The sequence below is a fragment of the Gemmatimonadota bacterium genome, assembly GCA_040882465.1.
Classification (GTDB): Bacteria; Gemmatimonadota; Gemmatimonadetes; order Longimicrobiales; family Gaopeijiaceae; genus JBBEBG01.
Genome location: JBBEBG010000027.1, coordinates 1 through 97490, shown reverse-complemented (window position 1 = coordinate 97490; position 97490 = coordinate 1). Strand labels below are relative to the sequence as shown.

Here is a 97490-nt window from a genome sequence, read left to right as displayed (position 1 = left end):
TCTTTTACCTGGACCGGATTCGGGGAAGTGGGAAGCACCTCCTCGAGGTGATCAACGGCATCCTCGATCTCGCGCGCATAGAGGCCGGACGAATGGAGGTGGACCTCTCGGAGGTGAATCTCGAGAATGTCGTGCGCGACACGCTAACCGGATTCGAGGGTCAGTTGGGGGATCGTCCGATTCGGCTGTCTTTCAAGGGCCCACAGGTACCCGTCCACCTCGTCACGGACCTGCTGAAGCTCAAGCAGATCCTGATCAACCTCGTTGGGAACGCGCTCAAGTTCACGGAGAAAGGACAGGTCACCGTGACCCTGCGAACCGATCCGGAGTCGGGAAAGCCGACGCGACTCGAGATCGAGGACAGTGGCATCGGAGTTCCTCCCGACCGCCTGGCAGCGGTCTTCGAAGCCTTCGAACAGGTGGACTCGGGAACGAACCGACGCCATGGCGGAACCGGGCTCGGACTCACGATCACGAAGGCGCTGTGCGCCGAGATGGGCTATCGCATCGAAGTCGAAAGCGAAGTCGGGAAAGGCTCCACCTTCGCCGTCGTGTTCGAATCGGGGCTATTGGGGGCAAGCGTCACGGCCCCGAAAACAACCCCCGACCCGGCGCGGTTGACCAGGCCCGCAGCGCCGGCACCACTGGATTCTTATGGAGACGCGCCCCTGGTCCTCGTCGTGGACGACGAGGAAGATGCCCGCTTTCTCGTCGTGAACATGCTGACGGAGCTCGGATACCGGACGCTGCCGACGTCTTCGGGCGCACGCGCCCTCGAGCTCGCGAGAAGCGCGCGGCCTTCCATCATCACGCTCGACCTTCTGCTCGGTGACGTGAGCGGGATGGCGACGCTCCTTGCTCTAAAGCGAGATCCTGAGCTCCGCGACGTTCCCGTGTTCGTGATCAGCATCGTCGCAAATGACCTTTCTTCGGAGCTCGGCGGGGCCGCCGAAATTCTCCAGAAGCCGTTGGATCGGGAAGTCTTGGCGGAGGCGTTGAACCGTCACGTCGGATTCCCGGTCCCGGCTTAGGGCGCGGCGCGCCGAGTCTCCTGATGGATAGAGGATGTGAACTATGGCACAGGTCATCGAACGGCTCATGATGGATCACGATCTGGGGCTCGTGCTGTTGGCCGGCGCGATCTGTGTCGTGGGTGCGATCGCCACCATGAATCTGTCGGTGCGGGTCAGGGGCGGGCGTCGAAAGGCGCTCCGGCTCGTATTCGTGGCCTTCTGCGCGGGTGCGACGGTGTGGTCCACCCACTTCGTGGCCATGCTGGCGTATCTGACGAACGTGCCGATGACCTACGAGTTGGGGCTTACAACCCTCTCGTTCGTGGCGGGCACCGTACTGATCGGAATCGGTTTCGGCGTAGCGATTCACGGGCAGGGGGGGCGGAGCGCGGGTCTATTGGGCGGCGCGATACTCGGTGCCGGCGTGGTCGTTCTGCACTACGTCGGGATGGCCGCGGTGCGACTTCCGGGGATCCTTTCGTATCAGCCGGCTTTGGCCGTGGTTTCCGTCGCGGTCAGCCTCGGTCTGGGCTCCCTGGCGCTCGGGGGCATGTTTGGACGGCACCCGGGAGGCGCGAAGTCCGTCGGCATCCTCCTCATGGTTGGGATGATCCTTTCACTTCATTTCACCGCCATGGGCGCGGCTAATGTCGTTCACGGAGTCGCCCTCGGTGGCGCGACGAACGGGATTTCCCGAGCCGGACTGGCCATCGCCGTCGCCGTCGTATCGCTGCTGATCCTTGCTTTCGGGCTTGCCGGGGCGATCCTCGACAAGAAGTTCTCGCATCGGCGCGCAACCGAAGCCGATCGCTTCCGGACCCTCGCGGACGGCGCCTTCGAGGGGTTGGTGGTCCACCGAGCGGGAACCATCCTGGACGCGAACGCAGCCGCACGACACCTGTTCGGTCCGAGCGACACGCTCGCGGGAGCATCCGTTCGCGGGTGGTTCGAGGAGACCGACCAGGCCGGGGCGGACCGATTCCTCGCGGGCGCGGGGGACGAGACCCTGGAGGTTGAGCTTCGCGGGTCCGAAGGGACCTCGTTTCCGGCGGAAGTCTCGCGGCGGCGCATTCTCGCGAGCGACGGTGCGGAAGCCGAATTGCTCGCGATTCGTGACCTCACCTCCCGTAAGGAATCCGAGGCCCGCATCGTTCACCTTGCCCTCCACGATCCCCTGACGGACCTGCCCAATCGCCGCTTTTTCCTCGAGATGGCGGAAAAGGCGATCTCCGAGGTTTACCGCACCGGAGACCGCGTTGCCTTCCTGACGGTTGGAATGGATAACTTCAAAGCCATAAATGACATCCATGGTCACAGTGCCGGCGATGCCCTTCTTCGCGCGACGGGGGAGCGCATCCGAGCCACCCTGCGTGACGGGGACTTCTGCGCGCGAATGGGTGGGGACGAGTTCGCGATCCTGCAGACGCGTGTGACCAGCGTGACCGAGACGCTCGCGCTGGCGGGCCGGCTCCTGGACGCGTTGCGAGATCCTGTACGCCTCCCGGGTGGGGATGTCGCGGCGAGCGGGTCCATCGGCGCCGCGTTTTTCCCCGAGGATGGCCACCGGATGGACGGGCTATTGCGAAATGCCCTCACGGCGATGCACCGGGCCAAAGCGGACGGGAAGGCGACGCTCCGCTTCTTCGAGGCCGACATGGATGCGGCGCTGGTGGGGCGTCGGATTCTGGAGAGCGGGCTGGGTCGGGCCCTTTCGGAGGGCAGGTTTTTCCTCGAATACCAGCCTATCGTCGAGAGCCGGGGGCGGAAGGCCGTGGCTTTCGAGGCACTGGTGCGTTGGAGGGATCCGGAGTTGGGACTCGTCACCCCGGCCGAGTTCGTGCCGATCGCGGAAGAGACGGGGCTCATCGTTCCGATCGGGGAATTCGTGGTGAGGGAAGCCATCAGGGCCGCGGCGTCCTGGCCCGAATCGCTACGCGTGGCGATCAACCTCTCGGCGGTTCAATTCAGGCAGCGGGGGCTCGTGGCGGTCGTTCGCCAGGCGCTGGAAGAGTACGGTGTTCCGGGCCACCGGGTCGAGCTCGAGGTCACTGAGACGCTTCTCGTGGAGAATCGTCAAGCGGCCGTGCGCACGCTCCGGGAGCTGAAAGGACTTGGGATGCGAATCTCCATGGACGATTTTGGAACGGGGTATTCCTCGCTCAGCTACCTCCAGTCATTTCCCTTCGACAAGATCAAGATCGATCAGTCTTTTGTGGCCGACCTCGCGCAGAATGACCAGAACGCCGCGATCGTGCGGGCCATCCTGGCACTCGGCAAGAGCCTCCGGATGAAGGTCGTGGCCGAAGGTGTGGAGACGATGCAACAGGCGGACCTCCTCGAGGACTTCGGATGCGACGAGCTGCAGGGCTTCTTGCTCGCCAGGCCGATGGCCGCTTCGGAGATCGCGTCATACCTCGCGCGGCAGGAACCTGCACGACCGACGCTTGTCGCCGTCTCGGCCGCGTGAGGGACTCTACGATGCCAAATGTGAGATCTGGACAAGCCCCCGCGATGCCCGGCAAAGAAGGCGGAAAGGCTGCCGTTCCGCAGGCCGCGTCGGCCGTCGAATCCCGGCGGCGCGCCGAAGCGAATCTCTCGATGGATGGGGACCGGTTTCGCCAACTCGCCGAAAACATTCGCGAAGTCTTCTTCATCCACAGCGCGGAAACCGGGGCGATGGAGTACATCAGTCCCGCGTACGACGAGGTTTGGGGGAGGCCGGGAAGCGGGCTGTATGAACGGCCTTCGGCCTGGCTGGACTCGGTGCATGACGAGGACCGCGAGCGCGTGGCTGGAATTCTTGCGAATAGCATAGACGGACTCCCGACGGAGATGGAATACCGCATCGTGAGGCCCGACGGGAGCATTCGATGGATTCACGCCCGCAGCTTCCCGGTTCGAGACGACGCGGGCCGGTGCGTCCGCGTCGTGGGGATCGCGGATGATGTCACGGCCTGGGTCGAGAAGGAGCGTGCGCTTCGGGAGGCCACCGCCCAGTTGGATCGCGCCCTGCGCGCATCGAGGGAACATGCCAGGGAACAGGAGGCGCTTGCGGAGTTCCTGGATCTTCTCCAGGCCTGCCAGACCATGGATGAGGTCTATGGAGTCGTGGCGGGCTCGATGCCGACCCTGCTCGGCGCGGAAAAAGGGGCCCTCGGCCTCACTCAGCCCTCGCGTAATCTGGTGGAGATCGTTTCCGAGTGGGGTGGAGAGCTCGCCACGAGAAGGACTTTCGAGCCCCATGACTGCTGGGGACTACGGCGCGGCAAGGCCAACTGTATCAAGGATCTCCGTTCGCCGACGCGTTGCCCCCACGTCGCGAGCGATCCGCCCTATGGGTACCTCTGCATTCCTCTGGCGGCGCAGGGCGAAACGATCGGGATCCTATACGTGGAGAGTCCGCCCGTCCCGCAGGGAGTCGAGCCGGACGAGCATGGCAAAGCCCTGTGCAGGAAAGCCACCGCCCTCGGTGAGCGCATGTCGCTCGCGCTGGCCAATGTTCGGCTTCGGGAGGCGCTTCGAGCGCAGTCCATTCGCGACCCGTTGACGGGCCTCTTCAATCGGCGGTATCTGGAGGAATCCCTGGACAGAGAGATTCGGCGCGCCATCCGTCACAACGATCAGTTGGCGGTCCTGATGATCGACATCGATCGCTTCAAAGGGTTCAACGACACCTTTGGGCACGAAGGCGGCGACGCCGCGCTCCGCGCGTTTGGGACCTTTCTCGCGGAGCACACTCGCGGCCAGGACGTGGCTTGCCGGTACGGGGGCGAGGAGTTCGCGATCGTTCTCTGCGGTGCGGACTCGGCTGCGGTAGCCACGCGAGCGGAACTAATGATCCGCGACCTCAAGCAATTGGATCTGCGGCACGCGGGACGGACCCTGGGACCCATCACGGTATCCATCGGGGGAGCGGTGTACCCCGGCTATGAGTCCGGGGCGGATCTGTTGCGCGCCGCCGATGAGGCGCTTTACCGCGCGAAGGTGCAAGGGCGTGACCGGTTCGTCATGGCCTGATCGCCTCGCGACTTCGACCTACATCGGCCCACTAGAACCTCCGCCCCAACCGCACCGTGAGGGTGCTCCCCTCCGCGCCTTCTCCGAAGGGTTTCGCCCAGTAGACGCCGAGGTCTCCGAGCAGGAGGCCGACTCCGGCGTCATAGAGCGTAGGCGAATCCGTCCGCGCGAAGCCGCCCCAGTCGCCCTCGGCCCACGCCTTTCCTGCGTCGAAGAAGACGACCCAATAGGGATCCGGATCGAAGCTTCCCCGACCCGACTCGCGACGGGAGCGGCCGCCCCATCCCAGAAATTCCCCAATGCTCCCGCGGTACTCGGCCTGGAAAAGCGCCACTCGGTCGCACCCATAGAAGGGGACCATCGCCTGCGCCACTTCCTCCCTTTCGAGGGTCAGGAAGCCGTTTCGCGCACCGCAATCGGCGGCGAAGAGCGCGTGTCCGGGTAACGTACCCGCACCGCCGAGGGTCACCTGGTGCTGCGGAGGGAGGATCTCTCCCGACGGTGAACCGCCGAGGACGCCGCGCAGGTTCAGCCGGCTTCCGCGACCCACCGAGTTGTAACGGCGAATGTCCAGGAAGGCGCTGGAAAAGCTTCGGCCGATCTCCGGCGCCACGACGGTCAGGGGCTCGCCCTGGGGATCGAGCGGGGGAAGGGTGCCGGATGGGACCGAGAAGTCCCCGCCCACGCCTTCTTCCCAGGTCGCGCGGATGAGCCAACCGCTTCTCGGCTCCTCGAAGTTGTCGCGCGTATCCACCTCGAGCTCGCCGAACACGCTCTGGATCGTCCCCTCGGCGACGACTGGCTGGTCGCGCCAGGGATGTCCCCGGCTGACCATGCTCCAGGGATCCTGCGGAGCGACGGAACCGGTCCTCTCCTCGCGATACCCGACGCGGAAATCCACGGGAATCTTCCGAGGCGTGACGCGCAGGTACCCATGCACGCCGCGTGCCTCGAGGTAGTCGCGCTGGTCGCTGGTGAAGAGGAAGGCGGAGAGGGAGTTTTCGCTGTCGGTGAGTCCCCAGGCCTCGATCGGCGAGATGTGCGAATAGAGGCCGCCCCCGATCCTGAGTTCTCTCCGGCCGCCGAAAAACTGTTCGGCTTCCACTTTGTATCCGAGGCGGTCGTGCTGAAAGGGCGCCCGCCCTTCGGTGCGCCAGATCAGGTCGGCGCCGACGCGGAAGGGATCGCGTCCGCCCGCGGTGAAAGACGGTCCGAGTGCCACCGGCAGGCCTTCGAGCCGATTGTAGTTGCCGAACTCAACCTCGAACCCGGTGTGTCCGTCCCGGTCGAACCTCGCACCGACGCCATTCGGGATTCCCGACGGGTCGGTCGTCGTCCGTTCGCTCAGGAAACGCGGTCCGGCCGCCTGAAATGCCATGATCGCGCCACCGATGCGCGCCAATTCGTCCCCACGCACCTCGCCTCCCACGACGGTCAGGTTCCCCGCGACCTCGGCATTCGGCCCGAGATCCACATCCCCATCCACCACGATCACCTCGCCTTCGACCCTCCCGTCGAGGCGCAGGGAACCCATGACCACGACATCCCCCACGATCGCGCTGTCCACCGGCACCGCGGCGCCTTCGGAGAAGCGCACGGTCGCTGCGTCGTTTACGATCCTGATGAGCCGGTCCGCCAGGTCTCGCGGGACCCCGGAGCGTTCGATCTCCCATTCCTGCGCGTCGAGGGGGAGGGAGACGAAAAAAAAGGCCAGAATACCGAGGAGGGTCCTCCGCATCGGTCCTCCGCAGGGCGGATTGGGGAATGGCCGGGGGGAAGGCGCGTTGGATGCGTTTCCCCGTAACTCTCGTCACTACGAAGGTGCGGAGGGCCAGGTTTCAGGGGAGGACGGAAGGCCTCAGTCCTCGACCATATAGGCCACGGCCCAGGCCCCCAGCCCCACATGGTTGGCAATCACGGGGCTCGCCGCAGCGGTGAGGATCTCCACGTCGCCCCAGCGGCCTCGGAGCTCGGCAGAGACCTCCTCGATGATCTCGGGGCGCCCCACATGCGCCACCCCGAAACGCACCTTCTGGACGCGTGGCGGGATCTCGCGCTCGAGGATCTTCATCAGGCCGGGGAGGACGCGATCCCGGCCAAACGCCTGCCCCGCGCGTTCTACCTTCGCCTTCCGGTTCAATCGGAGGATGGGCTTGAGGTCGAGGCGGTTCCCCACCCAGGCGACACCGGGGTTCACTCTTCCGGAAGCGAGGAGCCGGTCGAAGCCATCCACGGTGAGATAGACTCCGGACCGGTCGCGCACCCGCTCCAGCTCTGCGACGATGGCGTCGGGCCGGATGCCCCTCTCGGCGAGCTCGGCCGCCTTGAGGACGAGGAGGCCTTCGAGGAGGGTCACCCCCTGGGAATCCATGAGATGGACCCGTGCCTCCGGGAAGAGCTTCGTGGCGGCTTCGGCCGAGCCGTAGGTCCCCGAAAGCCCCGATCCCAGGGTTACGACCACGAGCTCTTCCGCGTCTTCCGCCGCCTCTCGAAATCCTTCGACGAAGGCGCCGGGGGAGGGCTGGGAAGTCGTGAAGCGCACGTCCGCCTGGGCGAGGCGTTGGTGGAAGGCGGCGGCGGAGAGCTCGACTCGGTCCAGGTACGTCCGATCCGCCGCTACGATCCCAAGCGGGACAAGGCGGATCCCGTGTGCATTCAAGATCTCGTCCGAAAGATCGCAGGCGCTGTCCGTCACGACTCCCACGGGGCGCCTCGCGAGGCCGTGGCGACGCGCGCCCGCGCGCTCGACAGCGTGATGCTGCGCCCGCATGTCCTCGGCCTTGTGCGTCACGAGCTCCCCGAGCTTGCGGAGCTCGGCGAAGACACCCTCGGGCTCGTTGGTGTGAATGTGGACTTTGAGTGCCTCGCCGGTCCGCACCACCAAGAGCGAATCCCCCATTTCGCGCAGAACCCCGCGCACCACGACTTCCGGCGGAAGCCATGGGCCCTGGACGAGCGCCTCCGTGCAGAAACGGAACCGCTCCTCCGCTCGTGGGAAGTCCATCTCAGCGACCGCCAGGAGGCCCAGCTCGTCCTCGGCCGGGGCCGGTTCCACGAAGCGGCTTCCGTCGAGGAAGCCGAGCGTCCCCTCGAGGAGGAGGACGAAGCCTTTCGCTCCGGCATCCACCACCCCCGCCCGACGAAGCACGGGGAGGAGGTCGGGGGTGCGGGCGAGTGAGGCTCGCGCCTCGCTCAAGATCTCGTCGAGGAAGACGGCGATGTCCCGCTCCTCGGAACGGGCCCCCGCGCGGGCCGTATCCCGGATCACCGTCACGATGGTCCCTTCGGTCGGTGCCTCCATCGCGCCTTCGACTCGCTCCGCGCCGGCCAGAATCGCCTCGGCGAGATCGCGCGCTCCGGCCCGTCCGCTCCCTTGGAGGCGATCCGCGAAGCCGAGGAAGAATTGCGAGAGCATCATTCCCGAGTTTCCCCGGGCACCCAGCACGGCGGCCGTGGCGACTTCCCGGGAGACCTCCGAGATGGGCCCGTCCCGATTCCGGCGGAGGCGCTCGGTGATCGCATGCACCGTGAGGGCGAGGTTGCTTCCGGTGTCCCCGTCGGGAACGGGAAAGACGTTGATGCGGTTGAGCTCGGAGCGTCTGCTCCGAAGGTGATCCCCCGCCGCGAGGAGGGTGCGGCGTAGCCGCGGCCCGTCCAGATAGGCGATCTTCATGGGAGACAGGATATCCGGGAGGATCCGCGGGTCGCAACGATCGAGGGGGCCCCCATGCTCAGACTCGTCACCGAGGGAGCCATTCTGGTCTTACTGCACGCCACGCTCTGGTTCGGCGTCTCGGTGCGGCTCGGGCGGAACGACGTCGCCGACGTGGCATGGGGGCTGGGCTTCGTTCTCCTCTCGTATTACCTGGTCTTCAGCGGGGCGACGGACCTTCGGAACCTTCTCCTTTCGGCCCTCGTCACGATCTGGGGACTGCGCCTCTCGATACACATCGCGCTCCGGAACCGAGAGAAGGGCGAGGACTTCCGGTATCGGAAGTGGCGGGAGGAGTGGGGCGAGAGGGTACTCGTCATCTCCTATCTGCGCGTCTTCCTCCTCCAGGGAGTCTTTCTCCTGATCGTTGCGACGCCCCTTTTCGTGTCGGCCGCCGAAGTGGGCCCGCAGATGGGTGGATGGGCCGCTTTCGGGACCCTCGTCTGGGCAGTGGGATTCTTATTCGAGGCGGTCGGCGACGAGCAGCTCCGGCGGTTCAAGGCGAAACCGGAGAACCGCGGCCGCATCATGACCGGGGGACTCTGGCGCTTCACCCGCCATCCCAACTATTTCGGAGAAGCCCTTCTCTGGTGGGGAATCTTCCTCATTGTGTTGCCGGTGCCGAACGGGTGGTGGGGAGCCGTCGGGCCTCTGGTGTTGACCCTCCTCCTCCTCCGGGTTTCGGGTGTCCCCATGCTCGAGAAGAAGTACGAGGGGAATCCGGAGTTCGAGGCCTACGGGAAGCGGACGAGCGCCTTCATTCCGATGCCCCCGCGCGCATGAGCTCACCTGAACTCCAAGGGATAGATTGTGTTCATGGACCGTCGTGACGTCTTGAAGCTCCTGGGGTTATCCGCCGTTGCGCCGATGGCGGGCCGCTTCGGCCTCGTTGGGTGCAGCGAGGTCGGCCCGGGCGTACAATCGCTACAGGACGGCGTGCCGCGCACCGTGCAGCAGCTCGCCCCCGGCCTCGAGCTCGCCCTTTCGGCCGTGCCGGAGGAAGTCTCCCTTCTACCAGGTGAGGCGACATCCGTCTGGCGCTTCCGCGGAGAGGTCGTGCGTGGCCGTCTGGATGCTCTCCGGGCCGCCGGGGAGTCGTACCTTGGGCCGACTCTCCGCCTTCGACGCGGCGAGCGTGTGCGCATCCGTTTCGCGAATGGCCTCCCCGAACCGTCGGTCATTCACTGGCACGGCCTCGATGTGCCGGAGTCGGCGGACGGGCACCCTCGGTTCGCGTTTCCGACGGGCGTGGAGTACGTCTACGACTTCACGGTCGCGAATCGCTCCGGGACGTACTGGTACCATCCGCATCCGGACATGCGGACGGGGCCTCAAGTGCATCGCGGGCTCGCGGGCCTTCTCCTGGTCGACGACGAGGAAGAGGCCGCACTCGGCCTGCCGGCGGCGGAGTCGGAACTCGTTTGTGTCATCCAGGACCGGAGCTTCGACGAGGCCAACCAGTTCGCCTATCCCGAGTCTGCCGGGATGGGGGGAGGTCCGGCCGGGCGCGGCGGAATGGGGAGGGGGCGGGGCATGGGCGGGATGGGGCCGATGGGGATGGCCGGGATGACCGAGCTCATGAACGGCGTGCTCGGCGACCGCGTCCTCGTGAATGGAGTCCCGAACTTCACCGCCCCCGTCGAAGCGGGGTGGGTGCGCCTGCGCCTCCTCAACGGATCGAACGCGCGGACCTACAAGCTGGGCTGGAGCGACGGCCGCCCGATGACGGTGATCGGCGGCGACGGCGGGCTCCTGGAACGCGCCGTGTCCCGGGACTTCCTGACCCTCGCGCCCGGGCAGCGTGCCGACCTTGTCCAGGACCTCTCGGATCTCTCCGAGGGGGCGCGGATCCGGCTTCGGAGTCTCGCCTATCCGCCCGAAGACGCTGGAAATGTCGGGATGATGATGGGGGCGACGATGGGAATGTCCGCGGGTCCGGCGCACGGGGCGGCATTGGACGTGTTGACGATCGACGTCCGCGGACGAAACACGAGGCCGCTTCGGCTCCCCGAGCGTCTGTCGGAACCGGGGCCTGGGTGGGACGCGGCTCCGAGCGCGCCCGTTCGGCGGGTGGCCCTGGCCATGGGACAGATGCAATGGACCCTCGGAGGCCGCACCTTCGAACTGGAGGGTGTTTCGCCGGAAGAGACGGTCGAGGCCGGCTCGACGCATGTCTGGGAGCTCGTGAATGTGCCGAACCCCATGGGGATGGCGATGGCACACCCGATCCATATCCATGGACGGCAGTTCCGGGTTCTCGGCCGGAGCGGCGGCATGCCGGATAGCGGGCTCCGTGCGGGGATCGTGGACGAGGGTTGGACCGACACCGTGCTCGTGCTCCCGGGGGAGACGGTGCGGATTCAGATCCGCTTCAGCGAACATCCGGGACTTTACCTCTATCACTGCCACATCCTCGAACACGAAGATCTCGGGATGATGCGGAATTTCCGGATTGTCTGAGCGAGTGGCGGTGACCCCCCGTTCCACCACTCCCTTTGCAGCCGCCCTCGACGCTCTCGCGGAGCGGCTGCGGGAGCGCCCCGCTGTGGTGCTTTCCGGAGCGGGGTGCAGCACGGAGTCCGGGATCCCGGACTATCGGAGTCCCGGGCGGCCTTCCCGAACCCCGATGCGTGTCCAGGAATTCATGGGAAGCGCGGAGGCTCGCGCCCGCTACTGGGCACGCGGGGCGGTCGGTTGGCAGCGCTTTTCACGGGCGCGTCCGAACGGGGCCCACAAGGCGATCGCGGGCCTCGAGCAAGTCGGTGCGGTCCGTGGAATCATCACGCAGAACGTGGACGGCCTCCACCAGGCCGCGGGGAGCCGGCGCGTCGTCGAGCTGCACGGTTCCGTCGCGAGGGTGCGATGCACGGAGTGCTGGGCCCCGGAAGGGCGGGGGGGCATGCAGGCCCGCATCCGGGACCTGAACCCCACCTTCGCCTGGGAAGAGTCGTCCGTCGCCCCCGACGGCGACGCGGAGATCCCGGAGGGCGCTTATGCCGGCTTTCGGGTTCCCGAGTGTCTGGCGTGCGGAGGAATCCTGAAACCCGACGTCGTCTTCTTCGGAGAAAACGTCCCCCGACCCGTGGTGAACGATGCGTGGAGGCTCTTCGACGAGGGGGAGGTCCTCCTCGTCGCGGGCTCTTCTCTCACGGTGTTCTCAGGGCGCCGCTTCGTCCTGCGCGCGGCCGAGCGGGGAATTCCCGTCGCGATTCTGAACGTCGGGCCGACGCGGGGAGATGACCTTGCGGAGCTCCGGGTGGAAGGCCGGCTCGGGGAGGCGCTCCCGCGCCTTCTCCGTGCGCTCGGTCCGGCGGAACGTTTGTCCGCTCAGGGCTGAGCCGCGGCGAGGTCGAGAATCGCGCCAGCGAGCGCCCGGATCCGCGCCTCGTCGCCTTCGACCGCGCCTTCGTCCACCCGCCGCGCGTCCTCCCAGAGTCCGATCGCGAGATTCGCGAGTTGCGAGCGCTTCGCCTCTCCGTCCCCCATCGCTTCGATGCGGGCCAGCTCCGCCGCGATCTCTTCGGCGCGCACTGTCGGCACTCCTTCCGCGCGAATCAGCTGGTCCAGATACGCCCGGGCGACCGGGAAGGCGGCGGGCCAGGCCAGGTGCGGCTGGTTCTGCGGATTGAACTCGTCCTGGCGCACGAGATTGGCCGCGTCCAGCTCGTTCTGCGTGAGGAACTCGCCCGGGGCCAGCCGGAGCACGTCGAGGCCGCGCGCGATTTCGCTCCCGTAGATGAATCCGTTGTACCAGTAGGTGGACCAGTATCCGCCGAGCATCAGCTCGGTCTCGCTCACGGGGCCTCTGTCGAGGTAGGCGATCTCGAAGGGACGCTCGGGGTCGGTGAAGTCGAAGACGGACACCCCCCCCTGGTACCAGGCCTGAACCTTGATGTCCCGCCCGGGCACGGGCACGAGCGAGCCGTTGTGGGCGACGCAGTTTTCGGTCTCGGTCTGCGGCGCCGGGAGCTTGTAATAGCCGGCGAAGAGGAGCTTTCGGTTCACAACGTTGAAGACTGCGTTGGCGCCCCAGGTGGGAGGATCCGTCGCCTGGCAGCGCGGGGCGCTCCCCCCGCCCCATTCGTCCGTGAAGATGACCTTCGTCCCGTCGTTGTTGAACGTCGCCGAGTGCCAGTAGGAGAAATTCGTATCGCTCACTTCGTCGACCCGGACCGGATTCAGCGGATCCGAAATGTCGAATAGGAGCCCGTTCCCGGAGCAGGCGCCGGCGGCGAGGCCGATCTCCGGATAAGCGGTGATGTCGTGGCACTGGATCGTTTCGCGGGTTACCTGCGTTCCCGGGCCGTGATCGCCGCCGGGCCAGAGACCCGCGATCGAGCCGGTCGCGGAGTCGGCGAAGACGCGCGGCTCCGCGACCAGCCGCGAGTCCTCCGGCGCGTCGAGCGGGACTTCAATGACTCCGATGCTCCAGTAAGAGGTGTTCGGTTCGTCCGGAGAAGTGATGGGGACGCATCCCGCGAGCTCTTCGCCCGAACGGGCAGTCGAGGTCCCCGAGACGTAGACGTAGAGAATGCGGTCGTTCGTCGGGTGCGGGACAAGAGTGTGTGTGTGGGACCCGCGGCAGGTCTGCACGGCCGCGACCTGGACGGGCCTTTCGACATCCCTCACGTCGAAGATCCGTACGCCACGGAATCGCGCGGGATCGATTTCGATCGGGGTCCCTTCGAGGCCGCAGTCCACCCGCCCCCGGGTCTGCTCGACGGACATGAAGAGCAGGTCGCCATAGATCGAAAGGTCTCCCTGGCCACCGGGGCAAGCGACGGAGATCCGGAGCTCCGGTGAAGCGGGGTTGGCGATGTCGTAGACGTTGAATCCGGCGTAGCTCCCCGCGAAAACGTGGGTCCCGCGGAAGGCCAGATCGGAATTCGCGAAGTCGAAGGATCCGGGGTCGAGCGAGTCGAAGAACCCCTCCGGTCGGTCTCGGTGGGAAACGAGCTCCATGTTCCAGGCCGCCGCTTCCGCGTCCATCCAGCCGGCGCGGAGCCCAATCCGTGGGTCGCCGGTCCCCGCTCGGGCCTGGTTCTGCCCTTCTCCCTCGAAGGGAAGGGCAAGGCAGGGAGCGAGGAGGAGGAGAACGGTTCCGAGCCGACCTCCCGCGCGCATCCCGGGCGATCTATCGCGCAACTCATTCATTCGTGGGTCCCCGCGGCTGTGTGACGGCGCAACTCCAGCAAGGTGCCGGTCGTGCGCATTCGACTATCCCCGCGTAGCTTTGGGAGGTTCCAACGTTACGTCACCCTCGCGGAGGTTCCGATGCGCCCCGTTCCCGAGTCGTCATCCTTCCCGCAAGTCCAGACGCGCCGCGAGGCGATTCGCACGATGGGGCTGGCCGCCGTGGGGCTCGCGGTCACTCCCGTTCCGGGCTTTCCCCTCTCCTGGTTCCGCGCGCAAGAGATGGTCGTCCCCTTCACGGATGTTCCGGACACTTTCACGGGGCGGCGCGGTGGCACGGAGACGTATCCGGGCCAGAACCTCAGCGCCCAGGACCTTCGGAACCTCGTGGAGTGGGTGACCCCGATCGAGGATTATTTCGTCGTCTCGCATTACCCCATTCCCGAAATTGCCCAGGCGTCCTATTCGCTCCAGGTCACGGGGCTGGTCGACCGCCCCCTTACCCTCACTTTCGCGCAGCTCCGCGCCCGCCCTCGGGTCGAGCGGACGACCGTCTTCGAGTGTGGCGGCAACGCGCGAGGGCTCTTCCATGGGATGGTGGGGAACGCGACCTGGACCGGAACCGAGCTCCGGCCGCTCCTTGATGAAGCCGGGCCGACGTCGCTGGCCCGTGAGGCCCACTTCTGGGGAACGGACGTCGGTACCGAGGAGATCCGTGGCAATGAGTACGAGCAGAACTTCGCCCGCTCGATGTCGCTCGAACAGATCCTCGAGACGAATCCGATCCTCGCCTACGAGATGAATGGCGAGCCGCTCCCGGTCGTGCATGGCTTCCCCGTCCGCCTCATCGTTCCCGGTTGGTACGGGGTCGCCCAGGTGAAGTGGCTGCAGCGGATCGATCTGAGCACCGACCGCCTGATGACCCGCTTCATGGCCAGGGACTACGTGACGCTGATGGGGCGCGAAGTGGACGGACAAACGGAGTGGGTCGAGACGTCGGTGACCCGCCAGCGAGTCAAGTCCGCGATCGCGCGCGTCACCCGCGCCGGCGACCAGTTCACGATCTTCGGAGTCGCTTACGGTGATGGGACGCCGCTCCGGAGCGTCGAGGTTCGCGTGGACGACGGAAGCTGGATCTCCGCCGAGCTGGACCGCCCCGGCGATCCTTTCACCTGGACCTTCTTCACCGCGCGGACGACCGGCATCGCGAACGGGGAGCACACCGTCGTCTCGCGGGCCACGGACACCCTCGGCCGCACGCAGCCCGAAAATCTCGAGCTCAAGCGGACCCGCTGGGAAAACAACGAGCTCTTCGTAAGGACGATCGCGGTATCGTAGGAGAGTGGTCGGGCCCGCCCCTCGCCGACTCGCTGAGGATCGAAGCCGGGGAGGCCATGACCTCCTGAGGAGACCGGGGGACTCCGGTCCGGAGGGCCATCTTGATCGACGGAACGGCAGAGTCTTCGCCGCTGAGCCAGAACATCCATCTCGTCGGCGACCTGCTTGGCACGGCGATCCGGGAACGTTTCGGGGACCGGATCTTGGGGCTCGTCGAAGAGCTCCGGCTCCTTTGCAGGGATGGCGAGGCCGCGGACAGCGTCGGGAGGGAGATTCAGGATTCTCCTGCGCGGGGAAGCCCGGCGCATCCGCCGGAACGTGCGGCGATGCGCCTCGCTTCTCTCGAGTTGGCGGATCTCGTGCGACTTCTTCGGGCTTTCACGTCGTTCTTTCACCTCGTCAATCAAGTCGAAAAGCAGGAGATCATTCGGATCAATCGGTCGCGTTCCCGCGCCGCCGGGGGCGAGGCGGCGCGTCCTGAATCCATCGCCGAGGTGGTTCGAGACCTGGCCGTTGGGGGGGTGCCGTTCGAAGAGTTGGTCCACCTCCTCGAACGATTGGACATTCAACCCACGCTCACCGCGCACCCCACGGAGGTCCGGCGCCGAACGATCCTCGACAAACAGCGGCGCATCGCGGAGCTCCTCGGACGCCTCCGTCACGCGGACGTCACCCCCGATGAGGTAGGGGCCCTCAAAGACGACATCTACAACGAAATCCTGATCCTGCTGGCCACGGACGAGATCCGGGCCGAGAAGCCCGAAGTCCGAGATGAAGTCTTACAAGGGCTGCATTTCCTCACCGGCGTGATCTGGGACACCGTCCCGCGAATCCACGCCGATCTCCGGCGCGCCGTCGGGCGCCACTACGGGCAGGCTTTCCTCCCCGACTTGCCGGCACTGCTGCGTTATCGGTCGTGGATGGGTGGAGACCGGGACGGCAACCCGTTGGTGACCGCTGAGGTGACCCGATGGACCCTGGCCGCGCACCGGCGGGCTGCGCTGGAAAGGCACGTCCTAGAGATCGAGGCCCTGGCCGAGGAGCTCAGCCTTTCCGCGGACCAGGTCAGAGTCCCGGGCCAGTTCGCCGAATCCTTGGCCCGGGATGAAGAGACTGTGCCTCTCCCGGCTCACCTGGGTCGGCGATACCGGAGCGAGCCGTTCCGTCGAAAGGCGCTTCACGTCCTGGCGCGGCTCCGGATCCTTATCGAGGAGATGGATGGTTCGCCGCCGGCCACCGAGGTCTCGCGGTACGCCGCACGCGACTTCGTGGCGGATCTGGAGCTCACGCGCGCGGCACTCGTGTCGGTGGGGTTCGAGGCCGTGGCCCACAACGGGCGAATCGCGCGGGTCCTGATCCTCGCCCGTGCGTTCGGATTCCACCTCGCCGCCCTGGACGTGCGGCAGCACAGCGATGCCCACGAGCGTGCGGTAACGGCACTTCTCGCGCAGTGCGGGATTGAATCGGACTACTCCCGGCTGGAGGAAGATGCCCGAGTCGCGGTCCTGGAGCGACTGCTGGGGACGCCCGGGCGCCTCCTGGGCCCGCAGGCAAGACCGTGCGAGGAGGCGTCGGATTTGATAGCAACACTGGAGGTCGTCCGAGACGCGGCCCTCGGCGAGCCGGAATCCGTCGGTGGGTGGATCGTCAGCATGACTCACGCCGTGAGTGATCTTCTCGAACCGATGCTTCTCGCGAGGGAAGCTGGGCTCTGGTCTTTCGAGGACGGCCGGGTGCGCTCGAAGCTCGATTTCGTTCCTCTGTTCGAGACGATCCAGGACCTGGAGTCCGCACCAGAACGCATGGAGGAACTCTTCACGAGCCCCCTCTTCCGAGAACAGCTCCGGGCCCGCAACGGACTCCAGGAAGTGATGCTCGGGTATTCGGACAGCAACAAGGACGGCGGATACTGGATGGCGAACGATGCCCTTCACCGCGCACAGGACGCCCTCGGACGCGTAAGCGGGAAACACGGCGTAAACCTCCGGCTCTTCCACGGACGCGGCGGAACCGTGGGTCGGGGAGGTGGGAGGGCGAACCGCGCGATTTTCGCCATGCCTCCATCCGTGCATAACGGGCGGATACGATTCACCGAGCAGGGCGAGGTCATCTCCTTTCGGTACTCACTTCCCGACATCGCTCACCGCCACACCGAGCAGATCGTCAGCGCGATGGTCCGAACGATTGCGCCTGGACGAGTCACGGCGGAACCCTCCGAGAGCGGTCCGCGCCTTCTTGGGGAAATCGCGCGGCGCTCAATGAAGGCATACCGGGAGCTGATCGAGGATCCGGATTTCTGGGACTGGTACACCAGCGTGACGCCCATTGAGCACATCAGCCTCCTCCCGATCGCCTCCCGGCCCGTTTCGCGAGGGACGTCCTCGCGCGTCGCGTTCGAGGGTCTGCGCGCCATTCCCTGGGTCTTCGCCTGGACGCAGGTCCGCTACGGCGTTCCAGGGTGGTATGGCACGGGTGCGGCCCTCAGTGGGTTGCTCGAGGAGGATCCCACGGCGGTCGACGAGTTGCGGCGGCTGTACGAGGAGTGGCCTTACCTCCGAGCCGTTCTGGACAATACGGAGCTCGAGATGGTGCGATCCCGGCTGTCCGTGGCGGAGAAGTACGACCGACTCGCGCGCGCGCCCGCGCGCCCGCAGGCCGAGCTTCCGGGCACACGCGGGCGGATTGGAACGGCGAAGAGGGAGGTGCGACAGACGGCGGCCTCGAGCTTTCACCTTCGCATCATGGCGGATTTCGACCGAAGTCGAGCCGCCATTCTCCGAATCACCGGTCGCAGCGCACTGCTCGATTCGGATCCGGTAATCCGGCGGTCGATCCAGCTTCGAAACCCCTATACGGACGTGCTGAACCTCATTCAGGTCGAGCTTCTCGAGAGATGGCGCTCGCGGAACGACGATCCTGACCTCGAGGAGTCGCTTGGCCGGGCGCTCTTCCTCAGCATCAATGGAATCGCAGCGGCCATGCAGAGCACGGGTTAGGGTCGAAGTTCGGACTGTGGCGGCGCGGATTAAGGACAACGATGTCAGAATCGAGTGGGGGCGGAAGAGAGCTGCGAGGTATGGGTTTCCCGTCCTTCGTGGACTCCCAGGGGATTCCGGTTCCGAGCGGAGGGATTCTGCGAGACAGCGGGGGGGCGGGGCTGATCGGGTTCATCAGCAGTTCGCTCGTGTACATGCTCATTAACCTGACTCTGGATCGCTCCGTCTTCTTTACGGCGACCGTTCTGGGCGACGACCTCGTCGGTTCCCGCATCTCGCAAGCCTTTCCACTGGGCGCCCCGCTCGCATATTACGCCTTTCATCTCGTCGTTATGCTGGGCATCGGGTCGCTCATGGCGTGGGCGGTCCATGCCCGCGCCCGACTGCGCCTCTGGGCCCTCGCCTTCGTGGGAGCGATTCCCGCTTTGGTCGTGAGCGAGGGCCTACTTCTCATCCTCGCGCATCCCGTGTCGTCGATTCATCCCTGGTGGTCCGTGGTCACGGCGAATCTCGTCGCCGGGCTCGCCATGGCGAGCCACCTGCTCTACCGTCTCCTTCTCCAAGATCTTGCCGAGTTCGCCCAGCGAATGTCATAGCGGCATGCCCGGGTCGGACTGGCCGGCGTGCGAAGGTGCATCCTGCACCGCCTGCGCGAGAACTCTCGCAAGCACGAACAGGAGGAGGACGACGCCCGCGCCGACGCCCGCGCGGGCCGCCCTGGGTCCGTGACTCAGCAGCGCGAAGTGCCACCACGTTTCCCCCGAAAAGCCAAGTCGCTCCTGGAGTTGTAGCCCCACGAAGAAATTCAAGAAAATGACCGCTCCCAGAGCGAAGGCCCAACCCGCATCCATGGGCTCCCGGAGGAGAGAAGCTTCACGGGGAAACGCTTTTCCTGCGGCCAATAGCACCAGCAAGGCCAAGCACAAAAGGGTTGCGGTGAAGAGGTCGAACGACCGCAAGAGCGCGAGGACGATTCCCGCTCCGAAGAGGGAGCGAACCATTATATACGCGCGGTGGATTCTGCGCTGGAGCCCCCAGGCCAGGATGAGCAAACCCGCACCTGCGACGCTACCCAGGAAATGCGATAACTCGAGCACGGAAAGAGGCAGAAGGCCCGATATCCACGCGAGGCGCACCTCGTCGACGGGGATCGCGCCTCCGGTTAGGAGGACCATCCCGGCCACCAAGGTGACCCCCGCCACAATGGTATGGGCCACCGTCGAAGCGCGTGCCAAGAGATCTCCCCGGGGAAGGTCGCTCGTGCGTGATTCCAGGATTCCCCGAGCCGCCAAGAGGGCGCCCGCCATGACCAATGGAATGAGATAGTAGATCACCCGGTAGGCGAAGAGGGCGGCCAGCACGGGTGGGGCGGTCTCGCCCTCGGGAATCGCCAGGAGAACCACCGCCTCGAACACACCGATTCCACCCGGTACCGGAACGCTTAGGGTGACGGTCTGCGCGAGAAAAAAGGCCGAAAGAAGTCCAAGGTAGGAGACCGGGGCCACGCCCCGAATCAACACGTAAAGCGCCGCCGAAGAGAGGAGCCAGTCCGTGAGCGAGACCGCAAACTGCCGTCGCACGACCGCTCCGGACGGCAGCGGAATGGTCCAGCGGAGCATGCGAATCGGCCCCCGAGCCAGATGGGTCATCAAGAAATACGTCGTGGGGGCGAGGAGAATCGCGGCTCCCGCAAGGGTGCTCGGCCAGCGGTTCCGAATCAGCAGGACCAGGCCGGCCAACGTACTGATCCCGGTAAGCCAGGTCACCATGTTGAATACCGCCATTCCCGCCGCCTCTGCCCCGGTCACTCCGAGGGGGCGAAACAGTCGGTATCTCAATCCGCCCGCGGTGACCACCGAGGCGGGGGCGGAGTTGCTGACCGCGATGCTCACGAAAGAGGGAATTGCCGTGCGGCGGAGCGGAATATCATGGCTGGTGCGCAGGAGGGCCACGCGGTCGTACCCGACCAGCGCGAGGTATCCCGCCAAGGTCAGGAGAAGGGACAAGGCCATCGCACCGATGGGAATCTCCCGGAGCGCTCCCAGGATCCGGGCATAGGGATATTCTCCCACCACACGATCCACCATCCAGATCGCGAGCCCGAACAGGGAAAGGTTCAGGATCGGAATCACCTGCAGCCGCCACCGGCTCCACCGCCCCGCCCATTTCTGGACCTTCACGCGGTAGGCTTTCGATAGAACCAGCGCTTCGCGGCTTCGGTCGCCACTGCGTATCCCAACACGAGGAGGAGGAGGGAGGCCAGCAAGGGCGTCGGCAGGGGCACGAAATCGAAATAACGTCCCACCGCGAGCACCGGGAGGACGACGCCCACGATTGCGATCCCGAGCGAAGCGCCGACGAGTCCGAGAGAGGGGCGGCTCGTCCAAAACGGTCCGTGGGTTCGAGCCACGAAGAGGATGACGAGTTCAGTCAGGAGTGAGAGCACAAACCACCCCGTGCGAAACAGCTCCGGACCCGCCCTGAAGACGAAGAGGAGCACCCCGAAAGCAAGAAAATCGAAGAAGGTGCTCACCAGCCCGAACACCACCATGAAGTGCTGGATCGGTCCAATTTCCCAGCGTCTCGGGACCTCGACCCATGTCGCATCGACTTTGTCGGAGGCCAGGGCAATGGCCGGAATATCCGAGAGGAAGTTGTTCAGCAGGATCTGTCGGGCGAGGAGGGGAAGAAAGGGAAGGAACAGAGATGCCGCCGCCATGCTCACCATATTCCCGAAGTTCGCGCTGGTGGTGATGTGCACGTATTTCAGCGTGTTCGCGAAGGTACGCCTTCCTTCCAGGATCCCTTTCCTCAGGACCTCGAGGTCACGCCGAAGAAGGACGAGGTCGGCGGATTCACGGGCGACGTCAGCAGCGCCGTCCACCGAAATCCCGACGTCTGCGGAGTGGAGGGCTGGCGCATCGTTAATTCCGTCGCCGAGGTAGCCGACGACGTGGCCGGTCCTGCGAAGGGCAAGGATGATTCGCTCCTTCTGGTTCGGATCCACCTCCGCGAAGACGGTCGCTTGCGCGGCGTTCCGCCAGAGTGCCTCATCGCGCATCTCAAGCAGCTCGGAGCCGGTGACCAGGGCGTCCGGATCCAGCCCCACCTGCCCGGCTACATGCCGCGCCACGAAGCGGTTGTCGCCCGTGATGATCTTCACTTCGACCCCCATACCACGAAGCTCGCGCAGCACATCTTCCACCCCGGCCTTCGGTCGGTCCTCGAAGAGGAGAAAACCCTCGAACGTCATCTCCACTTCCGATTCCCGCCCGTAGCGCGGTTGCCGAGGGAGGCGCCGAGTGGCCACGCCGAGGGTTCGGAGGCCCTCTGCGGACCAGGCCTCCACACGACTCTCCAGCCTACGCCGCATTTCCGGCGTGATCGGGACTTCGGTGCCCGCGCTTCGGGCTCCCACACAGACCTCGAGAAGCTCCCGGACGGCACCCTTCGCGAGGAGGCGGGCGGACGAGCCCTCCGTCACCACGACGGTCATCCGTCTTCGCACGAAGTCATAAGGGACCTCGTCCACCTTGGATGGAAGCGCCGACGCGCCGCCCGAGGCCATGACGGCTTCATCGAGCGGGTTCTGCATCCCGGTCTGCAGGTGGGCGTTCGCGAGTGCGATTCGATGCACCTCGGGGGAGCTCTCGCCCTCCGGGTCCACCGCGCCCGTGAGCCGTAAGGTGCCCTCGGTGAGGGTTCCCGTCTTGTCAGCACAGAGGACGTTCATGCTCCCGAAGTTTTCGATCGCGTTCAGCCGCCGGACGATGACCCCGTCAGCGGCCATGGCGCGCGCGCCGCGGGCGAGGTTCACGGAGATGATTCCCGGGAGGAGCTCGGGAGAGATGCCGACGGCGAGGGCCACGGAAAAGAGGAGCGCATCCACGGCCGGGCGTTCCAGCAGGAGATTCCCCGCGAACACGATCACCACGAGGACCACGATCACACGCGTCAGCAGGTAACCGAAGCGTCGAATGCCCAATTCGAACTCCGTCCGCTCCGGGCGGAGGGCAAGACGATCCGCGATCGCTCCGTAAGCTGTGTCTCTTGCCGTGGCTGTGACGACCGCTCGCCCAGTACCGCTTCGGACCGACGTGCCCATGAACACCATGTTCGTGCGTTCGCGAGGGGCGGCGGAGGCCTTCATCTCACCGGGCTCCTTCACGACCGGAAACGACTCCCCGGTCAGGACGGCCTGATTGAGGTATAGGTCCCGGGCTTCGACCAACACGCCGTCCGCCGGAACGAGCACACCGGCCGAGAGGAGGACGATGTCGCCCGTGACGATGTCTTCCGCCGGAATCTCCTCCGTACTCCCCTCCCGAAGCACCCGAGCGCGGAGGACGACCCGAGAGCGCAGGGCCTCGACCGCGTTCCCCGCTCTGAACTCTTGGACCGCGGTGAGGAGGGCGCTTCCCAGAAGGACCAGGAGAATGATTGTTGCGTTCGTGGGTTCGCCGGCGCCAGCCGCTATGCCCGCCGCAACCACGAGAATGAGAACGAGGGGATTGGAGAACTGTCGGAGGAAGATTCGTACAACGCCATCCCTCTTGGAGGGCTTCAGGGCGTTGGGGCCGTGGAGTGCCAGCCTCGTGAGAGCCTCCTCCGCCGACAGGCCCTCCGCGGCAGTGCCGAGGTCCGCGTAAAGGTCCTGAAGCGACCGCGCCCACGGGGTTGGCGGCACGTGCTTGAAGCTCAGTGCGTCATCATCCAGACGAGGATGTTGATACCGACCGCATAAGCGTCGGGAGAAAAGAACTGGAAGAAGTTGGGGTCCTCGGCCTCGCGTTCCCACCCGTCCGCAATGTCGGTGTTGTGGGTCATGAGGACGAGGATGCGCCCGGTGTCGTCCATGATCGCACGAATGTGCGGGGTCGCGCTCTCCGCGCCCCGCTCCGAGGTCCCGCCCCCGCTGTTCCTCCAGTGCCGGATGGACGGGATCTGCGGAAGCTTCGGGACGATATAGACGATCTCGAAGAGGGGGTGGTTCAGCGGAAGGTCCACGATCCGATATTCGGGAAGAACCCGCCCGATCTCCCGGGCCCAGTGGTTCCAGGCCGCCTCACCCCAGAAGTCGTCCACCCAGAAGAAGCCGCCCTTCAGAAGGTAGTCGCGGAGGGCGCTCGACTCGGCATCGTCGAGGCCCATCGTCCCCGCGTCGGAGGTGAAGAGAAAGGGGCACTGGTAGAGATCGGGGTCGGTGGCGGTCACGACCGCGAACCCGGGTTCGCCATGAGTCCAGCGGCTCGGCGTGATCGGGGTGAGCTCGGCGAGTCGGGTCGAGAGATTCCGCTCCGCGTCCGGGAAGTCGGTGTCCCGCCCGGTTCCACTCGGCTCGCTGCGCACCGAATAATACGCGAGCCGGCAGAAGGTGAACCCGCCCGGCTGGTCGGGAAGACCGTCCCCCAGACGCACGTTCGTTGCCCCGAAGCGGAAGAATTGGGCCGAGGCGGCCTCGGGGAGAGCGAGAGCCGTCAACGCTGGCGCAGCGGCGAAGAGGATCGGGAAAAGAAGCCACCTGCGTGGGCCCATGCGGAAGAGGGTACGGCGAGGGACCCGATGGAGCAACCGGGCTGGAGGTCTCGGAGGCCCAGAGGTTCCGGCCAGCGAGGTGGCGCCCATCCTGCGGCGCGGAAGTGGCCCTCGGCGCTCTAACCCGCGCTTTTCGCCCGATAGGTCGTGACCACGGTGGCCTCGAAGCGGACAACTCGACCGCCGCGAGGGACGACGTGGTCTGCCGCATGCTCCACCGAAAGAATCCGAGAGAAGGGGACGGCCATCCAACGTTCGATCAGGCGCTCCAACTGCCTTGATCCATGCGGGGGATCGGCCAGGACCAGGTCGTAGCCGCCCGGTCGCACCCCTTCGCAAAAGATCAACGCATCCCGCTTGAAAATCCGGGTCCGCCCGCGGGCTCGTAGGCTCGTGACGTTGGCCTTGAGGGAATGGGGTGCGGAAGGGTTGTTCTCGACGAAGTCGCAGCTCGCGGCTCCCCGAGAGAGCGCCTCCAACCCGAGGGCCCCGGAGCCTGCATAGAGTTCGAGGACCCGAGCCCCTGAGAGATCGGCTAAAAGAAAGTCCATCCATCGGTCCCTCACCTCCTCGGCCGTCGGACGGACGCGCCCCGATGGGGAAACCAGATCCCTTCCGGCCCACTCCCCGCCGAGGATCCTCATGGATCGAGCCCATGGCTCCGAACCACCACGGTCCCCGCGATCCTGTCGTGGATCGCCTTTGGGCCGGGTCCCCATGAATCTGGACGAAGCCGAAGCGCCCGGTCGCGAAGCCGGCCCCGAGGCAGAACCGATCAGCCGACTGAGTGCGCGGGCGGGCGGGAGGACGTACGGAGTTGCTTCGAGCGCGCCCAGGGCGACCGGGAAACGTCGAGGCGTTCGGCTGAGCAACGACGCGGAAGGGACCAGGCCGCGGCCGCACCTTTCTACCTTGGTTCGAGGAGCGAGACGAGACCCTTCAGCAAGTCCGCCGGCGTCGGGGGGCAACCCGGGATGTGGAGATCCACGGGGATCACCTGGCCAACCCCGCCGACCACGGCGTACGACGGCGCGAAGATCCCGCCGTCGAGCGCACAAGCGCCGGCACTTACGACCCACTTTGGTTCCGGAGTCGCCTCGTAGGTTCGCGCGAGCGCCTCGGCCATGTTCTTCGTCACTGGTCCGGTGACCAAGAGAACGTCGGCGTGGCGGGGAGAGGCGACAAAACGGAGTCCGAACCGCTCCAGATCGTAGAAGGCATTGTGGAGCGCGTGGATCTCGAGCTCACAGCCGTTGCACGATCCCGCGTCGACCTGGCGGATGGCCAGGCCTCGCCCGAGCCGGCGCCGCGCTACCGCGTCAAGCCGCGCGGACAGCTCAGCGAGCTCTTCCGCACTGATCGCTGGCGCAACCTCCGTGAAGGGGGGGCGAACGAGACCCTGGAACAACAGCTTCCGCATGGGCATGTCTAGACGTCGTGTCCCGAGTATGAGCAGTTGAACGACTTGTTACACAGCGGAAAGTCGGCGACGATGTTTCCCTCGACGGCCGCTTCCAGGAGCGGCCACTGGAACCAGGAAGGGTCGCGGAGGTGGCAGCGGAGGAGCTTTCCCTCCCCGTCCATCCGCACCCAGGCCAGGACGTCCCCGCGGAATCCCTCGGCGATGGCCATTCCCTCGCCGGCCCGGATCGGGAGCTCGCGGCGAATCGGACCCTCCGGCAGGTCGGCCAGCGCGGAGAGCAGTGCGAGGGACTGCTCGACCTCACGGATCCGGATCCAGACGCGCGCGTTGACATCACCCTCTTCGAGAACCGGCACCTCGAACTCCAAAACATCGAAGGGCGGATACCGAAGCGCCCGCCTTGCGTCGAAGGCGCGGCCCGAGGCACGCCCGACGAACCCGCTGGCCCCGAAAGCGCCTGCCAGCGCCGGTTTCAGGATCCCGGTGCCAACCGTGCGATCCTGGAGCGAGGCGGTACCGTCGTATAGCTCGACGAGCGGCTGAAAATCGCGTCGGAGAAGTCGGAGGAGGGAGCGGAGCTGCGATGCGTCATCGGCGGAAAGGTCAACCGCGACCCCGCCGGGCACGATCGCGTCCATCATCAGCCGGTGCCCGAATGCCCCCTGCGCGAATCGAAGGACCCTTTCCCGGAGCACGCCGCAGTGCGCGTGCATGAGCCCAAAGGAGGCGTCGTTGCAGATCGCGCCGATGTCTCCGATGTGGTTGGCAATACGTTCGACCTCGGCCATCACCGCTCGGAGCCGAGCGGCCCGAGGGGGCGCCTCGATTTCCAGGGCTGCTTCGACGGCCCGAGCGAACGCGAGCGCATAGGCAACCGTCGAATCCCCCGATACACGTCCGGCGAGCCGAGCCGCGGTCGCGAGGTCGGCACCCTCCATCAGGCCCTCGATGCCCTTGTGCGTGTAACCGAGCCTTTCCTCTAGCCGGACAACCGCTTCGCCGTTCGCGGTGAAACGGAAATGCCCCGGCTCGATGATTCCAGCGTGGACCGGTCCCACGGGGATCTGGTGGAGGCTTTCGCCCTCGGCCGGGAGGAAGGCATAAGTCGGCGGAGCGCCTACGTTCGCGCTCTTTTCGCCGAGCGGGTGGCGGAGGCCCCAGCGGCCGTGGTCGAGCCAGGGGCGCTCGTCGGGGAGGCCGACCGGCACGAGGCTGGTGAGGTCGCGGAGCGCCCGCTCCGGGCGGATCGCCGCCGCGTGCTTCCTCCCTACGGAAGGATAACGACCCGTCGGGCAGGGGAGGCTCAGGACCGCGATCTCGGTGGTGCTCTCGACGAGGACGGCCATGTGAACCGTCGGCCCATCGCCCCAAAGTCCCAGAAGGGTGAGGTCGCCCGCGACCATGCTCGCGATCGCGGCCTCCCAGCCGTCCGCGGTCACCACCACGCGCGGCCATGGACGGTGCGCCCCCACCCGTCGGGCTTCCGCGACGATCGTGTGCAGGTCCATGCCGTTCCCTATCCCAGAAGACCCGCGACATGCTGGAACCAGACCACCAGCGTCGGCGGAAGGTAGACGCCGGCCACCAGCACGAGCGCGAGGTGGACGTAGATCGGCACGTACGACGCTTCGTCCGGCGCGGACTCACCGAACGGCTCCCCGAAGGCCAGTCCGGTGAGCCGGAGAAAGAGGGCGCCAAATCCGACGAGGAGTCCCGACACGAGAGGAACCGCCAAAAGCGGCTGGCGGGCGAAGGTGGACGAGACGACGAGGAACTCGCTCATGAAGATTCCGAGGGGGGGCATCCCCGCGATGGCCACGACACCGAGCACCAACGCCCATCCGAGAGCCGGATGGCTCACGGTGAGCCCGCGGATGTCGGCGATCTTCTGCGTTCCCTTCACCTGCGCGATGTGGCCCACGACGAAAAAAATCGCGGACTTCGTGAGCGAGTGCATCACCATGTGGAGGAGGCCGGCGAAGTTGGCCAGCGGTCCTCCCATCCCGAAGGCGAAGGCGATGATCCCCATATGCTCGATCGAGGAATAGGCGAAGAGTCGCTTGATGTCCCGTCTGCGATAGAGCATGAAGCCGGCGAAGACCAGCGACACGAGTCCAAGCGTCACCAACAGAGGACCCGGCGAGAGCGCCTCCGGCGCTCCGGCCAGCAGGATCTTGAATCGCAGAATGGCGTGAAGGGCGACGTTCAGAAGGAGCCCCGACAGGACCGCCGAGATCGGGGTGGGCCCCTCGGCGTGCGCGTCGGGGAGCCATGCGTGCAGGGGTGCCAGCCCGACCTTGGTTCCATATCCGAGAAGCAGAAACACGAAGGCGACATCGAGGAGCCCCGGGTCCAGCTCTCCCGCTCGTTCGACGAGGATGGTCCAGACCATCGCGTTCAGGCCTTCGCCCACGACGGGCTGGGCCGCGAGGTAAACCAGGACGGTCCCGAACAGGGCCAGTCCGATCCCGACGCTCCCGAGAATGAAGTACTTCCATGCCGCCTCCAGGGCCTCGTGGGTGCGGTAGATCCCGACCATCAGCACCGTGGTGAGCGTCGCCAGCTCGATCGCCACCCACATCACGCCGATGTTGTTCGCGAGTAGCGCGAGGTTCATCCCGAACATCAGGAGCTGGTACGTCGCGTGGTAGAACCGCAGGTAGGCCGGCGTCAGACGGCCCGTGGCGAGCTCGTGGGCTATGTAGCTCGCGCTGAAGATGCTCGTCGTGAAGGCGACGAAGGTGGTCAGCACCAGGAAGACGATGTTGAGGTCGTCTACGATGAGATAGGGTCCGGGGAGCGGTCGCTCGGTGAAGAAGAGCGAGAGGGCGGCGACCAGCGTCGCGAAGGTCGCGATCACGTTGAGGCGGGCGGTCACCCGATATCCGGGAAGCGCGGCCAGGACGGCGGCCGCGATCAGGGGGATCAGAAGGGTGGCGACCTCGCCGCCGATGGGGAGGCCGGTCATTCCCGCTCTCCTCTGAACCGGTCCAGGGCATGCACGTCCACCGTGTCGAAGCGCTCACGGATGCGGAAGAGGAAGATCCCGATCACGATGAACGCGATCAGAACGGAAAAGGCGACGCTGATCTCGACCACGAGGGGCATTCCCATCGCGCCCGTCGCGGCCAGGACCAGGCCATTCTCGAGCGACATGAACCCGATGACCTGCGTGACCGCGTTTCGCCGCGTTACCATCAGAAGGAGGCCGAGGAGCACGACGGACAGCGCGAAGGCCAGATCCTCCCGGGCCAGGGCATCTGCCCCCGGAGTGACCTTCAGGATCACGACCATGGACAGGGCAACGAGCCCCATGCCCGCGAGCATGGTGAGTCCGACGCCACCCACGGTCTCGATCTCACGATGAATGCCGAGACGTACGACGATCCGGCGCAGTGCCGTCGGGACGATGAACGCCTTGAAGACGAGCGCGATCCCCGCGGTCACCAGGAGATGCGGGGCCGACTGCATGTAGGCCTGCCAGGTGACCGAGAGCGCGAGTAAGACGGCATGGAGCCTGAAGACGTCGAGCAAGGCGTACATGCGGTCCTGATAGAGCATCAGAAAGCTCAGCAGAACCATGCCCGCGGCGAGGAAGTGTGCGACGTCGAATTGGAGGTCTGTCGTCATCTACAGACTCCGAGCGAGGAAGAGGAGGAGCGTCGCCAGCAGCCCCAGCATGAGTCCGGCTCCCAGGAAGTCGGGCACGCGGAAGACCCTCATCTTCGCGACCGTCGTCTCGAGCATGGCAAGGAGGAAGCCGCCGAGGACCAACTTGGCGAAGTACGCACCCGCCCCCACCGACATCGCGGCGAAGCCGGTGCTGGCCGGAGCCAGCCCCCAAGGAAAGAACACGCTTCCGATGAGGGACACGTAAAGGAGGAGCTTGAGCCAGGCGGCGAGCTCGAGAACCGCCAGATGCCGTCCGGAATACTCGAGGACCATCGCCTCATGGACCATCGTGAGCTCCAGGTGCGTGGCCGGATTGTCCACGGGAATCCGCGAGTTCTCCGCGATCGCCACCATGATCAGCGCAGCGAGGCCCAGGCCGAGCGAGGGCCGGAGTCCGATCCCCTCCGAGGCGAGGACGGAGGTGATCGTCGAGAACTGCGTGGATCCGGCGATCAGGGCCAGGGTGAAGACGACCATCAGCATCGCTGGCTCGGCGAGCGAGCCGATCATCACCTCGCGGCTCGAGCCGATCCCGCCGAACGACGTACCGACGTCCATTCCGGCGAGTGCCAGAAAGAAGCGCGCACTTCCCAGGAGGGCGATGATGACGAGCAGGTCGGCTGCCCCGGAGAAGAGAAGGGCAGTCGCAAAGGTGGGCACAAGCGACGCCGCGACCCATGTCACGGCGAGAATGAGGTAGGGCGTGGTCCGGAAGAGCCAGGAGGCATTCTCCGCGAGCACGACCTCCTTGCGCAGCATCCTCAGGAGGTCGCGATAGGGCTGAAATAGCGGTGGGCCTTGGCGTCGGAAAAGCCGGGCCTTCGCTTTTCGAACGAGTCCTGTGAGGCCGGGCGCAAGGATCAGCACCAGAAGGATCTGAATCGCCTGGACGGCGAGCGAGGCGATCATGGCCAGAGTGCCACCAGCACGAGCAACGTGACGAGCGCGACCAGTACGAGGCCGAGGTAACGGCGGATCGTCAGGAACTGGAATGGGTTCAGGCGATCCGCGACGCGACCGACCGCCTCCGCAAGCGGCACGTAAAGCCGGTCCCAAATCAGATCCGTCAGACGGACCTCGAGGCGTGCCGGGCCGGTGTCTCCGGGCTGAGGCATGTGCACGTGCTCCCGAGCGCGGAAGAACACGGTGCCGTAAACCCTTCGAATCGGTTGGGCGAAGCTGCCGGCCGTGTACTGCGTGGCCGGGCTCGCATCGGGAAAGCCGCAGTCCCAGGCCGGGGCTCGGCGATGTGCCCGCGAGGCGAGCCGATGGATCACAAGGGCGCTGAACATCGTGGCGGCCACGATGAAGAGGAAGACGAAGAGGCCGTTGTACGAGCTCCGGCTCTCCGCGACAGGAATGATGGAGAGCCAGGGAAGCGCACTCTGCGCCGGCATCCGCGTTCCCGTGCCGATCTGGGCCGCCGGACCGATGGCGTCGATCACGAATCCCGGTAGAACGCCAGCCACGAGGCAGAGGAACGTCAGCGCGAACATGGCGGCGAGCGAGAAGCGGTCGGTCTCCCGCGCCGCCGCCGCCGCGAGGCTCCTCGGTCGGCCCAGAAAGCTCACGCCGAACGCCTTGACGAAGCACGCCGCGGCGAGCGCCGCGGACAGAGCCAGCAGCGCCCCGACCGCGGGGACGAGGATCTTCAGGTCCCACTGCGGCGAGTCCGGGCTCAACAGGATGGCCTGGAATGTCAGCCACTCGGAGACGAAGCCGTTTAGGGGTGGGAGGCCCGAGATCGCGACGGCGGCGACGAGGAAGGTGAAGCTCGTCGCGGGCATGCGGTGGATCAGGCCGCCGAGCTTCTCCATGTCGCGATGCCCCGTCGCGGTGAGCACGGCGCCAGAGCCGAAAAAGAGGAGGCTCTTGAAGAGGGAGTGGTTGAGAACATGGAAGAGCGCGGCCGTGAAGGCGAGCGCGGCCGCCCCATCCATGCCGTTGGCGCGAAAGGCGAGCGCCAGCCCGAGCCCGATGAAGATGATCCCGATGTTTTCGACCGTGTGGTAGGCGAGCAGGCGCTTCAAGTCATGCTGCATGAGTGCATAGAGTACCCCCATGACCGCGGTGATCCCGCCCAGCACGAGAACGAGCGTTCCCCACCACCACTCCGTGGGCTCGAGGAGGTCGAAGAGGATCCGTATGACCGCGTAGACAGCCACCTTGGTCATGACCCCGCTCATCAGCGCCGAGACGTGGCTCGGAGCGGCGGGATGTGCCAGGGGGAGCCAGACGTGGAGGGGGACGATCCCCGCCTTCGATCCCGCCCCGAGCAGAGCGAGGGCGAGGACGGCGGAGGCGACCTGTGTCGGAAGCCTTCCTTCTCGGATCGCGTCGAAGCTGTATGCGCCTTCCGGTCCCGCCATCAGGCCGAAGGCGAGGAGCAAAGCCAGCGTCCCCGCACTCGCCATGACGATGTAGATGTATCCGGCCCGGGCATTGTCCGCCTCGCGGTGGTGAGCCATGACCAAGGCCCAGGACGCGAGCGACATGAACTCCCAGCTCAGGAGGAAGGTAAAGGCGTCGTCCGCGACAACCACGAGGTTCATCCCGGCCAGGAAGGCCGGAAAGAAGGGGAGGACTCGTTCGGGCGCGGGTTCGTGGCGGCCGTAACCGAGCGCGTAGAGGCTCGAGACGAACCCTCCGAGGTTTACGACGACGAGGAAGAAGCTCGAGAGGCCATCGAGCCGGAAGTGCGAGCCCACCCAGGGGACCCCGAGGGGGAGCGTCATCATTGAGGGATCGCTGCCGCCGAGCAGGCTTGCCAGCGCAAAGAATAGCCCGACTGCGGAGACCGTCGCGGTCAGGCCGTAAGCCAACCGCGTCGCGGCACTCGTTCGGGCAATGACAGCGGCTAGCACCGCCGTGGCCAGAAACGCGCCCACCCACCAGAGCACCGCAGTGACGGGAATCGCGCTCACTTCATCATGCCACGGGTTTCGGCGATGCCGGGGGAGTGCCCGCGCTCGGCGCCCTGAGCCGCACGCCGCGCCCACCTTCTCCGCTCGCCGCGCCGTCGGCGATCAGCTCGGCTCCCGCGGTCTCGAGGGCCGCGACGACCTTCATGAGCGAATCGACATTGCCGCGAACGATGCCGTCGCTGGCTTCCATCCGCTGAATGGTGGGAACCGAAAGGCTGGAAAGCTCCGCGAGCCGGCGTTGATCGAGGCCCAGAAGAGCCCTTGCGGCCCTCAGTTGCGCTGCGGTGAGCACGGTCGAACCGGAGATCCAGTGTAAAACATCAGTTATCTACTTCATGATATGTAAACGCTGGTATGAATATGGGATATTGTTGTTTCAGTCAAGGGACTCCGCGGCTGGCAATCACCCTGCGATCGCCGGGCCGATTCACCCCGGCGAAAGGAGTGAGAATGGCCGCCGTTCGCCGTCTTTCCGCCCCGGTGGCCACCCAGTAGCTTCGGCCCCGTGACCGAGCCCAGCCGCCACCGCCTCTCCTTCCGCGACACCCCCCTCTGGAAGACGCTTGGGCCCGGCGTCGTCATGGCTGGTGCGGCGGTGGGGGTCTCTCACCTGGTGCAGGCGACCCGGGCCGGCGCCGATTACGGTTACCTCCTCCTCTGGGCGGTCCTCCTCGCCTGCCTTTCGAAGTATCCCTTCCTCGAGTTCGCCCCCCGCTACGCCGCCGCGACCGGGGAGTCGCTCGTCACCGGGTACCGGCGCCTCGGGCCTTGGGCGCTCTGGACTTATGTGGCGATCACCGTCGGCACGATGTTCGCCGTGCTCGCCTCGGTGACGCTCGTCACGGCCGGGATCGCGGGGCAGCTCCTCGGGACGTACCTCACCTCTTTTCAATGGTCGCTCGCCGTCCTCGGCCTCTGCGGCTTTCTGATTCTCTCGGGGCGATATCCGGCGCTCGACTCGACGATGAAGGCGATCATGGCGGTTCTCGGGGTCCTCACCGTCCTCGCGGTCGCGCTCGCCTTCACGCGGCCCGGGACGCCGGACCCTTTGTACATCCCCCCGGCGATCTGGAACGGGGCGGGCCTAGCCTTCGTGATCGCCCTCATGGGGTGGATGCCCATTCCCCTCGACGTGGGGGTCTGGCATTCGCTCTGGACGCTGGAGAGGCGCAACCAGACCGGGCACGTGCCGACCGTCCGCCACGCCGTGACCGACTTCAACCTGGGGTATGGGGCGGCCAGCATCATGGCGGTCCTCTTCCTCGCGCTGGGGGCGACGCTCATGTACGGCTCGGGCGACCCGACGCCCGTGGGAAGCGTCGCCTTCGCGGAACGCCTCATCTCCCTCTACCGCACCTCCCTGGGCGCGTGGAGCGTGCCGATCATCGGGACGGCGGCCCTCGTGACCATGTTCAGCACGACTCTGGCCGTGAGCGACGGAATCCCCCGCGTCTTTCAGGCGCTCTACCGCGAGCTCTTCGCGGTGCCTCCGGGGGCGAGGGTATCGCGCGCGCCGGAAGTGGTCTCGATGGCGGCGCTCTTCGCCGGCGCGATCCTAATCCTGTCGGTCATGTCCGAGCGCCTCACCGGGCTCGTGGATCTCGCCACGACGCTTTCCTTCCTCACGACGCCGATCCTCGCCGTATTCAATCTTCGCTTGCTCACCGGGCCCCACACGCCCGAGGCGGCGCGGCCGAAAGGGGGCCTCCTCCTCCTCGCCCGGGCGTCCGCCGCATTTCTCGTGGGATTCGCGCTCCTCTTCCTGTATTGGCGCTTCTTCCTTTGAGCTGAGACGGGCTCAATTCGCCATGGCATCGCCCGCTGGGCGGGCGAATTTTGTGGACAGGGGCGGAGCCCGGACCTTACCGTGGCTCATCTCGCTCGCCCGAGCCGGGTCCGCCGTCCGTCCATTTCCAGCGGGCGACCCGCTCCGTTCTCGGCGATCCAGCACCCACGAGGGGAGGAGTAGCCATGATGCCACGAAACAAGTCCATGCTCGTCGGCGCCCTGATCACTCTGACTGGCGGGCTCTGGGTCGGCCAGTTCTTGCTTCGGAGCCAGGCGGATGCCCAGGCCATCACCGCACCGCTCTTCCAGGTGGATCCCTTCTGGCCTAAGCCACTCCCGAACGCCTGGGTCCTCGGCTCGACGATCGGAGTCTGGGTGGACGATCAGGATCAGGTCTGGATCGTCCATCGCCCGGAGACGCTCGACGACAACGAGCACTCCCTCGACATCGAGCCCGTCACCTCCCAGCTCTGCTGCCGGGTCGCTCCTCCGGTCATCGCCTTCGACCGGGATGGGAACGTGGTACAGGGTTGGGGCTACGCCGCCGGCTTCGAGGGGGAGGGCTTCACCTGGCCGGAGTCCAACCACGGAATCTTCGTGGACCACCAGGGTTACGTCTGGATCGGAGGCAATGGGGGGGGTGACGCGCACGTCCTCAAGTTTACGCAGTCCGGTCAGTTCATCGCCCAGTATGGGGTTCACGGAGCGCGGATCGGCCCGGACAGCGCGGCGGTTCGGAACTCCCTCGATTCCACGAGCTTCGGACGGGTGGCGAAGATCTTCGTGGACGCGGAATCGAACGAAGCCTTCCTCGCCGACGGCTACTTCAACCGGCGTGTCGCGGTCCTCGACGCCAGCACGGGCGCGATGAAGCGCTTCTGGGGCGCGTACGGAAACGTGCCGGACGACAACCCCGACCTCTTCACCGGTGTGGAACGAGGCGCGACCCAGCAGTTCCGGGGCCCAGTGCACTGCGCGGACGTCTCGACCGACCGACTCGTGTACGTCTGCGACCGCCAGAACAACCGGCTCCAGGTTTTCACGATGGACGGGGAATTCGTTCAAGAGCACTTCTACAATCCCGAAACGCTCGGGGAAGGGTCGACCTGGGACGTGGCATTCTCGCGCGATCCGGAGCAGCGCTATCTCTTCCTCGCCGATGGCCGGAATCAACGTGTGCACGTGATTGTCCGCGAGACGCTGGAAGAGCTGACGACCTTCGGCCGGGGGGGGCGGTATCCGGGCCATTTCTATTCGCTCCACAGCATCGCGACGGACTCGAACGGCAACATTTACACGACCGAGACGTATCAAGGACGTAGGATTCAGAAGTTCACCTACATGGGCGAGGGCACCGTTCCGGCCGCGGATCAGGGCCCGACCTACCCGCAATAGTCCTGCTGGCGCGGAGGCGGCCCCGACGGACCGGTTAACGTTCGTCGGGGCTGCTCCCTCGAATCGGCAGGGAGAAATGCGGACACGCAGGTTCGAGGGAGGAAAAATGACGGGGATTCGATTACTGCCGGTGTTGCTCGTTGCGATCGCGCCACTCGCGCTGGGGGCTCAGACGCCGCCCGCCGCGGCGGATCACGATCATGGGACCCACGATCAGGCGGCACCCCACGACGCCGCCGCGCCACAGGATCACGCGGAGACCCACGATCACGCGGCCGGGCACGATCATGCCGCCATGCACGGGGAGCCGGAGGCGGCGCTTTCCGAGCTAGCGCGAGAACAGATCGCGGCCGTCGAGGCCTCGGTCGCCCCCTTCGCGCAGCCGGCCACCGCGCGGGATTCGGGATTTCGCCCGGCGCTCGGGATGATTCCCACGATGGGAACGCACTGGGTGAATGCGGTGCGGATGCTCTCGGGGACGGGCTCCGACCCCGCTCGGCCCGAGCATCTGATGTTTTCTCCCGTGGCGGGGGAGGAGAAGCTCGTTGGCGTCGCCTTCGCCTACCAGGCGCGCCCCGGCCAGGAAACGCCGGACCTCTTCGACGGAGCGCTGGACGCCTGGCACACCCACCCGGAGCTCTCTCCGCCGGGGATGGAGCTCACGATGCTCCACGTCTGGTTCGTCCCCTCCCCGGATGGGCCCTTCGCCGGCCACAATCCGTGGCTCGCGTATTGGGCGGTAGGGCTCGAGCCGCCCGCCGCCGCGCGCCTCGCCGGCGAAGCGGATTCCTACCGCATCCGGGCCCTGGGCCTCGCGCTCGCCGAAACGGTGGAAGAAGGACGGGACGGCGGCCTGCTCTCCTCGTTGCTCCGGACCGGACGACTCCCGGCCCTCGAGCCGCGCCGCGATCGAATCCGGGAGCTCATTCCGGTCCTCGAGGCGGCGCAGGTGGCGGGCGATCCGGTTGCTTGGAACGCGGCCGCGGACGCCGCGGTCGCCGAGTGGGAGGCGATCCGGGCCGCGACTCTCGAAGCGATTCGTTTTCCCCAGGTCCGGGACCGGCTCGCGGCCTTTTACGGGGAGATGCTGACGGGCGGGCACGGAGAGCACGCGCACTGAGGCGGCGCGCCCGGGCTCGTCCGGAGTCGGGGAGCCTGGCTTCCCCGGCTCAGGCGGGTGTTTCGATCGCCCCTTCCGGGACCCTCTCCTCACTATCGGGATCCACCACTTCGACCTCCCGCACCTCCCCGTCCACCAGGTGGAAGCGGCGCTGGAGCGAAATCGTGGGACAACAGGGGGGATCGTCCAGGGAGTAGTCGAGGAGGTAGACGACGATCTCTCCGGCTTCGTATCGAATTCCCTCCACGCGGAACGGGCCTCCCAGGAGGCGCGAGCCCAGGTGTTGCATTTCCTCTCCCTCTCGTCGTAGCGCGACTACCAGCTCGATCTCCGAGAGGGCTCCTTCCCGGTTCGTGTAGAGAAACCCGGCCGTCACCTCCCCCCGCTCCGAGTCCAACGATCCGGTCAGGTGAAGCCCGTCGAGGACGACCTCGATTCCTTCGTCGGGAAAGCCGACCCTCCCGTCCCGTAGCGCCACCGCGCGCCCGTCGAGGGCCGCGACGGTCAGGTCGAGGTTTCGAAAGGCTTCCGCGGCCGAAGTCTCCCCGCCCCCGCACCCCCCGAAGACGAGGGCGACAGCCCCAATGATCATTGTGCGCAGAGGAGCGCCCGGAGCGGATCGAGAGTGGATCATGCCGTTTGATATCGAAATTCGGCCGGTGCGCGCAAGTGGGGGGGGAAGCGGATTCCGTCGGGGATGTCCTCGGCCCGGAGGACCCACATTGACCGGCCCGCGCTCCTCCGTCCTATTCCCGTCATGACCGAACCAGCTCCCCAGGAGAAGACGATTCCGGTGGTGGCCGCGGTGATTCGGGAGGGGGAGCGTTACCTCGTGGGTCGCCGCCCTCCGGAGAAGCGGCACGGGGGGATGTGGGAGTTTCCGGGAGGAAAGCTCCTCGCCGGTGAGTCCCTCCTCGACGCGGCGCGGAGAGAGCTCGGGGAGGAGCTGGGGCTGGAAGTCACAGGGCTTGGCCGGGAACTCTTCCGCACCCGCGACCCCGGATCTCCCTTCGAGATCCGCTTCGTCGAGGTGAGCGTCCGCGGGGCCCCTCGCGCGACGGAGCACACGGAGCTCGGCTGGTTCACCGCCGGAGAGCTCGCGGCGATCCCTCTCGCCCCCGCCGATGCCCGTTTCGTTCGCGAAGGGACCGCCGGGGATAACTAGGCGACCTCGGGTCAGATGATCAACCGGAGGAGCTCCATGGAGAGGAAGGCCCCGAGAAGGATCGCGACCCAAAGCAGCATGCTTCGGGTCGGCCAGCTTCGGGCGAGGGCACCGTGTGGGCCATGGGTCCGGAAGAGCCCCTCGATGACTTTCGTCACCCGTTTCTCTACCTGGCGCTCAGAGCGGGCCCACGCACCTCCGGTCCGGACTCCGAATTCTCGAGCGACAATCGTCCCGAAGCGCCGATAGAACCAATCGAAGTCCAGGCTGATCGTCCGCGTTCGCTTCATGAGCGGGAGGAGGAGGAAGAAGGCAAGCCCGGAGAAGAGGAGGAGCTGAAACTGCTGTACGAGATGGAGCGCCGTATAGGGCTCGTACTCCGTCGCGTAGGGGAGGAGCCGGTACAGGGGCTGATACACGACGCCCAGGGCGATGCAGGCGAAGGCGAAGAGTCCCATCGCGAGCCGCATGGAAAGGGGCGGCTCGGCCGGCCGGAGCCCGGAGTCCTTCTGGAAGAAGACGAACCAGGGGAACTTGATGCCGGCATGGAGGAAGACCCCCGCCGATGCCGCCGTCAGAATGAGCCACGGGACGAGGAGCGCCGCGTCCGCCGCCGACTGGTTCGTCATGGACTTCGACACGAACCCCGAAGTGAAGGGGAAGGACGAAATCGCCAGGGCGCCGATGATTCCCGCGGTCGCGGTGAAGGGCATCGTGCGGAAGAGGCCGCCGAGATCCGTGCACTTCCTCTTGCCGGTCATCACCAGGACACTCCCCGCCGACATCAGGAGGAGCGCCTTGTAAATGATGTGGGTGAAAGCATGTGCCGCCGCCCCGTTCAGCGCCATCTCGGACCCGATCCCCACCGCCGTCACCATGAATCCGACCTGGTTCACGATGCTGTACGCGAGAATGCGACGCATGTCGTTCTCGAGTAGGGCGTAGAAGATTCCGTACAGGGACATGTAGAGGCCGATCGGGATCAGGATTCCCGCTCCGGGAAATCCGACCATGAGCGCAAAGACCGCCGTCTTGGTCGTGAATGCCGAGAGGAAGACCATTCCGGTCGCGGAGGCTTCGGGATAGGCGTCGGCGATCCACGCTCCGAGCGGAGGGGCGCCGGCGTTGACGAGGAAGCCCGCCAGGATCATCCAGTGCGCCAGGCTGTCCGGCTGCATGGCGGTGAAGGCGACCGATCCGGTGTCGATGATGTGGCCGATCACCCCGAACATCAGGAGGACCCCACCCATCAGGTGAATGGAGAGGTACCTCATGCTCGCCCCGTAAGCTCCCGGTTGATCGGAGGACCAGATCACCACGGTAGACCCGACGGCCATCAGCTCCCAGAAGACGAACATCGTCAGGAGGTCACCGGCGAAGGTGACGCCGATGGCGCTCCCGGCGTAGGCGAAGGCGGCCGCCAGCTCCACCACGGGGGCGCGACGGAGGGCGAAGAGTCCCCCCGCGAAGGCCATGATCGAGAAGACGGTCGCGAAGAGGCGGCCGAGCGTCGTCGAGTGAACCAGGGCGAGCTCGTACCCCAGGAAGGGCACGGCCAGTGAGGTTCCGTCGGGGACCGTCCACACCGCGCCGAGGGTGAGGAGGGGAAAGACCAGGACGGCCGCCTCGCGGAGTCTTCCCTGCAGGAGGGGGAGGAGGAGCCCCCCGCCGAGGAGGATCAGTCCGGGGGGAAAGCTAATCGCCATAATACCGGTCCGTCCGCTTGAGGAAGATCCCCAGGACCTTGGAGAGGATCACCATGAAAACGCAGGCGACGAACCCGAAGGCGGCCGAAAACCCGGGGAGGCCGTCGAACCCGAAGTAGGGGTGGTGCTCGAGAAAGAAGTCCGGGATCACCGTCAGGAACAGGACGATGGCCATCGCGATCCATAACTTCCGGATCGTGCTCGGCCGGACCAGCCAATGGGTCGAATCCGGTTCGACGCGCGGGACCTCGACTTCGCGGTCCGGATGGGCTTCATCGTGTTTCGAGGCTCGTGTCATGGGGTGAGTCCCACAATCTGTCGGGCCAGCGTCGTCGCGACGTCCGGGAAGAAGAAGAGGAGCACGGTCAGGCTCGCCGTCGCGGTGAGCGCGACGACGATGGGCCAGGGCGCTTCACCGTGCCCATGACCGTGCCCGTCGTGGTCCGACGCCTCCTTCCGGAAGAAGGCGGCATGAACGATCGGTCCGAAATAGGCGGCGTTGAGCAGCGTCGAGACCACGAGGATCGAGAGCGCGAGGAGATCTCCGCTCTCGAAGGCGCCGCCCAACATGTACCACTTCGAGATGAATCCTCCCGTCGGCGGGAGCCCGACCATCGAAAGGGCTCCGATCGCGAAGGCTCCCATCGTGAAGGGCATGCGCCGGCCGATCCCGTCGAGCTGCGAGATCTCCGTTTTGTGGGCCGCCGTGTAGATCGAGCCCGCCGCGAAGAAGAGGGTGATCTTCCCGAAGGCGTGCGCCACAATGTGTAGCGCCGCGCCCGCCGTCGAGATCTGTGTCATGATGGCGGCAGCGAGAATCACGTAGGAGAGCTGCGCGATCGTCGAGTACGCGAGCATCCGCTTCAGGTTGCCCCTGGCCCGCAGGATCCGGAAGGCCACGATCGAGGCTACGATCACCGTGAATCCGGAGGCGTATATGAGCCAGTGGGTAGAGGACTCGGCACGCAGGAAATCGAGCCCGAAGATGTAGACCAGCACCTTCACGACACTGAAGACTCCGGCCTTCACCACTGCGACGGCGTGGAGGAGCGCGCTGACCGGTGTGGGCGCCACCATCGCGGCGGGAAGCCACCGGTGCATCGGCATCAGGGCGGCCTTCCCGATCCCGAACATGAAGAGCGCAAGGAGGACGCCTACGAGTGGTCCGCTGACGCTACCGGCAAGAATCCCCCCCGCGGCGAAGTCCACCGTCCCGGAGATCGCCCAGGTCCAGATGATCGCCGGAAGGAGAAACCCGATCGAGGTCGTGAGCAGGATTCCGAGGTAAACCCGGCCCGCCCGCACGGCGTCTTCCGATCCCTTGTGGGTCACCAGCGGATAGGTCGAGACGGTCAGGACCTCGTAGAAGACGAAGAGGGTCAGAAGGTTTCCGGAGAAGGCGATCCCCATCACGGCAGCGAGCGCCACCCCGAAGCAGACGTAAAAGCGCGTCTGGTTCTTCTCCTGGTTTCCCCTCATGTAACCGATCGAATAGAGGGAGTTGATCGGCCAGAGGATCGCCCCGACGCAGGCGAAGATCATCCCGAGCGGCTCGACCGCGAGGCGGACGGCGATGTCCGGAAACATCTCGACGAGGGTGACCTCGGGCCGGGCGCCCCCGAGGACCGCCGGGAGGAGGCTCAGCACCGTGACGAGAAGTGCGCCGCTCGTCAGGAGGGTGATTCCCTCCCGCAGGTTCGGGGAGCGGCCCGTCAGCGCGATCAGGAGCGCCCCGACCGTGGGAAGCGCGAGCGTGAGGAGGACGAGGCGCTCCGCGGTCACGGCCCGCCTCCGAGGACGGCGGAGGCCGCCGCGGACGCCGCCGATGTCGTGAGACTGGCGTCGATCCCGAAGTAGAGATTCGCGAGCGCGAGAATCCAGGTGGGGACGAGGAGGAGGAGAGGCGCCTCGACTCGTTCCGTGGCCGTCCCGTCAGCGGGGGCCCGGAAATAAGCCACCTCGACGATCCGCCAGATGTAGATGACCGCCAGGAGGGATCCGAAGAGGACCACGGCCGCGACGGGCCACCACCCCCGCTCGATTGCCCCGAGGACGAGGTACCACTTCGAGATGAAGCCGGCGGTGAGGGGGACTCCGATGATGCTGAGCCCGCCAATCAGGAAGGCCCCCATCGTCAGCGGCATCCGGCGCCCGACGCCGGCCAGATCCTCGATCCGCGACGATTCCAAACGGTAGACCATGCACCCGACCGCCATGAAGAGGGCGCCCTTCATGATGGCGTGGTTGAACATGTGAAGCGTGGCCGCAGTGAGCCCGGTGACGGAGCCGAAGCTGATCCCGAGAATCATGTATCCGATCTGCGCGACCGACGAATAGGCCAGCATTCGCTTCAGGTCGGGCTGGAAGATCGCGACGAGCGACATCGAGACGATCCCGATCAGCGCCAGCGGGAGGATGACCGCATCCAGCCGCATCAGGTCGAAGGAGAACGATTCGCCGAAGACTGTAAAGAAGACGCGGAGCAGCATGTAGACCGCGACCTTCGTGTACGTCGCGGCAATGAAGGGGGTCGCGGCCGAGGGCGCGTAGGTGTAAGCGTTCGGAAGCCAGAGGTGGAGCGGGAAAAGAGCGAGCTTCAGGCAGATCCCGACCGCGAGAAATGCGAATCCCACGATGACCGGGCGCTGATCGGCCACATCCGGGAGGCGGCCCGCGAGGTCGGCCATGTTGAGCGTGCCCGTCATCACGTACAGATAGCCGATCCCGATGACGATGAAGGTCGCGCCTACGCTCCCCACGATGAGGTATCGAAAGGCGGCGGAGAGCGCCCTCCGGTCCGACCCCATCGAGATCAGCGCATAGGCCGCCAGCGAGGAGATCTCGAGGAAGACGAAGACATTGAAGAGGTCTCCGGTGATCGCGATTCCAAGCAGGCCGGCCAGGGCCAGGAGCCAGGCCGCGTAAAAGAAGGGAATGCGCGGCGCCGCGATTTCCTGCTCGACGCTCCGGAGCGCGAACGGCGTCACCACGACCGCAATCAGGGAGACGAGGAAGAGGACGAACGCGTTCAGCGCATCAATCCTGTACTCGATCCCCCACGGGGGCTCCCATCCCCCGAGGTTGTAGCTGATCGGCCCGTCCGCGAGGACTTGCCGAAGGAGCTGGGCCGAGATCAGGAAGGAAGCGATGCTCGCCGCCATCGCGACGGTCCAGGAGAGCCGGGGGCGCCAGGCGAGAAGTGCGAACCCCGCGGCCATCAGGGGAATGACGACCTGAAGTGCGGGCAAATGCATGCCCATCACGACTCGAGGTCCATGAGGGTGATCTCATCGTCCTCGATCGTACCGTAGGCCTCCCGGATGCGAACGATGATCGCGAGGGCCATGGACATCGTGGCGACCCCGACGACGATGGCCGTGAGCATGAGAACGTGCGGCAGAGGGTTCGAATAGACGACCTCCCCGACGCTCTCCGCGGCTTGCGAGGCGACTTCGGCGACCGCTTCTCCTGCCCCTGCGAGTTCCTCCGCGGCGCCGTGCTCCTCCATCCCGATCAGAATCGGGGCGGTTCCTCCGATGATCTTCCCGGCCGAGACGTAGAAGATGATCACCGAGGTTTGGAAGATGTTCAGCCCGACCACCTTCTTCACCAGGTTGTTCTGGGAAATCAGGACATAAAAGCCGACCATCATCAGGACGATGACGATGACGTAGTTGAAATGCCCCAGAGTGATCATGCGCGGCGCCGCCCCCTCCCTGCGAAGGCGTAAAAGAGCCCCACCATCACCCCGAAGACGGTGATCAGCACCCCCAACTCGACCCACAAGATGCCTCGGTGCTGTCCGTGGATCGGATCGTGCGCGAGGACGTTGTAGTTCAGGAATTCACCGCCCAGGAGGAGTCCGGCGACGCCGGTGCCGGCGTAAATGAGGACCCCCATGGCCGAGCACCCCACCACCGCCCAGATCGGGAGGACCCGCTGGGCCTCCTTCAGTCCGAAGATGAGGGCGTAGAGGATGATGGCTCCGGCGAGAATCACGCCCGCCTGAAATCCGCCTCCGGGACCGAAATCGCCATGGAAGTGGACGTAGAGTCCGAAGATCATGATCTGGGGGATCAGGATCTTGGTCGCGATGCGGGGGATCGGCTGCTTCTGCACCTACGGCTTTCTCCCCCGAGAGGAGGCCGCGGCGCCGGAGCCGGCCACGAGGAGGGCGAAGACTCCGACCATGGCGGCAAAGACGACCGTCGTCTCGCCCATCGTGTCGTAGCCGCGGTAGCTGGCCAGCACCGCGGAGACCGTGTTGGCGACGGCGACCTCCTCGGCGGAATCGATGAGATACCGCGGCGCCACATGGTGATGGATTGGATTCTCCGCGCTCCCCCATTCGGGAAGGCCGAAGCTTCCGTACACGAGTGCCGCGCCGGTTCCCACGACGATCAGGAGCGGGATCACCTGGATCGTTGGCGTGTCCCTGCGCGTCCTTCCCACCAGCGAGAGGGTGCCAAGGGCGAGGATCGTCGAAACCCCGGCCCCGACCGCCGCCTCGGTAAAGGCCACATCCTGGGCGTCGAGGACCACGAAGAGTCCCGCCGACAGGAGGCTGTAGATCCCCATCAGCATGACCACGGCGAAGAGGTTCCGAAGCGTCAGGATCCCGAGCGCCGTGACCGCGAGAAGCGCCAGGAGGCCGTAGTCGATCAAGGATTCCATGTCAGCGCTTCTCCCCGTCCTGGATGGGTTGCACCCCGCTCGAGAGGGCGGCCTTGGCGAGGGCGTGGCCCCCTACGGGGCTCGTGTACCAGAGGAAGAGCAGAATCATGACGAGGCGGACCGTCGGTGCCGACAGCCCCGATTCGAACATGAGCCCGATCAGGATCAGCCCGGCGCCCATCGTATCCGTCAGTCCCGCCCCGTGCATGCGCGAGAAAAAATCGGGGAGACGAAGGACTCCGACTCCGCCGACGATCATCAGGATCGAGCCCAGCCCGAGGAACACCCAGGTCAATGCCGTGAGGGCGACTTCCATCAGTCCACCTCTTCCAGGCGGTCTTCGGCCGGCTCCGTCGCCGCCAGATCGCCGTACTCGTAGTACTTCAGGATCGTCAGCGTCCCGATGAAGTTCATCAGGGCGTAAACGATCGCCACGTCCATGAACTCGGGGCGACCGACCGCGAAACCTACCAGGCACATCAGGAGGACCGTCTTCGTTCCGAACATGTTCACGGCCAGCACGCGATCGAAGACCGTGGGCCCCCTGAGAGCCCGAGTCATGGCCATGAACATGGTGCCCAGCACGGCGACGGAGGCGGCCGAGAAGATCATTCGGAACCCTCCACCCAGCAGACCCTTCGCACCATCTCTCCCTCCTGCAACGACTCGGCCGAGTCACGCGTCAGCGCGTACACGACAAGGTCTTCCCCGTCGATCTCGCAGGTGGTGGTGCCCGGTGTGAAAGTGATGGAGTTCCCGAAGAGGAATCGCCCGAGCTCCGTCTTCGTCCGAGCACGAAACCGAAGGAGGACCGGACTGATCGGGAGGGAGGGGGAGAGGATCACCTTCGCGACGGCCATGTTGGAACGGATCGTCTCCAGCAGGAGCCAGGGAATGTAGGCGACGAACCGCGGTGCCATGCCGAGGGGGAGCCCCTCGTCGTCGACGATCCTCATCCGAAGGGCGAGTAGGACGATCCCCGCGCTGCACAGGAGTCCAAGGGTGATCAGAAGCGGCGTGTAATGCCCGGAGAGGGCGAGCCACACGCCAAAGAGGAGAAGAAAGAGGATAGCGGCCCGGAGCATTTTCACGGTCCTTCGCTGCAAGGCCTACGTCGACCCGGCCGGGAAGATCGCGCCGTCCGGATTGCCCAGGATCGGCGCAGCGGGGCCGCCTGCGCGGGTGTCTGTCGTGGCTCCCTGGGGCTGCGGCGTGCGGATATTATCGGAGGGGTACCCGGACGTCAATCCAACTCGCGGACGAGCGCCTTCGCCCGCTCCACGACCGCTGTGGCGGTGAAGCCGAACTCGTCGAAAAGTCGCTCGCCAGGGGCCGAGGCGCCGAAGTGGTCGAGCCCGATCGCCTCGCCGTCCGGACCGATCCAGCGTGGCCATCCGAGCGTCGCCCCCGCCTCGACGGCGACCCGCGCCCGAACAGCCGCCGGGAGTATACGTTCGCGATATTCGTCGTCTTGCTGGGAGAAAACGAACCAGCTGGGAAGGCTCACGACGCGCGTCGGAATCCCTTCCGCCTCGAGGGTTTTCCAGGCCGCGACCGCGAGTTGAAGCTCGGAGCCCGACGCGATCAGAATGACTTTCGGCGCGCCCGCATCCGACGCGCCTGTGTCAGCCGCTCCGCCGGTCCCCGCTTCCCGGAAGACGTACCCACCCCGGAGGACCGCCCCCGGATCCGGAGTCTCCCTTCGTGAAAGGGGCGGCACTCCCTGCCGGGTCAGCGCCAGGAAAGCCGGGCCTCCCCTCCGTTCCAGCGCGAGACGCCAGGCCGCTGCCGTCTCGACCGCGTCCGCGGGGCGGAGGTCCATCAGGTTCGGGATCGCGCGGAGCGCCATGAGGTGCTCGACCGGCTGGTGCGTGGGACCGTCTTCGCCGAGTCCGACCGAGTCGTGCGTGAACACGTAGGTCACGGGGAGCCCCATGATCGCGGCCAGGCGGATCGAGGGGCGCATGTAGTCCGAGAAGATGAGAAAGGTCCCGCCGTATACGCGCACCCCGCCGTGGAGCGCCATCCCGTTCAGGATTCCCCCCATCGCGTGCTCGCGCACCCCGAAGTGGAGGTTTCGACCGCCAGGCGTCCCGCTCTGGAGCGATTCCGCCCCCTTGAGGAGGGTGTTGTTCGAGGGGGCGAGGTCCGCCGATCCCCCGAGGAGGTTCGGGATCGCCGCCGCGAGCCCCTGGAGGATCTTTCCCGAAGTCGAGCGCGTCGCCTCCCCCTTTTCCGCTCCGGAGAAATCCGGGATCGAGGCCTCCCAGCCGTCCCGGAGCTCTCCGCCCAGGCACTCATCGAGCTCCGCCGCGAGCTGGGGAAACTCAGCCCGATACGCCGACATCCGCTCCCGCCACGCGCCCTCGAGCTCGGCTCCCCTCGGTCCCGCTTTCTCCCACTCCTCCCGGGCCTCCTTCGCGACCCAGAAGGGCTCCTGCGATGGATAGCCGAGCGCCTCCTTCGTGAGCCGCACCTCCTCCACACCGAGCGCGGCGCCGTGCGCCTCCGCGGTCCCCGCCTTATTCGGGCTTCCGTAAGCGATCGTGGTGCGGAGAGCGATGAGCGACGGACGGTCCGTCTCGTCGCGGGCGGCCCGGAGCGCCGCGTCGAGCGCATCCAGGTCGTTGCCGTCCTCCACCTGCTGGACGTGCCACCCGTATCCTTCGAAGCGGCGGAGCTGGTCGGTCGAGGTAGCGAGCTCCGTGCTCCCTTCGATCGTGATCTCGTTGTCGTCGAAGACCCAGACGAGCTTTCCCAGCCGCTGGTGCCCGGCGAGCTCGGCCGCCTCGTGCGAGATCCCCTCCATGAGATCCCCGTCGGAGCAGATCGCGTAGGTGAAATGATCCACCACAGTGTGCCCCGGGCGATTGAATCGTGCCGCCAGCCACCGCTCGGCGAGCGCCATCCCCACCGAGTTCGCGACCCCCTGTCCGAGCGGCCCGGTGGTCGTCTCGACCCCCGGCGTGTGATGGAACTCCGGATGCCCCGGGGTGCGGCTCCCCCATTGGCGGAAGTCCTTCAACTCCTCGAGCGGGAGGTCGTATCCCGTGAGGTGGAGGAGGGAGTATATGAGCATCGAACCGTGCCCCGCCGAGAGGACGAAGCGGTCGCGGTCCGGCCACTCGGGGTTCGCCGGGTTGTGCCGGAGGTGATGCCGGAAGAGGAGGTAGCCGGCCGGTGCGAGCGCCATCGGTGCCCCCGGGTGTCCCGACTTCGCGGCCTGCACCGCGTCCATCGAGAGGACGCGGACCGCATCGATGGAGAGGCGCAGGGTGCGCGCGTCGGGAAGGACGAGGGGACCGGCGAGGGTCCGTGTGGAAGGCATCGGCTCGGCTGTCGGACGGTTGTGGCGCAGTGAATGGGCGACCCCGGTCGGCGCGGCGGGGGCGAGGCGCGCGCGGGCGGCCCCGCCCGGGCGTCAGCGGCCTTGCGCGACGACCAGGTTCAACAGGCGGTCGGGAACATAGATGACGCGGCGAAGCTCCGCATCCTCCAGGTGGCGGGCGACGTTCGGCTCCGCGCGCGCGGCGGCGAGCGCGGCCTCTTCGGAGGCCCCCACGGGGAGGGGCACCGTCCCGCGTACCTTCCCATTCACCTGCACGGCGAGGGTGATCGTGTTCTCCTTCGCCTTCTCCGGATCGAAGCCCGGCCAGCTCGCCCCCTCGAAGAGGCCGGCCTGGTGGCCGAGGCGTTCCCAGAGCTCCTCCGCGATGTGCGGCGCAAAGGGGGCGATCATCGGGACCAGAGGCTCCACCTCGGCACGGACCGCCTTTCTTCCTCCCGCGCGCACGACGTTCAGGTATTCCATCATCGCGGCGATCGAGGTGTTGTAGCCCAGCTCGGGAAGCTGCTCCGTCACCTGCGCGATGGTCTGATGGAGCTTCCGTTCCACCGTGGGATCCGGCGTCCCGCTTCCCAGCTCTTCCACCGGCACCACCGTTTCCCAGAGGCGCTTCAGGAAGCCGAAAGGCCCCTGAATCCCCTGGTCGCGGTAGTCGCCTCCCTCCTCGAAGGGCCCCAGGAACATGAGATAGAGGCGGAAGGTGTCGGCCCCGTATTCCTCGATGATCGGATCGGGGACGACGACGTTCCCCTTGCTCTTCGACATCTTCGCGCCGTCGCGAATGATGAGCCCGTGCGCGCGGAAGCGGGTGAAGGGCTCCTCGAACTCGAGGTGGCCCAGATCCTTCAGGGCCATCGTGATGAAGCGCGAATAAAGGAGGTGGAGAACGGCGTGCTCGTTTCCTCCGATGTACGAGTTCACCGGGAGCCAGCGCTTCGTGATCTCCGGGTCGAAGGCGACATCGTCCGAGTCCGCCGAGGGGTAACGGAGAAAGTACCAGGCCGAATCTAGGAAGGTGTCGGAGACGTCGGTCTCGCGGCGTCCCGGCTCCCCGCACTTCGGGCACTCGGTCCGGTACCACGACTCCACCCGCGCGAGCGGGCTCACTCCCGAGTCGTCCGGCTTGAAGTCCTCGACGCGCGGAAGGACGACGGGGAGCTGATCCTCCGGCACCCCGACGGGCCCGCACCGTTCGCAGTACACGATCGGGATCGGCGGCCCCCAATAACGCTGGCGCGAGATGCACCAGTCGTGGAGGCGGTAGTTCACCCGGAGCGCTCCGAGCCCACGCTTCCCCAGCCACTCGGTGATCGCGCGTCGGGCTTCGGAGGATGGCGTCCCTTCGAAGTTCCCCGAGTGCATGAGCGTCCCTTCGCCCGCATACGCGGCCTCGGGCGGCGCGCCAGGATCTCCGCCGGCCTCCAGAATGACGCGGCGGATCGGGAGCCCGAAGGCCTTCGCGAACTCGAAGTCGCGCTCGTCGTGCCCGGGGACCGCCATGATCGCCCCCGTCCCATACTCCATCAGCACGTAGTCCGCGATCCAGACAGGGATGTTTTTCCCCGTGGCCGGATTCCAGCAATAACCCCCGGTGAAGACCCCGGTCTTGGACTTGTCGGTTTTTTTCCGCGTCACCAGGTCCATCCGCGCGACGCGCTCCTGGTAGGCCGCGACGTCAACTTGCCGCTCGGCGGTCGTGACCTCCGCGACGAGGGGGTGCTCCGGGGCGAGGACCATGTAAGTCGCGCCGAAGACGGTGTCCGGGCGGGTCGTGAAGACCTCGATCACCCGCCCCTCCTGTCCAGCGACGGGGAAGCGGAGAAGCGCGCCCTCGCTCCGCCCGAGCCAGTTCTCCTGCGCCTTTTTGGTCGTCTCTGACCAGTCCAGCGACTTCAGGTTCTCGAGAAGGCGCGGCGCGTAATCCGAGGTCTTGAAGAACCACTGCGCGATCCGCCGCTGCTCGACTGGGGTGTCGCACCGCTCGCAGAGACCGCCGATCACCTGCTCGTTTGCGAGCACGGTCTTGCAGGAGGGGCACCAGTTGACCGGGGCCTCCTTCCGCTCCGCAAGCCCGCCGTCGAAAAGCTTGAGGAATAGCCACTGCGTCCACCGGTAGTATTCCGGCGAGGTCGTGTCCACCGAATGGTCCCAATCGAACATCCCCCCGATCCGCCGCAGCTGGCGGGTGAAGTTCGCGACATTTTTCGGAATCAGGTCCATCGGGTGGACGCCGACCTTCATGGCGAAGTTTTCCGAGTGGATTCCGAAGGCGTCGAAGCCCATCGGCTCGAAAACGTTTTTCCCCGTCAGGCGCTGGAAGCGCCCATGTACGTCCGCGCCGGTGAAAGCGTAGATGTTTCCGACGTGGAGCCCCTCCGCGGAGGGGTAGGGGAACATCATGAGATTGTAATAGGGGGCGGCAGCGGAGCGGAGCGCGGCCTCGGTGAAGCGGTTCGTTCCCCGCTCCTCCCAGCGGCTCTGCCACTTCGATTCGACCTCTCCCGGGCGGTAGCGGTCGGGCTCCTGGTTGGCCATGCGGGGAATGTTAATCCCCGGGGTTCATGGGACCAAGGCGCCGCGGGCCGCGACCTCACCTCGCCCGAATGACGATGCTCCCCGAGAGGGTTGAGGCCTCGACGGACCCGTTCCCGTTTCCAGTCACGAAGGTGGCCGTCTCGGAGGGACCGAAACGGCCGCTCCGGGCGATGTCGTCCGGCACTCCGGGAAGCGCGACGCTGATGGATCCCGAAAGGGTCTCCAGCTCGAAGCGGGCGGCCGTGGCGGGGTCGAGCGCCATCTCGACGCGCCCCGAGAAGCTCTCGATGGCGATTTCGCCTCCCGGAGCGAGGGATCCGGTGAAGGTCACTGACCCCGAAACGGTCTCGAGGTCCAACTCACGCACGGGCGTCCCCGAAATGACGGTCACGGCCCCGCTCACGGATTCGGCGTCCAACGCTCCCACATTCCCCTCCAGGCGCACGCTCCCGCTCACGCTCTCCAGCTGGGCTTCCGCCGCCGTCCCCGCGTAACTCACGGAGCCCGAGACCGAGCTCAGGCGCACCTCGGGGGAATCCCCCGCGTAAGTAACGGAACCACTCACGCTCTCGAGGGAGACCGAGTTGGCGTTTCCCGTCGCCCGTACCTCTCCGGAAACGGATTCCGCGTCGAGCTCCACGCCCGCTGGAATTCGGACCGTGAGTGTGCCGCCGCCTCCATTCCCGCGGATATTCCGCCGGTCGATCTCCAAAGAGAAGGATTCGGCGTCGGCGTCAATGTCGAGCTGCTCGAAGGCGGGGTTGTATTGCCCCCTCACTTCGACCTCGTTCCGATTCCAGACCTCGATGGTGATCGAGTGCTGAATGACGTCGATCTGAACTGTCCCGCCCGGACCAAGCGGGCGCAATTCGTTGATCGGAATGTCCTGCCCGAGGAGGGGGACAGCGGTCCAGGCGGCCAGCAACGCCACACCGGCCATCCTCGCGAGCGCCGCACCTTTCGAATGCCGCACCATGGAAGGTTCTCCTTGGGGTTCAGATTTCACGAGGCAGTGCTGCCGCGACCCGGAGGACCCGGAGCTGCGCGTTGAAAAGTGAGTCGAGGGACCGGAGCGCCGGCGCGCTCGCGGGATCCGACTCCAGTGCGGCGCGCACCCGCGCGATCGCCTCTTCGATGACGGCGAGGTTTTCGTCCACGACCTGAACCGTCTCCGGGTCGAGCTGGTCGCGCGTGTCGGCGAGGATCCGCTGGAGCTCGGAGATGGAGGGGGCGTACGCGCCTTCGAGGAGGGCCGCGGTACGCGCGCCCACGAGCTCGCGAGCGTTGGATTCCGGCGCCGGCGACGCGCTCGAGGCGACGTCACCGGACCGGCCCCCCAGCCAGGAGGGGAGGCTCACGAGCCCCCACGAGAGTCCGATGGCGAGAACCAATACGGCGGCCCAGCGGAGACCGCCCGCCCAGCCGGGCATTCCCGCGGCGCCTCGCTCCGAGGGATCGTCGCCCCCGCCGAAGTGGGGCGTGAAGGTCGCGTGTCCGCTACTGATCCCGTCGGCCGCACCCACACGGCTTTGGGCCCGCGCTGCCCTCCACGCCCCCGGTCCAGCGATACGATCTTCGATCGCGTCCCATTCTCCTTCCGGTGGCGCCACATCCACCGCGAGTTGTCGTGCCCCCTCCCTGAGCCGCTCGATCGAGTCGAGCGCGCTCCGGCAGTCGGCGCAGAGGGTGAGGTGCTCGGCCAGCGCTCGCCGCTCGCTCGCCGAGACGAGGCCGTCGGCGAGATCTTGAAGCTGTTCGTCGGATGGATGTGTCATCGTTCCAATGCCTCTCGAAGCAAGCGTCTCGCCCGGTGGAGCTGGGCCTTTACCGTTCCCTCCGCCACCCCCAGGCGATCCGCGATCTCACGGTGTTTGTAACCCTCCACGTCGTGGAGGAGGAAAATCGTCCGCGCCCCGTCCGGGAGCGCCTCGACCGCGCGCTCCAAATCCACCCGCTCTTCCCGGCCGATTCCGCGGGCGGAGGCCGCGGACTCCACCGCCCCCTCGTCTTCGCGCATCCACTCGCGATGCCGCGCGTCACTTCGGAGCCGGTCGAGGATCAGGTTGACCGCGAGGCGGTGGAGCCAGCTCCCGAAGTCGCTCTCGCCCCGAAAGGATCCGATCCGCTCCCAGACGCGAACCCAGACGTCCTGCGACCACCCTTCCGCCTCGTCTCCTCCCCTCGCCATCCGCAGGCAGACGCCGAAGACGCGGCCCCGGTGCGCGCGGTAGAGCGCCTCGAAGGACTGGACGTCGCCGTCCCGTGCCCGGACCGTGAGGGCGCGAGGGTCTCCTGGGTTTCGCGAAAGCGTCGTGGACTCCACCCGGTTCCGTGGCTCGCCGTCCAGAGGGTGCTTGCAACCTTTCGATCCTCTCCACTCGTCATTACATACGACGAGAGGATTTCGCAAAAGGTTTGAATCTCGAGAGGAGGAGGGGAGCGATGCCTGCCCGGAATCTCCTGGGCGACCTTGTGGACGACGTTAGATACGCAATTCGCCAACTTCGGAGGTCCCCCGGATTCGCCGCCGTCGCGATCGTCACCGTCGCTCTCGGGATCGGCGCGAACTCGGCCGTCTTCAGCGTCCTCGACGGCGTCATCCTCAAGCCGCTCCCCTACGCGGCCCCCGAACGGCTCGTGAACATCACGACCGCCTTCCCAGGGCAAGATTTCGACCGCTTCTGGGTCTCCCCACCAGAGTTTTACGAGCTGCGGGAGTGGAACGAGGTCTTCGACGAGGTCGGCGGATATCGGATCGGGACGGGATCCATCGAAACGGACGACCGGCCCCTTCGCGTTCCCTCAGCCGTCGCAACCTGGACCCTCTTCCCCACCCTCGGCGTCGCGCCCGTCCTGGGGCGCGCCTTCACCGAGGAGGAGGATCGGATGGGGGTCGCGCCGGTCGCGATGATTTCCCTCGGCCTCTGGGAGCGCGCCTTCGCCGCCGATCCTGCGATCCTGGGCCGGACGGTTCGGGTCGGCGGTGAGGCAACGACGATCGTGGGCGTCCTCCCCGAAGGGTTCGACCTGGAGGACGCGGGGGTGGATCTCTGGACCCCGCTCAACCGCGCGCAGAACGTGGACCCGAACGACCACGCGAACCGCCGCGGGAATCACTTCATCAACGTGATCGGCCGGCTCTCCGACGGAGTGACGCTCGAACGAGCCGCGGCCGATCTGGACCGCCTCGAGATGCGCTGGCCGGAGGAGTACGGGACGACCCACGCGATCAGCGCCGAGGGGCACCCGATCACCGCCACCAACTTCGTGGACGACGCGTACGGTGAGGTTCGCGCGACGATCCTCCTCCTCATGGGGGCCGTGAGCTTCGTCCTCCTCATCGCCTGCGCGAACGTCGCGAGCCTTCTCCTCGCCAAGTCCGAGCGTCGCACTGGGGAGGTCGCGGTCCGCGTCGCCATGGGCGCGGGGCGAGGCCGCCTGACCCGACAACTTCTGACCGAGGGGGTGATTCTCGGCATTCTCGGCGGAGGAGTCGGACTCCTTCTCGGACGCCTCGCGATCGGCGCGATCCTTCGCGTGAATCCGGACGGAGTGCCCCGCACCGCGGAGATCGGGCTGAACGGCACGGTCGTGGCCTTCACCCTTTTGATCGCTGTGGCGACCGGAGTTCTCTTCGGCCTCGCACCGCTTCTCAGCACGACGCTTGCGCGGGTGGGGAGCACCCTGAAAGCCGGGGGCACGCGCACGACGCGGGGCACCTCCGCGGTCCGGGTCCGGCGGGGGCTCGTGGTTGCGGAAATCGGTCTCGCGGTGATCCTCCTCACCGGGTCCGGGCTGTTGCTCCGTTCCATCCTCGCCCTCCAGAACGTTGATGCCGGATTCGAGCCGGAGGGGGTCCTGACCGCGCAGCTCTCCCTGCCCACCTCCGGATATCCCGAAAACACGGACGTCGGGGCGTTTTACGGGAGGCTACTCGATCGGCTCCGCGCGCTTCCGGGAGTGGTGGCCGCGACCGCGACCTCTGCCTTGCCGCCGGTCCAGACGCTCAATGCGAACGACACGGAGTTCGAGGGCTTCGTTCCGCGACCGGATGGCCCGTCCCAAAACGTGGACTATTGGACGGGGATCGAGGCCGATTTCCTCGAAGCGATGGGAGTGGAGATCGTCGAGGGGCGCGGGTTCGAGCCGGCGGACGCCGGGCCGGATGCGCCCGTCATGCTCGTGAACGAGCGCTTGGCGGAACTCTTTTATCCTGGCGAAAGCGCCGTCGGCCGCCGGATTCGTCCGTTCGGCTATGAGAACTGGCTTGTCGTCGTCGGGGTGGTGGAGAACCTGAAACAGTCCGGTCTCGACGGGGAGGTCGGAACGGAACTCTATTTCTACCACCCGCAGGTCACACAGCTCGGCCTCTCGTATCGGACGATGTACCTCGTCCTTCGCACCACGGGGGACCCGACGTCGCTCGCACCATCCGTCGAGCGAGTCGTGCGTGAGCTCGACGCTTCTCTCCCGGTTTCGGACGTCCGGACCATGGAAGAGAACGTCGCGCGCTCCATGGCTGCACCGCGTTTCCTCACTCTCCTCCTCGGCCTCTTCGCCGGGGTCGCCCTTCTTCTCGCCGGAGTCGGAACGTACAGCGTCATGGCGTACACGGTGGCGGAGCGCACGCGGGAGATCGGGATCCGGATGGCGATCGGGGCGGAGGCGGGGAAGGTGCGGGCGCTGGTCCTGCGCCAGGGCGGGATGCTCGCAGCGATCGGGGTCGCCGTCGGCGTCCTGGGTTCGCTGGCTCTCACGCGATTCCTGGCGTCGCGTCTTTACGAGATTCAGCCCACGGACCTCGCCACCTTCATCGCGGCGCCCCTCTTCCTCACCGCGGTCGCGCTCGTCGCGAGTTATCTCCCCGCGGTGCGGGCGAGCCGGATGGATCCGGTGGCGGCGCTGAGGGAGGATTGAGCGGGAGAGGGTCGGCCCGAGGTGCGACCGTCAGCGAGCGTCCCAGTTCACGGGGCCGTTCAGAAGACGGTTTCGGAACTCCGTGAGGGTATACCGCGTCGTCTGCACGCCGACGTCGTACATGGCATCCCAGAGCGGACCCTCCCCGTACCCCATCCCATAGACGGTGATCCGCGTGGAGGCGTCCGAGACCGGATCGAAGAGGTATGCGGTGTGGGCCTCGCGCACGGTCTCGAGAGGGAAGGGATAACCGGGCGGCACCGCGGCGACCCGCATCGCGAACATCCGGCTCGGGACGTGGGCGAGGATCTCATTTCGGATGTTGCCGTCCGCGCCGAGCCGGGCCGTCCGGTCGTAACTCGCCTCCCAAACTCCTCCGACCTCGAGTTCCACCCCGACGACCGGGGCCATCCAGCTCCGGAGCCCTTCGGAAGTGGTCCAGAGCCCCCAGACCTCGCCGACGGGGGCATCCACCGTGGTCCGGATCGCGAGGACACGCCTTCCCGCGTCGTCCCGATAGGAGACATCCTCGATCGCCGCCGTTCCACCGGCCGCGATCTGCGCGATGGCCGCGGGCGGGCGCCCTCCGAGTGCGCACCAAAGGCCAAATGCCGCCACCCACACGCGGCTCGCTCCGGCGTTCACAACCGGAAGGCCCCCGCACGCACGTTCACGGCCGGAAGGCCCGCGCCCCTCGCGTTCACGGTTGAAAGGCCGCCGCGCCCGCGTCCGCGACCTGGAGATCCTGGTCGGGGCGCACTCCACTCGCCGCGATGGCGCCGACGATCGTGTCGCCGATCCGTATAGGAACGCCCCCGGGGATCGCCGTCGCGTCGGGGATCGCGGTGACCGTCCCTGCCGCGACGCCCGCGACATAGTCGGCCGTGGACATTCCGGCGGCGATCACGGTTTGCGCCTTCCCCATCGCGAAGTCGAAGGAGCGGGCGGAAGCGCCGTCGAGTCGCCGCACGAGGACCGGAACTCCGTCGGCGTCGGTGATCACGATCGTGACCTTCCAGTTGTTCGCCTCAGCCTCGGCCTGTGCGGCGCCCGCCGCCCGTTCCGCCGCAGCGAGCGAAAGCGCCGCCTGCGCCGCCGACTCGCTCGGGGCAGTGAAGGGAAGGGCGAGAAGGAGAAGGGGCAAGGGTCCAAGCACGCCAAACACGCGAAGATTCACGAAACGCTCCATGGGGCGGACTGGAAACTCGAACTGCGGGAGGTGGAGGATACACGGCGGGCGGCTCGAGGGTCCGGAGACTCGTATCCGGCGGATCCGCGATTCTGTACCTTTCGAATGCCCCGGTCCTCGAGGCCGGGGTGATTTTCAACCCCAAACCAAGTTTCAGCTGAAACGCTTCCCGGGGCCGGCATGACGCCAGTCGGCATTCGACCGCGCGGGCCCCGTGCGCGGGTCAGCGCGCCCGCCCTCTCGTTCGCGGTTTTATTCGCCCTGGCCGGGGGTGCGCTCTTCGCCCCGGTGGGAATCGAGGGACAGTCCGTCCCCGAAGCGGATGCGCCGGGGACGGTGGGTCCCCCGCAGCCGGCTCCGACTTCGGCCGCTCCCGCCGCCATGACGCGGGACGCCGCGGGGAACACCACGGTCCGCGCCTTCCGCGTGGACACCCCGATCCAGGCGGACGGTCGCCTCGACGAGCCTTTCTACGCGAACACCCCCGCGGTCTCCGACTTCGTCCAGGCGGTTCCGATCGAGGGTGGCGAGCCCACGGAGCGGACCGAAGCCTGGATGGCCTTCGATGACACGAACGTCTACGTCTCGGCGCGGATCTGGGACTCGGAGGGTGAGGATGGTTGGATCGCGAACGAGATGCGGCGCGACTCGAACCAGCTTCGCGCGAACGACTCCTTCGGAGTCTATCTGGACACCTACCATGACGGGCGAAACTCCCTCGCCTTCTTCGTAAATCCGATCGGGGGCTTCGCGGACCTCCAGATCACCAACGAGGGGAACCCCAACTTCGACTGGAATCCGGTAGCGGAGGTTCGGACGGGCCGCTTCGACGGGGGATGGACGGTCGAGATGGCGATTCCTTTCAAGTCGCTTCGTTACCGTCCGGGAGTCGAGCAGGTGTGGGGAATCCAGATGCGGCGATCCGTCCTCCGCGACAACGAATGGATCTACCTCACCCCGCTCCCCCTCCAGGTCGTCGGGCCCGGCTCCAACGGGGTCTTTCGGGTCTCGATGTATGGCGACCTCGTCGGAATCGAGGCACCCCCGGTCGGCCGCAACATCGAGGTGAAGCCCTACCTGACCTCCGGGCTGAGCACGGACCTGGTCGCCGACCCGGCCATCGAGAACGACTTCGCGGCCGACGTGGGGCTCGACGTCAAATATGCCGTCACGCAGAACCTGACGCTCGACCTCACCGTCAATACGGACTTCGCGCAGGTCGAGGTGGACGAGCAGCAGGTGAACCTCACCCGCTTCAATCTCTTTTTTCCGGAGAAGCGGGAGTTTTTCTTGGAGGGGCGCGGGATCTTCGATTTTGGGGTGGGAGGCACCGGTCCGGGAGGGCCGGGCGGTGGTGGCGGCGGTTCGGCCCCCACTCTCTTCTACTCGCGGCGCATCGGAATTCAGGGGGGCGACCCGGTCCGGGTGCTCGGGGGCGGGAGACTCACGGGGAAGATCGGTTCCTTCGACGTCGGCGTGTTGAGCATCCAGACCGCCGACGAGGCCGAGATCGGCGCCGTGTCCACGAACTTCTCCGTGCTGCGGCTCCGGCGAGACATTTTTTCGCGGAGTAACATCGGGGTCCTCCTCGAAAACCGCTCCCGCTCGCTCGCGGCGCCCGGCGAGTCGAACCAGGCGTGGGGGGTGGACGGTTCCTTCGGATTCAACGACGAGGCGAACTTCGTCACCCACTATGCGCGGTCGCGGACGCCGGGACTCGAAGGGAACGACCAGAGCTACCGGGGGCGCTTCAACTACGACACGGACCTCTTCGGGGGAAGCCTCGACTACCTCGTCGTGGGCGACGACTTCAATCCCGAGCTGGGCTTCGTGCGCCGCAGGGGGTTCCGGCAGACCTAGCTTTCGGCGAGTTACAGCCCGCGGCCGGCGTCTATCTCCTGGATCCGGCAGATCACGTTCGCGGGGAATCTGGGATATTTCGAAAACGACGTGGCCGGCTTCGTGGAGAGTCGGTCCCGGGGTGGGCGGGTGCAGGTGGACCTCGAAAACGGCGACGCCATCACCCTGAACGGCTCCGACAACTACGAGTTCCTTCCGGAAGACGAGCGCATCTCGGGCGCGCTCTTCGAGGCGGGGCGCTACTCCTACACCGACTTCCAGGCCAGCTACCGATTCGGGCCCCAGCGTCCCTGGCAGGGGAATCTCAGCGTCCAGTGGGGCGAGTTTTACACCGGGGACCGGCTCTCGGTCGGGCTCGGGAATGGCCGCATCGAGGTCACTCCACGGATCTCTCTGGAACCGAGCCTCGAGTTCAACTGGCTCGACCTCCCGCAGCAGCAGGAACCAGGGGAGTTCGACCAACATGTGGCCCGCACGCGGGTGACCTACACCATGACCCCGCGCGCATATCTGAGCGGGCTCATTCAGTACAACACGGGTAGCGACAGCTTCAGCGGCAACTTCCGGCTCCGGTGGGAGTGGGCGCCGGGGAGCGAGCTCTTCATCGTCTACACCGAGGACCGGAGCACCGATGTCCTGGGGGACCGCTGGTCCGAGCTCTCGAACCGGGGGCTCATGATCAAGGTGACGCGGCTCTTTCGGCCGTAGGAGCCCGCGTCAGCGGCCTCGGCGCATCGCCGTCAGCGTCCGGTCCAGGGCGTCCGCGAAGGACCGCTTGTCCCGGTCCGTGTAGGGCTTCGGTCCCCCGGTCTCCACGCCCGTGGACCGGAGCGAATCCATGAAATCGCGGATCGAGAGGCGCTCCCGCACGTTTTCCTCGGAGTAGAGCTCGCCACGCGGGTCGATCACCACGACGCCGCGTTCCACGAGCGTCGCCGCGAGCGGAATGTCCGCAGTCACGGCGATGTCTCCCGCCTCCGCGTGGTCCGCGATATGGCGGTCGGCGACGTCCGGTCCGCCCTGCACGCGCACGGCACTCAGGTGCGGGTTGTTCAGGGGGAGGGTCAGCCGCTGATTCGCGACCAATACGGTCCGAATCTCGAGGCGCAGGGCGGCCCGAAAAACGACTTCCTTCGCCTCGCGTGGGGCCGCGTCCGCGTCGATCCAGATCTTCAATTCCGACCCTCGGCGCGGGGAGCGGGGGAGGGGGCGCCCGCCCGCCGGCCTAAAGCGCGCCCTGCGCGAGGATCATGACGGCTCCCGCGACGACGATGTAGAAGAACTCGATCAGAATCGCGGCCGAGCTCTTCTTCACGTACGCGCCGGAGGAGGCCACGAACATCGCAGCCGCAAGGATCGCGAGGATCGCCGTGAAGAGGGCGTTCGTGGTCGCCGTGATTCCCACCACCGTGGCCAGGAGGAAGAGAGCGGCGAACTGCGAGACCATCGCGCCCACCGGCATGGAGGAGGCCGAGCCCAACTGCACTCCGGCGCCCGCCGCCCATTTCACGCCGAACACCTTCGGGCTGTACCAGAGCCATCCCACCAGAAACGCTGCCACCGCCCCGAGAACGACAGCCAGCCAGTTCACCGCACTGAAGTCTTCCATCGTGAGGTCCTCAATTGCGGAAGGGAGGTCACTCTGCCGGGAATGGCGGATTCGGCGCGAACGGCGACGAAACGCTCCACGGTAACCTGGGAGCTTCTCCGGGGACAGAAAATCTTCGTCGCTGGAGCCGCCGCCCTGACGCGCCCAGCTCGCCTAGTCCAGGATCTCGAACGGATCCGCCCGCTGAGGCGAAGCGCCTCGGGACGAGGCCGGAGGAGGGCCGGGTCAGTTGAGGACGAGTCGGAGCGCGCGTCCGTCGCGCGTGCGGTAGGTGGCGAAGCCCCGGCGATCCAATGTGAAGATGTCGTCCAAGCTCAGGATCTCGGCGAGGAGGAGGAGTGTCGCGTCCGCGAAGTCCATCGGCGTGTCGAGGTATTTTTCCATCAGTGCGGCCGCCTCGTGGAGCTCGGTCGCCCCACAGAGATCGTAGATCTCCAGGGCACCGGCCGTGGCGAGCGCGGCGAGGTGACGGGGCCCGGCCCGATCGGCCGCGACGAAATGCATGGCCTCGGTCACCACGGCGCTGGTTGTCGCCAATCGCCCCCGAAACGCGTCCCAGCATACCGAGACCTCCCAGTGCGCGGGATCGTCCGCGTCGAGGTACGCAACGAGGGGTCCCGTATCCAGGAGCCAGACCTTCAACGGCGCCAGTTACGCCGATGGAGTTCGGCCCGCCATCCTTCCCGGGTATGGTCTCCCAAGTGCAGGCGCCCCCGGAGCTGGCTGGTTCGGAGTGCGAGAGGCCGTTCCTCCACGGCGTTCCGCAAGATCTCCCGCGCCGTCTCGGACAGGGATTTTCCCTGCTCTCGGCCCCGGGCCTCCAGCGCCTCGCGGAGCGCCTCATCCAATCGGATTGTCAACGTCGTACTCATGTGTACATATGTAATACATCGCGTCGCATCCCTCAACGCCGGACGTTTGGCGGAACCACGAAATCTCGAGGGGGTCCAGGGGCGCAGGAATGGCTGGGCTGTATGGCCCGCCCAGCGCCATTAGTCCAGAATCTGGAACGGATCCGCCCGCCGGGGCGCCTCTTCCCGCATCCAGGCCATGAGTCCCGCGAAGTCGCCCTCCCACCTGGACCAGAGGGCGTCGAAGTCGGGGAGGCGGTGAAAGTAGAGGCTCCGCGAGAGGAGGGTCGCATTGTTCAGCGGCTCCGTCGCCAGAAACCCATAGGCTGCGAAGCGGAGACCCGGCTGGACTTGCTCCAAGAACTCCACGCGCGCTTCCCGGTAGATCTCCGCCCGCTCCGCGAGGAGGGCATCCAGCCCCACGTCCGAGAGAGGCCCGGGCACCGCACCGGGGGGCGGGCCGGGGTCCGCGCCGGAGGCGAGCCCCTCTCCTCGCGCCCCCAGCGCATACAGCGCCCGGATCCGCCCCTCGAGCGCCGTGATGAAGCGCGAGATGTCGAGCGCATCCGCCCAGAGGTCGCGCGCCCGAGCGCACTTCACCGTCGCCGGGCCGCCCCCCTCTCGTCCGCAAAAAAACTCGATCGCGGCCGCGTGCCCCACGAAGGTGGCGAAGGACTCGTTGAAGGTCCCCCGGCTACCGATGTAGAGGTGATTGTGCGCCAGCTCGTGGAGGACCGTTTCCACGAGGGAGACGTCATTCTGGCGGAGGAGCGTGGAATAAAGCGGGTCCGCGAACCAACCGAGCGTCGAGAAAGCAGCCGTCGGCCGCAGGTACGTGTCGAACCCCTCCCGCTCCAACTGATCCCGCGCGCGCTCCCCACCTTCGACGGAGAAGTACGCCCGGTACGGCACCCGCCCCGTGATCGGAAACCACCAGGTGCGAAACTCGAGCCGGTCGCGGTAGGCGGCGGAGAGAACGAGCGCGAGTGTGTCGGACGGGAGCGCGGCGAAGGAGGTGTACGAATCTCCCGCGTTCTGGAAGCCGAGCCTCTCGACCGCGAAGAGGCGCGCGTCGTGCACCAGGCGGAGGCTCGCTCGGGTCGCCGGATCCACCGCGGGATCCGTCATCACCTCGGTGAGGGGCTCCCGCGAGGCGAGGATCCGCGCCTGCGCCCAACCCGCCCGCACCACGTAGATCGGGTTGCAGGCGGGAAGGAGAAGGAGCGTGAGGAGGAGGAGCGCGAGCCGGGCGAGGGCGCCGGAGGTCCGAGCCTCATTCGTGTCCATGGGCGCGCCAAGCGCTGCGCCTACTCCTTCTCGCCCAGCACGGCATGCGGATGGAACCGGAGCCCAGGGTTGTGGCCGGCGACGCGGCGAATGTGGGCGACCGCCTCCTGCGCCGAGTCCGTCAGGAAGAGGAGGTCCAGGTCCTTTCCGTCGATCGTCCCCCTCGCGAGGGGACGGTCGCGGAGGAAGTCGAGAAGGGGAGCCCAAAACTCGGTGCCCACGAGGACGAGGGGGAACCCCCAGATTTTTCCGGTCTGGACGAGGGTCGCCGTCTCGAAGATTTCGTCCATCGTGCCGAAGCCGCCGGGGAGGGCGATGAACCCGTACGAATACTTCAGGAGCATCACCTTTCTGACGAAGAAGTGATTGAACTCGACGAATTTGTCCAGGTAGGAATTCGGAAGCTGCTCCATGGGAAGCTCGATGTTGCAACCGATCGAAGTGCCTCCCGCCTCGCGCGCGCCGCGGTTTGCCGCCTCCATGATCCCTGGACCACCGCCCGTCATGACGGTGAACCCCGCGTGGGCGAGCTCGGCGCCGACCTCCCTCCCCAGCTCGTAATAACCGTTCCCTTCGAAGATCCGGGCCGAGCCGAACACCGTGACGCAGGGCCCCACGAAGTGGAGCGCGCGAAATCCCCTCACGAACTCGCTCCCGATCCGCAGGACGCGCATGAACTCCTCGCGCCGGCTCCGCGGCCCCTCGAGGAAAATGCGCTCGTTCTCGCGGGCCGCTGGGGTGCTCGGCTTCGCGTCCTGCCCCATCGGCGCGCTTCCGGCCTTGTCGGGCGGCGCTTTTCCAACAGGCCCGTCCTTTCCGGGCATCAGGCTCCTCCTCCCCCGAACTGGTCTCGCGGCCAGAGCGCCGGACGGGCCTCAGAGCAGAGCGAGATCGGTGTGGCGCCTCGTCGCACGGATCAACCGCGCATCCCGGGTCGCGAGGGGGGCGCTGAGGCGTTCCGCGAGGGCGACGTAGGTAGCGTCGTACGCGGAGAAATTCTCACGCAGCGCCAAGATTCGCTCGAGAAGCGCAGTGTGCCCATGCCGGATGAGGGGGAGGTCCAGGTAGTCCTCCACTACGCCGTCGCCACGGTCCCCGGGTAGGAAGCCCATCCGCGAAAGGCGCCGGACCGCCGATACGACCTCGATGTCGCAAAGCGCGGGGACGTGGAGATCAGCAATTTCGTCCTCGATGAGCGCTGCGACGGGATCGGCGCGACCAGTGCGGAGAAGGATCTCGAGGAGCACCGACGAATCGCAGACCAGCGCGGTCAGCGCGCCCACCGATCCCGTTCTTCACGGATGTACTCCGCTACGGTCTTTGGAAGCTTCACGGGGCTCCGACTCCGGATTCGGGCCAGTACCTCTTGTACCGGGGGTCTCGCCACCTCTCGTTCCAGAATCCCTTGGACGTAATCCGTGAGCGTCTGGCCGCGAGCCTCGGCTCGCTCTACGAGCGCACGGTGTAAGTCGTCGGACACGTTTCTCACCTGGATCATCTTGGGCATGGAAGAACGCTATCACATGTGACGCACATGCGATAGGGGCGGAGCCGGTCGCGGCCCGGGGGGCCTCAGGTCCGCCACCCGAAATGAAACGCGAAGGGCCAGGCGGTGGGATGGCTGGATGGGACCGAAGTGCGCCCGGAGGGATTCGAACCCCCAACCCCCAGATCCGAAGTCTGGTGCTCTATCCAGTTGAGCTACGGGCGCGGGAAACGCGAATTCCAAGATAAGCGATTTCCCTTCGGGTTGCGGGGTCGGAATCCCGGGGCCGATCTTCCAGTGACTTCCCGCACCATTTCCCTTGGAGGACCGTCATGCGTCCGATCGCACGGTTCCGCCCGACACGCGTCCTCGCGCTCCCGGAGCTCGCGTGTTCCGCCCTCATCATTGCCGCCTGCGGACCCGGGGCGGATGCCGGGAATCCGGACGCAGGCGCTTCGGCGGCGGAAGACGTTTCAGCTGAAACGTCCTCCCCGGGCGCGCAGCTGGTACCTCCGCCGCTCACCCCGCCGCCTTACGACCTCGCGATCTGGAACGCGCGGATCGTGGACGGCACCGGGGAGCCGGCGCGCGACGGCGGCGTTCTCGTGGACGACGGCCGCGTCGTCTACGTCGGGCCGCTCAATCCCGACACCCTCCAGGTCGTGGAACGGATGGACGCGGCCGGACGCGTGCTCGCCCCCGGGTTCATCGACCCGCACGCGCATGGCGAGCCCGACGGGGGCGCGCGATTCGCGAACTCCCTCGCGCAGGGGGTGACCACGATCCTCCTCGGACTCGACGGAACGAGCCCGCGAGCGGGCGAGCTCGCAGGGCTCCTGGCCCGAATCGAGGCGTCGCCGCCCTGGGTGAACGTCGGCTATCTCATCGGGCACGGGACGCTTCGGGGAGAAGCGGGGCTCGGCGGACCCGCGAACGCGGCGGGGCGGGAGCGGCTCGCCGCCCTCGTCGAGACCGCGATGGCAGCCGGCGCGTTCGGCCTTTCCACCGGGCTCGAGTACGATTCCGGCCGCCCGGCGGATCTCGAGGAGCTGGCCGCGGCCGCCCGCCCCGTCGCCGCGCACGACGGGATCGTCATGAGCCACATGCGGAGCGAGGACGCGGACCAGGTCGAGGCCTCGATCGAGGAGCTCCTCGAGCAGGGGCGCCGCTCCGGCGCGCGGGTGCATGTGTCGCACATCAAGGTCGTGCTCGGGAGCGACCGAGCCCTCCTCGACCGGATCTTCGCCCGCATGGAGCGTGCGCGGGCCGAAGGTCAAGAAGTGAGCGCGGACGTCTATCCCTACACCGCCAGTTACACCGGCCTCTCCATCCTCTTTCCGGACTTCGCACGGGGGGGCGCGGACTACCCGGCCGTCGCCGTGAGCCGGCGGGCGGAGCTGGCCGAGTACCTGCGGAATCGGATCAATGCCCGGAACGGCCCGGAGGCGACCCTCTTCGCATCGGGGCCATACGCCGGGAGCACCCTTGCCGAGGCGGCGGCCGCAACGGGGAGGCCCTTCGAGGACATTCTCATCGAGCTGGGACCGAGCGGTGCCCGCGCCGCTTACTTCGTGATGGACGACGCCTGGATGAGCACCTTCCTCCTCGATCCCCACACCGTGATCTCCTCGGACGGAAGTCCTTCCATGGAGCACCCGCGCGGCTACGGCTCCTTCGCTCGCGTGATCCGGCGCTTCGTCGTGGAGGAGGGGACGCTCTCGCTGGAAGAAGGGGTCGCGAAGATGTCTGGGCAGACGGCGGCGCTCTTCGGGCTCTCCGATCCGGAACAGCAGGAGGTCCCGCGCGGACTCTTACAGCCTGGGTTCGCGGCCGACCTCGTTCTCTTCACTCCGGAGAACATCGAGGATCCGGCCGACTTCGAGGAGCCGCATCAGCTGGCGCGCGGGATGGACTTCGTGTGGGTCAACGGCGTGGTCGCGTGGGAGGCGGGTGCAGTGGAAGCTCCTGCCGGCGCATCGGCGCCGGGGCGGGCGCTCCGGCAATGAGGTCCCCAAGCTTGCGTTTCGCCCGCTCGCCGGACTTCATTGGACCCTTCCGCTCCCGACGATCTCGATCCACGCCCTGACCCCGAGGGATTTTCATGGTGCGCAAAGCCGTCGTCGAGGCAATCGGCACCTTCTTCCTGGTGTTCACCATCGGCATGGTCGTGCTCGAGCCCGGCGCGGGGGGGTTCGCGCCGCTCGCCATCGGTTCCGCGCTGATGGTCATGGTCTACGCCGGCGGACCCATCTCGGGGGCTCACTACAATCCCGCGGTGACCCTCGGCGTGCTCCTCCGCGGGCGGACGAGCGGAAAGGAGCTGGCGGTGTACTGGGCGGCGCAGCTCGCGGGCGCGGCGCTCGCGGCGCACGCCACCCGCTTCCTGAAGGGACCCGTCCCCGTCACGGCCCTCGCGCCGGACGTCCCGAGCGCTCTCCTCGCGGAGTTTCTCTTCACCTTCGCGCTGGTCTTCGTGGTGCTGAGCGTTGCCACTGCGCGCGCCAGCGAAGGGAACTCTTATTACGGTCTCGCGATCGGCTTCACCGTGGTCGCGGGCGCCTACGCGGTCGGGGGTATTTCCGGTGGGGCCTTCAACCCGGCGGTGGCTCTGGGCATCTCCCTCCTCGGCATCTCGCCCTTCGCGAACATCTGGATCTACCTGGTCGCGAACTTTTCAGGCGCCGCGGCGGCGGCGTTCCTGTTCAAGGGTTTGGATCTCGGGGGGGACAAGGCTCCTGGGGCGGGCTTTGCGTGAGGTAGCGATTCAGCCTGTGAACGCTTCGGGAGAGATGGCTCGCTCTGGAAAGTCGGCGAGGAGGCGGGCGTCCGCGGTCACGAGGGGAAGGCCGAGCGCCTCCGCGAGGGCCACGTACTCACAGTCGTAGGCGGAACACGAGGATGCGAGGACGAGCTCCATCACGAGCCCCGCATCGGGGAGGTGTTCCCGCCCGCGAAGGAGCGCCTCGGCCGCCTCGATGAGCTCCATCGCCGCCGAGGCGTCGAGCTCACCCCTTCGGAGATAGCCAGCGAGGACGTTTCGCCACTCGCTTCTCCAGAGGAGGGGCGCGGCCCACTCGGGGTCCCGCTCGATTACCGCTTCGGCCGCTCGCGTTCGCTCGCCCTCGATGAAGAAATAGGCGATGAGGTTCACGTCGGCGACGATCAAGGACGCCCCTCGTCCCGCGCCACGCGGATCGCCTCGTCCGTGAGATAGGGAAGGCGCGCGCGTTCGCGGATCGACCGAGCCTGGGCGAGGAGCTCCGCCGCATCGGCCGGTGCGCTTCCCACGGAGGCCTCGAGCCGCCGGATCACCTCGCTATTGAGGCTCCGGCGGTTCCGTTCCGCCGCTTCGCGGAGTTGGACGAGGAGGGGCTCCCCGAGGTTCTTGATGGTGAGGTTCGGCATGGGCCCGCAGTGGTTCCATTATGCAACCGTAACGGAACCTAACGCGGTGAGACCCGGCATTCAACGGGCTTCGTGCGCTACCGAGGGGACCGAGAAGGACCTTCACGTCCGGGCGGCCCTAGCGGAGCGCTTCCCACTCCGAAGGATCCGCGGCGGGGGAAATCACATCCCTAACGATCCGACCCCGATCCAGTGGTACCGTGATGGTTCGGCCATCGGCAAGGTCCACGGAGAGCCGGTCGTCCGAAAAGTACACAGCCTCAACACGCTCGCCGGAGTTAACCGAGGAAGGGGTCATTCCAGGCCTCCAAGAGCCGCGCTCTGTGCTCGACCACCAATTGTTCGATTCGCCGAAGCTCATATGCACCGTAACCGACGTTTCGTGCCGACGCCACTGCGTCAAGCCAGGACTTCGCGGACATCCGCTCACGATCGACGTGAACGTGAGGGGGTTCGGGGATATCGTGGCTGACGAAAAAGGACTGATCGGGCCCGGACCGGAGAACCGTCGGCACGTCGAAGGTTGGCACTTTTCCGCCTCCGGCGGTGGCGGAATCCGCGAATGGACGAAGCCTCGCGCGTCCTTCGGGGCGTCTCCATGGGAGATTGATTGCGCGTGCTCCTGGGTCAGCCTTCGGCGCCCTTCCGCCGGAGGATCACATGCGTCACCTACTCCGACGCGGCGAACCGAGCCACCTCGTAGCCGAGGGCGAGCATGTCGTTTCCCTCGAACAGCGATTCCCCGTCGCCGAGAAGGATCGGCGCGATCGCGATGTGCAGCTCGTCGATGAGCGGGGCCTGGACGTACTGTCGGATCGTGTCGGCGCCGTCGCCACCGCTCGCGCGCTGGAAGGTGCGGGTGGAAATGAACCAGTCGTGCAGGGCCTCGCCGCCCACGCCGAGGGGCTCCTCGCGCGTCTGGTTCGGGCCGGCACCGAAGCCGTCCAAGGATATGGCGAAGGATTCGACGCGGAGGAGGGCCATCGTTCGTCTGTTGGGTGGCTCCGACAACGGACCTACTTCCGTAGGACCTTTTCCATCGCCTTTCCCCTGGCCAACTCGTCGACCAGCTTGTCCATGTAGCGGATCTTCTGCATGAGCGGGTCCTCGATCTCCTCCACGCGATATCCACAGATCACCCCGGTGATCTTCGAGACGTTCGGGTTGATCCGAGGGGCTTGGGCGAAGAAGGTCTCGAGGTCGACTCTGTCGGCGATCACACGTGCGAGCGCCTGATCATCGTAGCCCGTGAGCCAGTGAATGACGGCGTGCACCTCTTGCTTGGTGCGGCCTTTCTTCTCCGCCTTGGCGATGTAATGCGGGTAGACGCCGGCGAACGACATTCGGAAGACCCTCGTGTTGTCCATGGCGGTACTGGTTGGGGTTGGAGTTGGGGATCAGGGAAAGATCCCGCGCTCGCTGTAAGCGGACTGGATCTGCTCCAGGGCGACCACGTAACACGCGGTCCGGAGGTCGCAGGGCCGGCGCTCCGATTCTTCTCGGACACGTTGGTAGCTTCGGAGGAGCCGACGCTTCAGTCGACCGTCCACCTCCTCCAGGTCCCACCGCTCGTTATTCCTGTTCTGGCTCCACTCGAAGTAGGAGACGGTCACGCCGCCGGCATTGGCCAACACATCCGGGAGGACGTCGATCCCACGTTCGCGGAGGACGATGTCCCCCGCCGGCGTCGTGGGTCCATTCGCGCCCTCGGCCACGACCTTCGCGCGGAGCAATCCCGCCACTCGCGCGTCGATCACGTTCTCGACCGCCGCAGGGATGACGATGTCGGTCTCCACGGACCAGAACTCGTCGACCGAAATCGCCTCGGCTCCCGGGAAGGCCGCCACGCTTCCAGTCTCGCGGACATAGTCGCGGAGGGCCTCGAGGGGGATCCCGTCCGTGTTCGCGATCGAACCCCGGTGATCCATGACGGCGATACAGCGCGCCCCGATCGCCCCGAGGAGGACCGCGGCGTTGGAGCCGACATTCCCGAATCCCTGCACGGTGAAGGAGGCGCCCGATAGGCGCAGGCGATGGAGGAGGGCCCACTCCTCCACCAGATCGACCAGGCCCTGGCCCGTCGCCTTCTCGCGGCCCTCGCTCCCGCCACAGGCGATGCTCTTCCCGGTGACGACACCGCGGTGGAGGTTTCGGCCGGCGTAGCCCACGGTGTTGACGTACGTGTCCATGATCCAGTTCATGGTCTGCGCGCTCGTCCCCATATCCGGCGCCGGGATGTCGTAGTCGGCGCCGATGTTCGTGCCCAGCGCGTGGGTGAGCCGGCGCGTGACGCGCATGAGCTCGTCGGTCGAGTGGCCGCTCGGGTCGATCCGGACCCCTCCCTTGGCACCGCCGAGGGGAAGGCCCACCAGCGCGCACTTCCAGGTCATGAGCGCCGCGAGCGCCATGACCTCGTCCATGGAGACGTCCGGGTGGTAGCGGATTCCGCCCTTGTAAGGGCCGAGGATGTTGTTGTGCTGGACGCGGTATCCTTGGAAGAGCCGGTAGCGGCCGTCGTCCATGCGGACCGGGAAGTTCACCTGGATCACGTTCTTGGGTTCGTCCAGGATCACGCGGACGTTCCCGTCGAGTCCGATCAGGTCGGCGGCGCGCCGGTATTGTGCCTGGGTCGCCTCGTAGAAGCTCGGCTCGGCCTTCGTCGTGGTCGGGGTCATCGGAGATCGGGCGGCATCCGCCTCAGGATCATCGGCGGGGAATCGGTGAGGTCGCAGACGGAGGGCGGGTCCATGCTGCTCTAAAAGTAGCGTGAACCACGGATCGCCGTGAAACGGGCCGATGGTCCCGGGGAGGAAGGTGGCGGGGGCCGTCCCGGGCGCGCATGATCATGATGATGCTCCCGCATGACGCTCCCGCCTCCGCGGATCCCGGGCCCAGGCAGGTCGCTAGCTGGTGGGCAACCGTTCGTCGAGACGTGCCGTCAACCGAAGTGAGGAATCGATGATCTCGTACGCCTTCGCCCGGCGCGGCCGGGCCCGCCCCGCCGTCCTCGCGTGGGGCATCGCCACACTCGTTTTCGCCATCGCAGGCTGCGTAGGGTGGGCCGGCGGAGGCGGACCCGTTGGGGCGGAGGCGCTCACGGCGCGTGCCGCTCAGGTCGTGCGTTCGGACGTCGGAGTCGTGGCGAGTGCGTCGGTGCTGGCCACCGAGGTGGGGGCCGGGATCCTGGCCGCGGGGGGGAACGCCGTCGACGCCGCGGTGGCCACCGGCTTCGCCCTAGCGGTGACGGAGCCGTCCATGTCGGGGCTCGGCGGGCGGGCGAGCACCCTGATCCGCCTCCCGGATGGAGCGATCGTGGGCTTCGATGGTCTGAACCAGGTGCCGCATGGTTACGCACCGGAGTCGGGACTTCCCCCCGGCTACGAACGTGCAGCGATCCCCGGGGTCCCGGCCGCACTCGTGCGGGTTCACGAGGCGCACGGCACCCTCCCCCTCGCGCGTGTGATGGAGGGGGCGATCCGCCTCGCGGAGGAGGGCTTCGCGCTCCCGGCGGACGAGGCCGCGCGCTGGGCCGGGGGTGTCGGCGACCTTGCGGAGTATCCGGCCTCCCGGGAGCTCTGGCTCCGGCCGGATGGATCGCCGAGGGAGGCGGGGGAACGGTTCCGAAACCCGGATTTGGCCCGGGCGCTACGGGCGATCGCGGCGGACGGGTGGGCCGGCTTCTACTCCGGGTGGGTTGCCGACTCCATCCACGCTGAGATGACGCGCCTGGGCGGCTTCATCACGAGGGAAGAGCTCGCGGGCTACGACGCGCTGTCCGCCATCCCCGCCCGGGGGAGCTACCGGGGCTACGAGATCGCGTCGAACTTCCGCCCCGCCGCGGGGCACGCGGTCGTGGAGGCCCTCCAGATCTTGGAGGAGGTGGGCGTGCCTGAGGCGGATGAGGGGGCGCGGTGGGCAGCCGTGGTGAGCCAGGCGATGCAGCTGGCGATCTCCGACCGCAACGGGAACCACGGTTCGGAGGAGGAAAGCGCCGCGGTCCTCACCTCCAGGGAGCATGCGCGCACACGCGCCGAGGAGATCACGGTTCCGACGGCGGTCGGGGTGGGCGTGGGGTCCGGCGTCGGATGGGGCCGAGGCGTGGGCCAGTTCGGCGAAGTCGGTGCCGAGATCGCGAGGGAGTGGAGCTTCGACGTCCCTCCCGGCACCCTCGTCACTTCGCCCTCGGACCGCGAGGCGACGACCCATCTCGTCACCGCCGATGCGAGCGGGATGGTGGTGACGCACACGCAATCGAACGGTCCCGCGATGGGGACGCGCCTGACCGCTTCAGGCCTGGGGTTCTTCTATGCGACCCGCCTCGGGAGCACACCGGGGTCGCGCCCCTCCTCCACGATCGCGCCGACCCTCGTCCTCCATCCGGACGGTCGCCCCTGGTTCGCCCTCGGGGGAGCGGGAGACGCACGCATCATCTCCGCCGTGATCCAGGTCGTGAGCCGCCGCATCGACCATGAAATGACCCTGCCGGAGGCGGTCGCCGCTCCACGCGTCCATCCCAACGGGCTCACGGGAGTGTCCGTCGAGTCCGGGCCGGTGGGCCGCTGGGAGGCCGCGGACCTCGCCCTCCTCCGCGAGCAAGGGTTCGAGGTCGAGGGGCAGCCGTCCGGCTTCTTCGGGCGCGTCCACGCCGTGGAGTTCGAAGCGGGCGGGCTCCTCGGGGTGGCGGAGCCGCGGTGGACCGGGAGCGCCGTGGGGGTACGCCGGGAGTGACGCGACCGGCGGACGCCTGATCGGCGCCTCCCCCGGCCCGCCGCAACCTGGGATCGCGGCTTTCAGGAAGCGGTCCGTTCCCGTCGGGCCACTCCGGTTTCGTAGGCTGCCTGTTCCACCGCTGATGCGACCGCGGGGGTGACCCGCCGATTGAAGATCGAGGGGATGATATAGTCGGCGGTCAGCTCGACCTCGGTGATGCAGTCGGCGATGGCGTAGGCGGCGGCCAGCTTCATGGCCTCGTTGATTTCGGACGCGCGGCAGTCGAGGGCGCCCCGGAAGATCCCGGGAAAGCAGAGCACGTTGTTGATCTGGTTGGGGTAGTCGCTGCGTCCCGTGGCAATGACCCTGGCATGGGGAGCGGCCTCTTCCGGGGTGATTTCGGGAATGGGATTGGCCAGGGCAAAGACGACCGGGTTGGGCGCCATGCGGCAGACCATTTCCGCCGTGAGCACCCCTCCGCTGGAGACCCCGAGGAAGAGGTCGGTGCCGTCGATCACTTCGGATAGCGTCCCCGTCCGCTGGTCGGGATTGGTTTCGGCCTTCCACCAATCGAGGCCCTCCTCCTCGCGGCCGCGGTGGATGACTCCGTGAAGGTCGCAGCCAACGAGGTGCCGCACCCCTCCGGCGACGAGCATCTTCGCACAGGCGGTCCCGGCGGCTCCGGCGCCTGAAACGACGACTCTCGCTTCGGCGAGGGTCTTCCCCACGACGCGGAGCGCGTTGATGGCGGCAGCGAGTACGACGACGGCGGTTCCGTGCTGGTCGTCGTGAAAGACGGGGATGTCGAGGGCCTCGCGCAGGCGGCGCTCCACCTCGAAGCAACGGGGGGCCGAGATGTCCTCGAGATTGATGCCGCCGAAGCCCGGCGCGATCGCCTTGACGGTGGCGACGATCGTATCGACATCCGTGGTGTCGAGACAGAGGGGAAAGGCGTCGATGTTGGCGAACTCCTTGAAGAGCATCGCCTTGCCCTCCATCACCGGCATCGCTGCGGCGGGGCCGATGTTTCCAAGGCCGAGGACGGCGGTTCCGTCGGTGACAACGGCGACGCTGTTGCGCTTGATCGTCAGGGTGAAGGCCTTGGCCGGGTCCTCGTGGATGGCGGTGCAGACCCTGGCAACCCCGGGGGTGTAGGCGCGTGAAAGGTCGGCCCGGGTTTGGATGGGGATCTTGCTCTTCACCTCGATTTTCCCCCCGAGGTGCAATAGAAAGACGCGGTCGGAATAGTGGAGGAATGTGACCCCGGGCAGGTTGCTGACCGCTTCGATGATCTCCTGGGCGTGTTGGTCGTTGCCCGCGGCAAGGGTGATGTCGCGGACGAGTTGGTGGAAGTCCGCCTCGACGATATCGACGGCTCCGATGCTGCCCCCGGCCTCTCCGATGGTGGATGTGACCAAACCGAGGACCCCCGGCCTGTTGGCGAGCTTCAGGCGAAGGGTGATGCTGTATCCGTCGGTAGGGGAGGGTCTCATGTTTGGGGTGATGGACGTCGGCGCGAGAAGTAGGGGCGATTCAAAGGCCGTCTGAGCGTGAAACGCAAGGTAGGACGGGGGTTTGGGGGGAGCAAGGAATCCGGGGGCGAGAGGGCCAGTCCCGCCGAGAACCGCTAGGCGGACCCCGCGAGCTCCCCCGCCCGAGCGTCGAGCTCGTCCCGCACGGCCGATACGGCACGATCCGGCACCCGGCGCTCCTCGGCGAACTCCTCCCATCGCTCGATCGCGCCGCGGGTCCGCTCGAGGATGTCACGGGGCCGCTTGACGCCGAACTCGACCGCCACGTCGAGGAGGTCGGATTCTCGGATGCCCGACACCTTGTCCCGGATCCTCATCTGGTGGTTTGCCGTCCACCCCTCGCCGTGGGCGAAGGTGAGGTCGTAGGCGGGCGCGAGGGACCAGCTTCCCGTCCGGTCCATCTGAAACGAAAGGTTCTTCACATGGTCGTCCTGATTGACGGCCATCACGTTGAAGACGATCCGGTGGAAGGCCTGCCGCAAGGCGTCGTACGCCATTCCCAGGCGGAGGATCGTGCGGAGGTACTCCTCGTACGAGCTGGCTCCGGGCTCGTTGTAGTCCACGTGGATCAACCCCCCGAGCGAGTGCTGATGCAGCCGATCCCCGTCGTCGAGATCGAACCGTCGCACGAGGAGATGCGCGTAACCGTCGATCTCGAGGGTGTGGACGCGGGCCATCTCCACTTCCGCCGCACCAGCCATCGAGGCGTAGGCCGCCTCCACACGGTTGTAGTGCTGTGGAGGCCCGATCTCCCCGTCGCGGTCCACGCCCCCCACGCCATCGAACTTGAGGATGCAGGGCACCTCACCACTGCGAGGCGCGACGCTTCCCGATCGAATCGTTCCGCGCTCCGCATCGAAGTGAACCACGGCCTTCGGGCGCCGGCCCCCCGCCGACGAGCCGATTCGATAGATCTCGGGAACGGCCACGTCCGGCTTTCCGAGAACGATGCGCTTCGCGTCGTGTGCGAGCGCCTGGATATCGAGCGCCTCCCGCCCGGCGTCTCGGATCGGTGGCCCTTCCGCGGGATGGAAGGTCAGCGCGCCGATCGCCCGCTCTCCCACGTAGAGGAGCCGCTGGATCGGGCTCATGGCCCGCGCGGCCTCTCCACGGGCGGCGTAATACGCGCGGATCACGCTTCGGCCGAACGCGTCGGGCAGGGAATCGGCGAGGACGCCCGGAAGTCCCTGGAACGCCTCCTTTCTTCGGAGCTCCTCGAAGCTCTGCGGTCCATGCAGGCCGGTCGGAAGGTGGATCGGGGAGATCTCGAGCCCGAGGGCGCGGAACTCGTCCGCGTACTCGAAGAGGACGCGCCCGGTGTCGAGCTCCACCAGAGCCCCGACCGTCGTGCCCCAGAGCCGGACCTCTGCTTCCGCCCGGACCTCAGCCATCGCCGGGGGCCGGGCCGCTCGGCGGCTCCACCTGCTGGTCGTCCGCCCCGGCCTCCTCGTTCGCCCCTTCGCTCCCGCCCTCCCCGCTCCGCGCGCGCCGCTTCCGGAGGCGCGCCATCGGGGAGACCTCCGTCACGGGGATGAAGCTGTCGAGGGCAGGGAGGCGTGCATATACACGAAGGAGCCGAACCAGGGTCGAGAGGGTCGGGTTGTCACCGTGCTCGGCACGGTAGAGGGTGTGGCGACCCAGGCCGGCCCGTTCGGCGGCCTCGGACTGGGTCAGGCCGCGTGCCTTCCTGAGGGAGCGCAGCCGTTCACCGATCGCTTCCAGGATCTGGGGGTCGGTGGCTGTAATATATTCTAAATCATTCATTTGATCTCTAAAAACGCCAAAGCCATTGTAAATGATGTCTACAAGGCTAACGAGGGCGACATGATCGTGCAACCCTGGATACATCACATACAATGCCCAATGGCCCGGAATCGGCGGATCTGCATTGGATACGATACGACCAATCCTCAGCGGACAGGAGCGCAGAACGCGAGGAGCCGCTCCTGTCAGCGATCGTCGCTGCGCACGCGGGCGAACCCGATCGGGGTCGATCCCGCCTGACGCGTTCCTTGCCACGCCATCTGCGGCCGGGCATCTTCCCAGTCCATCTGGATCGAGTAGTGCCTCCCACCCGGTGATCCGTGCCGGCCCTTCCGTCAAATCGCGGCGCCCCGTTTTCCGCCGGAGACGATGAGCTTCAGCCCGATTCCCGTATTCGGCGAACTCCGGAAGCGCCTCTCGAATTGGCGGGAAGACCGTCGCCCCGAGACTCCCACGGGACCCCCGCCGACCGAGTCCGACTTCCTTCGCGCCAAGGCCTCCCTCGAACGCCTCCTTCTCACGAACATCCTCCCCTTCTGGCTCCCTCGGATCCTCGACGAGGAAAACGGTGGCTTCCACCTGAATCACGACGTGCGCGGTACGTTCCGAGGGGAGTTCCCGAAAAGCCTCGTGGGCCAGGCCCGGTCGACCTGGTTCTTCGCCCGCTTGGCACGGAGCCCCTACGGCGACCGCACGCACCTGGACGCCGCGACGCATGGCTTCACCTTTCTCCGGGATCGCATGTGGGACGCGGAGCACGGCGGCTTTTTCTGGGCAACGGACGCTTCGGGGCGCACCCCCACGCACCTCGATAAGCACCTGTTCGGGCAAGCTTACGGCCTGTACGCGCTCTCCGAGTATGCTCGCGCTGCTGCAGACCCGCCCGCTCTGGCCTTGGCTCGCGAGCTTTTCCTCACCCTCGACGGGCACTCGCACGACCCGGTGTATGGCGGATACGAAGAGTTCTACCGGCGCGACTGGGCGCCCGTCCCCGCCTCGGAACCGAGCTACATGCACGCGTTCGCCGGTGTGAAGCAACTGAACACCCACCTCCACTGGATGGAGGCGCTGACCGAATACTTGCGCCTCAGCCAGGATCCCCTCGCGCGAGATCGCCTTCTCGAGTTGATCCTCGTGCAGAGCAACGCAGTCGTGCGAAAGACAACCGGAGCATGCACGGACAGGCATGAGCTGGATTGGACGCCGATCGACGTGGCGCACGCGAGGACCAACTACGGGCACGACCTCGAAAACGTATGGCTGCTCTGGGAGGCGTGCGACGCGGCGAGCCTGCCGAACGGGCCCCTGCTGGACCTCTATCGCACCCTCTTCGGGAACGCCCGCAAGCTTGGCTTCGATCGCCGGTCAGGCGGATTCTTCTACACGGGTTCGCCGAACAGGCGCGCGGACATTCGGGTCAAGATCTGGTGGGTGCAGGCGGAGGCATTGGTGTGCGCCCTGCTCATGTACCGCATCACCGGAGAGGCTTCTTATTACCATTGCTTCTCGCGGACACTCGACTGGGTCCTCACGCACCAAGCCGACTGGGAATGCGGCGACTGGCATGCGGTGATCGGTGAGGATGGAGCACCGGCCGGCGACAAGGCCACGAACAAGAACGGCGCATGGAAAACGCCCTATCACAATGGACGAGCGGTCCTCCGGTGCCTGGAGCTGCTGGAGCCGCTCATCGAATCAGATGCGACCTCGGACGACAAACCATGACTGGGCCTAAGGCCTTCGCGCGCTTGACGCTCATCGCCCTGCTCGTCGGGGGACTCGGAGCCGCGACCGCCATCCTAGTCTTACCGCAGCTGCGTTGGCGCGCCACGGTGGTCTTGCTGAAAGCTCGCGGTGGGCTCCCAGACATGAGTTGGGGAGAGCTTCTTCCCATGCTTCACCCGGACGCTCCCATCTACTTGGAGCCGCTCGTCGAAAATCCGAACCCGCACCAGGTGATTACGAACCCGTATCGGTCAGCCGAGGACCTGTCCGAGGGGCAGGGGCTCTTTCGGAGCACATGCACCGCGTGCCACGGGGCCCAGGGCACTGGAGGAGGTGGAGGTCCGGACATCGTGAGCGCCCCCCTCCGGCATGGGGCCTCCGATTGGGCGCTCTATCGCACAATCACCCGCGGAGTGCCGGGAACGGCGATGCCGGAGCATGATCTCCCGCCCCCCGAGGTCTGGCGCATCATCGCCCACTTGCGGGCCCTGCAGGGGTCGGTGGGTGCGGTACCCCGTGATCGGGCCGCTGCTACCCAGGTCGAGATCCGAGCCGTCGCTGGCGAAGAGCTGGATTCGCCGCCGAATGGAGAATGGCTGACGTACTCGGGTCACTACGCTTCGCACCGGCACAGCCCACTCTCCCAAGTCACGTCTGCGAATGTCGGTGCGCTGGAAGTCTCGTGGCTCCTGCAGCTGCCGGCGAGCGACTACCCGATCGAGACCTCCCCGTTGGTGGTGGACGGCGTCATGTTCCTCACGGTTCCTCCGCAACAGGTCCTCGCGGTCGACCTTCGGACACGGGCGCTGCTCTGGAGTTGGGAGCGTGAGCTTCCGGATCGGATCGACGCCTGTTGCGAGTTGGTCAACCGCGGCCTCGCCTTGCTCGGAAACTCGCTCTTTCTGGGGACCCTGGACGCGCACCTCATCGCCTTCGATGCGCGAACGGGCGAGGTCTTTTGGGACGTGGAAGTGGCCGATCACCAAGACGGGTACAGCATCACCAGCGCTCCGCTCGTGGCCGCGGGACTTGTGATCACGGGCGTGGCGGGCGGGGAGTTCGGCGTCCGCGGCTTCCTCGACGCGTACGATCCCAGCACGGGCGAACGGGTTTGGCGCTTCATGACGATCCCGGAACCGGGCGACCCGGGCAGTGAGACCTGGACCGGGGATGCCTGGCGAACCGGTGGCGCACCTACCTGGTTGACGGGATCATTCGACCCGGACCTTGAGCTCCTTTACTGGGGAGTTGGCAACCCCTCCCCGGACTTCCAGGGCGACGCCCGACCGGGCGACAACCTTTTTTCGAGCAGCGTCCTCGCGCTCGAAGTGGCGACCGGACGGCTCCGATGGCACTTCCAGTTCACGCCGCACGACGAGCACGACTGGGACGCCGCGCAGATCCCCATCCTCGCAGACCTCGACGTGGAGGGCACGCGGCGCCGAGCCCTCCTCTGGGCGAATCGAAACGCCTTCTACTACGTGCTGGATCGGGAGACCGGCGAGTTTCTGGGGGCGCGCGCCTTCGCCACGCAGACCTGGGCCGATAGCATCGATGCGAGGGGACGGCCGTGGACTCGACCCGAGGCGCGGCCATCTCGCGGGGGAACCCTGGTTTACCCCGGTGTGGTCGGGGCCACGAACTGGTGGCCGCCCTCCTACGACCCGGTTCGGGAGCTCGTCTACGTGCCGACGCTGGAGCGCCCCAGCGTCTTTTTTTCCGGTGAGGTGCCTGACCGTCGTCCTGGGGAGAATTTCCTGGGAAGCGCGGCCCAGGGGATCGTGGATGGGCCCTATTTCACCGCGGTCCGCGCGTTGCGGGCCACGAGCGGCGAGTTGATTTGGGAGTACCGGCATGCGCCGAGGACCGGAGGAGACGATTACCGAGCAGGGGGACTCTTGAGCACGGCCGGCGGCGTTCTCTTCGGAGGAGACGGAACGCTCTTTTTCGCGCTCGATTCCGCAACGGGCGGCGAGCTCTGGAAATTCGACGCCGGAGGACCGGTCCACGCTCCGGCCATCACGTACGCTCTGGACGGTAGGCAGTTCGTCGCCGTCGTTGCGGGGAAAACGCTGATCGCGTTCAGCCTGGACGAAGGCTGAGTCCCCTACCTTAGCGTGAGGGCGCTCGAGGGCGAGGCGCCCCCGCGCGCAGTAGCGGACGAGCCGTTCGATCCCCCGCCAGTGCTCCGGGCCGAGCTCCCGAATCGCTGCGGAAAGGAGATCGCCGCGATCTCAGGCGCTCTCGGCGCCGTGGGGGAGGCCCGCCGGAGGGTGGTGCGCAGGATCCCGCCGTCTCCAGGTGATTCCGGCGCGCTCGAGGATGGTTCGATATCGGGCGTCGTCGCCAAAGAATTCGTCGCCGCGCTCGACGTGAAAGTAGGCAATGGCCTGGAAGTTGCCGGTTTCGGCGAGGGTCTCTATGGCCGCCAGCGCCAGATCTTTCTGACCGGTCGCCGAGTACGCGCGGGGCGCGCGGAAGAGCGGGAGCGCTCTATGAAGTTGTCCGGAAAGCGGAAGGGCTGGGGATCGCCGGTTTCCTGGAATCGAACCGCGGTTTCAAAATGGGCGGCCTCCACCGACGAGTCGGCCTCCGAGTCGAGCAGCGCGGCCTCCATGAAGAGGACCCGGGCCTCCTCGACCTCACCCGCCTCGAGCCGCATCTCTCCCAGCATTCGCCGGGCTGTGACTCCCGAGCCGAGCGCGATCGCCTACTGGAACCGTGAGGCCGCTTCCTCCACCCTTCCGAGCCGACGCAAGCAGGTCGCCAGATTCGTGATTGCCACGATGGAGACCGGGTCGAGCTCGATGGCCCTCCGGACGGCACGCTCCGCTTCCTCCACCCGTCCCATGCTGAAGTAGAGAAGCCCGGCCCATTGATGGGCTGTGGCGTGACCGGGGTTCAAGGTGATGGCGCGCTCGAACGCGTCCTCTGCCTCGCTCCAGCGACCCCTTGAGGGAAAAGAAAACCCGCGGGAGGCGTGGGCCTTTCCGAGTTCCGGGGCCAGCGCCACGGCCCGTTCAGCGCTCGAGATGCCTTCATCGAGAAAGCTCCCCGCGTCGGCCCTCGTGCCGAGGTTGAACCCGTAGACCGTGTTCGCGTCGGCGAGGCCCGACCAGGCTTCGGCCTAGAGGGAATCCAGCTCGACCGCTCGCCGGAATTCCGCGATCGCTCCCAGGACCGCCTCTCGGGATCGTTGGGCCCAGAGGTAGCGGCCACGGAGGTATGCTTCGTGAGCCTCGGGGATGCGTGTTCCGCCCGCCGCCAACGCCGCGACCACGCCTCCGGTGAGGGACACGCGCAGCTGTGCTGCGATGGCCTCCGCGATCTCCCGCTGGATGGCGAAGACATCCTCCAGCTCTCGCTCGTACGTTTGCGACCAGAGATGGGTGTCGGTATCCGCCGCGATGAGCTGCACCGTGATCCGCACGCGCGACCCCTGGCGGCGCACGCTCCCTTCCAGGATGTGAGCCACGTTCGGCGTGTCGGCGATGAGCTGGATCGGGAGATTCCGGTCCTGGGAAGTGAACGATGAGGTGCGTCCCGGGACTCTGACGCCGGGGAGTTGGACGAGGGCGTTCAGCAGCTCCTCGGTGATCCCGTCCGCGAAGTATTCGTTTGCGGGATCGCCGCTCATGTTGACGAAGGGAAGCACCGCGACCGGAGGCCCGGGGCGAAGCCACCGAACCACTCCGGGAGCGTCGCGATCGTCTCGAGGACGCCGGCGACCTGGAGAACGACCCAGGCGCCCACGATGTAGATTCCGAGGACCTGCCAAAGCGATCGGCGACGGACTTGGCGAATGAGCCGCCTCAGCGGGTCGATGGGGGACGAACATGCCCTCCGGATCGCATAGGTGATGTCGGTGCGGCAACCAACTTATCTCCCGAACTGCCTCGCTCGCTCCAGCACGCAGCCCGGAAAGTACGCGTCCGGATAGGCACGCACGGTCGCTTCGAGCACGGTGATCGCGTCCGCTTGCCGATCCGCCTCGACGAGGGTGATGGCGAGCATCACGGCAGGAGCCATCTCGAACGCCGGCCTGCCAGTGGTCGTGAGAACCGAATCGGCGAAGGCCGCCTCTTCGAGAGAGGTCCCCTCCATCACCCTCTCCACGAAGACCGCAGTCCTCAGGTTTTTCGCGCTCACATCCGCGAGCAAGCTGTCGAGCACCGCCCGGCTGAGGAATCGACCGCGAACCATCACGCCGTGGATCTCACGGGTCGCTGCGATGTCCATGAGCGGGTTCCGATCGACGAGGAGGAGGTCGGCCCTCCTGCCCACCACCACCTGTCCCAAGGCCGGTTCGTCGCGCCTTGCAAGGTACTCCCCCGGGCTCTGTGTGGCAGCTCGCAGTGCCTCAAAAGGGGTCAGTCCACCATTCACAAGGAGCTCGAGCTCCCGATGCAGCTCCAACCCCGGAACCAATCCCGGCAGGATCCCGGCGTCGGAGCCCGCGAGCAGTGTCACGCCCCCTTCGGTCATCGCCCCCGCGATACGCTGCGCGAAGGCAAGAGCATCCGGGTAGCAGTCACGTCGGCCCGCGAACGACGCGGATCCATATGCGTTGGACGGCGCCCGCCCGGCGAGCTGCCGTACCGGATCAAGGATCTCGTATCCCTACCGCTCGATGAAGGCATCGTCGTCCTGCGAGGACGTCGCCCGCGCGATCATGTCGTACGTGGCAAGCGTGGTGCCGATGGCGAGGTCACCCCGCTGGGCCTCGCGAACCGCAATCGGGATGCGACCCTCATCGAGCTGGCGATTGAAGTCGCCGTTGATGATCTCCTCGATGTGGGCTACCGATGATTCGCCGAGGGTGACGGCTCCTCCCAGGCCCACGCGATCCGAGAGATGCCCGGTCACCCGGATCCCAGACGAGTCGCTGGCACGCAGCACGGCCGCGAGGGATTCGTACTCGTGGTCTCCCCAAACCCTGATCAGATCGTATCCCGCGGCGACCTGGTCCCCCACGACCCGTTCGGCATCCGCCGGATCGGAAAGGCCGACGACAATGTCGACGAGGGGATGAGGCTCGGGCTTGATCTGAGGTCCGGTCGTGTAGAGTGTCGGACCCAGCAGCGAGCCGGCCTCGACCTGTTCCCGCCAATCCAGAACCATCTCACTCCCGGACATGTTGGGCACCGTGGTTACGCCGTGCGCCAACAGGAGCGGGAAGTCATTCACGTCGAGGATGTGGACGTGCGTGCCTGCGAGCCCGGGGATCAGAAATCGGCCGGTCCCATCCACCGGCAACGCGTTGTCGGGCACCGTCACCGTGCCGCTCGGACTGACCGCCGTGACCAAGCCATCGGCTACCAGCACCGTCTGGTCGCGCAGTACCGAGCTGTTCGCCATCGTCACAACATTGACGTGCTCGATCGCAATCGTAGCCGGATCTTGCCCAGCGGCGGGGCCGGCACAGGCCAGCACCAGGGAAATAGCCGATACCGCGAAGACGCAACAGCGCATGCTGCCACCTCGGAGGGAAGACCGTGTCACGGGAGCACGTCGTCCCTACGGTTGCTCTCTCCGGAAGGCTTCGGAGCAGTGGCGACCTTCAGTCACGACGGTGGATGGACTGCGTCGTTTATTTCAATCCAGTTTCCGTCTGGATCCTGAAGAAAGACTTGTCTTACTCCATCTGGTCGTACCTGGGGTTCGCTACTACGGCCTGGAAAATCCGCATACTCAATCTCCTGATCCATCAAGAAGCGTAAGTATGCGTCAAAGTCTTGTATAGCGAATGCGAGATGGGAGTCTTTGTTCGGTGCGACTATCCCATCTGCCAGTCCCACATGCAGCTGCCGGCTGCCCCCCAAAGAAAAGAATCGGACTGGCCTTGTGGGTCCCCAAGGTGTTTCCAATGCTTCGAGATGTAGGATCTCCCCATAGAACGTCGCGCTCGCTTCAAGGTCGCGAGTGAGCACGGTCGCATGATCGAGCTGCAGGTCAAATGCCTCCTGAGCGGAAGCAGGAGACGCACCGAGAACCAATGCCATGAGCAGTGCCATGTGTTTCATTCTGTCCGCCCCGAAGCGAGTGAACGCTGAGCACGATCCTCAATGTCGATGCAGTCACAGTGGGCCAGGCGGGACCCTGACGCCACTCAGAGGCCGCCGAAACCACTCTACCGCGGCCTGATCCGCCGTCGACTTCGAGGAGGCGCAGCGTGGGCCCATCCGGCTCGCGCTCTCTGGCTTGGCATCATCTCACGATGACGGAACCCGACGAAGCCAACGCGCGATCGCATCTGAGACGGCCATCAGGAATTCCTCCCCGGGTCCGGCCGATGGCCCGTCGTACCGGGCGAATGCCTCGGTCAGGTCGGACTCGGCTTCCGGTCGAACGATGAGCCGAGGCGTCACCGCCCGGGGCGCGCCGCCTTACGGATCCTCTCGCGCACTTCGTCCCACGACGCTCCAGGTTCCGGATCCGCATGCACGGCCTCGACCCGGCCGACGAGCTCGGCTCGCCCGGCATCGGTGAGTAAGGGCTCGGTGGCGTCGTCCGGAAGGCTACCCTGAAGAGCGATGGCCAACTCAGCCCGCTCGGCGGGCGAGAGACTTCGGAAATCGAAGAGAGGGTGTCGCATGCCCTTAAATGTGCGTCCCGCTGCGGAGGGCGACAACCAGTGTAGGAGGCTCCCTGAGTTGCACTCCCCACTTCCTGGTCGAATGAAAACACAATCCGCGGGGCGCCACGATAGCCAAACGAGCCCCCCTGCCCGAGGCCGTATCGTTGACGCCCTTCCCGCATGAAGGGCTCATGCGGCGGCTGGTGGAGATGGTGGATTGGGGAAGGATGGCAGTCGTGGTGCGGGGATGGGCGGGTCTAGCTCAGCACCTCTCGGTTCAGCTTCCTCTTGGCCGACCTCCCTTTCGCCCGTTCCGTCTCGCAGCTCGAACTTTGGCCGTGCTCCTCGACCTTCCGCCGACCTCTCCCATGACCTTCGCCATCCAGCGTCGGGAGCCCAAGCGGCCGGCGAGCAGCCCCGGCACCGTGTAGTCCACGTCGAGCGTCTCCCACCGGAGCGCATAGCCGTCCCCGAGAACCTCCACCTTCCGGAGGAGGTCCGGCGCCGCACCCTTCAGGCCTTCTGTCTGCTCGACGGGAAATGCGAAGGCGCACCCGTCGCGGAGCTCGAGGACGACTCTCCTCGTCCTCCCATCGTATCGCGCTGAAAGGGCACGTGGTTCTCTTCGATCCGCGGCCTGTCCCGCGGCCTTAGCCCGCCGGATGGCATCGGCGAGAGCCTCATCGGACGGTAGTTGGGTCATGATACCGCCTCCATTCGTTCCAAAGGATGTCCGCGTTCGCCTCCACGATATGGACGGCTCGGGCCACGTCCGCGTCCTTCATCCGCGCGCTCCGAATGGGACGTGCAATCTCTCCCTTTTCAGGAAGTCGAATCGAAACCCATCCTCTGCCCTTCCAGCCGTGGACGTGCGCCGGGGCGTGGTCGTCCAAATACGCACGGAAGGAAAATCCCCCCAGGCGAAGGACCGTGGGCACCCAACATACCTAAACGCTTAGGTTTATGCAACGACACATGGAGCTCGGGCGCGATCGCTGTCGAGTCCGGGACGCCGGCGGATCGTGCGCGAAAAGGCGTCAAGTAGGTGAATGAGCACCGAGAATCTTCCCGAAGCGCGGCGTGCGACAAAGCCTGGCTGAAGAAACTTCCGGCGCCCTCAGGGGCGCCTCCATGGGAGATTGGGCGGACGGCTCGCAGACCTCGTTCGCGCCCCTCCCGAGATCGAGCCTCACCCTTCTGCGGCCAGCCTCTCGGAAGTCCCCGCCTGCCCCCACCCCACCTCCGCCCCCGTCTGCACTCTCCAGAGCGCCGCGTACAACCCGTTCGCTGTGATCAGCTCGTCGTGGCTCCCGAGCTCCACGATGCGGCCCGCCTCCAGCACGCAGATCTGATCGGCGTTCCGGATGGTGGAGAGCCGGTGGGCGATCGCGAGGATCGTCCGCCCCTTGGAGATCCGGTCGAGCGAGCGCTGGATGGCCGCCTCGGTCTCGTTGTCCACCGAGGACGTCGCTTCGTCCAGGATCAGGACCGGCGGATCCTTCAGGATCGCCCGCGCGATCGCGATCCGCTGCCGCTGCCCTCCGGAGAGCTTCTGCCCGCGCTCTCCCACGATCGTGTCGTAGCGGGCGGGGAGGGCCTGGATGAACTCGTGCGCCTCGGCGAGCCGTGCCGCGCGCTCGATCTCCGCGTCCGTCGCCTCCCAGCTTCCGTAGAGGAGGTTCTCCCGGACCGTGCCGTGGAAGAGGAAGACGTCCTGGCTCACGAGTCCGATGACCTGGCGCAGGTCGGTGAGCCGGTATTCCTGGATCGGGACGCCGTCGAGCGTGATCCGCCCGCGCTGCACCTCGTAGAGCCGCAGCAGGAGCTTCACGAGAGTGCTCTTCCCGGAGCCGGTGGAGCCGACGATCCCGAGCGTCTGCCCGGCCGGCACCGAGATCGAGATGTCCCGGAGCACGGGGGCGCCGCTCGCGTACGCGAAGCTCACCCCGTCGATCTCGATGGCGCCCCGGACGGTTCCCGCCTCGAGCGTTCGCGTTCCCGGATGGATCTCGAAAGGGGTGTCGAGGAGCGCCATCACCCGGTTCGTGGAGGCCATCGCCCGCTGGTACTGGTCGAGCGTCTCGCCGAGGCGGGTCAGGGGCCAGAGCAGCCGCTGCGTCAGGAAGACGAGGACGCTGTACGCGCCGACGGAGAGCGTCCCCTCGATCGCCTCCATTCCCCCGTAGAGGAGTGTCGCCGTGAACCCGACGAGGATCGCCATCCGGATGAGCGGGACGAACGCCGAGCTCACCCGGATCGCGCGGCGGTTCGCGTCCCGATACGCCGCGCTCTCCCGCCCGATCTGTCCGGTCTCGAACTCCTCGGCCGTGAACGCCTTGATTGTCGTGATCCCGGAGAGGTTGTTCGAGAGCCGGGCGTTCAGGAGCCCCACCTTCTCCCGCACCTCGGCGTAGTAGGGCATGAGGAAACCTTGGAACCAGATCGAGCCCCAGATCACGACGGGCATCGGGGCGATCGCCATCCAGGAGACCGAGGGGGCCACCACGATGAAGGCGACCGCGATCACGACCGTCGTCGTCGCGACCTGGAGGAGCTCGTTCGCGCCGATGTCGAGGAAGCGCTCGAGCTGGTTGATGTCGTCGGAGAGGATGGACATGAGCCCGCCCGTGCTCCGCTCCTCGTAATATGCGAGCTCGAGACCCTGGAGGTGCCGGTAGGCGTCCAGCCGGAGCTCGTGCTCCACGGTCTGTGCGAGGTTTCGCCAGAGAAGGGCGTACGCGTACTGGAAGACGGATTCGAGGATCCAGACGACGAAGGTGATCGCCGAGAGGAGGAGGAGCTGGTCCCAGAGCTCCACGACCCCGAACCCGGCGAGGAACGAGTTCTCCCGCTGGACGATCACGTCCACCGCGGCCCCGATCAGGACCGGCGGACCCAGATCGAAGACCTTGTTCAGGACCGAGCAGACGGAGGCGAGCCACATCTGACGGCGATGCGGGCGGGCGTAGCTCAGCAGGCGCGAGAGCGGGTGCCTGCGGTCCGACGCGGTGGTGGACGCGGGTGCGGAGGCGGTTGGGCGCGGCATCCGGGAAAGCTAACGCGGGCGGGTGATGGACCGGGACCGGGCGCCTCCACGGTGGTTCGAGTCCAAGTCGGCGCGCCGTCGCCCCCGCGCCGGCCCTAACGGTCATCCACAGGCAGCAACCGCAAGGCGTTCACGTGTCGGGGCCGAAGAATTCGGAAGTGCCGCTCGTCCAGGGTAGCGAGCCGCTCCTCGCCCAGCCGCTCCACGATCGCGAGGACCGCCGCGTCCACGAATCCCACATCGGCGTCGGCGTACCGGTCGCAGAGCTCTCGCACGCGCCGGTAGTCACCCTGACTCAACTCCTCGACGTGAAAGGCTCCGGCTGCGATGTCGTCCAGGAGCGCGACGAGTACGCCCGGTCCGAGACGCGCGTGGATCCAGTAATCCACCTCGACGAGAACCGGTGCCGGAATGACGAGCGGTTCGTTCTCGGACTCGATGAGCGCTCGACACGCCGAGTGATCCGCGTCGCTTCGATCGAGAGCCGCGTAGAGCGGACCCGTATCCAGAATCAGCGCCAGGAGCGGGGCTCCGGGCGCTCGTCGCTCGACCGGCGCGCCGTGTCATGGATTCCCGACGCGCCGGCACCGAAGCTCCGAGGCCGCGGGCGATATCGGGCGAGCTTCTCTTCGACGGCCTCACGGACCAGCGTCGCCATGGACGAGCCCTCCGCCGCCGCCACGATTCTCAGGCGACTGAGCAGTTCTTCCGAGAGGGAGATCGTGGTGCGTGGCATGACATCATGATAGCATGAGTGACGTCATGCGGCAACGGGACCCGCACGCCATGGGCATGCCGTGGATGCCGCGCGAGCGGTAGAACTCCTGCTTGGCCCACGCCTTGATTTCGTCGTGCGCCTCCGCCCGCCGGGCGTGAACTGACACTCGGGAAGTGCCGCCCTACCTGGCGGCCGGGGGTAGAACCACGAACCCCGCCGTCTGAAAGTGCCGATCGAGTGCCAGCGCCTCTCGGATCCCGCGAAGGGTCATCACCGCGAAGCTGACGGCGTCGGTCAGGGTGAAGGGCTGGTCGTCGAAACGATGGAGCCAGTCGGTGATCGCCGCCTCCACGATCTTCGGGGTGCTGGAGACGACGGCGATCGGGTCCTGGCGCACCTCGGCGAGGAACGCATGCGCGGGGCCGCGGCCCCCGCGCCTTAGGAGGAGGGCGTGAGTTTCCGCGACGACGAGGTTCGTGGTTACGAGTCGGACCCCTGTACGAAGGCGGTCGCGGAGGAGGCCCGCGAAGTCGGCGTGATCGGGGTGGCGACGATCGGCCAGGGGGTACCAGGCGCTCGTGTCCACGAAGAGCTCACCCCCTTTCGACATCGCCCCAGGACGCTTCTTCGCCCTCCGCCAGGAGGCCGTCGTGATCGCGCGCGGGATCGCGCCCTTCCTCGAAGGTTGCCTCGGCGCCGTCGAAGAGGCCGACCAGCCGAAGAGCGGGGTGGCGATCCGGATCGAGGAGTTGGCGCTCGAGCGCGTCGAGCCCCCGTCGGAGGACATCCGACTTCGTGGCCTCCAGGCGGCCGGTCAGCCGCTCGAGCCTCTCGCGATCAGAGGGATCGAGGTAGACCTGAACCGGTTCGCGGACGCGGGGTGGGTTCGGGGCATCGTCATGAATCGGTATCATGAATCATGATATACGATCATGATTCATGCGTCCAGCGACACGAACGCAGGGGCAGCCGGATCCCCGTCGCACGCGCGGAGTCCGGCGTACGGGCGTTTCTTGGCGCGGACATACCGCTGCGAGACAATGTTTGAACCGTCGAGGTCTTCTGAATCACCCGTTCGCCCCTTCTCGTAGTGAACGAGACCCCACGGCGCGTCCGCGCGACCACCCCCCGTCCCGAGCCGGCCATGCCCAACTTCCTCGACTCCACCGCTCGCGACTTCCGCTACGCGTTCCGATCGCTCGCCGCGCGCCCGGCCTTTTCGGTGGTCGCGATCGTCACCATCGCCCTCGGCGTCGGCGCGAACACCGCCATCTTCGGCCTCGTGAACGGCGCGCTCCTCGCCCCGCTCCCCGGAATGGGGGATGCCGCCGGGCTCGTGGAGGTCAGCCGAAACGTCGGCGGCGAGTTTCAGGACGTCTCCTACCCGATCTATCTGCATCTTGCGGAGAACACCGCGGGGCTCCAGTCCCTCGCCGCGTACGATCTCGAGCCTGTCTCGGTCGCGGGATCGGGGGAGCCGCGCACGACGCTCAGCCTGTCGGTCTCGGCAAACTATTTCGATGTGGTCTCCGTGATCCCAGGAGAGGGGAGATTCTTCGCACCGGAAGAAGCCACCCCACCGGCCTCCGCGCCGGTCGCGGTCGTGAGCGAGCACCTCTGGCGGACCCAGCTCGGCGAGTCCCCCGATATCGTCGGATCCCTCGTCCGGATCAACGGGACCCCGATGACCGTCATCGGCGTCGGCCCCGAGGGGTTCCGAGGGCACACGCGGGTCCCGGTGGACGTCTTCCTCCCGCTGGGAGGAGGTGTGCAGGGGCTCCGGTCGCTCGCATTCCTTCAGGACATGGAGAGCAGCTTCGCCGAGTTGATCGGGAGGGTCGCGCCCGGCGCTTCGCTCGAGGCCGTGGCCGCCTCCGCGACCGCGGCCGGCGATCAGCTCCTCCAGGCGGAGGCCGGGGCGGAGGCCGGGAGCTTCCGCGCGCGCGTCGTGCGTTGGACTCCGATCCCTGCCTCGGGGCGGGGAGTGATCACCGCCTTTCTCGGGGTCCTCATGGTGGTCGTGGGAACCGTCCTCCTCGTCGCCTGCGCGAATGTCGGCGGGATGCTGACGTCTCGGGCGATGGAACGACAGGGAGAGATCGCGGTTCGCCGCGCGCTCGGCGCCGACCGGTGGCGGATCGTGCGGCAGCTCCTCACGGAGAGCCTCCTTCTCTTCTCTGCCGGCGGCGTCGCGGGCGTGCTCCTCTCCGTCGCTCTCACGCGCCTCCTCCTCGCCTTCGAGCCACCTCTTCCGCCGGGCTTCGAGATCTCCATAGACCCATCCGTGGACTGGCGAGTTCTCGCATTCGCGATGGCGATCACGCTCGCGACGGCGGTCGGCTTCAACCTCCTGCCGGCGCTCCGCGCGAGTCGGACGGACGTCGCTCACGACCTCGCCGGTGCGGGGCGGGGACGGACGCAGGGTCGGTCGCGTGCCCGCGGCGCCCTGATCGCGGCCCAGATGGCGGGCTCGACGGCGCTCCTGGTCATCGCCGGCCTCTTCGCGAGGTCGCTCGTCGCGGTCGAGACGGTGGACACCGGATGGGAGACGGAAGACCGGTTCGCCGTGAACCTGGATGTCGCCGCGATCGGCTCCGAGCGGGCGGTCGGGGAGGGGCAGTACCTGGCGATTCTCGAACGGCTGGAGGCGCATCCCGCGGTCGCGTCGGCGGCGCTCGCAGCCAAGGCGCCGCTCGCGGGCCGTTCGTCTTTCGGCGAGGTGAACGCCGCCGGCGCGGAGCCCGGCCCGGGGCGTACCGGGTTCGAGGCGGCGGTGAACCGCGTCACAACCGGATACTTCACGACCCTCGGCGTCGAGCTCCTGGCCGGACGGGCCTTCGATGCGGCCGACGTCGAGGGGGGTGAGCCGGTCGCGATCGTCAGCGAGCGGATGGCCGAAGTCCTCTGGCCGGGGCGAAGTGCGGTCGGCGAGCGCTTCTTCATCGGCCCCGTGGGATCGGACCAGGGCCTCACCGTCATTGGCGTGGTCGAGAACACGGCGGTGAGCGACCTCGCCGGCGTCCCGGAGCCCTTCTATTACCTCCCCTTCAGCCAGTGGTACAATCCGCAGATGACGCTCCTCGTCCGCTCCAATCCGGGGATGGGCGTGGGGGTGCCGCGCGCGGTCAGGGATCTCGTGCATGACGTCGCGCCGGCGCTTCCCGTGGAAACGGTTCTTCCCCTGAGGGAGGGTCTCGCCGTCTTCTTCCTTCCCCAGCGGCTCGCGGCGTGGGTGACCGGGGCGGTCGGGCTCCTCGGACTTATGCTCGCCGCCGTCGGAGTCTACGGGCTCACGGCGTTTTCAGTGGGGAGAAGGACACGCGAGATCGGGGTGAGGCTCGCGCTCGGCGCGGCGCCCGGCGACGTGCTCCGGCGGGTGCTGCAAGAGGGGATGCGGGCGCCCCTCATCGGGATGGGGATCGGAGTCGCGGTGTCGGCCGCGCTCGCGACCGTGGCGGCGCGGTTCCTCACGAGCATCAGCCCGGGAGATCCGATCGCCTACGGCGCAGCGATGGCCATCCTCCTCCTCACGGCGCTCGGTGCGGCGCTCGTCCCCGCGCGGCGTGCGGCGAGGACGGATCCGGCGGGGAGCATGCGGGTGGAGTAGGCGGCGGGAATGCCGAGGTCGTCGAAGAGGACGTGGTCCGTGCTTCCGACCCCCCCCGCTCGACGTCGGAGCTCAGGGCACTCGTCGAAGCCAACTTCGCGGATCGCGCCGAACGTGAAGGCACGCAATCACGCTGATGTGATCCACGTCCGCGAAGTCAGGGAGAAAGAAGAGGCCGAAGGGGAAGCGCCTCAGTCGGGATCGGCGCACATCGACGCTACGATGGCGAAGCAAGACCGGGAACCGAAACGGTGCCTCGAACGACGAGGCGCGAACTCAACGCCTCGGGTTCGCCGCGTCGCGAATCCGCTGCCGCACCTCATCCCAGGGGGCTCCTGCCTCCGGATTCGCTCGGGCAGCCTCAACACGTCGCACCAATTCCGAACGCTCGGCATCCGTCAGATCAGGGTTGATCGAGTCGTCAGAAAGGCTGTCCCAGAGCTCGATCGCCAACTCGGCGCGCTCCGCGGGGGACAGTTTTTGGAAGTCGAAGCGTAGATCTGCCATACCCATGAATCTGTGCCCCGGCTCGGATGGCGACAACCTGAGGATTCAAGTCCCTCGATGAGACCCACGCCAGGACTTGAACACACCTTTTCTCGACGACGCAGCCCCCCCCTACAACCCCGCCCCCTCCACTCGCGGAATCCGCTCGTCCCGCTGGGCCGCCTGCCAGGCGAAGTGGGCGAGGAAGATCGCGGACTGCTGGAGCTCCTCCTCGGTCATCCGTTCGGGGAAGTCCGCGTTCGTGTGACGGGTGCGGGCGTCGTACGCGTCGAAGTCCTTGATCACCGTGAAGGCGGGAAGGCCGAGGTCGTCAAAGGGGACGTGGTCCGTGCTCCCGATCCCCTCGATGACGTTTCGGGTGATGCCTAGATCCCGGAGCGGCTCCAGCCAGGCGTCGAAGATCTCCTTCGCGGCCGCGTTCCCCTGCATGTAGACGCCGAGGGTGGCGCCCGAGCCGGGGTCGTCGTTCAGGAAGACGGAGAGCCGGTCCCGAGCCGCCTCGTCCGGAAGGTGCTGCTCGAGGTAGGCCCGGGCCCCCAAAAGGCCCTGCTCCTCTCCGGACCAGAGCGCCACCTGGATCGTACGCCGCGGCTGGGCCCCCACCGCGGCGAGGATGCGCATGGCCTCCATGGCGGCGACCGCGCCATCCCCGTTGTCCGTGGCCCCGTTCGAGGCGTGCCACGAGTCGAGGTGCCCACCGATCAGCACGATCTCATCGGCGAGCGCGGGGTCGGTTCCGGGGATCTCGGCCAGGACGTTGTAGCTGTTCAGGTCGTCCTCGTGATACTGGGTCCGGAGCTCGATGCGGAGCTCCACCGGCACGCCGTCGTCGGCGAGGCGGGCGAGCATGTTGTACTGCTCCGCCGCGAGGACGATCGAGGGGACGGCGTCGTTCGGCGTGGTGCGGCTTCCTCCCACACCGACCGTTCCGTCCCGGTACGCGCTCGGGCGAAGGGTGACGCCGGCCCCGGCCTCGCGGAGCCGCGCGGTCACCTGTGCGGCGGGCGCCGCGCTCGTCACGGGAATTCCCGGCGGGTTGCCAGTCCGCACCGAGTCGGCGAGTCCCGGCTGCGGGCGATCCTCGTCGAAGAATCGGGTCTGCGGCTGGCGCGTGAGCACGATCGCCCCCTGGAGGGCAGCTCCCATGGCGTCAATCTCCTCGAGCGTGCTGTCGCCGACGTAGACGGCGCGCCCGGTCAGCACGCCCTCGACGGAGGGCGTCCACGCCTCCGCGTACGCGATGAGAGGCATGTATCGAGGGGAGGTCATCTCCACGGAGAGCTTCTCGAGCGACCATCCCCGCCCGAACTCGAAGGGCTCGAGGCGCGGCTCGGAGAGACCCCATTCGGCGAAGCGGTCCCTCGCCCACTCCGCGGCCGCCCGGTGCGCCGGAGATCCAGTCAGCCGGGCTCCGAGCTCGTCGGAGAGGGTGAGGTAGAGGTCGAGCGCCTGGGAGCGCTGGAGACCTTCCTCCCGGATCCGCGCGGTCATGGCGAGGTCGAGCGGTTCTTGGGCCGCGCCCGGCGTGGCGAAGTGGAAGAGCGCGAGACCCGTCACGGGCCAGGAGAAGGAAGGACGCATCGTAGCCTCGTCGGTTAGACCTGGTTATTCCGAGCGGTCAAAACCAGTGAACGTGTCGGATCCGCCATCCCTCCGGAGTGCGGACCATCGCCAGCACCTCGGTGCTCGTGCGGTCGATCGGCTCGCCCCGCCCCGAGGTGCCCGTCACTCTGTACTGCCGCGTGTAGAGCGCCGTTTCGCCCGTGACCGTCGCTCCGTCTCGCACCGTCTCTCGCTGGACGGTTGATGCGAACCGGATGTCCGCCGCGAGGTGTCCGCTCCGGTACTGCTCCTTGGTCTCGGCACGCGATCCCTCGAGGATGAGGACGTCGTCGTGCAGATAGGAGAGCACCCGGAGCGAATCCCCCTGTGCCAGCGCATCGCTGAAGCCGGCCGCGACCGCGCGCACCTCGGCCTCGGGGCTGCTTGGTTCCTGCGCGAATGCCGGAACGCCCCAGAGCAGCATGCCGAGGGTCCAGAATGGGGTCGCCTTTCGCATCGTGATCACCTCCCTTGGAGGGGTGGCAGCGAAGATCCGAACTTGCCCCCAAGGATGCTCACGTGTGTGGGCGACGCGCCAGGGTGGGTTGTGACCGACCGAGGAACTGATTCTACGCGCCGACCGAGCGGCTGTTCGAGAGTCGGGCGTTCAGGAGCCTCACCTTCTCTCGCACCTCGGCGTAGTTCAGACTCTGCTAGGTCTCCTCATTGGGGACTCCACTTGTGGAATCGACCTCGCAGCGCTTGGCTGCGGCCGGTACCTTTTCTCCCATGCCTATGGAATCGCCCCCTCCCCCCGATGAGCCTTCAAGCGCGGCTTCGAGCCACGCGGCCGACCGCCCGATGCGCGGAGACAGGGACATGCCCGCCACGCTCACGACCCGTCGCTTCAGTGTCGAAGAATATCACCGAATGGCCGAAGCCGGGGTCTTCCACCCCGCGGAGCGTGTCGAGCTCATCGAGGGGGAGGTCGTGCGGATGGCCGCGATCGGGAGCCGCCACGCCGACTGCGTGGATCGCCTGACGCGGCTCCTCGTTCGAGGAGTCGGAGATGCAGGCACGGTGCGCGTTCGGAATCCCGTGCGCTTGGACGATCACTCCGAGCCCGAGCCCGACATCGCGGTCGTCCGGCTCCGGCCCGGGGGCTACGCGGACCGACACCCGGAGCCCGCGGATACGCTGCTGATCATCGAGGTCGCGGACGCGACCCTCGCCCTCGACCGGGAGGTGAAAGTGCCCCTGCATGCCCGGGCCGGGGTCCCGGAGTGCTGGATCGTCAATCTTCAGGAGGACCAAATCCATGTGTTCCGGACGCCGCGGGACCATGCATTCGCCCACATCGAACGGCATCACCGTGGCCAGGTGATCCGGCCGCTCGCGTTTCCGGAGCTGCGTCTTGCCGTCGACGAGATCCTGCCCCCCCGAAGCGAACCGTCCGACTCTCACTGAATCGGGATTGACCGGGGCGAGCGGCGCCCCTTCCGCGTACAGGCAGGGCTCGGGCAGGTCCAGTTCGAGACAATCCATCCCTTCCTCGACGGGAACGGCCGCGACCCTGCGATCTGCCAGTTGTCACGCACTTTCGCCGTGACGTGCAACAGCAGCGGGTACGACCGCATGTGCCGGCTCCGGGCCTGCGGCCCTCCGCTGTAACCCTTCGCCCTGTCACGGTCCGTGCAAAGCACGAGCTCGCGCCCGGGCATCAGGGTTCGGCGACGCGAGTACGTTGCGCAACAGCAAACCCAGGGCGGGTGGAGGGCGTGGCGGAACTTGGCCATGCGTCGAGCCTTGAGGCGGTGTCGTAATCACTTCATCCCGGGCTTGCAATTCGTACGGACGTGTCGGTATATTCGTCCGTACACACAGGAGAATGGAGGCTGATCGCGATGGCCACGAAGAGTGCTGCGGCGAGGCCGACGGGAAGTCGTCGGGGAAAGGTTCGTAAGGAGTTCTGGCTGGACCCCAAGGCGCTGCGGCGAGCGAAGAAGCTCCTCGGGGCGGAAACGGAGCGGGAGACGGTGGAGATCGCATTGGACTTGGTGGCCTTTCGCCATGAGGTGACGGAAGGCCTGGAATCATTGGCGGGGCTGGAACTGGATCGCCGGGACTGAACGGCGTGCGCAAGTACGTTCTGGATACGAACTGCTACATCGCTGCGAGCCGGGACGCGGAAAACTGGGCTCAGTTGTCCCACTTCTCGAGCTGGGCTGCGCCCAGTCTGTTTCTAAGTAGCGTGGTCGCGTCGGAGCTGCGGGCGGGTGCTCGTACCTCGAAGGATCGCAAGAAGCTGGAAGAGAATGTGCTGGGGCCGTTCATCCGCCGTGATCGACTAGTGGCGCCGACCGCGGCAGGTTGGGACACCCTGGGACTAACTCTCGCCACCTTTCGGGAACGGGAAGGCCTCCAACTGGCCCAGACGTCTCGTAGCTTCGCGTTTGACATCCTCCTAGCCTATTCATGTCGCGAGATGGGAGCCGTCCTGGTCACCGGGAACGCTCGGGACATGCAGCGCATTCAAGGCGTGTTCCCGTTTGAGTACGTGGCTCCGTATCCGGATCGTCCATGACCCGGTCCGGCGTGACCCACCCTCACTCGTTCGTGATCGTCGCGAATCCTCCGTCGTACCCGAGGAGCCGCGCGTCCGCAGTCACGAGCGACAGATCGTAGACGCGGGCCGTCGCGCAGAGGAACCGGTCCGCGGGGTCGGCGTGGGGGAGTTCGATGCGCCGGCTCTCGAGGGCGACCTCGTGGGTGAGCGGCGCCTCCACGAGCGGAGCCCGCCGAAGCGCCTCGGAAACCCACTCGTGCCCTTCGCCCTCCACTTCGACCCGACCCTTCTCGATCAGGAGAAGGAGCTCCCAGGTGCTGATCGGGGAGAGGCGCATCTCCGTGTCCGGATCGGTGAGGAGCTTCCGCACGCGGCCCGAGAGCCGGTCGGGTTCGAGGAGGCTCCAGATCCAGATGTGGGTATCGAGGAGGACTCTCACCGCGGGGGTGCGAGGCCGAGGGCCTCCCATTCCGACGGGTCCGTTGCCGGCAAAATCACGTCACCGACGACGCGACCGCGATCCGACATCGAGCCAAGCCACCCTCCGGCGACCGGCTCCTTGCGAGGCGGGACGACCTCCGCGACGGGTTCGCCGAAGCGAGTGATGAGGACCGGTTCGCCGGTTCGCCCCACCCGCTCCAAGACAGCTAGGCAGGTGGCCTTGAACTTCGAGATGGCCATCGTCTCCTTCGGAGTCTCCTTCATGTTCCATTCATACCATGGTCAGGGACCATGGTCAATACTCTCAGTTCTGCCTCGTGGGTGGAATCATGCCGTCGCCCCTGGGGCGCGCCTCAGGTGGCGCTTGCGGACTTTGCTCCGGGCGCGGGGGCGCATGATTTCGACTGGGATCACTGGAATTGACAGAGGTCCCAACCCAGCGAATCCTTCACAGGAAACCTGGGTACCCAAACTCGGGTGAATCGCATGTACCATCGGCGCGAGAGTCCAACGCAAACACCGGCAGACGCACTCGCGCAGGCGGCGTCGCTGGAGATCTGGGGTCGCCCGTCCCGATACTCTGACATACCGACGATCAAGGCGTACGTCGGTCCCCTCCCGCCGGGCGCGCGGGGTATAGAGTTTGAGACGTCGGTCGCTCCGGATTCTGGATGCCCGCCGCGACATGCGTATTGGACCGGCCCGAGGAATGGGGTGAAGGTGCAAGGGTCCATCGCGAAGTTGAAGGTAAGTCGTCTTGATAATGCGCAGCCCTGAGGGACTGCAAAGATGAGCTACGAAGCGCAGGTGCGGATGAGGTCCTGGCAGGGTTACGAGCCGATCGCCACGATCACGCTCGAGCCGGAGGAGCTCGCTAGGAAGACCGGTATCGAGTTTGAGCCATCTCACGATGATCTTGACGAGACCCTTGAGGCGGCCATTCAGGCCCAATCCGGTCGTGTGTTCGGTCTAGTTCGACACGTGAACTCTCCTGTGCCAGGCACGGAGATCTATTGGCAGGTGTCCAAGGGCCGAGTTCCGTTGGCCATACATGACGCTTTGGAGGCCCTGGAGGTATCAGCCGACGCGGTCGATTGGGTGAAGCCGTCCGCGTTCTTTCGGTTGTCTAGGCTCTATTTCTCTGCCCAGAAGGCGCAGAAGGGTGCCAAGGCCTCAGCGTCCAAGTTAGGTAAGAAGGCTAAGAAAGCTGCGAAAGGTAGGTCCCTCCTCAGAAAGAAGGCCGCAACGAAGCCCAAGCGGGACTAGCACCTGCGGCTAGGAAGCGTCACGTGTCTGGGCCCTTCCGTGTGTCTGCAGCCTTTCGGTATCAGGGATTCCGCCGATGCTTCCCGATGAGCTCTCGTACCGCGGGTACGAGATCCCTTGGCACGGTCATGGTTGTTTCCGTCGAGTCGCGAAAGCGAGCCTCGACTTCTTCCACGGCGTCGGCTTCCGAAAGCTCCTCGTAATGGGAAATGACGCGCCGGACTCTGTCCACGTTCCATCCAGAGGGGAAGTTCGATTCCTTGCTCATGGTCCCTTCCTTCGCTGTCGTCGTCGGAGTGCCCTCTTCGCCCCGGGACTCATGTCGTAGGCTGTGATGACGAATATCGAGTCCGAATGAGTATCGGGCACGTATACGACCTTAAGATAGCGTCCGGCGTCCGTCCCTTGGGAGATTAGGCAGGCGGGGCCAGAGGAGGCACCGGAGCTCGTGCTGCACCGCCTGGGCGTGACCCACGTTCACTCGTTCGCGATCGTCGCGAATCCTCCGTCGTACCCGAGGAGCCGTGCGTCCGCAGTCACGAGCGGCAGATCGTAGACGCTGGCGGTCGCGCAGAGGAACCGGTCCGCCGGATCGGCGTGGAGCTTCCGCACGCGGTGCGAGAGTCGGTCGGGTTCGAGAAGGCTCCAAATCCGGATGTGCGTGTCGAGGAGGACTCTCACGCCGGGAGCGCGGGGCCGAGGGCCTCCCGTTCCGACGGGTCCGTGGCCGGGGAAATCACGTCTCCGACGACGCGACCGCGATCCGACATCGAGCCCAGCCACCCTTCCTTCGGAGTCTCCTTCATGGTCCATTCATACCATGGTCTGGGACGATGGTGGATACTCCCGATCCTGCCTCGTCGGTGGAATCATGGCGTCGTCGCTGGGGCGCGCCTCAGGTGGCGCTTGCGGACCGTGCTCCGGGCGCCGGCGCGCCTCTCAGCAGACCTTCCGTGCTGATGTCTTCGTCGAGGTCCGGCCAGTGGATGACGTGACCCGCCCCGGCCAGCTGCCACTTCTCCAACTCCTCCGGCGCGGCGTGAAGCAGTCGCGGATACCATTCCAGCGGTGCCGAGATCGTCCTTCCGTCGGCGAGGTCTACGGACAGGCGGCCGCCCTCCACGCGCACGTCCCGCACCCGCTCGCCCGGGTTAGGTGTCGAAGAACTCATGCCATGCCTCGCGAAGCTGCTGTTGGTGGGCGACCACGAGCGAACCGATCCTTCGAAGCTCTCGTCCACCGTAACCGGAGTTCCGCGCGACCGCCACAGGCTCGAAGGACCGTTGGCACGCGCCCGCGCTCGATCTTGCCTCAGGGTGGATCATGGCATTCATCCCGTCGGGAGAATCCTGTCACGCGCTCGGGGGCGACTCCATGGAAGCCTGCGCCCGCC

Annotated in this window: 95 protein-coding genes, 1 tRNA gene and 1 pseudogene; 26 read left to right on the top strand and 71 right to left on the bottom strand. The window is 66.6% G+C overall.

Annotated elements, in window-relative coordinates; all coding sequences use genetic code 11:
* From WEG36_10150 to WEG36_10140, 3 genes are all read left to right on the top strand, one after another.
* Positions 1 to 1031: ATP-binding protein (locus WEG36_10150; protein MEX1257969.1), on the top strand; the 1031-nt coding region annotated here is incomplete at its 5' end.
* 43 nt (positions 1032 to 1074) lie between these two features.
* Positions 1075 to 3480 carry an EAL domain-containing protein gene (locus WEG36_10145; protein MEX1257968.1) on the top strand — a complete coding sequence of 802 codons (2406 nt, stop codon included), beginning with the start codon at positions 1075 to 1077 and terminating at the stop codon, positions 3478 to 3480.
* A gap of 44 nt (positions 3481 to 3524) precedes the next feature.
* Positions 3525 to 5030, top strand: a complete 1506-nt coding sequence (locus WEG36_10140; GenBank protein MEX1257967.1) for a diguanylate cyclase — start codon at positions 3525 to 3527, stop codon at positions 5028 to 5030.
* Between the two features lie 31 nt (positions 5031 to 5061).
* On the opposite strand, the gene WEG36_10135 is transcribed toward WEG36_10140, so the two are convergent.
* Positions 5062 to 6768, bottom strand: a complete 1707-nt coding sequence (locus WEG36_10135; protein MEX1257966.1) for a polymer-forming cytoskeletal protein — start codon at positions 6766 to 6768, stop codon at positions 5062 to 5064.
* A 120-nt stretch (positions 6769 to 6888) separates the two neighbouring features.
* Positions 6889 to 8703 carry a DegV family protein gene (locus WEG36_10130; GenBank protein ID MEX1257965.1) on the bottom strand — a complete coding sequence of 605 codons (1815 nt, stop codon included), beginning with the start codon at positions 8701 to 8703 and terminating at the stop codon, positions 6889 to 6891.
* A 54-nt stretch (positions 8704 to 8757) separates the two neighbouring features.
* Between WEG36_10130 and WEG36_10125 the strand changes: the two genes are divergently transcribed.
* The 3 genes from WEG36_10125 to WEG36_10115 are packed head-to-tail and all read left to right on the top strand — an operon-like array spanning position 8758 to position 12079.
* A complete protein-coding gene (locus WEG36_10125) occupies positions 8758 to 9525 on the top strand; it encodes a DUF1295 domain-containing protein (protein ID MEX1257964.1) in 768 nt (255 codons plus the stop codon).
* Positions 9526 to 9558: 33 nt separating this feature from the next.
* Positions 9559 to 11202 (top strand): multicopper oxidase domain-containing protein, encoded by a 1644-nt coding sequence (locus tag WEG36_10120; protein ID MEX1257963.1) that lies wholly within the window; start codon positions 9559 to 9561, stop codon positions 11200 to 11202.
* A gap of 10 nt (positions 11203 to 11212) precedes the next feature.
* Positions 11213 to 12079: an NAD-dependent protein deacetylase gene (locus WEG36_10115; GenBank protein ID MEX1257962.1), complete on the top strand. Its 867-nt coding sequence runs from the start codon at positions 11213 to 11215 to the stop codon at positions 12077 to 12079.
* Here the strand turns inward: WEG36_10115 and WEG36_10110 are convergent.
* Positions 12070 to 13887 carry a hypothetical protein gene (locus WEG36_10110; GenBank protein MEX1257961.1) on the bottom strand — a complete coding sequence of 606 codons (1818 nt, stop codon included), beginning with the start codon at positions 13885 to 13887 and terminating at the stop codon, positions 12070 to 12072. The genes WEG36_10115 and WEG36_10110 overlap by 10 nt on opposite strands.
* A gap of 129 nt (positions 13888 to 14016) precedes the next feature.
* Between WEG36_10110 and WEG36_10105 the strand changes: the two genes are divergently transcribed.
* The 3 genes from WEG36_10105 (at position 14017) to WEG36_10095 (ending at position 18805) form a co-directional block, all read left to right on the top strand.
* The gene (locus WEG36_10105; protein MEX1257960.1) at positions 14017 to 15213 is read left to right on the top strand and encodes a sulfite oxidase; all 1197 of its coding nucleotides are present in this window, start codon (positions 14017 to 14019) and stop codon (positions 15211 to 15213) included.
* Between the two features lie 101 nt (positions 15214 to 15314).
* Positions 15315 to 18209 carry a phosphoenolpyruvate carboxylase gene (locus WEG36_10100; GenBank protein MEX1257959.1) on the top strand — a complete coding sequence of 965 codons (2895 nt, stop codon included), beginning with the start codon at positions 15315 to 15317 and terminating at the stop codon, positions 18207 to 18209.
* Between the two features lie 41 nt (positions 18210 to 18250).
* A complete protein-coding gene (locus tag WEG36_10095) occupies positions 18251 to 18805 on the top strand; it encodes a hypothetical protein (GenBank protein MEX1257958.1) in 555 nt (184 codons plus the stop codon).
* Here the strand turns inward: WEG36_10095 and WEG36_10090 are convergent.
* The 11 genes from WEG36_10090 to WEG36_10040 all read right to left on the bottom strand — a co-directional run bounded on the left by WEG36_10090 (position 18800) and on the right by WEG36_10040 (position 32055).
* Positions 18800 to 20389, bottom strand: coding sequence for a lysylphosphatidylglycerol synthase domain-containing protein (locus WEG36_10090; protein ID MEX1257957.1), 1590 nt, complete (start codon positions 20387 to 20389; stop codon positions 18800 to 18802). The genes WEG36_10095 and WEG36_10090 overlap by 6 nt on opposite strands.
* Complete coding sequence (mgtA, locus tag WEG36_10085) at positions 20386 to 22896, bottom strand: magnesium-translocating P-type ATPase (protein ID MEX1257956.1); 2511 nt, start codon at positions 22894 to 22896, stop codon at positions 20386 to 20388. The genes WEG36_10090 and mgtA overlap by 4 nt, the downstream gene beginning before the upstream one ends.
* Before the next feature lie 11 nt (positions 22897 to 22907).
* A complete protein-coding gene (locus WEG36_10080) occupies positions 22908 to 23780 on the bottom strand; it encodes a DUF4159 domain-containing protein (GenBank protein ID MEX1257955.1) in 873 nt (290 codons plus the stop codon).
* Positions 23781 to 23863: 83 nt separating this feature from the next.
* On the bottom strand, positions 23864 to 24388 hold the full coding sequence (locus tag WEG36_10075; protein MEX1257954.1) for an RsmD family RNA methyltransferase: 525 nt from the start codon (positions 24386 to 24388) through the stop codon (positions 23864 to 23866).
* A gap of 263 nt (positions 24389 to 24651) precedes the next feature.
* Positions 24652 to 25164 carry an NADH-quinone oxidoreductase subunit B family protein gene (locus tag WEG36_10070; GenBank protein MEX1257953.1) on the bottom strand — a complete coding sequence of 171 codons (513 nt, stop codon included), beginning with the start codon at positions 25162 to 25164 and terminating at the stop codon, positions 24652 to 24654.
* Between the two features lie 8 nt (positions 25165 to 25172).
* A complete protein-coding gene (locus WEG36_10065) occupies positions 25173 to 26675 on the bottom strand; it encodes a nickel-dependent hydrogenase large subunit (GenBank protein ID MEX1257952.1) in 1503 nt (500 codons plus the stop codon).
* A gap of 8 nt (positions 26676 to 26683) precedes the next feature.
* Positions 26684 to 28135 (bottom strand): hydrogenase 4 subunit F, encoded by a 1452-nt coding sequence (locus WEG36_10060; protein MEX1257951.1) that lies wholly within the window; start codon positions 28133 to 28135, stop codon positions 26684 to 26686.
* Positions 28132 to 28797: a hydrogenase-4 component E gene (locus tag WEG36_10055; GenBank protein MEX1257950.1), complete on the bottom strand. Its 666-nt coding sequence runs from the start codon at positions 28795 to 28797 to the stop codon at positions 28132 to 28134. The genes WEG36_10060 and WEG36_10055 overlap by 4 nt, the downstream gene beginning before the upstream one ends.
* Positions 28798 to 29754, bottom strand: a complete 957-nt coding sequence (locus WEG36_10050) for an NADH-quinone oxidoreductase subunit H (protein MEX1257949.1) — start codon at positions 29752 to 29754, stop codon at positions 28798 to 28800.
* Positions 29745 to 31763, bottom strand: coding sequence for a hydrogenase 4 subunit B (gene hyfB / locus WEG36_10045; GenBank protein ID MEX1257948.1), 2019 nt, complete (start codon positions 31761 to 31763; stop codon positions 29745 to 29747). The genes WEG36_10050 and hyfB overlap by 10 nt, the downstream gene beginning before the upstream one ends.
* 4 nt (positions 31764 to 31767) lie before the next feature.
* Positions 31768 to 32055, bottom strand: a complete 288-nt coding sequence (locus WEG36_10040) for a helix-turn-helix domain-containing protein (GenBank protein ID MEX1257947.1) — start codon at positions 32053 to 32055, stop codon at positions 31768 to 31770.
* 213 nt (positions 32056 to 32268) lie between these two features.
* On the opposite strand from WEG36_10040, the gene WEG36_10035 reads away from it, so the two are divergent.
* The 3 genes from WEG36_10035 (at position 32269) to WEG36_10025 (ending at position 36066) form a co-directional block, all read left to right on the top strand.
* Positions 32269 to 33549, top strand: a complete 1281-nt coding sequence (locus WEG36_10035; GenBank protein ID MEX1257946.1) for an Nramp family divalent metal transporter — start codon at positions 32269 to 32271, stop codon at positions 33547 to 33549.
* 185 nt (positions 33550 to 33734) lie between these two features.
* On the top strand, positions 33735 to 34946 hold the full coding sequence (locus WEG36_10030) for a hypothetical protein (GenBank protein MEX1257945.1): 1212 nt from the start codon (positions 33735 to 33737) through the stop codon (positions 34944 to 34946).
* 106 nt (positions 34947 to 35052) lie between these two features.
* Positions 35053 to 36066 carry a hypothetical protein gene (locus tag WEG36_10025; GenBank protein MEX1257944.1) on the top strand — a complete coding sequence of 338 codons (1014 nt, stop codon included), beginning with the start codon at positions 35053 to 35055 and terminating at the stop codon, positions 36064 to 36066.
* Between the two features lie 49 nt (positions 36067 to 36115).
* On the opposite strand, the gene WEG36_10020 is transcribed toward WEG36_10025, so the two are convergent.
* Positions 36116 to 36658 (bottom strand): hypothetical protein, encoded by a 543-nt coding sequence (locus WEG36_10020; protein ID MEX1257943.1) that lies wholly within the window; start codon positions 36656 to 36658, stop codon positions 36116 to 36118.
* Positions 36659 to 36763: 105 nt separating this feature from the next.
* Here WEG36_10020 and WEG36_10015 point away from each other — a divergent pair, with 105 nt between their 5' ends.
* Complete coding sequence (locus WEG36_10015; GenBank protein MEX1257942.1) at positions 36764 to 37231, top strand: NUDIX domain-containing protein; 468 nt, start codon at positions 36764 to 36766, stop codon at positions 37229 to 37231.
* 11 nt (positions 37232 to 37242) lie between these two features.
* Here the strand turns inward: WEG36_10015 and WEG36_10010 are convergent, their stop codons facing one another.
* The 15 genes from WEG36_10010 to WEG36_09940 form a co-directional block, all read right to left on the bottom strand.
* Positions 37243 to 38937: a Na(+)/H(+) antiporter subunit D gene (locus tag WEG36_10010; protein MEX1257941.1), complete on the bottom strand. Its 1695-nt coding sequence runs from the start codon at positions 38935 to 38937 to the stop codon at positions 37243 to 37245.
* On the bottom strand, positions 38927 to 39235 hold the full coding sequence (locus WEG36_10005) for a hypothetical protein (GenBank protein ID MEX1257940.1): 309 nt from the start codon (positions 39233 to 39235) through the stop codon (positions 38927 to 38929). Before WEG36_10005 ends, WEG36_10010 begins: the two co-directional genes overlap by 11 nt.
* Positions 39232 to 40719 (bottom strand): monovalent cation/H+ antiporter subunit D family protein, encoded by a 1488-nt coding sequence (locus WEG36_10000; protein ID MEX1257939.1) that lies wholly within the window; start codon positions 40717 to 40719, stop codon positions 39232 to 39234. The genes WEG36_10005 and WEG36_10000 overlap by 4 nt, the downstream gene beginning before the upstream one ends.
* Positions 40716 to 42197: a monovalent cation/H+ antiporter subunit D family protein gene (locus tag WEG36_09995; protein ID MEX1257938.1), complete on the bottom strand. Its 1482-nt coding sequence runs from the start codon at positions 42195 to 42197 to the stop codon at positions 40716 to 40718. Before WEG36_09995 ends, WEG36_10000 begins: the two co-directional genes overlap by 4 nt.
* Positions 42197 to 42634, bottom strand: coding sequence for a cation:proton antiporter subunit C (locus WEG36_09990; protein MEX1257937.1), 438 nt, complete (start codon positions 42632 to 42634; stop codon positions 42197 to 42199). The genes WEG36_09995 and WEG36_09990 overlap by 1 nt, the downstream gene beginning before the upstream one ends.
* The gene (locus WEG36_09985) at positions 42631 to 43056 is read right to left on the bottom strand and encodes a Na(+)/H(+) antiporter subunit B (protein MEX1257936.1); all 426 of its coding nucleotides are present in this window, start codon (positions 43054 to 43056) and stop codon (positions 42631 to 42633) included. The genes WEG36_09990 and WEG36_09985 overlap by 4 nt, the downstream gene beginning before the upstream one ends.
* A complete protein-coding gene (locus tag WEG36_09980; protein ID MEX1257935.1) occupies positions 43057 to 43611 on the bottom strand; it encodes a DUF4040 domain-containing protein in 555 nt (184 codons plus the stop codon). It lies immediately after the preceding gene.
* Between the two features lies 1 nt (position 43612).
* Positions 43613 to 43927: a monovalent cation/H(+) antiporter subunit G gene (gene mnhG, locus WEG36_09975; GenBank protein MEX1257934.1), complete on the bottom strand. Its 315-nt coding sequence runs from the start codon at positions 43925 to 43927 to the stop codon at positions 43613 to 43615.
* Entirely contained in the window at positions 43927 to 44223 is a 297-nt protein-coding gene (locus WEG36_09970) for a monovalent cation/H+ antiporter complex subunit F (GenBank protein ID MEX1257933.1), read from the bottom strand. The genes mnhG and WEG36_09970 overlap by 1 nt, the downstream gene beginning before the upstream one ends.
* Positions 44220 to 44696: a Na+/H+ antiporter subunit E gene (locus WEG36_09965; protein ID MEX1257932.1), complete on the bottom strand. Its 477-nt coding sequence runs from the start codon at positions 44694 to 44696 to the stop codon at positions 44220 to 44222. The genes WEG36_09970 and WEG36_09965 overlap by 4 nt, the downstream gene beginning before the upstream one ends.
* Before the next feature lie 158 nt (positions 44697 to 44854).
* Positions 44855 to 46939: a transketolase gene (gene tkt / locus WEG36_09960; protein ID MEX1257931.1), complete on the bottom strand. Its 2085-nt coding sequence runs from the start codon at positions 46937 to 46939 to the stop codon at positions 44855 to 44857.
* Positions 46940 to 47032: 93 nt separating this feature from the next.
* A complete protein-coding gene (gene leuS, locus WEG36_09955) occupies positions 47033 to 49492 on the bottom strand; it encodes a leucine--tRNA ligase (protein MEX1257930.1) in 2460 nt (819 codons plus the stop codon).
* A gap of 55 nt (positions 49493 to 49547) precedes the next feature.
* Positions 49548 to 50468 (bottom strand): DUF4097 family beta strand repeat-containing protein, encoded by a 921-nt coding sequence (locus WEG36_09950; GenBank protein MEX1257929.1) that lies wholly within the window; start codon positions 50466 to 50468, stop codon positions 49548 to 49550.
* A 19-nt stretch (positions 50469 to 50487) separates the two neighbouring features.
* Positions 50488 to 51267 carry a zf-HC2 domain-containing protein gene (locus tag WEG36_09945; GenBank protein MEX1257928.1) on the bottom strand — a complete coding sequence of 260 codons (780 nt, stop codon included), beginning with the start codon at positions 51265 to 51267 and terminating at the stop codon, positions 50488 to 50490.
* Complete coding sequence (locus WEG36_09940) at positions 51264 to 51815, bottom strand: RNA polymerase sigma factor (GenBank protein MEX1257927.1); 552 nt, start codon at positions 51813 to 51815, stop codon at positions 51264 to 51266. The genes WEG36_09945 and WEG36_09940 overlap by 4 nt, the downstream gene beginning before the upstream one ends.
* Positions 51816 to 51934: 119 nt before the next feature.
* Here WEG36_09940 and WEG36_09935 point away from each other — a divergent pair, with 119 nt between their 5' ends.
* Positions 51935 to 54409 carry an ABC transporter permease gene (locus WEG36_09935; GenBank protein ID MEX1257926.1) on the top strand — a complete coding sequence of 825 codons (2475 nt, stop codon included), beginning with the start codon at positions 51935 to 51937 and terminating at the stop codon, positions 54407 to 54409.
* Between the two features lie 30 nt (positions 54410 to 54439).
* Here the strand turns inward: WEG36_09935 and WEG36_09930 are convergent, their stop codons facing one another.
* Together WEG36_09930 and WEG36_09925 are read right to left on the bottom strand one after the other, a co-directional pair.
* A complete protein-coding gene (locus WEG36_09930) occupies positions 54440 to 55033 on the bottom strand; it encodes an SRPBCC domain-containing protein (GenBank protein ID MEX1257925.1) in 594 nt (197 codons plus the stop codon).
* A gap of 76 nt (positions 55034 to 55109) precedes the next feature.
* Positions 55110 to 55586, bottom strand: coding sequence for a heme-binding protein (locus WEG36_09925; GenBank protein ID MEX1257924.1), 477 nt, complete (start codon positions 55584 to 55586; stop codon positions 55110 to 55112).
* A 192-nt stretch (positions 55587 to 55778) separates the two neighbouring features.
* On the opposite strand from WEG36_09925, the gene WEG36_09920 reads away from it, so the two are divergent.
* On the top strand, positions 55779 to 57458 hold the full coding sequence (locus tag WEG36_09920) for a DUF5916 domain-containing protein (protein MEX1257923.1): 1680 nt from the start codon (positions 55779 to 55781) through the stop codon (positions 57456 to 57458).
* Between the two features lie 90 nt (positions 57459 to 57548).
* Complete coding sequence (locus WEG36_09915; protein MEX1257922.1) at positions 57549 to 58166, top strand: hypothetical protein; 618 nt, start codon at positions 57549 to 57551, stop codon at positions 58164 to 58166.
* Between the two features lie 9 nt (positions 58167 to 58175).
* On the opposite strand, the gene WEG36_09910 is transcribed toward WEG36_09915, so the two are convergent.
* From WEG36_09910 to WEG36_09875, 8 genes are all read right to left on the bottom strand, one after another.
* Positions 58176 to 58634, bottom strand: coding sequence for a YaiI/YqxD family protein (locus WEG36_09910; GenBank protein ID MEX1257921.1), 459 nt, complete (start codon positions 58632 to 58634; stop codon positions 58176 to 58178).
* Between the two features lie 49 nt (positions 58635 to 58683).
* Positions 58684 to 59067, bottom strand: coding sequence for a DUF1761 family protein (locus WEG36_09905; GenBank protein ID MEX1257920.1), 384 nt, complete (start codon positions 59065 to 59067; stop codon positions 58684 to 58686).
* A gap of 225 nt (positions 59068 to 59292) precedes the next feature.
* A complete protein-coding gene (locus WEG36_09900) occupies positions 59293 to 59709 on the bottom strand; it encodes a hypothetical protein (protein ID MEX1257919.1) in 417 nt (138 codons plus the stop codon).
* A 350-nt stretch (positions 59710 to 60059) separates the two neighbouring features.
* Positions 60060 to 61205 carry an aminopeptidase gene (locus tag WEG36_09895; protein MEX1257918.1) on the bottom strand — a complete coding sequence of 382 codons (1146 nt, stop codon included), beginning with the start codon at positions 61203 to 61205 and terminating at the stop codon, positions 60060 to 60062.
* A gap of 20 nt (positions 61206 to 61225) precedes the next feature.
* Complete coding sequence (locus WEG36_09890; protein MEX1257917.1) at positions 61226 to 62029, bottom strand: TIGR00730 family Rossman fold protein; 804 nt, start codon at positions 62027 to 62029, stop codon at positions 61226 to 61228.
* A 51-nt stretch (positions 62030 to 62080) separates the two neighbouring features.
* Positions 62081 to 62488: a type II toxin-antitoxin system VapC family toxin gene (locus tag WEG36_09885; GenBank protein ID MEX1257916.1), complete on the bottom strand. Its 408-nt coding sequence runs from the start codon at positions 62486 to 62488 to the stop codon at positions 62081 to 62083.
* Positions 62476 to 62712, bottom strand: a complete 237-nt coding sequence (locus tag WEG36_09880; GenBank protein ID MEX1257915.1) for a hypothetical protein — start codon at positions 62710 to 62712, stop codon at positions 62476 to 62478. The genes WEG36_09885 and WEG36_09880 overlap by 13 nt, the downstream gene beginning before the upstream one ends.
* Positions 62713 to 62842: 130 nt before the next feature.
* Positions 62843 to 62916: transfer RNA gene (locus tag WEG36_09875), tRNA-Arg, on the bottom strand.
* A 107-nt stretch (positions 62917 to 63023) separates the two neighbouring features.
* On the opposite strand from WEG36_09875, the gene WEG36_09870 reads away from it, so the two are divergent.
* Together WEG36_09870 and WEG36_09865 are read left to right on the top strand one after the other, a co-directional pair.
* Positions 63024 to 64697 carry an amidohydrolase family protein gene (locus WEG36_09870; GenBank protein ID MEX1257914.1) on the top strand — a complete coding sequence of 558 codons (1674 nt, stop codon included), beginning with the start codon at positions 63024 to 63026 and terminating at the stop codon, positions 64695 to 64697.
* Positions 64698 to 64792: 95 nt separating this feature from the next.
* On the top strand, positions 64793 to 65446 hold the full coding sequence (locus WEG36_09865; GenBank protein MEX1257913.1) for an aquaporin: 654 nt from the start codon (positions 64793 to 64795) through the stop codon (positions 65444 to 65446).
* Positions 65447 to 65455: 9 nt separating this feature from the next.
* Here the strand turns inward: WEG36_09865 and WEG36_09860 are convergent, their stop codons facing one another.
* The 6 genes from WEG36_09860 to WEG36_09835 all read right to left on the bottom strand — a co-directional run bounded on the left by WEG36_09860 (position 65456) and on the right by WEG36_09835 (position 68771).
* Positions 65456 to 65857 (bottom strand): type II toxin-antitoxin system VapC family toxin, encoded by a 402-nt coding sequence (locus tag WEG36_09860; GenBank protein MEX1257912.1) that lies wholly within the window; start codon positions 65855 to 65857, stop codon positions 65456 to 65458.
* Positions 65854 to 66096 (bottom strand): Arc family DNA-binding protein, encoded by a 243-nt coding sequence (locus tag WEG36_09855; protein MEX1257911.1) that lies wholly within the window; start codon positions 66094 to 66096, stop codon positions 65854 to 65856. Before WEG36_09855 ends, WEG36_09860 begins: the two co-directional genes overlap by 4 nt.
* A 278-nt stretch (positions 66097 to 66374) precedes the next feature.
* Complete coding sequence (locus WEG36_09850; GenBank protein ID MEX1257910.1) at positions 66375 to 66611, bottom strand: DUF4160 domain-containing protein; 237 nt, start codon at positions 66609 to 66611, stop codon at positions 66375 to 66377.
* Positions 66612 to 66765: 154 nt separating this feature from the next.
* On the bottom strand, positions 66766 to 67080 hold the full coding sequence (locus WEG36_09845; protein ID MEX1257909.1) for a dihydrofolate reductase family protein: 315 nt from the start codon (positions 67078 to 67080) through the stop codon (positions 66766 to 66768).
* A gap of 32 nt (positions 67081 to 67112) precedes the next feature.
* Complete coding sequence (locus tag WEG36_09840) at positions 67113 to 67463, bottom strand: DUF2200 domain-containing protein (protein MEX1257908.1); 351 nt, start codon at positions 67461 to 67463, stop codon at positions 67113 to 67115.
* Positions 67464 to 67493: 30 nt separating this feature from the next.
* Complete coding sequence (locus tag WEG36_09835; GenBank protein MEX1257907.1) at positions 67494 to 68771, bottom strand: Glu/Leu/Phe/Val dehydrogenase; 1278 nt, start codon at positions 68769 to 68771, stop codon at positions 67494 to 67496.
* Positions 68772 to 69054: 283 nt separating this feature from the next.
* Between WEG36_09835 and WEG36_09830 the strand changes: the two genes are divergently transcribed.
* Positions 69055 to 70824 carry a gamma-glutamyltransferase gene (locus tag WEG36_09830; GenBank protein MEX1257906.1) on the top strand — a complete coding sequence of 590 codons (1770 nt, stop codon included), beginning with the start codon at positions 69055 to 69057 and terminating at the stop codon, positions 70822 to 70824.
* 62 nt (positions 70825 to 70886) lie between these two features.
* On the opposite strand, the gene WEG36_09825 is transcribed toward WEG36_09830, so the two are convergent.
* From WEG36_09825 to WEG36_09815, 3 genes are all read right to left on the bottom strand, one after another.
* A complete protein-coding gene (locus WEG36_09825) occupies positions 70887 to 72299 on the bottom strand; it encodes a malic enzyme-like NAD(P)-binding protein (protein MEX1257905.1) in 1413 nt (470 codons plus the stop codon).
* 134 nt (positions 72300 to 72433) lie between these two features.
* Entirely contained in the window at positions 72434 to 73729 is a 1296-nt protein-coding gene (locus WEG36_09820; protein MEX1257904.1) for a type II toxin-antitoxin system HipA family toxin, read from the bottom strand.
* Positions 73722 to 74102 carry a helix-turn-helix transcriptional regulator gene (locus tag WEG36_09815; protein MEX1257903.1) on the bottom strand — a complete coding sequence of 127 codons (381 nt, stop codon included), beginning with the start codon at positions 74100 to 74102 and terminating at the stop codon, positions 73722 to 73724. Before WEG36_09815 ends, WEG36_09820 begins: the two co-directional genes overlap by 8 nt.
* A gap of 369 nt (positions 74103 to 74471) precedes the next feature.
* On the opposite strand from WEG36_09815, the gene WEG36_09810 reads away from it, so the two are divergent.
* Positions 74472 to 75827 (top strand): AGE family epimerase/isomerase, encoded by a 1356-nt coding sequence (locus tag WEG36_09810; protein MEX1257902.1) that lies wholly within the window; start codon positions 74472 to 74474, stop codon positions 75825 to 75827.
* A complete protein-coding gene (locus tag WEG36_09805) occupies positions 75824 to 77929 on the top strand; it encodes a PQQ-dependent dehydrogenase, methanol/ethanol family (protein MEX1257901.1) in 2106 nt (701 codons plus the stop codon). Before WEG36_09810 ends, WEG36_09805 begins: the two co-directional genes overlap by 4 nt.
* A 317-nt stretch (positions 77930 to 78246) precedes the next feature.
* On the opposite strand, the gene WEG36_09800 is transcribed toward WEG36_09805, so the two are convergent.
* From WEG36_09800 to WEG36_09745, 12 genes and pseudogenes are all read right to left on the bottom strand, one after another.
* A complete protein-coding gene (locus tag WEG36_09800) occupies positions 78247 to 78501 on the bottom strand; it encodes a hypothetical protein (protein ID MEX1257900.1) in 255 nt (84 codons plus the stop codon).
* A gap of 36 nt (positions 78502 to 78537) precedes the next feature.
* Positions 78538 to 78894, bottom strand: a pseudogene (locus WEG36_09795) (tetratricopeptide repeat protein).
* Between the two features lie 60 nt (positions 78895 to 78954).
* Complete coding sequence (locus WEG36_09790; protein MEX1257899.1) at positions 78955 to 79518, bottom strand: hypothetical protein; 564 nt, start codon at positions 79516 to 79518, stop codon at positions 78955 to 78957.
* A gap of 188 nt (positions 79519 to 79706) precedes the next feature.
* The gene (locus WEG36_09785; GenBank protein ID MEX1257898.1) at positions 79707 to 80324 is read right to left on the bottom strand and encodes an amidohydrolase family protein; all 618 of its coding nucleotides are present in this window, start codon (positions 80322 to 80324) and stop codon (positions 79707 to 79709) included.
* Between the two features lie 123 nt (positions 80325 to 80447).
* Positions 80448 to 81299 (bottom strand): hypothetical protein, encoded by an 852-nt coding sequence (locus WEG36_09780; protein ID MEX1257897.1) that lies wholly within the window; start codon positions 81297 to 81299, stop codon positions 80448 to 80450.
* A 92-nt stretch (positions 81300 to 81391) separates the two neighbouring features.
* Complete coding sequence (locus tag WEG36_09775) at positions 81392 to 81850, bottom strand: VOC family protein (protein ID MEX1257896.1); 459 nt, start codon at positions 81848 to 81850, stop codon at positions 81392 to 81394.
* A gap of 341 nt (positions 81851 to 82191) precedes the next feature.
* Positions 82192 to 82422 (bottom strand): addiction module protein, encoded by a 231-nt coding sequence (locus tag WEG36_09770; GenBank protein ID MEX1257895.1) that lies wholly within the window; start codon positions 82420 to 82422, stop codon positions 82192 to 82194.
* Between the two features lie 259 nt (positions 82423 to 82681).
* Entirely contained in the window at positions 82682 to 83107 is a 426-nt protein-coding gene (locus WEG36_09765) for a DUF2442 domain-containing protein (GenBank protein MEX1257894.1), read from the bottom strand.
* A gap of 486 nt (positions 83108 to 83593) precedes the next feature.
* Positions 83594 to 85450, bottom strand: a complete 1857-nt coding sequence (locus WEG36_09760; protein MEX1257893.1) for an ABC transporter ATP-binding protein — start codon at positions 85448 to 85450, stop codon at positions 83594 to 83596.
* 95 nt (positions 85451 to 85545) lie between these two features.
* Positions 85546 to 85839, bottom strand: coding sequence for a hypothetical protein (locus WEG36_09755; protein MEX1257892.1), 294 nt, complete (start codon positions 85837 to 85839; stop codon positions 85546 to 85548).
* Between the two features lie 122 nt (positions 85840 to 85961).
* A complete protein-coding gene (locus WEG36_09750; GenBank protein MEX1257891.1) occupies positions 85962 to 86186 on the bottom strand; it encodes a ribbon-helix-helix protein, CopG family in 225 nt (74 codons plus the stop codon).
* A 163-nt stretch (positions 86187 to 86349) separates the two neighbouring features.
* Complete coding sequence (locus WEG36_09745; GenBank protein MEX1257890.1) at positions 86350 to 86778, bottom strand: PIN domain-containing protein; 429 nt, start codon at positions 86776 to 86778, stop codon at positions 86350 to 86352.
* A 40-nt stretch (positions 86779 to 86818) separates the two neighbouring features.
* Between WEG36_09745 and WEG36_09740 the strand changes: the two genes are divergently transcribed.
* Together WEG36_09740 and WEG36_09735 are read left to right on the top strand one after the other, a co-directional pair.
* Entirely contained in the window at positions 86819 to 87091 is a 273-nt protein-coding gene (locus tag WEG36_09740) for a hypothetical protein (protein ID MEX1257889.1), read from the top strand.
* Positions 87092 to 87312: 221 nt separating this feature from the next.
* Positions 87313 to 89775: an ABC transporter permease gene (locus WEG36_09735; protein ID MEX1257888.1), complete on the top strand. Its 2463-nt coding sequence runs from the start codon at positions 87313 to 87315 to the stop codon at positions 89773 to 89775.
* A gap of 276 nt (positions 89776 to 90051) precedes the next feature.
* On the opposite strand, the gene WEG36_09730 is transcribed toward WEG36_09735, so the two are convergent.
* The 3 genes from WEG36_09730 to WEG36_09720 form a co-directional block, all read right to left on the bottom strand.
* Entirely contained in the window at positions 90052 to 90282 is a 231-nt protein-coding gene (locus tag WEG36_09730) for an addiction module protein (GenBank protein ID MEX1257887.1), read from the bottom strand.
* Positions 90283 to 90393: 111 nt separating this feature from the next.
* Positions 90394 to 91863: a M20/M25/M40 family metallo-hydrolase gene (locus tag WEG36_09725; protein MEX1257886.1), complete on the bottom strand. Its 1470-nt coding sequence runs from the start codon at positions 91861 to 91863 to the stop codon at positions 90394 to 90396.
* A 37-nt stretch (positions 91864 to 91900) separates the two neighbouring features.
* Positions 91901 to 92341 (bottom strand): nuclear transport factor 2 family protein, encoded by a 441-nt coding sequence (locus tag WEG36_09720; protein ID MEX1257885.1) that lies wholly within the window; start codon positions 92339 to 92341, stop codon positions 91901 to 91903.
* Between the two features lie 362 nt (positions 92342 to 92703).
* Between WEG36_09720 and WEG36_09715 the strand changes: the two genes are divergently transcribed.
* On the top strand, positions 92704 to 93291 hold the full coding sequence (locus WEG36_09715; GenBank protein ID MEX1257884.1) for a Uma2 family endonuclease: 588 nt from the start codon (positions 92704 to 92706) through the stop codon (positions 93289 to 93291).
* 437 nt (positions 93292 to 93728) lie between these two features.
* Positions 93729 to 93953, top strand: a complete 225-nt coding sequence (locus WEG36_09710; protein ID MEX1257883.1) for a hypothetical protein — start codon at positions 93729 to 93731, stop codon at positions 93951 to 93953.
* Between the two features lie 477 nt (positions 93954 to 94430).
* Here the strand turns inward: WEG36_09710 and WEG36_09705 are convergent, their stop codons facing one another.
* A complete protein-coding gene (locus WEG36_09705) occupies positions 94431 to 94829 on the bottom strand; it encodes a type II toxin-antitoxin system VapC family toxin (protein ID MEX1257882.1) in 399 nt (132 codons plus the stop codon).
* A complete protein-coding gene (locus tag WEG36_09700; protein ID MEX1257881.1) occupies positions 94826 to 95095 on the bottom strand; it encodes a type II toxin-antitoxin system prevent-host-death family antitoxin in 270 nt (89 codons plus the stop codon). The genes WEG36_09705 and WEG36_09700 overlap by 4 nt, the downstream gene beginning before the upstream one ends.
* A 525-nt stretch (positions 95096 to 95620) precedes the next feature.
* On the opposite strand from WEG36_09700, the gene WEG36_09695 reads away from it, so the two are divergent.
* Positions 95621 to 96097, top strand: coding sequence for a hypothetical protein (locus tag WEG36_09695; protein MEX1257880.1), 477 nt, complete (start codon positions 95621 to 95623; stop codon positions 96095 to 96097).
* A gap of 61 nt (positions 96098 to 96158) precedes the next feature.
* On the opposite strand, the gene WEG36_09690 is transcribed toward WEG36_09695, so the two are convergent.
* The 5 genes from WEG36_09690 to WEG36_09670 form a co-directional block, all read right to left on the bottom strand.
* On the bottom strand, positions 96159 to 96365 hold the full coding sequence (locus WEG36_09690; GenBank protein MEX1257879.1) for a hypothetical protein: 207 nt from the start codon (positions 96363 to 96365) through the stop codon (positions 96159 to 96161).
* Positions 96366 to 96574: 209 nt separating this feature from the next.
* Positions 96575 to 96778, bottom strand: a complete 204-nt coding sequence (locus WEG36_09685) for a hypothetical protein (GenBank protein ID MEX1257878.1) — start codon at positions 96776 to 96778, stop codon at positions 96575 to 96577.
* Positions 96775 to 96903 (bottom strand): hypothetical protein, encoded by a 129-nt coding sequence (locus WEG36_09680; protein MEX1257877.1) that lies wholly within the window; start codon positions 96901 to 96903, stop codon positions 96775 to 96777. Before WEG36_09680 ends, WEG36_09685 begins: the two co-directional genes overlap by 4 nt.
* 89 nt (positions 96904 to 96992) lie before the next feature.
* Complete coding sequence (locus WEG36_09675) at positions 96993 to 97268, bottom strand: DUF2442 domain-containing protein (protein MEX1257876.1); 276 nt, start codon at positions 97266 to 97268, stop codon at positions 96993 to 96995.
* A complete protein-coding gene (locus tag WEG36_09670; GenBank protein ID MEX1257875.1) occupies positions 97249 to 97422 on the bottom strand; it encodes a DUF4160 domain-containing protein in 174 nt (57 codons plus the stop codon). The genes WEG36_09675 and WEG36_09670 overlap by 20 nt, the downstream gene beginning before the upstream one ends.
* Between the last annotated feature and the right edge of the window lie 68 nt (positions 97423 to 97490).

What these genes read in the sequence shown, in the direction of transcription:
- WEG36_10145 (MEX1257968.1), top strand. Translation starts at nt 1,075, where the DNA reads ATGGCACAGGTCATCGAACGGCTCATGATGGATCACGATCTGGGGCTC.
- WEG36_10140 (MEX1257967.1), top strand. Translation starts at nt 3,525, where the DNA reads ATGCCCGGCAAAGAAGGCGGAAAGGCTGCCGTTCCGCAGGCCGCGTCG.
- WEG36_10135 (MEX1257966.1), bottom strand. Translation starts at nt 6,768, where the DNA reads ATGCGGAGGACCCTCCTCGGTATTCTGGCCTTTTTTTTCGTCTCCCTC.
- WEG36_10130 (MEX1257965.1), bottom strand. Translation starts at nt 8,703, where the DNA reads ATGAAGATCGCCTATCTGGACGGGCCGCGGCTACGCCGCACCCTCCTC.
- WEG36_10125 (MEX1257964.1), top strand. Translation starts at nt 8,758, where the DNA reads ATGCTCAGACTCGTCACCGAGGGAGCCATTCTGGTCTTACTGCACGCC.
- WEG36_10120 (MEX1257963.1), top strand. Translation starts at nt 9,559, where the DNA reads ATGGACCGTCGTGACGTCTTGAAGCTCCTGGGGTTATCCGCCGTTGCG.
- WEG36_10105 (MEX1257960.1), top strand. Translation starts at nt 14,017, where the DNA reads ATGCGCCCCGTTCCCGAGTCGTCATCCTTCCCGCAAGTCCAGACGCGC.
- WEG36_10095 (MEX1257958.1), top strand. Translation starts at nt 18,251, where the DNA reads ATGTCAGAATCGAGTGGGGGCGGAAGAGAGCTGCGAGGTATGGGTTTC.
- WEG36_10075 (MEX1257954.1), bottom strand. Translation starts at nt 24,388, where the DNA reads ATGAGGATCCTCGGCGGGGAGTGGGCCGGAAGGGATCTGGTTTCCCCA.
- WEG36_10070 (MEX1257953.1), bottom strand. Translation starts at nt 25,164, where the DNA reads ATGCGGAAGCTGTTGTTCCAGGGTCTCGTTCGCCCCCCCTTCACGGAG.
- WEG36_10065 (MEX1257952.1), bottom strand. Translation starts at nt 26,675, where the DNA reads ATGGACCTGCACACGATCGTCGCGGAAGCCCGACGGGTGGGGGCGCAC.
- WEG36_10060 (MEX1257951.1), bottom strand. Translation starts at nt 28,135, where the DNA reads ATGACCGGCCTCCCCATCGGCGGCGAGGTCGCCACCCTTCTGATCCCC.
- WEG36_10055 (MEX1257950.1), bottom strand. Translation starts at nt 28,797, where the DNA reads ATGACGACAGACCTCCAATTCGACGTCGCACACTTCCTCGCCGCGGGC.
- WEG36_10030 (MEX1257945.1), top strand. Translation starts at nt 33,735, where the DNA reads ATGATGCCACGAAACAAGTCCATGCTCGTCGGCGCCCTGATCACTCTG.
- WEG36_10025 (MEX1257944.1), top strand. Translation starts at nt 35,053, where the DNA reads ATGACGGGGATTCGATTACTGCCGGTGTTGCTCGTTGCGATCGCGCCA.
- WEG36_10020 (MEX1257943.1), bottom strand. Translation starts at nt 36,658, where the DNA reads ATGATCATTGGGGCTGTCGCCCTCGTCTTCGGGGGGTGCGGGGGCGGG.
- WEG36_10015 (MEX1257942.1), top strand. Translation starts at nt 36,764, where the DNA reads ATGTCCTCGGCCCGGAGGACCCACATTGACCGGCCCGCGCTCCTCCGT.
- WEG36_10010 (MEX1257941.1), bottom strand. Translation starts at nt 38,937, where the DNA reads ATGGCGATTAGCTTTCCCCCCGGACTGATCCTCCTCGGCGGGGGGCTC.
- WEG36_10005 (MEX1257940.1), bottom strand. Translation starts at nt 39,235, where the DNA reads ATGACACGAGCCTCGAAACACGATGAAGCCCATCCGGACCGCGAAGTC.
- WEG36_09995 (MEX1257938.1), bottom strand. Translation starts at nt 42,197, where the DNA reads ATGGGCATGCATTTGCCCGCACTTCAGGTCGTCATTCCCCTGATGGCC.
- WEG36_09990 (MEX1257937.1), bottom strand. Translation starts at nt 42,634, where the DNA reads ATGATCACTCTGGGGCATTTCAACTACGTCATCGTCATCGTCCTGATG.
- WEG36_09980 (MEX1257935.1), bottom strand. Translation starts at nt 43,611, where the DNA reads ATGGAATCCTTGATCGACTACGGCCTCCTGGCGCTTCTCGCGGTCACG.
- mnhG (MEX1257934.1), bottom strand. Translation starts at nt 43,927, where the DNA reads ATGGAAGTCGCCCTCACGGCATTGACCTGGGTGTTCCTCGGGCTGGGC.
- WEG36_09970 (MEX1257933.1), bottom strand. Translation starts at nt 44,223, where the DNA reads ATGATCTTCTCGGCCGCCTCCGTCGCCGTGCTGGGCACCATGTTCATG.
- WEG36_09965 (MEX1257932.1), bottom strand. Translation starts at nt 44,696, where the DNA reads ATGCTCCGGGCCGCTATCCTCTTTCTTCTCCTCTTTGGCGTGTGGCTC.
- tkt (MEX1257931.1), bottom strand. Translation starts at nt 46,939, where the DNA reads ATGCCTTCCACACGGACCCTCGCCGGTCCCCTCGTCCTTCCCGACGCG.
- leuS (MEX1257930.1), bottom strand. Translation starts at nt 49,492, where the DNA reads ATGGCCAACCAGGAGCCCGACCGCTACCGCCCGGGAGAGGTCGAATCG.
- WEG36_09950 (MEX1257929.1), bottom strand. Translation starts at nt 50,468, where the DNA reads ATGGTGCGGCATTCGAAAGGTGCGGCGCTCGCGAGGATGGCCGGTGTG.
- WEG36_09945 (MEX1257928.1), bottom strand. Translation starts at nt 51,267, where the DNA reads ATGACACATCCATCCGACGAACAGCTTCAAGATCTCGCCGACGGCCTC.
- WEG36_09935 (MEX1257926.1), top strand. Translation starts at nt 51,935, where the DNA reads ATGCCTGCCCGGAATCTCCTGGGCGACCTTGTGGACGACGTTAGATAC.
- WEG36_09920 (MEX1257923.1), top strand. Translation starts at nt 55,779, where the DNA reads ATGACGCCAGTCGGCATTCGACCGCGCGGGCCCCGTGCGCGGGTCAGC.
- WEG36_09905 (MEX1257920.1), bottom strand. Translation starts at nt 59,067, where the DNA reads ATGGAAGACTTCAGTGCGGTGAACTGGCTGGCTGTCGTTCTCGGGGCG.
- WEG36_09895 (MEX1257918.1), bottom strand. Translation starts at nt 61,205, where the DNA reads ATGGACACGAATGAGGCTCGGACCTCCGGCGCCCTCGCCCGGCTCGCG.
- WEG36_09890 (MEX1257917.1), bottom strand. Translation starts at nt 62,029, where the DNA reads ATGCCCGGAAAGGACGGGCCTGTTGGAAAAGCGCCGCCCGACAAGGCC.
- WEG36_09880 (MEX1257915.1), bottom strand. Translation starts at nt 62,712, where the DNA reads ATGCCCAAGATGATCCAGGTGAGAAACGTGTCCGACGACTTACACCGT.
- WEG36_09870 (MEX1257914.1), top strand. Translation starts at nt 63,024, where the DNA reads ATGCGTCCGATCGCACGGTTCCGCCCGACACGCGTCCTCGCGCTCCCG.
- WEG36_09865 (MEX1257913.1), top strand. Translation starts at nt 64,793, where the DNA reads ATGGTGCGCAAAGCCGTCGTCGAGGCAATCGGCACCTTCTTCCTGGTG.
- WEG36_09855 (MEX1257911.1), bottom strand. Translation starts at nt 66,096, where the DNA reads ATGCCGAACCTCACCATCAAGAACCTCGGGGAGCCCCTCCTCGTCCAA.
- WEG36_09845 (MEX1257909.1), bottom strand. Translation starts at nt 67,080, where the DNA reads ATGGCCCTCCTCCGCGTCGAATCCTTCGCCATATCCTTGGACGGCTTC.
- WEG36_09840 (MEX1257908.1), bottom strand. Translation starts at nt 67,463, where the DNA reads ATGGACAACACGAGGGTCTTCCGAATGTCGTTCGCCGGCGTCTACCCG.
- WEG36_09835 (MEX1257907.1), bottom strand. Translation starts at nt 68,771, where the DNA reads ATGACCCCGACCACGACGAAGGCCGAGCCGAGCTTCTACGAGGCGACC.
- WEG36_09830 (MEX1257906.1), top strand. Translation starts at nt 69,055, where the DNA reads ATGATCTCGTACGCCTTCGCCCGGCGCGGCCGGGCCCGCCCCGCCGTC.
- WEG36_09825 (MEX1257905.1), bottom strand. Translation starts at nt 72,299, where the DNA reads ATGAGACCCTCCCCTACCGACGGATACAGCATCACCCTTCGCCTGAAG.
- WEG36_09820 (MEX1257904.1), bottom strand. Translation starts at nt 73,729, where the DNA reads ATGGCTGAGGTCCGGGCGGAAGCAGAGGTCCGGCTCTGGGGCACGACG.
- WEG36_09815 (MEX1257903.1), bottom strand. Translation starts at nt 74,102, where the DNA reads ATGAATGATTTAGAATATATTACAGCCACCGACCCCCAGATCCTGGAA.
- WEG36_09810 (MEX1257902.1), top strand. Translation starts at nt 74,472, where the DNA reads ATGAGCTTCAGCCCGATTCCCGTATTCGGCGAACTCCGGAAGCGCCTC.
- WEG36_09805 (MEX1257901.1), top strand. Translation starts at nt 75,824, where the DNA reads ATGACTGGGCCTAAGGCCTTCGCGCGCTTGACGCTCATCGCCCTGCTC.
- WEG36_09800 (MEX1257900.1), bottom strand. Translation starts at nt 78,501, where the DNA reads ATGCTGGGAGAGATGCGGCTCGAGGCGGGTGAGGTCGAGGAGGCCCGG.
- WEG36_09780 (MEX1257897.1), bottom strand. Translation starts at nt 81,299, where the DNA reads ATGCGCTGTTGCGTCTTCGCGGTATCGGCTATTTCCCTGGTGCTGGCC.
- WEG36_09775 (MEX1257896.1), bottom strand. Translation starts at nt 81,850, where the DNA reads ATGAAACACATGGCACTGCTCATGGCATTGGTTCTCGGTGCGTCTCCT.
- WEG36_09770 (MEX1257895.1), bottom strand. Translation starts at nt 82,422, where the DNA reads ATGCGACACCCTCTCTTCGATTTCCGAAGTCTCTCGCCCGCCGAGCGG.
- WEG36_09765 (MEX1257894.1), bottom strand. Translation starts at nt 83,107, where the DNA reads ATGACCCAACTACCGTCCGATGAGGCTCTCGCCGATGCCATCCGGCGG.
- WEG36_09760 (MEX1257893.1), bottom strand. Translation starts at nt 85,450, where the DNA reads ATGCCGCGCCCAACCGCCTCCGCACCCGCGTCCACCACCGCGTCGGAC.
- WEG36_09750 (MEX1257891.1), bottom strand. Translation starts at nt 86,186, where the DNA reads ATGCCACGCACCACGATCTCCCTCTCGGAAGAACTGCTCAGTCGCCTG.
- WEG36_09745 (MEX1257890.1), bottom strand. Translation starts at nt 86,778, where the DNA reads ATGTCGAAAGGGGGTGAGCTCTTCGTGGACACGAGCGCCTGGTACCCC.
- WEG36_09735 (MEX1257888.1), top strand. Translation starts at nt 87,313, where the DNA reads ATGCCCAACTTCCTCGACTCCACCGCTCGCGACTTCCGCTACGCGTTC.
- WEG36_09730 (MEX1257887.1), bottom strand. Translation starts at nt 90,282, where the DNA reads ATGGCAGATCTACGCTTCGACTTCCAAAAACTGTCCCCCGCGGAGCGC.
- WEG36_09725 (MEX1257886.1), bottom strand. Translation starts at nt 91,863, where the DNA reads ATGCGTCCTTCCTTCTCCTGGCCCGTGACGGGTCTCGCGCTCTTCCAC.
- WEG36_09720 (MEX1257885.1), bottom strand. Translation starts at nt 92,341, where the DNA reads ATGCGAAAGGCGACCCCATTCTGGACCCTCGGCATGCTGCTCTGGGGC.
- WEG36_09715 (MEX1257884.1), top strand. Translation starts at nt 92,704, where the DNA reads ATGCCCGCCACGCTCACGACCCGTCGCTTCAGTGTCGAAGAATATCAC.
- WEG36_09710 (MEX1257883.1), top strand. Translation starts at nt 93,729, where the DNA reads ATGGCCACGAAGAGTGCTGCGGCGAGGCCGACGGGAAGTCGTCGGGGA.
- WEG36_09700 (MEX1257881.1), bottom strand. Translation starts at nt 95,095, where the DNA reads ATGAAGGAGACTCCGAAGGAGACGATGGCCATCTCGAAGTTCAAGGCC.
- WEG36_09695 (MEX1257880.1), top strand. Translation starts at nt 95,621, where the DNA reads ATGAGCTACGAAGCGCAGGTGCGGATGAGGTCCTGGCAGGGTTACGAG.
- WEG36_09690 (MEX1257879.1), bottom strand. Translation starts at nt 96,365, where the DNA reads ATGAGCAAGGAATCGAACTTCCCCTCTGGATGGAACGTGGACAGAGTC.
- WEG36_09680 (MEX1257877.1), bottom strand. Translation starts at nt 96,903, where the DNA reads ATGAAGGAGACTCCGAAGGAAGGGTGGCTGGGCTCGATGTCGGATCGC.
- WEG36_09675 (MEX1257876.1), bottom strand. Translation starts at nt 97,268, where the DNA reads ATGAGTTCTTCGACACCTAACCCGGGCGAGCGGGTGCGGGACGTGCGC.
- WEG36_09670 (MEX1257875.1), bottom strand. Translation starts at nt 97,422, where the DNA reads ATGATCCACCCTGAGGCAAGATCGAGCGCGGGCGCGTGCCAACGGTCC.